The organism is Paenibacillus sp. MAEPY2 (genome assembly GCF_000499205.1).
Classification (GTDB): domain Bacteria; phylum Bacillota; class Bacilli; order Paenibacillales; family Paenibacillaceae; genus Paenibacillus; species Paenibacillus vandeheii.
Window position 1 is genome coordinate 173015 of the sequence record NZ_AWUK01000017.1, and the last position, 115343, is coordinate 288357.

General features: G+C 47.3%; 110 protein-coding genes and 1 tRNA gene (1 of these 111 cut by a window edge). 22 read left to right on the forward strand and 89 right to left on the reverse strand.

Features of this window, described 5'->3' with window-relative positions:
* Positions 1-18: 18 nt before the first annotated feature.
* The 4 genes from P364_RS0115905 to P364_RS0115920 form a co-directional block, all read right to left on the reverse strand.
* Positions 19-822, reverse strand: coding sequence for a response regulator transcription factor (locus P364_RS0115905; protein ID WP_024631091.1), 804 nt, complete (start codon positions 820-822; stop codon positions 19-21).
* Positions 823-1077: 255 nt separating this feature from the next.
* Positions 1078-2475, reverse strand: coding sequence for a glycosyltransferase family 2 protein (locus tag P364_RS0115910; protein WP_029881031.1), 1398 nt, complete (start codon positions 2473-2475; stop codon positions 1078-1080).
* A gap of 22 nt (positions 2476-2497) precedes the next feature.
* Positions 2498-3709: a HEAT repeat domain-containing protein gene (locus P364_RS0115915; protein ID WP_024631093.1), complete on the reverse strand. Its 1212-nt coding sequence runs from the start codon at positions 3707-3709 to the stop codon at positions 2498-2500.
* A 26-nt stretch (positions 3710-3735) separates the two neighbouring features.
* On the reverse strand, positions 3736-5961 hold the full coding sequence (locus P364_RS0115920; RefSeq protein ID WP_024631094.1) for a hypothetical protein: 2226 nt from the start codon (positions 5959-5961) through the stop codon (positions 3736-3738).
* Positions 5962-6820: 859 nt separating this feature from the next.
* Between P364_RS0115920 and P364_RS0115930 the strand changes: the two genes are divergently transcribed.
* On the forward strand, positions 6821-8065 hold the full coding sequence (locus P364_RS0115930) for a DNA polymerase IV (RefSeq protein WP_024631095.1): 1245 nt from the start codon (positions 6821-6823) through the stop codon (positions 8063-8065).
* Positions 8062-8403, forward strand: a complete 342-nt coding sequence (locus P364_RS0115935) for a YolD-like family protein (protein WP_024631096.1) — start codon at positions 8062-8064, stop codon at positions 8401-8403. The genes P364_RS0115930 and P364_RS0115935 overlap by 4 nt, the downstream gene beginning before the upstream one ends.
* A gap of 203 nt (positions 8404-8606) precedes the next feature.
* Here P364_RS0115935 and glsA read toward each other — a convergent pair whose 3' ends face one another.
* From glsA to P364_RS0115960, 5 genes are all read right to left on the reverse strand, one after another.
* Entirely contained in the window at positions 8607-9548 is a 942-nt protein-coding gene (glsA, locus tag P364_RS0115940) for a glutaminase A (RefSeq protein WP_024631097.1), read from the reverse strand.
* Positions 9549-9662: 114 nt separating this feature from the next.
* Positions 9663-10145 carry a GNAT family N-acetyltransferase gene (locus tag P364_RS0115945; RefSeq protein WP_052016635.1) on the reverse strand — a complete coding sequence of 161 codons (483 nt, stop codon included), beginning with the start codon at positions 10143-10145 and terminating at the stop codon, positions 9663-9665.
* A 205-nt stretch (positions 10146-10350) separates the two neighbouring features.
* Positions 10351-11640, reverse strand: a complete 1290-nt coding sequence (locus P364_RS0115950) for an L-lactate MFS transporter (RefSeq protein WP_173405226.1) — start codon at positions 11638-11640, stop codon at positions 10351-10353.
* 120 nt (positions 11641-11760) lie between these two features.
* Positions 11761-12573 (reverse strand): LytR/AlgR family response regulator transcription factor, encoded by an 813-nt coding sequence (locus P364_RS0115955; protein WP_024631100.1) that lies wholly within the window; start codon positions 12571-12573, stop codon positions 11761-11763.
* Positions 12574-12583: 10 nt separating this feature from the next.
* Positions 12584-14236 (reverse strand): sensor histidine kinase, encoded by a 1653-nt coding sequence (locus P364_RS0115960; protein WP_024631101.1) that lies wholly within the window; start codon positions 14234-14236, stop codon positions 12584-12586.
* Positions 14237-14960: 724 nt separating this feature from the next.
* Here P364_RS0115960 and P364_RS0115965 point away from each other — a divergent pair.
* A complete protein-coding gene (locus P364_RS0115965; protein WP_024631102.1) occupies positions 14961-15542 on the forward strand; it encodes a hypothetical protein in 582 nt (193 codons plus the stop codon).
* Between the two features lie 336 nt (positions 15543-15878).
* Here the strand turns inward: P364_RS0115965 and P364_RS0115970 are convergent, their stop codons facing one another.
* From P364_RS0115970 to P364_RS0115985, 4 genes are all read right to left on the reverse strand, one after another.
* Positions 15879-16166 carry a stage VI sporulation protein F gene (locus tag P364_RS0115970; RefSeq protein WP_024631103.1) on the reverse strand — a complete coding sequence of 96 codons (288 nt, stop codon included), beginning with the start codon at positions 16164-16166 and terminating at the stop codon, positions 15879-15881.
* 113 nt (positions 16167-16279) lie between these two features.
* A complete protein-coding gene (gene recG, locus P364_RS0115975; RefSeq protein ID WP_024631104.1) occupies positions 16280-18325 on the reverse strand; it encodes an ATP-dependent DNA helicase RecG in 2046 nt (681 codons plus the stop codon).
* Between the two features lie 10 nt (positions 18326-18335).
* On the reverse strand, positions 18336-19199 hold the full coding sequence (locus tag P364_RS0115980) for a DegV family protein (RefSeq protein ID WP_024631105.1): 864 nt from the start codon (positions 19197-19199) through the stop codon (positions 18336-18338).
* 78 nt (positions 19200-19277) lie between these two features.
* Entirely contained in the window at positions 19278-21086 is a 1809-nt protein-coding gene (locus tag P364_RS0115985) for a DAK2 domain-containing protein (protein ID WP_024631106.1), read from the reverse strand.
* 641 nt (positions 21087-21727) lie between these two features.
* On the opposite strand from P364_RS0115985, the gene rpmB reads away from it, so the two are divergent.
* A complete protein-coding gene (rpmB, locus tag P364_RS0115990; protein WP_024631107.1) occupies positions 21728-21916 on the forward strand; it encodes a 50S ribosomal protein L28 in 189 nt (62 codons plus the stop codon).
* On the opposite strand, the gene P364_RS0115995 is transcribed toward rpmB, so the two are convergent.
* The 20 genes from P364_RS0115995 to P364_RS0116090 all read right to left on the reverse strand — a co-directional run bounded on the left by P364_RS0115995 (position 21917) and on the right by P364_RS0116090 (position 43743).
* Entirely contained in the window at positions 21917-22111 is a 195-nt protein-coding gene (locus tag P364_RS0115995) for a hypothetical protein (RefSeq protein ID WP_024631108.1), read from the reverse strand.
* A gap of 1 nt (position 22112) precedes the next feature.
* On the reverse strand, positions 22113-22193 hold the full coding sequence (gene spoVM / locus P364_RS35370; protein WP_019424875.1) for a stage V sporulation protein SpoVM: 81 nt from the start codon (positions 22191-22193) through the stop codon (positions 22113-22115).
* Positions 22194-22360: 167 nt separating this feature from the next.
* Positions 22361-22612 (reverse strand): hypothetical protein, encoded by a 252-nt coding sequence (locus P364_RS0116005; RefSeq protein ID WP_024631109.1) that lies wholly within the window; start codon positions 22610-22612, stop codon positions 22361-22363.
* Between the two features lie 2 nt (positions 22613-22614).
* Complete coding sequence (gene rpe / locus P364_RS0116010) at positions 22615-23274, reverse strand: ribulose-phosphate 3-epimerase (RefSeq protein ID WP_024631110.1); 660 nt, start codon at positions 23272-23274, stop codon at positions 22615-22617.
* 1 nt (position 23275) lies between these two features.
* Complete coding sequence (gene rsgA / locus P364_RS0116015) at positions 23276-24193, reverse strand: ribosome small subunit-dependent GTPase A (protein WP_024631111.1); 918 nt, start codon at positions 24191-24193, stop codon at positions 23276-23278.
* A gap of 62 nt (positions 24194-24255) precedes the next feature.
* The gene (gene pknB, locus P364_RS0116020; RefSeq protein WP_024631112.1) at positions 24256-26463 is read right to left on the reverse strand and encodes a Stk1 family PASTA domain-containing Ser/Thr kinase; all 2208 of its coding nucleotides are present in this window, start codon (positions 26461-26463) and stop codon (positions 24256-24258) included.
* Positions 26460-27236: a Stp1/IreP family PP2C-type Ser/Thr phosphatase gene (locus tag P364_RS0116025; RefSeq protein WP_024631113.1), complete on the reverse strand. Its 777-nt coding sequence runs from the start codon at positions 27234-27236 to the stop codon at positions 26460-26462. Before P364_RS0116025 ends, pknB begins: the two co-directional genes overlap by 4 nt.
* 7 nt (positions 27237-27243) lie before the next feature.
* The gene (rlmN, locus tag P364_RS0116030) at positions 27244-28284 is read right to left on the reverse strand and encodes a 23S rRNA (adenine(2503)-C(2))-methyltransferase RlmN (protein ID WP_024631114.1); all 1041 of its coding nucleotides are present in this window, start codon (positions 28282-28284) and stop codon (positions 27244-27246) included.
* Positions 28285-28538: 254 nt separating this feature from the next.
* On the reverse strand, positions 28539-30059 hold the full coding sequence (gene rsmB, locus P364_RS0116035; RefSeq protein ID WP_081718001.1) for a 16S rRNA (cytosine(967)-C(5))-methyltransferase RsmB: 1521 nt from the start codon (positions 30057-30059) through the stop codon (positions 28539-28541).
* Entirely contained in the window at positions 30056-31009 is a 954-nt protein-coding gene (gene fmt / locus P364_RS0116040; RefSeq protein ID WP_024631116.1) for a methionyl-tRNA formyltransferase, read from the reverse strand. Before fmt ends, rsmB begins: the two co-directional genes overlap by 4 nt.
* Positions 31010-31021: 12 nt before the next feature.
* Positions 31022-31510: a peptide deformylase gene (gene def, locus P364_RS0116045; protein ID WP_024631117.1), complete on the reverse strand. Its 489-nt coding sequence runs from the start codon at positions 31508-31510 to the stop codon at positions 31022-31024.
* A gap of 183 nt (positions 31511-31693) precedes the next feature.
* The gene (priA, locus tag P364_RS0116050; RefSeq protein WP_024631118.1) at positions 31694-34243 is read right to left on the reverse strand and encodes a primosomal protein N'; all 2550 of its coding nucleotides are present in this window, start codon (positions 34241-34243) and stop codon (positions 31694-31696) included.
* A gap of 1 nt (position 34244) precedes the next feature.
* Positions 34245-35480: a bifunctional phosphopantothenoylcysteine decarboxylase/phosphopantothenate--cysteine ligase CoaBC gene (gene coaBC, locus P364_RS0116055; RefSeq protein ID WP_024631119.1), complete on the reverse strand. Its 1236-nt coding sequence runs from the start codon at positions 35478-35480 to the stop codon at positions 34245-34247.
* 120 nt (positions 35481-35600) lie between these two features.
* Entirely contained in the window at positions 35601-35816 is a 216-nt protein-coding gene (gene rpoZ, locus P364_RS0116060) for a DNA-directed RNA polymerase subunit omega (protein ID WP_024631120.1), read from the reverse strand.
* A 157-nt stretch (positions 35817-35973) separates the two neighbouring features.
* Positions 35974-36546 (reverse strand): guanylate kinase, encoded by a 573-nt coding sequence (gmk, locus tag P364_RS0116065; RefSeq protein ID WP_024631121.1) that lies wholly within the window; start codon positions 36544-36546, stop codon positions 35974-35976.
* A 13-nt stretch (positions 36547-36559) separates the two neighbouring features.
* Complete coding sequence (gene remA, locus P364_RS0116070) at positions 36560-36820, reverse strand: extracellular matrix/biofilm regulator RemA (RefSeq protein WP_006209218.1); 261 nt, start codon at positions 36818-36820, stop codon at positions 36560-36562.
* A gap of 50 nt (positions 36821-36870) precedes the next feature.
* On the reverse strand, positions 36871-37770 hold the full coding sequence (locus P364_RS0116075; protein WP_024631122.1) for a YicC/YloC family endoribonuclease: 900 nt from the start codon (positions 37768-37770) through the stop codon (positions 36871-36873).
* A 19-nt stretch (positions 37771-37789) separates the two neighbouring features.
* Positions 37790-39679, reverse strand: a complete 1890-nt coding sequence (locus P364_RS0116080) for a bifunctional homocysteine S-methyltransferase/methylenetetrahydrofolate reductase (RefSeq protein WP_024631123.1) — start codon at positions 39677-39679, stop codon at positions 37790-37792.
* A 178-nt stretch (positions 39680-39857) separates the two neighbouring features.
* Entirely contained in the window at positions 39858-40691 is an 834-nt protein-coding gene (gene dapF, locus P364_RS0116085) for a diaminopimelate epimerase (RefSeq protein WP_024631124.1), read from the reverse strand.
* A 187-nt stretch (positions 40692-40878) separates the two neighbouring features.
* Complete coding sequence (locus P364_RS0116090; RefSeq protein WP_024631125.1) at positions 40879-43743, reverse strand: calcium-translocating P-type ATPase, SERCA-type; 2865 nt, start codon at positions 43741-43743, stop codon at positions 40879-40881.
* 312 nt (positions 43744-44055) lie between these two features.
* On the opposite strand from P364_RS0116090, the gene P364_RS0116095 reads away from it, so the two are divergent.
* A complete protein-coding gene (locus tag P364_RS0116095) occupies positions 44056-45822 on the forward strand; it encodes an Rqc2 family fibronectin-binding protein (protein ID WP_024631126.1) in 1767 nt (588 codons plus the stop codon).
* A gap of 345 nt (positions 45823-46167) precedes the next feature.
* Here the strand turns inward: P364_RS0116095 and P364_RS0116100 are convergent, their stop codons facing one another.
* The 8 genes from P364_RS0116100 to P364_RS0116135 form a co-directional block, all read right to left on the reverse strand.
* A complete protein-coding gene (locus P364_RS0116100; RefSeq protein WP_024631127.1) occupies positions 46168-47028 on the reverse strand; it encodes a PHP domain-containing protein in 861 nt (286 codons plus the stop codon).
* 64 nt (positions 47029-47092) lie between these two features.
* The gene (locus P364_RS0116105; protein ID WP_024631128.1) at positions 47093-48010 is read right to left on the reverse strand and encodes a selenium metabolism-associated LysR family transcriptional regulator; all 918 of its coding nucleotides are present in this window, start codon (positions 48008-48010) and stop codon (positions 47093-47095) included.
* 131 nt (positions 48011-48141) lie between these two features.
* Positions 48142-48579 carry a hypothetical protein gene (locus P364_RS0116110; RefSeq protein WP_024631129.1) on the reverse strand — a complete coding sequence of 146 codons (438 nt, stop codon included), beginning with the start codon at positions 48577-48579 and terminating at the stop codon, positions 48142-48144.
* A gap of 221 nt (positions 48580-48800) precedes the next feature.
* Positions 48801-49064 (reverse strand): YlbG family protein, encoded by a 264-nt coding sequence (locus P364_RS0116115; RefSeq protein WP_024631130.1) that lies wholly within the window; start codon positions 49062-49064, stop codon positions 48801-48803.
* A gap of 80 nt (positions 49065-49144) precedes the next feature.
* Entirely contained in the window at positions 49145-49582 is a 438-nt protein-coding gene (locus tag P364_RS0116120) for a YlbF family regulator (protein ID WP_024631131.1), read from the reverse strand.
* A 136-nt stretch (positions 49583-49718) separates the two neighbouring features.
* Positions 49719-51641 (reverse strand): helicase-associated domain-containing protein, encoded by a 1923-nt coding sequence (locus tag P364_RS0116125; protein WP_024631132.1) that lies wholly within the window; start codon positions 51639-51641, stop codon positions 49719-49721.
* Between the two features lie 51 nt (positions 51642-51692).
* Positions 51693-53369 carry a DNA repair helicase XPB gene (locus tag P364_RS0116130; protein ID WP_024631133.1) on the reverse strand — a complete coding sequence of 559 codons (1677 nt, stop codon included), beginning with the start codon at positions 53367-53369 and terminating at the stop codon, positions 51693-51695.
* A 199-nt stretch (positions 53370-53568) separates the two neighbouring features.
* Positions 53569-54738 (reverse strand): M20 family metallopeptidase, encoded by a 1170-nt coding sequence (locus tag P364_RS0116135; RefSeq protein WP_024631134.1) that lies wholly within the window; start codon positions 54736-54738, stop codon positions 53569-53571.
* A gap of 213 nt (positions 54739-54951) precedes the next feature.
* Between P364_RS0116135 and P364_RS0116140 the strand changes: the two genes are divergently transcribed.
* A complete protein-coding gene (locus P364_RS0116140) occupies positions 54952-55299 on the forward strand; it encodes a YugN family protein (protein WP_024631135.1) in 348 nt (115 codons plus the stop codon).
* A 13-nt stretch (positions 55300-55312) separates the two neighbouring features.
* Complete coding sequence (gene ftsW / locus P364_RS0116145) at positions 55313-56599, forward strand: putative lipid II flippase FtsW (RefSeq protein ID WP_024631136.1); 1287 nt, start codon at positions 55313-55315, stop codon at positions 56597-56599.
* A 155-nt stretch (positions 56600-56754) separates the two neighbouring features.
* Here the strand turns inward: ftsW and P364_RS0116150 are convergent, their stop codons facing one another.
* Positions 56755-57117 carry an Asp23/Gls24 family envelope stress response protein gene (locus P364_RS0116150; protein WP_024631137.1) on the reverse strand — a complete coding sequence of 121 codons (363 nt, stop codon included), beginning with the start codon at positions 57115-57117 and terminating at the stop codon, positions 56755-56757.
* A gap of 185 nt (positions 57118-57302) precedes the next feature.
* On the opposite strand from P364_RS0116150, the gene cax reads away from it, so the two are divergent.
* Positions 57303-58373: a calcium/proton exchanger gene (gene cax / locus P364_RS0116155; protein ID WP_024631138.1), complete on the forward strand. Its 1071-nt coding sequence runs from the start codon at positions 57303-57305 to the stop codon at positions 58371-58373.
* A gap of 184 nt (positions 58374-58557) precedes the next feature.
* On the opposite strand, the gene P364_RS0116160 is transcribed toward cax, so the two are convergent.
* The 5 genes from P364_RS0116160 to P364_RS0116180 form a co-directional block, all read right to left on the reverse strand.
* Positions 58558-58851, reverse strand: a complete 294-nt coding sequence (locus tag P364_RS0116160; protein WP_024631139.1) for a YlaN family protein — start codon at positions 58849-58851, stop codon at positions 58558-58560.
* 225 nt (positions 58852-59076) lie between these two features.
* The gene (locus P364_RS0116165; RefSeq protein WP_024631140.1) at positions 59077-59322 is read right to left on the reverse strand and encodes an HPr family phosphocarrier protein; all 246 of its coding nucleotides are present in this window, start codon (positions 59320-59322) and stop codon (positions 59077-59079) included.
* 96 nt (positions 59323-59418) lie between these two features.
* Positions 59419-60534 carry an aminopeptidase gene (locus P364_RS0116170; protein ID WP_024631141.1) on the reverse strand — a complete coding sequence of 372 codons (1116 nt, stop codon included), beginning with the start codon at positions 60532-60534 and terminating at the stop codon, positions 59419-59421.
* A gap of 109 nt (positions 60535-60643) precedes the next feature.
* Complete coding sequence (locus P364_RS0116175) at positions 60644-61510, reverse strand: hypothetical protein (protein ID WP_024631142.1); 867 nt, start codon at positions 61508-61510, stop codon at positions 60644-60646.
* Positions 61511-61640: 130 nt separating this feature from the next.
* On the reverse strand, positions 61641-63620 hold the full coding sequence (locus P364_RS0116180) for a sensor domain-containing diguanylate cyclase (protein ID WP_024631143.1): 1980 nt from the start codon (positions 63618-63620) through the stop codon (positions 61641-61643).
* A gap of 463 nt (positions 63621-64083) precedes the next feature.
* On the opposite strand from P364_RS0116180, the gene rpsD reads away from it, so the two are divergent.
* Together rpsD and P364_RS0116195 are read left to right on the forward strand one after the other, a co-directional pair.
* Positions 64084-64683 (forward strand): 30S ribosomal protein S4, encoded by a 600-nt coding sequence (gene rpsD, locus P364_RS0116185; RefSeq protein ID WP_024631144.1) that lies wholly within the window; start codon positions 64084-64086, stop codon positions 64681-64683.
* A gap of 359 nt (positions 64684-65042) precedes the next feature.
* Positions 65043-68171, forward strand: a complete 3129-nt coding sequence (locus P364_RS0116195) for a transglycosylase domain-containing protein (RefSeq protein WP_024631145.1) — start codon at positions 65043-65045, stop codon at positions 68169-68171.
* A 178-nt stretch (positions 68172-68349) separates the two neighbouring features.
* Here P364_RS0116195 and acsA read toward each other — a convergent pair whose 3' ends face one another.
* Complete coding sequence (gene acsA, locus P364_RS0116200; protein ID WP_024631146.1) at positions 68350-70074, reverse strand: acetate--CoA ligase; 1725 nt, start codon at positions 70072-70074, stop codon at positions 68350-68352.
* A 270-nt stretch (positions 70075-70344) separates the two neighbouring features.
* On the opposite strand from acsA, the gene P364_RS0116205 reads away from it, so the two are divergent.
* On the forward strand, positions 70345-70977 hold the full coding sequence (locus P364_RS0116205; protein ID WP_024631147.1) for a GNAT family N-acetyltransferase: 633 nt from the start codon (positions 70345-70347) through the stop codon (positions 70975-70977).
* A gap of 151 nt (positions 70978-71128) precedes the next feature.
* Here the strand turns inward: P364_RS0116205 and P364_RS0116210 are convergent, their stop codons facing one another.
* The 4 genes from P364_RS0116210 to P364_RS0116225 form a co-directional block, all read right to left on the reverse strand.
* A complete protein-coding gene (locus P364_RS0116210) occupies positions 71129-71824 on the reverse strand; it encodes a 5'-methylthioadenosine/adenosylhomocysteine nucleosidase (protein WP_024631148.1) in 696 nt (231 codons plus the stop codon).
* A 158-nt stretch (positions 71825-71982) separates the two neighbouring features.
* Positions 71983-72996, reverse strand: coding sequence for a catabolite control protein A (gene ccpA / locus P364_RS0116215; RefSeq protein WP_024631149.1), 1014 nt, complete (start codon positions 72994-72996; stop codon positions 71983-71985).
* 92 nt (positions 72997-73088) lie between these two features.
* Positions 73089-73436, reverse strand: a complete 348-nt coding sequence (gene ytxJ, locus P364_RS0116220; RefSeq protein ID WP_024631150.1) for a bacillithiol system redox-active protein YtxJ — start codon at positions 73434-73436, stop codon at positions 73089-73091.
* Positions 73437-73558: 122 nt separating this feature from the next.
* Positions 73559-73972 (reverse strand): hypothetical protein, encoded by a 414-nt coding sequence (locus tag P364_RS0116225; RefSeq protein WP_052016637.1) that lies wholly within the window; start codon positions 73970-73972, stop codon positions 73559-73561.
* A gap of 275 nt (positions 73973-74247) precedes the next feature.
* Here P364_RS0116225 and P364_RS0116230 point away from each other — a divergent pair, with 275 nt between their 5' ends.
* Positions 74248-74772: a type 1 glutamine amidotransferase domain-containing protein gene (locus P364_RS0116230; protein WP_024631152.1), complete on the forward strand. Its 525-nt coding sequence runs from the start codon at positions 74248-74250 to the stop codon at positions 74770-74772.
* Between the two features lie 117 nt (positions 74773-74889).
* Here P364_RS0116230 and ptsP read toward each other — a convergent pair whose 3' ends face one another.
* From ptsP to aroA, 4 genes are all read right to left on the reverse strand, one after another.
* Positions 74890-76650: a phosphoenolpyruvate--protein phosphotransferase gene (gene ptsP, locus P364_RS0116235; protein ID WP_024631153.1), complete on the reverse strand. Its 1761-nt coding sequence runs from the start codon at positions 76648-76650 to the stop codon at positions 74890-74892.
* Positions 76647-78527 carry a glucose PTS transporter subunit IIA gene (locus P364_RS0116240; RefSeq protein WP_024631154.1) on the reverse strand — a complete coding sequence of 627 codons (1881 nt, stop codon included), beginning with the start codon at positions 78525-78527 and terminating at the stop codon, positions 76647-76649. The genes ptsP and P364_RS0116240 overlap by 4 nt, the downstream gene beginning before the upstream one ends.
* A 197-nt stretch (positions 78528-78724) precedes the next feature.
* A complete protein-coding gene (locus P364_RS0116245; protein ID WP_024631155.1) occupies positions 78725-79159 on the reverse strand; it encodes a CoA-binding protein in 435 nt (144 codons plus the stop codon).
* Between the two features lie 36 nt (positions 79160-79195).
* On the reverse strand, positions 79196-80491 hold the full coding sequence (gene aroA / locus P364_RS0116250; RefSeq protein ID WP_024631156.1) for a 3-phosphoshikimate 1-carboxyvinyltransferase: 1296 nt from the start codon (positions 80489-80491) through the stop codon (positions 79196-79198).
* Between the two features lie 164 nt (positions 80492-80655).
* On the opposite strand from aroA, the gene P364_RS0116255 reads away from it, so the two are divergent.
* The gene (locus P364_RS0116255) at positions 80656-80961 is read left to right on the forward strand and encodes a rhodanese-like domain-containing protein (RefSeq protein ID WP_024631157.1); all 306 of its coding nucleotides are present in this window, start codon (positions 80656-80658) and stop codon (positions 80959-80961) included.
* Between the two features lie 184 nt (positions 80962-81145).
* Here the strand turns inward: P364_RS0116255 and P364_RS0116260 are convergent, their stop codons facing one another.
* The 4 genes from P364_RS0116260 to P364_RS0116275 all read right to left on the reverse strand — a co-directional run bounded on the left by P364_RS0116260 (position 81146) and on the right by P364_RS0116275 (position 86074).
* Positions 81146-81655 (reverse strand): shikimate kinase, encoded by a 510-nt coding sequence (locus P364_RS0116260; RefSeq protein ID WP_024631158.1) that lies wholly within the window; start codon positions 81653-81655, stop codon positions 81146-81148.
* Between the two features lie 532 nt (positions 81656-82187).
* Positions 82188-83597: an NADP-dependent phosphogluconate dehydrogenase gene (gene gndA, locus P364_RS0116265; protein WP_024631159.1), complete on the reverse strand. Its 1410-nt coding sequence runs from the start codon at positions 83595-83597 to the stop codon at positions 82188-82190.
* 171 nt (positions 83598-83768) lie between these two features.
* Positions 83769-84368 carry a hypothetical protein gene (locus P364_RS0116270; protein WP_024631160.1) on the reverse strand — a complete coding sequence of 200 codons (600 nt, stop codon included), beginning with the start codon at positions 84366-84368 and terminating at the stop codon, positions 83769-83771.
* A gap of 413 nt (positions 84369-84781) precedes the next feature.
* Positions 84782-86074: an MFS transporter gene (locus P364_RS0116275; RefSeq protein ID WP_024631161.1), complete on the reverse strand. Its 1293-nt coding sequence runs from the start codon at positions 86072-86074 to the stop codon at positions 84782-84784.
* A gap of 298 nt (positions 86075-86372) precedes the next feature.
* Between P364_RS0116275 and P364_RS0116280 the strand changes: the two genes are divergently transcribed.
* The gene (locus P364_RS0116280; protein ID WP_024631162.1) at positions 86373-87848 is read left to right on the forward strand and encodes an aminotransferase class I/II-fold pyridoxal phosphate-dependent enzyme; all 1476 of its coding nucleotides are present in this window, start codon (positions 86373-86375) and stop codon (positions 87846-87848) included.
* A gap of 240 nt (positions 87849-88088) precedes the next feature.
* Here P364_RS0116280 and P364_RS0116285 read toward each other — a convergent pair whose 3' ends face one another.
* The 9 genes from P364_RS0116285 to P364_RS0116325 form a co-directional block, all read right to left on the reverse strand.
* Positions 88089-88406 carry a DUF1292 domain-containing protein gene (locus tag P364_RS0116285; protein WP_024631163.1) on the reverse strand — a complete coding sequence of 106 codons (318 nt, stop codon included), beginning with the start codon at positions 88404-88406 and terminating at the stop codon, positions 88089-88091.
* 97 nt (positions 88407-88503) lie between these two features.
* The gene (locus tag P364_RS0116290) at positions 88504-89058 is read right to left on the reverse strand and encodes a copper amine oxidase (protein WP_024631164.1); all 555 of its coding nucleotides are present in this window, start codon (positions 89056-89058) and stop codon (positions 88504-88506) included.
* A 228-nt stretch (positions 89059-89286) separates the two neighbouring features.
* A complete protein-coding gene (locus tag P364_RS0116295; protein WP_024631165.1) occupies positions 89287-89484 on the reverse strand; it encodes a hypothetical protein in 198 nt (65 codons plus the stop codon).
* A 99-nt stretch (positions 89485-89583) separates the two neighbouring features.
* Positions 89584-90324 (reverse strand): SDR family oxidoreductase, encoded by a 741-nt coding sequence (locus P364_RS0116300; protein WP_024631166.1) that lies wholly within the window; start codon positions 90322-90324, stop codon positions 89584-89586.
* Between the two features lie 6 nt (positions 90325-90330).
* The gene (locus tag P364_RS0116305; protein ID WP_024631167.1) at positions 90331-90945 is read right to left on the reverse strand and encodes a TetR/AcrR family transcriptional regulator; all 615 of its coding nucleotides are present in this window, start codon (positions 90943-90945) and stop codon (positions 90331-90333) included.
* A gap of 277 nt (positions 90946-91222) precedes the next feature.
* Entirely contained in the window at positions 91223-91402 is a 180-nt protein-coding gene (locus tag P364_RS0116310) for a hypothetical protein (protein ID WP_024631168.1), read from the reverse strand.
* Between the two features lie 126 nt (positions 91403-91528).
* Complete coding sequence (locus P364_RS0116315) at positions 91529-92089, reverse strand: YdhK family protein (protein WP_024631169.1); 561 nt, start codon at positions 92087-92089, stop codon at positions 91529-91531.
* 230 nt (positions 92090-92319) lie between these two features.
* Positions 92320-92739: an organic hydroperoxide resistance protein gene (locus P364_RS0116320; RefSeq protein WP_024631170.1), complete on the reverse strand. Its 420-nt coding sequence runs from the start codon at positions 92737-92739 to the stop codon at positions 92320-92322.
* A gap of 227 nt (positions 92740-92966) precedes the next feature.
* Entirely contained in the window at positions 92967-94163 is a 1197-nt protein-coding gene (locus P364_RS0116325) for an NADH-dependent flavin oxidoreductase (protein ID WP_024631171.1), read from the reverse strand.
* A gap of 132 nt (positions 94164-94295) precedes the next feature.
* Between P364_RS0116325 and P364_RS0116330 the strand changes: the two genes are divergently transcribed.
* On the forward strand, positions 94296-94628 hold the full coding sequence (locus P364_RS0116330) for a winged helix-turn-helix transcriptional regulator (protein ID WP_024631172.1): 333 nt from the start codon (positions 94296-94298) through the stop codon (positions 94626-94628).
* A 128-nt stretch (positions 94629-94756) separates the two neighbouring features.
* Here the strand turns inward: P364_RS0116330 and P364_RS0116335 are convergent.
* Positions 94757-94829, reverse strand: a tRNA-Val gene (locus P364_RS0116335).
* 144 nt (positions 94830-94973) lie between these two features.
* Between P364_RS0116335 and P364_RS0116340 the strand changes: the two genes are divergently transcribed.
* The 3 genes from P364_RS0116340 (at position 94974) to P364_RS0116355 (ending at position 96256) form a co-directional block, all read left to right on the forward strand.
* On the forward strand, positions 94974-95228 hold the full coding sequence (locus tag P364_RS0116340) for a hypothetical protein (protein ID WP_024631173.1): 255 nt from the start codon (positions 94974-94976) through the stop codon (positions 95226-95228).
* 236 nt (positions 95229-95464) lie between these two features.
* Positions 95465-95908, forward strand: coding sequence for a GNAT family N-acetyltransferase (locus P364_RS0116350; RefSeq protein WP_024631174.1), 444 nt, complete (start codon positions 95465-95467; stop codon positions 95906-95908).
* 111 nt (positions 95909-96019) lie between these two features.
* Positions 96020-96256, forward strand: coding sequence for a DUF3892 domain-containing protein (locus P364_RS0116355; RefSeq protein WP_024631175.1), 237 nt, complete (start codon positions 96020-96022; stop codon positions 96254-96256).
* Positions 96257-96331: 75 nt separating this feature from the next.
* Here P364_RS0116355 and P364_RS0116360 read toward each other — a convergent pair whose 3' ends face one another.
* The 4 genes from P364_RS0116360 to P364_RS0116375 form a co-directional block, all read right to left on the reverse strand.
* Positions 96332-96613, reverse strand: coding sequence for a hypothetical protein (locus P364_RS0116360; protein WP_024631176.1), 282 nt, complete (start codon positions 96611-96613; stop codon positions 96332-96334).
* Positions 96607-96819 (reverse strand): hypothetical protein, encoded by a 213-nt coding sequence (locus tag P364_RS0116365; RefSeq protein ID WP_024631177.1) that lies wholly within the window; start codon positions 96817-96819, stop codon positions 96607-96609. The genes P364_RS0116360 and P364_RS0116365 overlap by 7 nt, the downstream gene beginning before the upstream one ends.
* A gap of 199 nt (positions 96820-97018) precedes the next feature.
* Positions 97019-97339, reverse strand: coding sequence for a DUF3889 domain-containing protein (locus tag P364_RS0116370; RefSeq protein WP_024631178.1), 321 nt, complete (start codon positions 97337-97339; stop codon positions 97019-97021).
* A gap of 53 nt (positions 97340-97392) precedes the next feature.
* The gene (locus P364_RS0116375; protein WP_024631179.1) at positions 97393-97686 is read right to left on the reverse strand and encodes a hypothetical protein; all 294 of its coding nucleotides are present in this window, start codon (positions 97684-97686) and stop codon (positions 97393-97395) included.
* 226 nt (positions 97687-97912) lie between these two features.
* Here P364_RS0116375 and P364_RS0116380 point away from each other — a divergent pair, with 226 nt between their 5' ends.
* The gene (locus P364_RS0116380) at positions 97913-98815 is read left to right on the forward strand and encodes a manganese catalase family protein (protein WP_024631180.1); all 903 of its coding nucleotides are present in this window, start codon (positions 97913-97915) and stop codon (positions 98813-98815) included.
* Here P364_RS0116380 and P364_RS37825 read toward each other — a convergent pair.
* The 9 genes from P364_RS37825 to P364_RS0116425 all read right to left on the reverse strand — a co-directional run bounded on the left by P364_RS37825 (position 98812) and on the right by P364_RS0116425 (position 106209).
* A complete protein-coding gene (locus tag P364_RS37825; RefSeq protein ID WP_024631181.1) occupies positions 98812-99057 on the reverse strand; it encodes a hypothetical protein in 246 nt (81 codons plus the stop codon). The two genes, P364_RS0116380 and P364_RS37825, sit on opposite strands and share 4 nt — an antisense overlap.
* Positions 99058-99132: 75 nt before the next feature.
* Complete coding sequence (locus P364_RS0116390; RefSeq protein WP_024631182.1) at positions 99133-99312, reverse strand: ribbon-helix-helix protein, CopG family; 180 nt, start codon at positions 99310-99312, stop codon at positions 99133-99135.
* Between the two features lie 268 nt (positions 99313-99580).
* Positions 99581-100015, reverse strand: coding sequence for a DUF5071 domain-containing protein (locus tag P364_RS0116395; RefSeq protein WP_052016639.1), 435 nt, complete (start codon positions 100013-100015; stop codon positions 99581-99583).
* Positions 100012-100584: a DUF3221 domain-containing protein gene (locus P364_RS0116400; protein ID WP_024631184.1), complete on the reverse strand. Its 573-nt coding sequence runs from the start codon at positions 100582-100584 to the stop codon at positions 100012-100014. Before P364_RS0116400 ends, P364_RS0116395 begins: the two co-directional genes overlap by 4 nt.
* A gap of 106 nt (positions 100585-100690) precedes the next feature.
* Positions 100691-101005 carry a hypothetical protein gene (locus P364_RS0116405; protein ID WP_024631185.1) on the reverse strand — a complete coding sequence of 105 codons (315 nt, stop codon included), beginning with the start codon at positions 101003-101005 and terminating at the stop codon, positions 100691-100693.
* A 322-nt stretch (positions 101006-101327) separates the two neighbouring features.
* Positions 101328-103043: an ABC transporter ATP-binding protein gene (locus tag P364_RS0116410; protein ID WP_024631186.1), complete on the reverse strand. Its 1716-nt coding sequence runs from the start codon at positions 103041-103043 to the stop codon at positions 101328-101330.
* Between the two features lie 44 nt (positions 103044-103087).
* Positions 103088-104119 carry a FecCD family ABC transporter permease gene (locus P364_RS0116415; protein WP_024631187.1) on the reverse strand — a complete coding sequence of 344 codons (1032 nt, stop codon included), beginning with the start codon at positions 104117-104119 and terminating at the stop codon, positions 103088-103090.
* Between the two features lie 2 nt (positions 104120-104121).
* Positions 104122-105177, reverse strand: coding sequence for a FecCD family ABC transporter permease (locus P364_RS0116420; protein ID WP_024631188.1), 1056 nt, complete (start codon positions 105175-105177; stop codon positions 104122-104124).
* A 294-nt stretch (positions 105178-105471) separates the two neighbouring features.
* A complete protein-coding gene (locus P364_RS0116425) occupies positions 105472-106209 on the reverse strand; it encodes a glycerophosphodiester phosphodiesterase (RefSeq protein WP_024631189.1) in 738 nt (245 codons plus the stop codon).
* A gap of 210 nt (positions 106210-106419) precedes the next feature.
* On the opposite strand from P364_RS0116425, the gene P364_RS0116430 reads away from it, so the two are divergent.
* On the forward strand, positions 106420-106752 hold the full coding sequence (locus P364_RS0116430; protein WP_024631190.1) for a hypothetical protein: 333 nt from the start codon (positions 106420-106422) through the stop codon (positions 106750-106752).
* Between the two features lie 172 nt (positions 106753-106924).
* Here P364_RS0116430 and P364_RS38485 read toward each other — a convergent pair whose 3' ends face one another.
* From P364_RS38485 to P364_RS0116455, 5 genes are all read right to left on the reverse strand, one after another.
* A complete protein-coding gene (locus P364_RS38485; protein WP_256984819.1) occupies positions 106925-107056 on the reverse strand; it encodes a hypothetical protein in 132 nt (43 codons plus the stop codon).
* A gap of 98 nt (positions 107057-107154) precedes the next feature.
* Entirely contained in the window at positions 107155-107739 is a 585-nt protein-coding gene (locus tag P364_RS0116440; protein ID WP_024631191.1) for a TIGR00730 family Rossman fold protein, read from the reverse strand.
* Between the two features lie 235 nt (positions 107740-107974).
* Positions 107975-108394: a hypothetical protein gene (locus P364_RS0116445; RefSeq protein ID WP_024631192.1), complete on the reverse strand. Its 420-nt coding sequence runs from the start codon at positions 108392-108394 to the stop codon at positions 107975-107977.
* A 21-nt stretch (positions 108395-108415) separates the two neighbouring features.
* Positions 108416-109084, reverse strand: coding sequence for a uracil-DNA glycosylase (gene ung, locus P364_RS0116450; protein ID WP_024631193.1), 669 nt, complete (start codon positions 109082-109084; stop codon positions 108416-108418).
* 230 nt (positions 109085-109314) lie between these two features.
* The gene (locus P364_RS0116455) at positions 109315-110535 is read right to left on the reverse strand and encodes a MalY/PatB family protein (RefSeq protein ID WP_024631194.1); all 1221 of its coding nucleotides are present in this window, start codon (positions 110533-110535) and stop codon (positions 109315-109317) included.
* Positions 110536-110783: 248 nt separating this feature from the next.
* Here P364_RS0116455 and P364_RS0116460 point away from each other — a divergent pair, with 248 nt between their 5' ends.
* Positions 110784-111491 (forward strand): helix-turn-helix domain-containing protein, encoded by a 708-nt coding sequence (locus tag P364_RS0116460; RefSeq protein WP_024631195.1) that lies wholly within the window; start codon positions 110784-110786, stop codon positions 111489-111491.
* A 162-nt stretch (positions 111492-111653) separates the two neighbouring features.
* On the opposite strand, the gene P364_RS0116465 is transcribed toward P364_RS0116460, so the two are convergent.
* Complete coding sequence (locus P364_RS0116465; protein ID WP_024631196.1) at positions 111654-114575, reverse strand: insulinase family protein; 2922 nt, start codon at positions 114573-114575, stop codon at positions 111654-111656.
* A gap of 672 nt (positions 114576-115247) precedes the next feature.
* Between P364_RS0116465 and P364_RS0116470 the strand changes: the two genes are divergently transcribed.
* A protein-coding gene (locus P364_RS0116470; RefSeq protein ID WP_024631197.1) for a hypothetical protein crosses the window boundary here: on the forward strand, positions 115248-115343 show its 5' end (the start). Its footprint extends 117 nt past the window's final position; 96 of the gene's 213 nt are visible here — the first part of the coding sequence; the start codon lies at positions 115248-115250; its stop codon lies beyond the right edge, outside the window.

Genomic DNA, 115343 nt, shown 5'->3' on the forward strand with positions numbered 1-115343 from the left:
TTGTGCTGGTGATTGCGTCTAATGCAGGCAACGCCTGATTCGGGCATCCAGCTCCACAGGTGAGAACGGTTTGGTCATATAATCATCGACCCCGCTGCGGAAGCATTGGCTGATCGTCTGTTCTACACGCTGCTCCGTCAAAACGACGATTTTGGGCGGCTGCTCCACATCAAGGTTCTGGATATGTTGAATGAACGGCAGGCCATCAATGCCATACAGATTCAATTCGGTCAGCACCAGATCGGGCGTGATTTTCTCAATCAGCTCCAATGCAGCCAGCCCATCCACCGCTTCATAGGTTTCGTACCCTTGCATCTTCAGCCGCAATTGCAGAAACTCGCGTACCGTCGGATCGTTGTCCACAATCAAAATTCGTTCCGGCTCGTCTGCCGTCTTGTCCAGCGTGTAGATATGAATCTCCGACGGGTCTACCAGCTTCGCGGACTCAGCCATATGTTGAATGGTTGCCTTGGAAGGACGCTCACCTGCCGGGAAACTTGCCAGCGTGATTTGCGGATCGGCACCAGGTACCGTCTCCTGCAGTTCATGCTTGATGCGAAGCCCCTCATAATGAACCTCATCCAGTGTCAACCCCGGCAGCAGGACCGCAATCGCCTGTGTGGCTCCATCCACCCACACCTGAAACGCAGACTCACCGTTCTGCTCCAGATGTGTCCTGACCTGCTGCTCCGGCTGAGACTGCCCTGCACAATGGATGAACATTAAGCCGCATGTTTCGGCACCCGTTTCTTTCAATCCCTGTTCTACACTGCGGTACACATTAACGGCAGCCTCACGCTGCAATGTCGCCGTATTTGGCATGTTCTTTTCCACCCTTCTCCCTCGGTTATCTATACAAGTTCAACTAATGGGTATTTACACTGACACTTCGATAACAGAACAACCTTCCGATCGCTGTTATCCCCAGATTTTTTGATTGCTTTCTGACAAGGGGAAATCCGGGGATAAAGGCGAACGCTTCGCTTCTTCAGGTTATTTCTGTCCTCTCCGTTCCCGTGTAAATGTTTAGTTGAACATCTATATGATTTCTGCTGTATTACTTTGATTACGCTGTGCTTAAGCCGCCTCGCTTGTTTTCTCTTCCTCGGACCAGCTCTGGCGTGTCATGGTACCCCATGAATTGTTTTTTTGCATGAACTGAATATGCCCCTGCAATCTCCACAGCACGCCGAGCTGATGATAGCCGACGAATTTCAGAGCGGAGTAGAACAGCATTTTGACCAGATCGGACAGCTTGTTATACCGCTTGAATGCAATTTCCTCGAGCACAAGAGCTCCCACACTGAGCAGATAACCACTCACAATGTTGAGCGATCCAAAGAGCACAAGTATCGGCCACTGGGTCATATCCATTAGTACATATCCCGTGAGAGCGAGAAGTCCGGTAATACGGAAATACGGATTCAGCGCTTCAAAAAGGATGTTGTACGGCATGGTCAGCATGCCCATGACTTTATATTTCGGGTTGAACAACATGCCGCGGTTCTCAAGCATGTTCTTCAGATTTCCGCGTCCCCAGCGCTTGCGCTGACTGGACAAGATCCGGTAGGAATCCGGCGCCTGTGTCCAGCACACGGCCTCAGGGCAGAAGGCTACGCGGTATTTCAATTTGTTCTCCAGCATATAACGGTGAAGCTTGATGATAATGTTCATGTCTTCACCCGGATAACCGTCCCGATATCCCCCAACGGCGATAACCGCATCCTTGCGGAACATACCGAAGGCACCCGAGACAATAATCAGACCATTCATGTGACTCCAACCGATCCGTCCGCCGAGAAATGCTTTGAGATACTCGATGGACTGGAACATCGGCCAAATCTTGCGAGGCAGTGAAACGTCCTGCACTGCCCCGTTTTCGATTTTGCAGCCGTTAGCGATCCGTACATCCCCGCCAATAGCAACCGTCTCTTCCGGATTCTCCATATACATGCGAGCCATGCGAATCAGGGCATCCTTCTCCAGCAAAGAGTCGGCATCAATGGAAGAGATCAGCGGGTAATGGGACAGGTTAATTCCAGCATTGAGGGAATCGGCCTTCCCGCCGTTTTCCTTATCAATGACATACAGGTCCGGGAATTCCGGATTGTGGTAGATCCCGCGAATTTTCTGACAGGAAATCTTGCCCCGGATCTTCGTGTTCGGTACTGGTTTAAGTCGATATTCTTCCAGCAGCACCTTTAAGGTGGTATCGCTGGAGCCATCATTCACCACGATGACTTCATATGTTGGATAATTCAGCGTCATCAGGCAGTTCACATTTTCAATAATCGTCAGTTCCTCGTTGTATGCAGGCACCAGCAAGGAAACCGATGGTACGAGCTCCGATCCTGATAATGTATTGTATTTGGAATATTGCGACCGCCTGAAGATCGTCCAAATGTTACGGAATGATAAGGCCAGAATGGAAAAATAGAGCGTATTTACGGCAACGACATAGTAGATCGCGACCATGCCATAGATTAATAGTAGATCTCTAAGCAGTGTAATCCCCTCCTACCGCAGCCACACCTGTACGTTTCTTGCTTGTCGTCCGGTTCCCGCGTACGGGACCGAAGTACCGATCATACAGCAGCCTTTTTTTGTTATGTGCAATCATCTGGTCAACGGCTTTGTGGTCTGTTCCTGAGTGCTGCATCGTGCTCTCAATCTGTTGCATGGCAATCTCTCTTTCAGCACCTGTACCCTGCACGGCGGCCTGACACAAGGCTTCAAATCCCGGTTCGCCCAACTTGCTCAGGCTCTCCGCACTGTTATAGCGTACACCCCAGTCTTCGTCACGCAGCGCTTTGCGCAGCAGTGGAATGCTGCCTGCCGCATGTTTCGAACCGAGCGCCAGAACCACTTCGGCACGCACCTCCGGGTCCGAATCCTGCATAAGCTTCAGAATGGTCTCGTCCTGAAGTGCCGGACTTGCGCTGAGATACAGCTTCACCGCTTCTGCCCGTACATCCTGGTGTTCTGCACCTACGAGTCTGTCGAGTGCAGGCATCACTTCCGGTACAGCCTGTCCCCACATCGCTACGAGTCCCACTTTGACAAAATCAGGATTGCGGTCTTCCAGCAATTCAATGAGAATTCGGCTTGTGTCCAGACTGGTTTCGAGCAAAATATCTGCTGCCAGATGATGAATCGATTTTCCTTTGGTTAACAGCAGCGCGAGCATGTCTTTCAGTTCACCCTGGCGAGTGGTACATCTTGCGATCGAACGACCAATCATAATCGCCATCGGACCCGGCTTCTCATCCTTAAGCAATTCCATCAAACCTGGAACAGCCTCTGGACAACGCATGCCGCCCAATCGATAAGCCGCATCAATTTGGCGTCCGTAACGAATACGGCTCAGTTCCTTCAGGTCCTGCTCTACAAATCCGGCTTCACGGCAGAGTACAATCAATTTGTTGCGATACTCTCCCTTGAACTGATCAATCCACTCAATAAGCTTGCTCTGGATGACCCGGCGCTCAAGCCGAGCCAGCTTCCCAGGTGGCAATCGCAGGGGACTGTCCTCTGTCAGCGCCGTCTGGAGATACGTAAAGTAATCACGCTGTTTTAATTTATAAAATTCAATCTTGCGCCGTTTGCCGTTGTGGGACATTTTCATGGCAAACAGCAGGATCACACCCACAACGACGAGCGCTGTACAGATGTATAGAAATAGATAAGCCAAAGCCAAATTCGGAAACATGTGAAAAGGTCCTCCTTTATACTCATTTATTCGGTCTGAAAACTTGGAATTTGTTCATACCGTTTCTTCATTTCCTCGTAGCTCAGTTTTAGTCGCTCACTGTACTGTACTTGCTCCCATGGCTGCCAGCTGTATATAGGCAATGTCTTCACATCCAGTGTCTTCTGTTCACCACCGGGCCAAGAGATATCTCCAGTAGAACGATCCATTAGCCACGGAACCAGAGTGACGCCCTTGACCGCGACCGTTTCGAATTCCCGTCCACCCTTCAGCGCACCATACTTGATGGCTTGCAGTGAACTTGGGTCACCGAATCCAAGCAGCATCCAGGGAATACGCATCTCAACCTGATTACCGTTATATTGCCAGGCGGTTAACGAATCGGTATCGGACTGATCTGGAGCAGTCGTTCCCCGCTTCAATGTACCGACCTTTTCATTCATGAACGGTTGGGCAGACCGGGTATCCGGTGGGGTCATCCTCAGGCTGACCGCCAGATTCCATGGATGGAATGGATCTGCTGCATTCTTTTGCTCTTCCGGCAGCATCCCGTAACCGTCCTTGCCATAGAGCCGCTGGTTAAAGTCATAGTCTTTGGCGATCTCCACTTGCGATTCAGCATCCTGTCCTAGTGTGATCACCGTTTCGAGACCATCACTGAGTGTTCGATCCGGAAGCCTCGTGCCTGGCTGATTGCCACCATCCAGCGTATTCGTTCCAATGCGCAGCAAGGTCTGATCCGGGTCAAAAGGCTGATCCAGCGTCATGCCGATGTACAGGTAGGCTTCATCATGGGTCATCTTCATTTCCTTGATGCCATCGACCTTGCCTGGCCAGACGGTGACCTCTTCCTTCTTCAGCGCATTCCAGTCATCCAGTTTACCGTCTATGGTTAGCTGTTCCTGTTTACCAGGGTCCATGGCGAGCAGACCAAACATTTTCTCATTCGTCAGCACGTTCAACCAGTAGGCACGCCGATCAGCTGGAATTTCCAGCGGCATTGTGTTCCAGGTTTTCTTGAACCACTCATCCTGCCACATGAACAAAATCGCTCCCGCATACCCTTCGTCATAAATATCCTGAGTCAGCGATGCGTCGATTTCTCCTTGCTCCACCTCGTTATGTCCGCCCTGATCCCGGCCTCCCATACCCAGATGGGAAATTCCCAGCGAAGACGGTACACCGTACTCTGTAATCATTACAGGCATATCGGAAAACTCGGCTTTGAGCTTGCGTAGATAACTTTTGTACGTGTTGTACTCGCCGTTCTCGTCCTTGATGGTCTGAAGTGTCTGGTCCGTATGGAACAAATCCGGGTAATAAGGGTACACATGGTATGCTGCAAAATATCCGCCCTGCCACTCTTCCGGTTGAATATGGCGTGCATCTACACTGACCAGATCCTCCTCGAATAGCGGCTCGCCCGGATGATCCAACACGTCAGTAGTTACCCAGTTGGTGAAGGTCATCGGATGCTCCCATCCGTATTTCTTCTCCAATACGGCGGTATAGTCCAGTAGCTCGGCCAGCCAATTTTCAAACGGTGATGCATCCTGCGTCCCGGAAAAATGAACGCCCTTATACTGCGGCACATCGGGATGGCTCTCATTCGTGTTGTTCACCATCGAAGGGTCCCACTCGGTACCCACATGCCAAGCCATCAGGTATTTCCCGGCATTCGTCTTGTATTTACCGCTTGACTCGCCCGGTTTATCGGGAATGTCCGCATCACCATATACAGCGGATACCGCCTTTTCAATCTCCTGCTTGAACGTCTGCTCAATATGGTCAGCATAGGCATCCTGCTTCTCGATCAGTTCTTCTTCCGGCGACCATATGCCCTGTATAAAATATAACGGTTGCTCCCTGCCGCGATTATAATCAACCAATGCTGTGTAAAAAATCGGCTCATGCACCGTATACACCCGGATCACATTGGCTCCAAGATCCTCAATCTGCTGGAACCACCTCAAGTAATCCTCTTTGGTCAACGGAAATTCGCCCGGGTAATGTCCCGGTGATGTTGCGCCCAGGTTTACCCCTTTGACGAACATCTCCCGCCATGTGCCATCGGGTCCATATTCCATGAACCGGTCTCCATCGGTCCTGAATTTCATCTCCGTACCGTTCTCCGCTGTGTACGTAACGAGCTGGGGTTGCATGTAGTGCCAACCGGCAAATATTCCGCCCGTCACTACGGCCGCTCCGGTCAACATCGTCAACAACCAGCGCTTTCGTCTTCGTCTGCTCATGGTTCTTAATTGCTCACCTCTCTAGTATGCATCCTGCTTCAGTTCAGATCTTGAATGACATGAAGGTATGCGGGGAATCCCGCTTCGGATGTCCGCTTTGGGTAGAGATGTCAGCGGTGTGTTCTCACTATAGCTCTAAGTCTCTGCATTTGTAACTAGGCTGATGGAAGCAAACGTAAACTGCAACATTCTGCCCATAATTCGTAAAAACCGCCATCAACTAGCATCCAGGTGACCTTCTGGCCCTCATCCTCCATGAACACGAATATAGGCTACTTTAACCGTCCGTTTGAGGTTCTTCCAGCCTTGCACATCTCTACCCGTTATTGTTATATGCAACGCGGATTGTGAGATCTGTTTCCGCTTGAACGCTTACCCCATTAAACGCTATTGATACTTTAAAGTTGCGGACGTTTTTACAGTATTACCCATAAAGATTACAAAATTGATACTATAGTCCGATAACGTATCCTTGAAAACCCGCGCCCTATCAAGGTTTTCTGAAAAGTGCAGAAAATGAAAAAAGGACATCAGTCCCCCCTTATAGGACTGTGCCCATTTATATTACTTTTACATAAAGCTGAATGAACACCCGGTCCTCACCCGGAAGTCACGGATCTCTTACACGAAATGTAAAAAAATACATCTAATTTCCTAAATTTTGACTCTATTAGGTCCGTTCAATAATTGTGTCCAATTTGCAAAATAATTCCGGTTGCCGCATCTGACATTGTCAGATATGCTTATAAAACAGGAACACTTGTTCCATACTGTAAGTAAACTGTAAAATAACGTTGGCTGAATGAGTTCCATCGTTGTACAGAAGTAGCCGATTTATGAATAAAAGGAGAGAAGTACTATGCCCCGCAAAGACGGACGTGTCATTATGCTGGCCGATTGCCAGTCGTTTTATGCCAGTGTAGAGAAATCTGCACATCCCGAATACAGAGACCGTCCGCTTGTTGTTGCGGGAGATCCCGCACGCCGTTCGGGTATTATTCTGGCAGCCTGCCCACTCGCCAAGTCCTATGGAATTACTACAGCAGAACGGCTGGGTGAGGCTCTCGCCAAATGCCCCGATGTTGTCGTCATTCGTCCCCGGATGGCTGAATATATTCGTGTTTCCCTACACATTACCCGTATCCTTCAGTCCTATACCGATCTGGTTGAACCGTATAGTATTGATGAGCAGTTTCTCGATGTCACCGGAAGTTTGGACCTGTTCGGCAGCCCTGAAACCATTGCCCGCAGCATTCAGGACAGGGTGATGGAAGAGACTGGTGTCTATATCCGCGTTGGCATCAGCGACACCAAGGTTGTTAGCAAGATGGCCTGTGACCTGTATGCCAAAAAAGTCCCGGGAGGTATCTATACACTGCCCCGCAAGGACATGCAGAAAACGCTGTGGAATAAACCTGTTCGAGACATGTTTATGGTCGGTTCCCGGATGGGACAGCATCTCTACAAGATGGGGATTCATACGATCGGTGATCTGGCACAGACTCCGTTGTCCCGGCTGAGAGAGCGTTGGGGGGTAAACGGTGAGGTATTGTGGCGTATTGCCCGCGGGATCGATGATTCTCCGGTAAAACCCGGGACATATGCTCACCAGCAGCAGGGCATTGGACATCAGATGACATTGCCTCGGGACTATGAATCGTGGGCGGACATCAAGGTGGTGCTGCTCGAATTGGCAGAGCTGGTCAGCAGGCGTTCCCGGGACAAATCGCTCATGGGTAATGTCGTCTCTGTTGGATGTCGGGGGCAGGATTATGATCGTCCAACCGGCTTCTCCCGCCAGATGAAGGTGAATGAACCTACCAACATCACCGATGAAGTATACGATGCGGCAGCTGCTCTGTTTCTGCGCCATTGGGACGGATTACCCATTCGCCGCATCAGCGTGTCATTGACCGGACTCGTGCCCGATTCCGAAGTACAGCTATCCTGGTTCGATGACCGTGAACGTAAAAGAGAACTGGAACGCGCCACGGATGACATCAAGCGCAAGTTCGGAGATACCGCGATTATGCGGGCCTCCTCGCTCTGCTCGTCCGCACAGGCACAGGACCGTTCTCATAAAATTGGAGGTCACTATAAATGAGTAAAAAATTGCAGCAAAACGGAATCTTTGAGTCCTCGCGCATGATGCTTCCCGAACACCGGGAGGCCTATATCATTCATCAGGAGCAGCTCGCTCCCCGTACCCGTCCATCCCTGGATGCCCAGGCAGCGGAAGAAATGTCCCGTTTGCTTAGTAACTCGATGGTGCTCGGGGATGCTGTCACCATCACCCTGTTCCATGAACATGATGATATCCGCTTTACCGGACAGGTGCTCCGATTGGACTCCCCTGCCCGTACCCTTAAGCTGCTGATGGAGAGCGGGACCCGGGACATTCAGATGAATCTCATTACAGATGTGGTACTCGCGAATGAATGAGGCGGGCTGGCATTGCGGGTACACCGGAATAGATGCAGCATGGCTGTTGCCATGCAGGACCGTTTTCCTACACATTCTGTTGCAGGACTGAAGCAGCCGACAAGCCACATCCACATGGGGCATTTCGTTCCAAAGAAGCAAAAGGACGGATTGGTGATTCATCGGCTACTCAGGAGGGTAAGGAGATGGCTTCAAGGACTTCATTAGAATAAACTCCAGTCAAATTCCTTGGAAAGACGCTCAAGCAGATGCACGCCTGCAATGCTGTTTCCTTTCCGATTCAGAGCCGGACCTACAAGACCGATGCCAAACTGTCCTGGAACCAGGGTCAGTATTCCACCCGACACTCCACTCTTGGCAGGCAGTCCGACCTGAATCGCAAATTCGCCGGATGCATTATACATACCGCAGGTGGTCATGAACGTTTTGGCAATCTGTACATAACGACGAGGGATAAGCTCATTTCCAGTGATGGGATCTGTCCCGTCATAAGCAAGCACCAGTGCCATACGGGCCAGATCCGCACAAGTCACCTCGATGGAGCAATGGCGGAAATAGACGGCAAGCACATCTTCGACATCATCCTTGAGTACGCCATTATGCTTCAGAAAATAACCAAGCGAGCGGTTCAGATGGCCAGTTTCCCATTCGGACCGATATACTGCTTCGTTGTAGTCCAGTCGATCATTATTCGCCAGCTTACGGAAAAATTCCAAAATGCGCCGGGACTTCTCCTCTTTGCAATCCCCGCCAATCAGGGACGATACCGTAATCGCGCCCGCATTGATCAATGGATTAAACGGAATGCCCGGTTCCACCAGTTCGAGCTTGATCATGGAGTCATAATCATCCCCGGTAGGTTCTTTTCCTACATTAAAAAAGACCGCTTCCTCCCCATGATCCATCAGAGCCAGAATAAGTGTAAATACCTTGGAGATACTTTGCATCGTAAACGGGACACCACAATCTCCGGCCGACACATGATTGCCTTCGGCGTTCATGATATGTATACCCAGTTCGTCCTGCGAAGCCTTGAACAACTCGGGAATATAAGAAGCCACCTTCCCCTGTCCAGTATGCAAACGGCTGGTCTCCAGCCATTCGGGCAGCAATAAATTCAATTGTTCCATTGCAGTATTGCTCATCTCCATCTCCTCCAAATCTCTGTATGAGCATTTCGCGTGCTTTCGAATGATGAGTTCCCATCGAAGTGATGCAAAATGCCCGGGATAGTATGTATTACCCGCAAGCCTGATCCCTTAGCGCTTTACCTGAAGATTCAGCTCCAGAATTTCGCCGGGTAATCCCTCATAATCCCCCACCCATGTGGATACAAAGTTCTGTCTGAGCAATATTTGACGGGATGCCGCATTGGACGGATCGATAACCGCATAGAGTACAGCAATTCCTGCCGCTTGTGCCTGAATAATCAGCCGAGCTGCAATGGAAGTCCCGTGTCCTTTCCCCCAGTGTTCAGGCAGAATCATATAACCCATTTCCGCCCGCGATGAATCGGATTCATCCGGGATCAGTTTAGCGTAGGCCATCCCTACCCCGTCTTCACCGGATATCCGATAATATCCGCAGTCATTCCCCTGATTATAATTCAGCATGGATTCAAATTCCGCTGTAGCTTCATGCTCAGGCAGAGCACGTTCGGTAATTTGTTGCATAACTTCAATATTGGACACAAGAGCATAATAATCAGCAAAATCAGATGATGCATATTTCAAGAAATTCATGACGGACATACCTCCTCTAAATGGCTAACAAGAACTTGCTCTTTTGATTTCACCTAGAGTATACCAGAAGCAAAGTATGCATTGCACACAACCGCTTCATGTACAGAAGTCTCTCTCCTCTCCGGTTGAGCTGGTACCAAAAAAGCGGCCTCCACAGAGACCGCCCAGCTTGCTTTTTATAAAATAGAACTTCGTCCCCATACGATCAGCTTGCCCGGGATGAAGGGTTAAGATTCATCTGCTGTTCACGTTGACGTGTACGACGTCCCTGACCCGGAGGCGTAATAATCAACGCCAGCAGGAGCGAGACGGCACACAGTACGGCGATCACAATAAAGGTAAGGTGGAATCCGCCCAGCAGGGCGCTGATAAACGATCCGGCCAAGGCACCCAATCCAAATCCCTGATAGATGACGCCGTAGTTTTTGCTCTGATTTTTCAGTCCGAAGTAATCTGCCACAATCGCCGGGAAGACCGTGATATTGCCACCAAAGCAGAACGCGATAGCGGCTACACAGGCGAAGAAGATGCCAAAGCTCAGCGGTACCAGACTCAGCGTCATTACGGCAACAGCCGTAACCAGCAGTGCTCCGGCAATGACTTTCATCCGTCCCACTTTATCCGACAGCGCACCCAGAATGATACGTCCAGCGGTGTTAAAGATGGCAACCATCGCCACCGCATTGGCAGCTGTAGCCACGTTAAGTCCTGCCAGCTGCACACCGATGTCTTTCACAATACCGATTAGATATAGCCCACTCATACATGCCGTGAAGAAAATAACGAACAGCATGTAAGCTTCTTTCGTACGCAGCATTTCTTTGACCGTATAATCATGACGTACTTCTTGTTGCTTCGGACCTTCGGTGCTGCTTGCTGGAGCTTGTTCACGAACTACCGCTTCACGGATCAGGAACGAGCCGCCCACAATCAATACCAATACAATAATGCCCCAATACATAAAGGCTTGAGCAGGACCAACAGCACCGATTAATGCCGAGTTCACGTATTTGAACAACAGACTACCCGTACCAAAGGCCCCGACCGAAATACCCGAGATCAGACCTTTTCGCTCAGGAAACCATTTGATCAGGTTGGACAGGGAAGTAATATATGCCGTACCATCGGCGAATCCAACCACAAATCCAGCCAAGATGTAGAGCAGTGTCAACGAACTCACTTGAGAACTAAGCACGAGTCCCAGACCAAGCACCACACCGGCTACCCGAATCAGGCGACGAAGCCCCCATCGTTCTTGCAGTCGTCCTGCAAACAGTGTGGCAAATGCCAAAGCAAAACTGGTTATCGAAAAAGTTATCGCGACCGAGCTGACGTCCCATCCGAAACGATCAGACAGCGGTTGATTAAATAAACTCCAGGTGTAGATGGTTCCGAGACCCATTTGTACAATAATGGTGCCCAGTACAATAAGCCAGCGGTTCATTTTCATAGATGTAGATGCTGAATTAGGTGTGGATGAAATAGCTGCTTTCATCGTAATCTCCCCTTTGCCGATGTCATATATATGAATGCGTTCACAAGCTAATCATACATGAAAGGGGATTCATTACACCGATTTGAGCATGAGTTGCATCAGAAGCGGAATGAAATGCCTCTAGATGCGCATGAGCTGCCTGAATTCCTTGACCTTGCCCCGGCTAACAGGCACTTCAGCCTCCAGATCGCGTAGGCGAAGCAGATACGTATTGTTAAACCAGGGCACAATTTCACGGATTTGAGACAAATTCACCACGTAAGAGCGGTGACATCGGAAAAAGGTCTCTTGCGGCAAACGGCCGTGAAAATCCGAAATACTGACCGGCATCGTAAACTCACCGTTTTTGGTATACACCTTCGTGACTTTCTCTTGTGCTTCCGCATAATAAATATCGGCGGTGTCTGTCACAATAATATTGTCATTGCGCAGCAGATTGATACGTCGTCCCGTCTGAGCATTGGATTCCCGCACCTGCATCGTGGATGCAGACCATTCATCGTTCACTTGAGCCACATGGTTAGCCTGTCCATCGTCGCTGCCACGTTCACGATTCTCCTGCTCATGATCCCTTCTGAACGCCGTTTCAAGTTTATTCAGCATCGCAGCAATCCGTTTCTCATCATAAGGCTTCAGAATATAGTCAAACGCCTCCAGCTCAAAAGCTTCTGCCGCATGTTCCTTATAGGCTGTTGTAAATACGATATATGGCTTGCTCGCAAACTTCCCAATATGATGTGCCAGCATCATGCCGTCCAGCGAAGGAATGTTTATGTCTAGAAAAATAACGTCGACTTCCTGCTCCTGCAGAAACTTCAGCACATCCAGTCCATCTTCCAGACAATCTACCACTTCAATTTGGCTATGTTCCTGTATCAAGTAATTCAGTTCCTCACTTGCCGGAATTTCATCTTCAACGATAAGGGCTCTCATTAACCGTTCATCACCTTGTCACTACATCTCCTTTGGGTACATCAAATAAAATATCGGTTCCTTGCTCCCCCCTCGTAATTGTTAACCCCTGCCCATAAATGAGCTTTACCCGCCGATGTACGTTGTACAAACCGATTTGGTTGGCAGGCATCCGGTCATGGTACACACGCTCAATAATGTCGGCTCCAATACCTGCTCCTGTGTCACTGACCCCAATCCGCACAAAGTCAGGATAATCCTGTACCCGAATCCGTACAGTCCCGGGTCCTTTTACCTTGAGAATGCCGTGGATAATGGCATTTTCCACAAGCGGCTGGATGACCAGACTTGGAATATGCACAGCCACCTCATCAATGTCATAGATGACGTTAAGCCTGCTGCCGAAGCGAGCCTTCTCAATTTCTACATAATTGCGGACCTGCTCCAGTTCCTTATGAATATCAATAAGCTCATCTGACAGCTCCAGGTTATAGCGCATATATCCCGACAGATTAACGATTAACTCACGTGCCCGATCCGGCTTGGTGCGAATCGATGAAGCAATGGCGTTCAGCGCATTGAATAGAAAATGAGGATGAATCGTGGTCTGTAATGCACGCAGCTCCGCCTTATTGGCCGCAGCCTTGATCTCCTCCACACGAGATACTTCCATCTGGGTGGAAATAATCTGGGACAGGCCCACAGCCATCGTTTGCAAAGGATACGTGATCTTGTACGCTTTGCGGTAATAAATTTTCAGAGCCCCCGTCACTTCGCCCCGCTCTTTGAGTGGAATGATGAGGAGGGAGTGAATATCCGGCGTTTTTTCATCAATAACATCATTGCTAATCGTAATCTCTCCGCTGGAGATCGTTTTCTTCGTCATCTCACTAATAATTTCATTCCCGATATGATATCGTTCCTCACCAAACCCCACATAAGCCAGTACATTTCGGGTATCCGTAATCGCAACCGCATCCGCCTGAATATCCTCCTGAATAATCCGGCAAATCTTCCGCAAAGAATCTTCGTCAATGGAACGGAAGTATGGCAAGGTCTTGTTCGCAATCTCCAGCGCCAGCTTGGCCTGACGAGCCGCAATCATTTCCTTTTCCCCTTCCACACTCTGCACCAGCAGCACGATCAGCCCAATATTCATCTCACCCAATATCATCGGCAATGCAATCTTCGAGACAATATCCGCTCCCAGCGGATCGGGATAGGAATACAACAGAATCAGCAGCATCGTAAGTGCCTCACAGATCATTCCGGCCGCAATACCGACCATCCAGCGCTTCGACTTGGGCGTATACTTATGTATATAACCGGACACCAGACCTGCCAGGATACTCGTAATCAGACAGGGGATCGCCGTAATCCCATCCATATCGATCAAGTACCGATGCACCCCGGAGACAATCCCGGTAATGATGCCTACAGGCGCTCCAAACAGAATGCCGCCAGACATGATCGCAATAATGCGCACATTCACCAGCGAGCCTTCCACATTAATTCCGGTATAGGTACCAAAGATGGCAAATGCACAGAATAACAACGTAACCGCAATGTACTCCTGCCATCTCAATTTTCCCTTTTGCAAAATCTGCCTAAACCGCGGTATCCTCGACAGAAAGAATAAAAATATAATCAGCAGTGCCGCCCGTTCAAACAACCCCAGCAGCATCGAAAACATCTCCGTCAATCTGACTTCCTCCACATCCGTCAAAAATAAACGCCCATGATCGTAGCAGCGTTTTCTCACCTTGAGTCCATATATGCTCGTATGCAACAGTTTACCGCTCCCCCAGGAGGAAAGCAAAGTCAATCCTGTGAAAATGAGATGTACAGGAATTTAGTGGACAGTCTCTTACCTGTTGAATAGACGAAACAGAATTCATTTTATTCCAATTGATTCTCTTCTCTACACATAAAATATCACTTCCATAAATCCACTGTGTTATAATTAATTGGAACATTATGCTAATTGGTTCAATGTAATTTATTAAGAAAGGTGTATTACATGTTTATAATGCTATTGATAGGTTCACTCCTGCTTTTTAGTGGTTTGTGGCACATCGTTTACTTTATCTCGAAGCGCACCAAAAACCCTGATCGTTCCTCTGCTCATGTGCTGAGAATGATCTTAAGTATTTCAACCCTCGTACTAATAGCTGAAAACTACATATATAAAACAATACCCTCTAACAACATTTTAATTTTAGTATTTATTGCATCCTTAATAGCCACCAGTTCTTTCTTTGTTAAGAATAAAGAGCGATGAGATGGCACAATCTTTTTCTCTAGCTAACATGCGAAGTCATAAAAAATTATCTAAAGTTCTTCTATTAAAAACTGCCTTATAATCAACATGCTCCGTTTATCTCGTATTCCAAGGAGGAATTTACTTAATGAAAAATCTCTCTTATGGTATTTTATCTCTATGTTTAATTGGAATCTTACTTCTCTCAGCATGCGGAAAATCACACGATAATAACACCCTTTCCAATAACGAAAAACCGAACAACACAACAAGCCAAGTCCCTTCAACCAACATTACACCAACAAACATTGAACGTCTGATTGGACTAACAGAGATTGAAGCAATTAAGGACATCACAGCGGCTGATTTTAAGAAAGGTGTCTATATTAATTTCGACAAATATAAAAGCAGCTTCTTTGACGAAAAGATTATCTCCAAGTTAAGTAATAATCTTGAATCGGTTGTAGAGAATAACGAAAAGAAGTTTAAACAGAATCTGAATAAAAAGTCTTTGGAATCCATCAGAGAACGCTTTTATTACAAAAACACAGCCGACCAATTCATGTTCTATGAGTTAGATCTTTTAGAAAAACTCGATCATCCAGAACAAATTAGAGCAGGCGTACGCTTTGCAAGAAAATCCTCATACGGAAGTATTGAGAATCAAGGTATTACCTACTTCTTTACTAAAAACGAAGAAGGTGAATGGGGTATTGAAAATATAGATTAATTCCCACTACAGTGTTTTGTATCATGCTGCTAAAAATAAAAAGGGGTTCCATAAGTCATCTTCCTGACTTATGGAACCCCCTTCCACTAAATTACTTCATACACATTCGATGTAATATGGTTTTTATAAAGTGAAACTAAAATTTACACAATAACGGAGAGGACAGAAAAAACCTGAAGAAGCGAAGCGTGCGCCTTTATCCCCAGATTTTCCCCTTTGAAAAAGGCAATTCGAAAAATCCGGGGATAACAGCGCTCGGAAGGTTGTTCTGTCATCGTAGTGCCCCGTGTAAATGAAACTGTTTCATTTTATACCACCCAACATGACATCGAATCCCTACCTAAACATGCCCCACAGCTTAATCAAATGAAACGTATTGTTCGGATCGATCTTCTGCGCAAGGACAAAAGCAACGAATTGTTCCTCTTGAGCCGTTGAAAAATTCTCGTTCAAAATGACCGCTGACGACTTGACCAATCTTCTCACCTTGGCCTTATCCTGCAAATCAGACTTGGAGACCCCATCTATCAACTTTTTGATACGCTCTTTGACAGCGGGATTTTTCATCTTCGTTTTGATCCGCTCCACCAGCTGCGGACTGATTCCATATTGTTGGTAACCCAAAACGTACAGCACCTCCTGAATAATGAACTCACTTCTTATTCATATGACAGAAGGGCCTGTACACTTGACATATTCCCACGGAAAATGTGGAAAACCACAACTCGGCAGCCCAATCAATCGATCAGATCCCCCTGGAATACTTGCTGCTGCTGTAAAAAATCACGTAAAGGCGCGTAGTCAACAGAGGTCCAGAAGCTTGCATCCGCAATCAGGCTGGACACGTCATCCCGGGCCTGCTCCAATACGGCAAAATCCGCAACCATGTCGGCAAGACGGAACTCGGGTAATCCACTTTGCTTCGTACCAAAGAAATCGCCCGGTCCCCGCAGATCCAGATCCCGACGGGATACTTCGAATCCATCTTCGGTTTCTGTCATGACCTTCATGCGCTCCTGCCCAACCTCCGTCTTGGGGTCAGCAATGAGCACACAATAGGAGGCATGAGCGCCCCGACCGACCCGGCCACGAAGCTGATGCAGCTGCGACAGACCGAAGCGGTCCGCATCCATAATGACCATCAGCGTTGCGTTAGGCACATCAACCCCGACCTCCACAACCGTTGTGGAGACCAGAAGCTGAATATCGTTACTATAAAAGTCACGCATCATCTCTTCCTTCTCGCCAGCCGTCATCCGTCCATGCAGCAGACCTACACGGTACTTCGGAAAGTTCTGCTGCATCTGGATATGAAGATCAATCGCATTCTGTACATCCAGCTTCTCCGACTCTTCAATGAGCGGACAGATCAGATAGGCTTGACGTCCTTGGTCCACTTCTCGCGAAATAAAACCAAGCACCCGGTCCATCATGTCATGCTTAACCCAGTACGTCGAGATTGGAATCCTTCCTTTTGGACGTTCCGAGATGGTCGACACTTCAATATCACCAAAAGCCGTAATGGCCAGTGTACGTGGAATAGGTGTCGCCGTCATCGTTAACACATCCGGGTTGTACCCTTTACGCCGCAAAATGCTGCGCTGGTTCACACCGAAGCGATGCTGTTCATCCGTAACGACAAGACCCAGGTCGCGGAAAAATACATCCTCCTGAATCAGAGCGTGTGTACCCACCACAATGTCGATCATACCCATCTGCAAGGATGCAATCAGATCTTTGCGCTTCCGTCCATTCACACTGCCCGTTAACAGCCCCACCGTTACGCCAAAAGGTTCAAATAGCTTTTGCAATGAGCGCATATGCTGTTCTGCCAGAATCTCCGTAGGGACCATCAGAGCTCCCTGAAAACCGGAACGAACGGTTGTATACAGGGCAATTGCCGCAATAACCGTTTTTCCAGAGCCTACATCGCCTTGCAACAGACGGTTCATCGAATACGGTGAACGCATATCATGCAGAATTTCAAGCTCTACCTTCTTCTGTGCATCCGTCAGTTCAAATGGCAGACTGCGAACAAACTCGCGAATCGTTGTATTATCCGTTGTATGCACTACACCATCCATACGGTCCCGGTTCAATGCACGATAAGCCTGCATCTTGAGTTGAAACAAAAATAGTTCCTCATACACCATCCGCTGTCTGGCCTGCTGGCCTTCCCGGTTATCCTGTGGGCGATGAATTCCGGCAATCGCCTGTTTGCGGGGCATGAATCCATATTTCTTCATGAGTGATTGAGGCAGAATTTCGGGGATCATGTCCCCGAACTGGACTAACCCCTGATTAATCGTTTTGCGCATCCAGGACTGTGTAAGCTTGCCGGTTACCGAATACACAGGCTGCAGCGTGCCCGATCGTCCTTCCCCTTTATCCGGGAATTCCGAATCTGTTACAGTCATCTGCATACGCTTCTGTTCCCATTTCCCCGTAATCACAATCTCCCGGTTGGGTGTAAGCTGCTCCTTCAAAAAATGCCGATTGAACCAAGTGGCTGAAATCATCCACTCTTCCGTCATTACCTTACAGGTAAGGCGTGACTTTTTGCCATAACGCTGCAAAACCGGGATACCCATCACTTTACCCTGTACCGTAATTTTGTCCCCATCCTTGACTTCGCTGAGCGAACGCAGACGATAGTCCTCATAACGGAACGGATAGTATTCAAGCAGGTCTTTTACAGTAGAGATGCCAAAGGCGTGAAGCTCTCCCTCTTTGAGAGCACTCACGCCGCTAATTTGTTTAACCGATATTTCTTCCCATTTCATGTCTAATCCCTCATTCCGGAACAGGCCACATAAAGATGGCAATTACGCCTGGCCCAACATGGCTGCCAATGACGGCTCCAATATTGGTATACACCACTTCATTCAGTGTAAAATGCCCACGCAACTGCTCTGCACAAGCGATCGCTGATCCGGGGTCTGCGGTATGACCTACCGCCAGATTAACACGTTGACCCGCCAGATCCTGCTGAAACAGCTCAATAATGCGTGCCATGGCTTTTTTGTGACCTCTGACTTTCTCCACTGCGTAAATAACGCCTTCCTCATCAATGGACAAGATCGGTTTAATATTCAGCAGTGTTCCCAAGATGGCCGCAGCCTTGCCAATCCGACCGCCTTTCTGTAAATACTCCAAGGTGTCTACAAGAAAGAACAGCTTGCGGCTCCGCTGCATAGCTGCTACAGCCGCAGCAATCTCCGCTGCGGATTTGCCTTGCTCGGCAAGCTCGGCAGCCTGTACGACCAATAATCCATATCCATAGGATGCAGACTTCGAATCCAGTACCGTTATATCGCCTTCACGTTCCAGCAACGATTTGCCGAGCAGCGCCGATTGATAGGTACCACTCATACCGGAAGACAAATGAATCGATACAATGGACCGTTCCGGGTCCTCATCCAACAGTGTGTTATAGATATTCATAAAATCAGTGGGAGAAGGCTGTGAGGTTGTAGGCAGCACAGATGCCTTCTCCAACTTTGCATAGAACTGTTCTGAAGTCAGATCAACACCGTCTGCATAAGCTTCTTCCCCAAACAGAACACGCAGCGGAACAACATGAATCCCGTATTTACGTACCAGTTCTTCGGGTATATCCGCGGTACTGTCGGTTACGATCGCAACCTTGTGGCTCATGAGATCCCTCCTCTTTGCTTAAGTGCTATAGTGCATGTTCAAATAGTGATCCATTGGGGACTTTTTGAACAATCTCTATTAGGACTCTACAGAGAACAAATAATAATAAACCGGCTGTCCTCCAAGATGCACCTCTACCTCAGCATCAGGATATTGTTCTTCGAGCCAAGCTACAAGCGCATCAGTAATCTCAGGGGTCGCCTCGTCCCCTTCGAGAATGGTAATCACTTCATCTCCGCTCTCCATCATCTGTTGCAGCAAGCCTTCACATGCGTGCAGCATGCTTTCGTCTGTTGCCACGATCTTGGAATTGTGGATACCGATGTAGTGTCCCGCTTTGATATCAAGCTCATCATATTGCGTATCTCTGACCGCATGAGTCACTTGACCAGACTGCACCCGGCTAATTGCCTCAAGCATATGGTCACGGTTGGTTTCCGCAGACTCATCCTCCTGGAAAGCAAAAGCCGCTGCCATGCCCTGAGGAATCGTCTTGCTCGGAATGACTGTAATTCGGCGCTCATCTTCAAGCAACTCTCCAGCCTGCTGCGCAGCAAGTACAATGTTGGAGTTGTTCGGCAAAATAAACACCTGTTCCGCTGCAATCGAACGCACCGCTTTCACAAAATCTTCAGTGCTCGGATTCATCGTCTGTCCACCAGACAGAACAACATCCACGCCGAGACTCTTGAAAATCTCTGCAATGCCATCCCCGGAAGATACCGCGATAAAGCCATATGGCGCCATCTCATCTGCTGGTGGCTCCGCTTGCTCCAGACTGCGTGTTGCTTCAGGCGGGATCTCTGCGAACAATTCAGGCGATGGCGCTATGTCCATGCCAGCAGTCAGCAGATCACGATGCTGCTCACGCATATTGAGAATGTGAATTTGTGTGATTTCTCCATAACGGAGGGCCAGGTTTAATACATCTCCAGGTGTCTTGGAATGCACGTGAACCTTAATCACTTCATCGTCAGCAATAATAATGATGGAATCTCCGTTAACTGACAACGCTTTCCGGAATGCCTCGTCATCGAATGCAACGCCTGCGTTCTCTCCCAGCTCGCGATTAATAAAGAACTCCATGTCATACAGGAACTCAATATCTTCCGTTTCCAGTCTCGCTTGAGCAGACATTGGCATCTCCGGCACGATCACCTGCTGTGCAGGCTTCGCAGGAATTAGTTCTGACGGTGCAGCCGGTTTCAATGCAGACGAAGCTACGGTTGGCTGTACGTCTTTCTGAAAGGTTGTGCGACTAGCCCCGTCCGTTTGCAACAGAACGTCCATAAAGCCCTCGTAGATATATACAAGCCCCTGGCCGCCTGAATCCACAACGCCGACCTGTTTCAATACAGGCAGCAGTTCCGGAGTCATTGCCAGTGCTTCTTTTGCTTTTAACAAAACTTCATTCATTAATTCAGTTATATCATTCGTCCGTCTTGCGTAGTAGCTGGCATGTTTCGCCGCTTCCTTGGCTACGGTAAGAATGGTCCCTTCAACGGGTTTCACTACAGCTTTGTAAGCTGCGTCCACACCGTTCTGCAGGGCTGCGGCGAACTGGAGTGTATTCAGTTCCTCGTAAGGAGCAGCTGAACGACTGAATCCACGGAACAATTGAGATAAAATTACTCCGGAGTTCCCCCGTGCACCCATAAGCAGGCCTTTCGATAAAATACCGGCAGCTTCTCCGATGGAGGCAGAACTCTTGCGTTTAATCTCTGCGACTCCTGCACTCATTGTCAAATTCATGTTCGTTCCCGTGTCGCCATCCGGCACAGGGAAAACATTCAGGGAATTGACGTGCTCCGCATGCTGTCCAAGTTGTTCCGCTCCGGCAAGTACCATTGCGGTGAAATCTGTTCCATTTAAAGAACGTATACTCAAGTGAGAATTCCCCTTCCTAGCTTGATACACGAACATCTTGCACCAAGATGTATCTGGTCTGTTCATGCGCAAACGCATATCGCGTTATTCTTCGTCCATACCTTGTCCGGCACAGGCATACAATACATAATGTCAGCCGGATTAACGGTCTGGGCGGCCGGGCAACCGATATCCTGCAATTGCTCTGTAACCCCTAATTCGGGGCATACGGATATGCACCGGTATCAAGAGCCGGCATGAATGCCGCATGGAGACTGGTGCCAATGATGGAATGCCGCAGCTCACAGCGTTGCCAAAAAAGCAGACCACCGACCTCTAAGGCCGGTTTTTTCTCCGGCTACCCCGTGGCAACAGCCTGTTCACCACTGTATTATGGACTATTCAACATTGTACTATATTAGACAGGAGAAATAAATAAAGTTTTTGGATCAGTTGACGAAGCTTTTTTCAATATGATATTATATTCAAGTATTGTTTTATGCAGGTTTAGTAATGGAAATGATCCGGCTATGCCGGCTTGAACACACCATTAGCTACTGGAACCTGGCCATTGCGGTCAGGAAGAACAATTTTAGTCCGTATGGAATGACATTCGTGTCTCCGGAGGGCAACTGGTTATTTTAGGATAGGAGGTGTAATCTATGTCTCGCAAATGTTATGTGACAGGTAAGAAACCGGGCACCGGTAACCACGTATCCCACGCTAACAACCGTAACCGTCGTTCTTGGGGCGTAAACGTTCAGAAGGTCCGTATTCTCGTGAACGGTAAACCAAAACGTGTATACGTAAGCACCCGTGCACTGAAAGCCGGTAAAGTGACTCGCGTATAATCACGCACAGCTACTATAAATCGGGTAAGCAAAAAGCACCTTGTTCCTTGCAGGTGCTTTTTTGGTATTCAGAAATAAAATCATGAATACACACATCAGCATGTGAATGGCCGCCGCATGGCGCTTCGCAGGTCCGAATTCCAGATGATCCTGAAGCCAAAGCGGCGGTATTCGCCAATGTAACCATTTAATCATGTCAGTTCTTTTGAAACGTATTAAGAATTGCCTTTACAAACCCTCCCAAAAACTTCGGCAGTTTGAATGTGTAAAATTTCATACTTCACCCTCCCCATCATGCTCATGCATCCGCCGTATCTTATGCTCCAGGCCTTCTTTACGTTAAACACGACAAAAAAGGCTACATGAGAAACCTGCTCATGTAACCATATTTATGCGGAACCCTCTGTCCCTATTCCACAATGACGAGCCCGGTTATCAGGTCATTTACGTTTGGGTAGGGATATATTGATAGACAGCAATCATGAATACACTCAATAAGTAATACAGTATGCTGAATATCACAAAAGTAACCCGAAGTCCTGTACGGTCAAATTTGCGGAAGTACATAATGACAACACCAACCCCGATCAATGACGTAATCGCATTATAAGGGGATTGAATAACCGCAAACATAGCCAGCACCAGTCCCGTAACGAGACTTGCAGCCATTGTCCACAGCGTCTCCTTGAGGTTCATGCTCAGCCTCCGTAGCTACTGCGAATTTCGGCAATCGCGGCAGCCCGATCTTCACGTCCAAATACAGCACTTCCCGCAACAAGCACATCCGCTCCCGCTTCCACCACAAGTGGAGCCGTGTCGGCAGCAATACCGCCGTCCACTTCAATATGCACATCATGACGTCCTTTTTCGTTCAGCCAGCTGCGAATTTGCTTGATTTTGTTCATGGTGCCGGAGATGAAAGCCTGTCCACCAAAACCTGGATTTACGGTCATGACAAGCACCATATCCACATCGTCCAGCACTTCCTGAATAGCACTCGCCGGAGTTCCCGGATTAAGGGCAACCCCTGCTTTGACTCCCTGCTCCTTGATCAGATGAATAACCCGGTGCAGATGCACACAAGCTTCGGCATGAACCGTAATAACGGCAGCACCAGCTTTCGCGAATTCCTCGACATAACGCTCCGGATTCTCAATCATCAAATGAACATCAAGTGGCAAGCTTGTATGTGGAGCGATCGCTTTTACAATCGCAGGTCCAAGCGTAATATTAGGGACAAAATGACCGTCCATGACATCAATATGAATCCAGTCTCCGCCAGCAGCTTGGGCTTCCGCCACTTCCGCGCCTAGACGGGCAAAATCCGCAGATAAAATAGATGGGGCAATTTTAATCATGTTAGTACCTCCGCTTCTTGTCTTTCATTTCTGTAAGGAATTGTTCGTAATGGTGATAACGGCTTTCGGAGATCATTCCCTCCGCTTTGGCTGCAAGCACTCGGCAACCTGGTTCATGCGTATGCGTACAACCTCGAAACTTACACTGGTCCGCATATTGAGCGAACTCCCGGAAACAAGTGGATAGCTCCTCCACACCAATCTCTAGAAAGTCCAGTTGGCTGAATCCCGGCGTATCGGCGACAAAGCCACCATTATCCAGGGGGATGAGCTCCACGTGTCTGGTGGTGTGTTTCCCTCGGCCTAGACGCATACTGATTGCACTGGTCTCCAGCGTCAGGCCTGGCATCAGGGCGTTTAGCATGGAAGATTTACCTACACCGGATTGTCCGGAGAATACGCTAATCTTGCCGGCAAGACGCTTCTTGAGTTGTTCATTGCCTTCACCGGTTCGTGAACTGGTCGAGATAACTTCATATCCGACCTGCTCGTATAGTGCCTTTACTTCAGCTACTGTATCACGTGCATCGTTTTCCGGATCAGCCAGGTCCTGCTTGGTGAGCACAATCAGTGCATCCAGTCCGGCTTGCTCAATATGTACCAGGAATTTGTCCAGCAGATTGAGATTCATGTCCGGTTCTTTCACGGAAAATAACAGAACAGCCAGACTTACATTGGCTACCGGGGGACGAATCAACTCCGTCTCACGTTTTCGAATCTCATCTACTGTTCCTTCCCCGTTCTCTGTCAGCATATAACTGACACGGTCACCCACAAGCGGTGAGGTACCTCGTTTTCTGAATATGCCCCTGGCCCGGCATTGAACGGCGGAGCCTTCAACCGAAGGCACCCCGTTATCTTCCAATGGCATGACATAATAGTAACCGCTTAGCGCTTTAACGATGATACCTTCTGGCATAGCTCCGTCGCCCTCCTTTAATTTACAGTACATCTACCCTGAACGTCAGCAATAAGCCGCCCTTACGGACGGCTTGATGCGTTAATGACTTCCTTTTTCTTATCTTTCCCCTTGACGTGACCATTACCGTTCTTCATCGCAGAAGTATCTGCCTCTTCGTTGTCCCCTTCACCCTCAACAGGTGTATCAGGTTCACCTTCCTGATTCGTATCCACGGTGCCTTCGTCACCACCACCGCCTTGATCAGGCTCCTCCGTTGTTGGAGGTGGCTCTGCACCCTTCTCGGGCTCAATGGTAGGCACAACTACCGTCCCGTTTTTGGCCTCAGTGTAGGATACTAGATACGTATCCAGGAACTGGCCATCCCGGTAGACAGAGACAACACCATCCACGTTTGGAGCCAAAATAAGCGGAATTGTCAGCATCTGGGCAGACTTGATGGTACGAGTTCCCCATTCCTGACTTTTGCCACGAGCATCCTCGAAAGTAATTCGAATTTTGCTGCTCTTTCCTACTTCTTTTGGCGAAACGTTAATGTTATAGGCGTAGTTCAGTGCCTCATTCGGATATCCTGTACTAATGAAAATGGTAATTTTATCACCAGGATTCACCTCTGCACCGGCTTCCACAGGCCATTGCTGTGTCACTTTGCCTTTATCTACGGTGTAACTCGGTTCTTCCTGAACCTGTGCAAGGACAAGGTCGGCGGATTTAAGTATACTCTCCGCCTCACTTCGAGTACGGTTTTTCAAGTCCGGCATTTTTATCGTTTTGGAGCCTTGGCTCACAGTCAGAACAATTTCAGTCGCTTCGGGATCAAATTCTTCATTAACTCCTGGGGTCTGGGAGATCACGTTCCCGGATGCAATGTCATTCGAGAAATCATCCTTCCGTTTGATCTGATCCTCATTGATACCAAGAGCGATCAACTTCTTGACAGCCTCATCATAGGTATTGCCTTCAACGCTAATCATTTTGGTCAGTTCTTTTTCAGCCCCGACACTCAGCTGGACCTCAGATCCTTCTTTGACGATATCGCCTTCATCCCTGCTCTGATCGAATACAATACCCGGCTCAATGCCTTCCTTGTACTCGCGGATGACATTATCACTGACAACAAGCCCGTTATCCTGCAGCATCTGACGAGCCTTTTCTTCGGTCTGACTCACAACATTGGGAACCTTCACATCAGGCACAACAAGCATGCCTCTCACGTACCATACAACTCCAACCATCGCGATAAGAATAAGCACCGTCAACGAGATCAGCAGCGCTGGCTTCTTCCAATTCTTTGTTTTGGGTTTGCCCTTGTTGTTATCATCATCAGACTCCATCACGGGTGCAGCACCTGTAGATGTGACCCCACGCGGCTCCGGCTTGATCGCCGGCATGACACGTGTCTGATCGATATCATCCTCATCCGGAAAATCAATCTTCGTTTCATTACGTCTTTCCGGCATCAGGCAGGTTTCCAGATCTGTCTGCATTTCTTTCGCAGATTGGTAACGCTCCTGCGGATTTTTGCGCATGGATTTCAGAATAACGTTCTCCACGCTTTGCGGAATCAGCGGATTGAATTTGCGTGGTTCATCAAACTCTTCCTGTAAATGCTTCAAAGCAACGCTGATCGGACTTTCTCCCAGGAACGGAAGCTGCCCAGTTAGCATTTGATAGAGTACGATACCAAGAGAATATAAGTCCGATTTCTCGCCAGTCACAATGCCTTTGGCATGCTCAGGTGAGAAGTAATGAACGGAACCGACTACCGAGCCGGTCTGTGTAATCGTTGTGGACGTAACCGCACGGGCTATCCCGAAATCTGTTACTTTCACACGACCATTACGGCCAATCAATATATTATGGGGTTTGATATCCCGATGAATGATCTGATTATGATGTGCATGATCGAGAGCATCTGCAATCTGGGAGGCGATCCGAACCGCTTCGTCCACCTGCAAAGGCGCCCGCTCTTTAATAATTTCATTCAGGTTTTTGCCTTCGACATACTCCATAACAATGTAATGAACTTCATCTTCCTGACCCACATCATAAATACTGACCACGTTAGGGTGAGACAGCGATGCTGCGGATTGTGCTTCCCTGCGGAAACGGCGAATAAATTCTTCGTCATGCACAAATTGCTGTCTTAACACTTTGATGGCAACATTCCGGTTGAGCAACAGATCCTGGGCCTTATACACAAGAGCCATGCCGCCGCCGCCGACACGCTCGATCACTTCATAGCGTCCGCCTAGCTGGTGCCCAATCATGACTCACACCCCGTTTCCGATATCACGGAACCTTCCTTTTGCAGTTCAAACAAAGCTATCGTGATATTGTCATCTCCACCCGCAAGCAAAGCCAGCTGAAGTAAACGATCAGCCCGATCTTCCAACGCCAGTTCCAGATTACCTGCGACCTGAATGATCTGCTCATTGCTGACCAGATTACTAAGCCCGTCGCTGCACAATAGAAGAACTTCGCCTTCTTCCAGCTTAACGGTATCCAGATCCACCTTCACTTCAGCATCTGTCCCAAGTGCACGTGTCAGCACGTTGCGACGCGGATGATGTGAGACATCTTCTTTGCTGATCTGACCATTTTTGAACAATTCATTCACCAGTGTATGGTCCTCGGTCAACTGGATCACATGTTTATTTGCAATTTTGTATGCCCTGCTGTCACCGATGTGACCAATAACGCCTTCCGTATCATTCAGCAATGCCGCAACTACGGTGGTCCCCATGTTATGATAATTATCATCCGTAGATGCCGTGCGGAAGATCACTTCGTTGGCATGCAAAATAGCATCGCTCAATGCGGCTGACAAAGACGCATGTGAAAGACCCGGCTCAAGCGTCCCCAGATCCTGCACCAACGTCTCGACCGCCAGGCGGCTCGCCGTATCTCCTGCAAGATGACCGCCCATACCATCGGCAACAATACCCAGAATATAACCTGTATCGAGATTTCGAATCCAGGCTGAATCTTCATTCACCGAACGCACCCGTCCGATATGGCTCACATGAACTGTTTTGATCAAAACGTTCTCACCTCAACTCCATATGCTTTGCACGAAGCTGACCGCAAGCGGCAGCAATATCATGTCCCTGTTCACGACGAATGGTTACATTAACACCCTGCTCCGAGAGAATCTTCTGAAAATTGAAAATGTCGCTTCTGGATGTTCTTACGTACTTGCGCTCAGGTACATGGTTGACCGGAATCAGGTTTACGTGGCACAGCATGTTCTTAAGCACGCCTGCCAATTCTGCCGCATGTTCCGGCTGATCATTCACACCGCCGATAAGTGCGTACTCAAACGTAATTCTGCGACCCGTTTTGGCCAAATAATAACGCAAAGACTCCATTACATCTTCGAAAGGAAAACGACGGTTTACCGGCATCAACTTGGAACGCAAAGCATCATTTGGCGCATGGATGGAAATCGCCAGGTTAATCTGCGTATCTTCATCTGCAAATTTATAGATGTTCGGTACAATTCCACTTGTAGACACGGTGATATGGCGCTGACCGATATTCAGCCCTTTTTCGTGAATCATGATCCGCAGGAACGTCATCGTGGCTTCATAGTTTTCAAAAGGCTCCCCTGAACCCATGATCACGATACTGCTGACCCGCTCACCGCGTTCATCCAGAATTTTTTGGGCTTGCACAACCTGAGCGACAATTTCGCCAGCTGTAAGGTTACGCTTGAGTCCGCCCAGCGTAGAGGCACAGAACGTACAGCCAATCCGGCATCCAACCTGTGTCGTTACACAGATGCTGTTACCATAGTTGTGCTTCATGATAACTGTTTCGATCGCATGTTCATCATGCAGACCAAACAGGAATTTCACTGTTCCATCCTTGGATTCAAACTTTGTAATTTCAGTAAGTGTAACAAATTCAAATTGTTCAGTCAGCTTTTCACGGAGCGCTTTGGACAGATTCGTCATTTCACTGAAATCATTCACACGTTTCACATAAATCCAGTCGAAGATCTGACCACCGCGAAATGCCGGTTCCCCGTTCTCAATAGCCCATTGTTGCAGCTCCTCCAGGGAATAATCATATATAAAAGGTTTCATTTTGTTGTCAACACCTATTCCTTCTTTTCTTTTCGTTTGGCTTCCTTTTTTTCGTTCCATTCGTCCTATTCTATCACAAAGACCACTTTACATCCATGTATACCCTTGATGCCTTTACTTCATGCATTATAACACCTCAATGCCTGCATCGCACCCTATCATCACTTTTAACTGATCATTAACCTTCAGTCTTATCACAAAGAAATCCGCCGAAGTTCCCCTCGGCGGCTGTCCTTCAGTGCTCTATTAAACTGTTAATCCGCTATCCTTGTCAACCTCGCAATGAAAAAACCGTCACTGTGAGCGTACTGTGGCAGAATCTGCACACCACCGTTCACAACCTTCCACTCGGCTGTTTCCAGACCAGACCAGGCAGACTCTTCAGCCGCTTTGTATTCCGGATGGCGGTCCAAAAAGTCAGCAACCCTATGCTCGTTCTCCGCAGGCTCGATTGTACACGTGCTATATACCAGAATACCACCTGGCTTTAATAGGGGTGCAACCCGATCCAGCAGTTCACGCTGCAGATTGGAGATATCCTGAATGTCTTCAGCAGTTTTGGTCCATTTGACATCCGGCTTGCGGCGAATAACACCCAGACCGGAACACGGCGCATCCAGCAGGATGCGGTCAAACGATGCCTCTGGATAACGCTCATCCAGATCAAGGGCATCACCTGTCACCGCATCAATACAGCTGAGTCCGAGACGATCTGCCTGATCCATGATCAACTGACGTTTATGAGCATGTACATCATTGGCAACAATCCGTCCACGGTCCTGCATTTTCTCTGCCATATGGGCTGTCTTGCCACCAGGAGCTGCACAGCAGTCCAGTACCGTCTCACCTTCCTCAGGCCCAACAGCCTCAGCTACAAGCATCGAACTTTCATCCTGTACGGATAACAAGCCATCCCGATACCAGGACGTAAGTGCCATATTACCACCACTGCGAACGAGAATGCCGTCGGGACTAAGCCGGGAAGGTTCCACGACTGCCCCCGTGCTCTCCATCTCTTGCATCATTTTCTCGCGTGTCGTCATTGTCGTGTTCACACGAACACTAACCGCAGGCGGCTCATTATTTGCACGACAGATCGCTTCCGCTTTCTCTTCGCCATATTGACTGATCCAGCGTTCAACCATCCACAGCGGGTGAGAGTGCTCAAGTGAGATACGTTCAGCAGCAGGCAGATGTTCGGGAATTCGCAGTTCATCCCGATTGCGGATCATGTTCCGCAGAACACCGTTCACCATGCCAGAGATACCCTGATGTCCCAATTTCTTAGCCAAATTGACAGCTTCACTCACCACGGCGTGTTCCGGAATACGGTCCAGATACAGCATCTGATATACGCTAATGCGCAGCAAGCTGCGAACCCAGGGTTGCAGTTTGGATACGCCTTTGGCTACATATCTTTCCAAAAAATAATCAAGGGTATTCCGTCGCGCGATCGTACCATAGACCAGTTCTGTTGCCAGTCCAGCATCTGCCGGACTAAGCTCGGCTTCCTTCAAACGCCGGTTCAGTTCAAGGTTGCTGTAAGCCCCTTCTTGCTCAACGGCGCTGAGCACCTTCACTGCGAGTGCACGCGCGGAGGTTTTGGGCCGTGGAGTGCGGGAGACACCATTTGCAGCGGACTGGGATGCAGACCTGTTCCCTGCACCACCAGATTTCCCGGAGTTTGGACGACCCTGGTTTCCTCCGCGCCCGGATGTATTTCCTGCGACTTTATGACCCGTTCCTGACGGGCGGCCCGGTGTATTTCCGCTCATTGCAGCACCGTTCCCGGTTTCAGGGTTCCGCCACGTGCAAAGTCAGCAGCTTGCATTACCTTTTTACCCGCAGGCTGAACCTCAGTAAGCCAGAGAGAACCGTCACCTGTGCGAACTTCAATGCCGTTCTTGCCCAATTGTAATACCGTTCCCGGCTCGGCTTGTCCAGCATCCGAAGACGTGAGTAGACCCGCCTGCCCCGGATTTGCTGCTGCCCAGACCTTGAAGACCTGCTCATCCCACATCGTAAATGCACCCGAGAACGGCACAAGACCGCGAATTTGATTGAACAATTCACGCGACGTTCGATTCCAGTCCATCTTCTCGTCATCCCGAGTCAGATTGCGAGCATACGAAGCCTCGGCTTCATCCTGAGGGACAGCCGTTGTTTCGCCTGCAACCAGTCGCGGCATTTCTTCCTGAAGCAATTTGGAGCCTGCTTCACTAAGCTTTACAAACATGGACCCTGATGTATCTTCATCCGTAATCGCCACTTCCACACGTGAGATCATATCCCCCGTATCCAGGCCTTCCGCCATAAACATCAGCGTAACTCCCGTCACCGACTCTCCATTAATAATGGAACGTTGAATCGGGGCACCACCGCGATATTTGGGCAAAAGAGAACCATGCACGTTCACACAACCACGAACGGGCATATCCAGCACAGCTTTGGGCAGAATCTGCCCAAAAGCCGCAGTCACTATCAGATCCGGTTTCCATTCAGCCAATCGGGCTACAGCTTCTGGGGCACGCAGTTTCACGGGTTGAAATACAGGCAGGCCGTGGCGTTCTGCCGCAGCCTTGACTGGTGTTGGTGTAAGCACCTTTTTGCGGCCCTGTGGTTTATCCGGCTGTGTCACTACACCAACCACGTTATATCCCTCGGCGATAAGCATGTCGAGAGACGGAACTGCAAATTCAGGCGTTCCCATAAAAACAATATTCAAATCAATCACTCCTTAGTTACGACGCGGCCCGGTTTGATCGGCTGCAATTTCGTACACTTTTTCAGCAATATCCGTAAAGAGTACGCCATCCAAATGATCAATTTCATGCTGGAAAGCACGAGACAACAAGCCACTTCCCGTAATAATCAGTTCTTTGCCTTCACGGTCCAGTCCCTTTACGGTAACCGTCTCAAAACGACGCACATCACCGTTAATGCCAGGGATACTCAAGCAGCCTTCGGGTCCAAATTGCTCTCCCTCGCTCGAAATGATCTCCGGATTGATCATCTTGATCAGGCCCTGCTCATCTCCGCAATCAATCACAATGAGGCGCTTCAAAATACCAACCTGTGGTGCAGCAAGACCTACGCCCTCTGCGTCATACATTGTATCTGCCATATCATCCAGCAGCTTCTGAACATTCGGTGTAACTTTGGTTACTTCTTTAGCTCTTTTGTGTAGTACCTCATCCGGTTCTTTCACAATAATACGAATCGACATGTTGTAAGCACCTTCCTAATCCTCATCATAATTTCAGGACATCAGGCTCATTCAAAAAAAAGTACTGATTTTCTGCTATGTAGCAGGTATCAAAAACTGATTTTAAAGATCGAGCCATCATTCATGTTGTTTTTAATCTATGTTTATACCGCTTGTTTGCATCCGCATTTTACTACAAAATGCTTACATTAACATTTGCGGGTCTACATCCAGACTAATTTGCAGCTTCTGCGCCTGAACATCGTCGTCCATACGCCGGGCCGTCGCGAGCGCCAGTCCAATGGCGTCGACATCCCCCCGCCATTTTATCATACATTGGAATCGGTATCTATTCTTGATCCGAGGAATGGGCGATGCTACCGGACCAAGCACGTCAAAGGCGTCATTGCTGAAACGATCCAGACTTCCCAACCAGCCAGCCGCATTCGCCTTTTCTTTCAATATTCGTGTGTAGTTCTCTGCCAGCCGGATCAGTACTGGAAGCTGTTCATGCGAGAATGTCACCAGAATCAGACGACAGTATGGCGGGTACTGCAAATTGCGCCGATGCAATAATTCCTCACGGACAAACGAAACATAGTCATGCTGGCTCGCATGCCCAATCGAATAGTGCTCTGGTGTGTAGGACTGAACAAATACTTCGCCCGGCAGTTGATGCCGTCCTGCACGGCCCGCCACCTGAGTGAGCAGCTGAAATGTTTTTTCGGCAGCCCGAAAATCAGGCAAATTGAGTGCCGAGTCCGCTGTTATAACACCAACCAGGGTGACATCCGGAAAATCAAGCCCTTTGGCGACCATCTGGGTCCCCAGCAGAACGTCTGCCTTTTTCTCACGAAACTGCTTCAACAGCTTCTCATGTGACCCTTTTTCGCTCGTTGTATCCACGTCCATCCGAATAACGCGAATACCCGGGAACAGCTTGGCCAATTCTTCCTCTACCCGCTGTGTACCCGTACCGAAATATCGAATATGCTCACTGCCGCAATCCGGACACACCTCTGGTGCTGCTTCCGCATATCCACAATAGTGACAACGAAGATTGTTGGAGCGCTGATGATAGGTTAGTGAAATATCACACTCGGGACAGCCTGCAACGTATCCACAACTGCGACACATCACAAAGGTGGAATATCCGCGTCGATTCAGCAGAAGCACCGTCTGTTCCCCACGCTCCAACCGCTCCTCCAGCCCTTTATGCAAGGCGCGGCTGAACATCGAGCGATTTCCATCCTTCAGCTCTTCCCGCATATCAACAATCCGTACCTCTGGCAGCTTGTTCCCCAGTGCGCGGGTAGGCATCTCCAGCAAAAGTGGTGCAAAATCATCATTACTCTGTGAACGTGCAGCATAGTAACTTTCCAACGAGGGTGTCGCCGAACCAAGAACAACGACCGCCTGATGCTGCTGTGCTCTTTTTACCGCTACATCGCGGGCATGATATTTTGGGGTTTCTTCCTGTTTATATGAAGTCTCATGCTCTTCGTCCATAATGATCAGGCCAAGACGACTGAACGGAGCAAAAACGGCTGACCGGGCACCAATGGCAACCGTCACCTGGCCTTCCCGAATTTTACGCCACTCATCATAACGCTCTCCGCCAGACAGACGACTATGCATCACAGCGACCTGATCGCCAAAGCGTCCTTTGAAACGCTCCACCATCTGCGGTGTCAGTGCAATTTCAGGTACGAGCACAATCGCCTGTCGATCCTGTTCAATACAGCGCTGAATGGTCTGAAGGTAGACTTCCGTCTTGCCGCTGCCTGTTACACCATGAAGCAAAAAGACGCCATGGCGTCTCTCCTGCAATCGACCATTGATATTGTTATACACATGCTGCTGTTCGTCGGTCAGATTCAGTGGCTCCGTCGCACGGAACTTACGGCCCTGATAGGGATCACGAAAGACTTCGACGTCCTCCGTTACAACCAACCCTTTCTCCTCCAGCCCTTTGACTGTAGCCGCTGATACCTGAAGTGTGGCCAGCAATTCTTTCATCGCCATGGGCAGCAGTTCTTTCATCTCCAGCAAAAAAGCCAGAACTTCCTTCTGCCGTTGGGCCTTTGCAGGAAACGAATTCAACGCCTCTTCCGCAGCTGCCACATCCACAGCCAGATCAATAGATTTCATCGTTTTTTTATTCAGCTTGTCCTTGATCGCCTGGCTTTCCAGCAGAACACCACTAAGTAACAACTTCTTGATCAGCGCAGCATGATTGGGGTACTTGCGACTCAGTTGTTGTAAGGGAACCTGCCCACGACTCTTCACAAAACGAATAATATCTTGCTGCACTTTCTCTGATGTCGATTCCTCTCCCCACACAAAAAGGACTTCTTCACCAGACTCCGAACCAGCCTTTTGTCCGTCAAGACCATCTCCAAGCGAAATATACCGTTCCGCTTTGCCTTTCAGCGCGGTCGGCACCATCACCTGCAAAGACAAAATGCGGTTGCTGGCATAACGCTCACTCATCCATTCGGCCAATTCCACCAAATCTTCAGACAATGGGGGAACGATATCCAACAGCTCCTGAATCGGTTTGAGTTTGAAAGACTCCGTACCCGTACGAGGCACCAAATCAATGACAAATCCCTGCACCGTTCGATGACCAAAAGGTACACCTACCCTGCTGCCAATCTCAATCCATTCACGCATGGATTCCGGCACCAGATAATCAAAGGGCCGGTCCGTCTGCTTCACAGGAACATCGACAATAACCTTGGCGATCTCCATATTAATTCCTCCCGGCAATGCGCTCCGCCGCAATTGAAAGCAACCGGCGAGCGACCTCTTCCTTCGCCACCACCTGAAGCTCTTCCACCAATCCTTCACGGTCATAAATGTGCACCGCGTTGGTATCTGTTCCAAATCCGACACCCGCCCGGGTGACATCATTAGCTACGATCAGATCACAGTTTTTCCGTTCCAGTTTCTCACGTGCATACATTTCCATCGAATTCGTCTCGGCTGCAAAACCAATCAAAAACTGATGGCTCTTCTGCTTGCCCAAAGTTTCAAGAATATCTATATTTTTAACAAGTTCAAGCGATAACGTATCGCCTTTCTTCTTGATTTTCTCCGTGTACACTTCCTTGGGGCGATAATCCGCAACAGCTGCCGCCTTAACGACGATATCCGCATCATCCCATTGGCCCGCTACCGCATCATACATATCCTGCGCTGACTTTACCGGGATTACATGTACATTCGCTGGTGGCTGAACCTGGGTATTTCCCATAACCAAGGTTACATCCGCTCCCAGATCACGCGCAACCGCTGCAATGGCAAAACCCATTTTCCCAGAAGAATCATTAGTAATATATCTCACCGGATCAATGCGTTCAATGGTACCTCCTGCAGTGACCACAACCTTCTTACCACTTAACAAAGAAAGCTGTTCATTGCGTTCCCGTTTGGCAGACTCCTGCTGTTCAAAAAAACGTTCGACCACATCGACAATCGTTTCCGGCTCTTCCAAACGACCTTTGCCCACATAGCCACAAGCCAGTTGTCCCTCACCCGGTTCAATCATCATCGTTCCGCGCTCGGTTAACAGGCACATATTATGCTGTACAGCCGGATGATCATACATATGTACATTCATCGCTGGCGCAATCATCACCGGTGCCGTGGTTGCAAGAAGGGTTGTGGAGAGCATATCATCTGCCATGCCATGTGCCATTTTGGCAATTACATTGGCTGTTGCCGGAGCAACCAAAACAAGATCAGCCATATCGGCCAGATGGATATGCGAGACCACCGAAGGCTCCCGCTCATCAAATGTATCACTATATACTACATTTCGGGTCAAGGTTTGCAGCGTTAATTCGGTAATAAACTGTTTGGCGGAATTCGTCATAATGACATGAACGTCCGCTCCTTTTTGCACCAGCCTGCTGCATAATGTAGCCGCCTTGTATGCGGCTATACCGCCAGTCACACCAAGCACGATTTTTTTACCGTTCAACATGGTTATCCCCCCGATATATACGACGTTAAAAAGGATGAATAAAGAAAAAAATAACAACCTCGCGGTTGTCAAATAAATCCGGCTTACGCCGTATGCAGTTGAAGAGCAGCCGCAGGCGGCTTACTCTTCTTCCTCTTCGTCCTGTCCTTTGATGACAACGAGCAGATCACCATAAATTTCTTCAAGTGCAACGCCAACCTGTTTATGGGATCTGGCATTTCTCAAATCCGTTTTCTCACCTTCACGAAGCTGTCTGGCACGGCGGGAAGCGGCAACAACAAGAGAATACTTGCTGTCGACTTTGTTCATCATTTCATCAATAGAAGGATACAGCATATTTACAAAACACCTCTTTGCATTAGTATAATCACAATTGCCCGCCTGACGGAATCATGGTGCTCCGCTGGTTACGCTAATCAGATTGGAACTGCTCTACCTATATATCCTATGTCAGCAGCTCCACTGATTATCGCATTTTGCGGCGGCAAATGGATTATTTATTGATCTTACAATGTTCGGCGATAATGATGCTTTCTATTCGTTTACACGCCAAATCAATTTCATCATTAACGACAGCGTAATCATACTGCTCCAGCAGACTGATCTCATCAACCGCGACGGACATCCGATGATCAATGGTCGCCTGACTTTCCGTACCACGGCCCTGAATGCGATCTTTAAGCTCGTCCAATGAAGGAGGCAACAGAAATACAAAGATCCCCTCCGGGAACTTTTCTTTCACTTTTAACGCGCCTTGAACTTCAATCTCAAGAATGATGTCCCGGCCTTCGTTAATCGTTTTCTCCACAAAATCACGCGGTGTTCCGTAATAGTTCCCTACATATTCTGCGTGTTCCAGCAATTGATCCTCAGCAATCATGTTCAGGAATTCTTCATGGCTTCTGAAGAAATAATTGACGCCATGTTCCTCACCCAGACGAGGCTGACGAGTCGTTGCCGATACAGAATAAATCAATTCCGGCACCCGTTTGCGCAATGCGCTGCATACTGTACCCTTCCCGACCCCAGATGGGCCGGACAACACTACCAGTAATCCCTTAGACATATTACACTCCATTTTATTCGTCGTTGTCATCATCTTTCGAAGAAAGACGATGGGCGACCGTTTCTGGCTGAACCGCAGACAGAATGACATGATCGCTATCCGTAATAATAACGGCACGAGTACGTCTTCCGTACGTTGCGTCTATCAGCATATGACGGTCTCTTGCCTCTTGTATAATCCTCTTGATCGGCGCAGATTCCGGACTCACGATGGATATAATCCGGTTCGCCGATACGATGTTACCGAATCCAATGTTAATGAGTTTGATTGCCATAATCAGGTTCTTCCCCCTATACATGCGACTCTTTGCCGAAATATGACCGTTCATTCGATATTCGCCGCTTGCTCACGAATTTTCTCCAGTTCCGCCTTCATCTCGACAACACGGTTCACCAGAGCCAAATGGTTGGCTTTTGATCCAATCGTATTAACTTCCCTATTCATTTCCTGAATAAGAAAGTCCAACTTGCGGCCTACTGGCTCATCACTTTTCAGCAGTTCCCTGCTCTGTCCAAAGTGACTCAGTAGACGCGTAAGCTCTTCCTCTATGTTAGAACGATCGGCAAACATAGCAATTTCCATACCCAATTTATGCTCGTCAAAAGGGAAAGAGCCTTCTTCCTGCATTTCCGTAAGTCGTTGTCTTAACTTGTTGCGATGATCACTCACCACAGTCGGCGCAAGATCAAGCATCTCGGTATGCAGTGATTCCAGACGACTGATTCGTCGTTCTAGATCACTGGCCAGATAAAGACCCTCGCGGGCGCGCATCTGTTCCAGACCGGACAAAGCCTCTTCCAACCCCTGCTGCAGGACACGCTCCCATTCGTCCTTCTGCTCTTCCGGAAGCGAACTTGTCCCATCCGAATGAACCATGACCTCTGGAAGTGCCAGCATATCCATAATGCTCGGTTTGCCCTGCATACCATAGCGGCTCTCCAATTGCTCTGCGGCCTGAAGATAGGCCCTGACCGCCTGCTCATTCAGAACAGCGGGAAGAGCCTGGTCTTCATCTTTTTCTTTCATTACATAAACATCAATCCGCCCACGTTTCAATCGGCTCTGTACCTTTTTCCTCAATCCATCTTCATAACACGTCCACTCTCTCGGGAGACGCATCATCACTTCGCAATAACGATGATTGACAGACTTGATTTCCAATTGTACCTTATAGCCTTCAAAATGAAAGGCGGATTGACCGTATCCGGTCATACTGAATGACATCGGCATCACATCCGTTACACTATTGTAATTGATTATTAGGGTTGAAACAAGTAGGACATTGATGCTCTGACTTCTCCCACACATATTGGGTCAGTTCGGCCGTCATACTATAGAACATAAATGGAGTCATGAGATAGATTCCTTTAAAGTGCGCTGTTGCTACATCCAGAAGCTCCTTGGCAATCTTCACACCCATGGCCCGACCTTCTTCACCTTCGAGACCGGCCATCCGGGAGCGCACTTCATCCGACAGCTGAATACCCGGAACCTCATTATGCAGATATTCTGCATTTCGGCCACTGGCTAGCGGCATCACCCCTACAAAAATCGGCACATCCAGGTGCTTAGTCGCTTCATGCATGGCTACGATTAGTTCGGGATCATATATCGGCTGCGTCATAATATAATCGGCTCCGGAAGCAATCTTTTTCTCAAGCCGCTGCACGGCCTTATCCAGATGTTTCACATTCGGGTTAAATGCGGCACCAATAACAAAACCTGCCTTCTGCTTAAGTGGTTTACCGGAGAAGGACACGCCGTCGTTCAACTGCTTGATCATACGTATAATTTCAAAAGAAGTCAGATCGTATACCGAGCTCGATCCGGGTAAGTCACCAAATCGTGCAGGGTCACCTGTTACAGCGAGTACATGATTAATGCCGAGAGCATCAAACCCCATCATGTGCGACTGTGTCCCGATCAGATTCCGGTCACGACATGCAATATGCACCAGGGGGCGCAATCCAGTGCGATCCTGAACCAGATGGCCGAGAGCCATATTACTCATGCGGGTAACCGCCAGAGAATTATCCGCCAGTGTTAACGCATCTGCACCAGCCGCTTTCAGTGTCTCGGCACCTTTCATAAATTTCGCAATATCGAGATCACGCGGAGGGTCAAGTTCGACGATGACCGTATGGCGTTGTTTGACCAGATCCACAATCGTAGGCTGCCCACCTCGTCCAGACCGTTCATCTACATTCTCATGCAGGATAATACGCGGTTTCGACTCGGATGGATCTGGTTCCAGTATCGGCACAGGTGTGTATTCAACAAGAGCCTTGGCAATGGCCGAGATATGATCAGGCGTCGTACCACAGCATCCTCCAATGATACGCGCACCCAGATCAGCGAATTGCACGGCAGTCTGTCCGAAGTATTCCGGGGACGCTCCATAACGGAACTGACCATCGACGTAGTCCGCTGCACCCGCATTCGGGTATACGGACATCGGGATTCCGATACGGCCTGACACTGTTTCCATCGCGCGCATAATTCCGTTTGGACCGGAACGGCAGTTAAAACCAATAACGTCGGCCCCTTGCTCACGCATGATACGGAAAGCTTCAGGCATTGTATATCCATCCAGTGTGTGCCCTACATCCTCAACAGCAAACTGTCCAATTACCGGCAGATCACTCAACTTGCGTGCCTGCAGAAGGGCGATATCCATCTCCTCAATATCATAGAAGGTTTCGAGCAGAATGCCGTCCACTCCTTCATCGAGCAGCGCAAAAATTTGTTGTTGGTAGAAACGCTTCAATTCACTCGTTGAAACGTTTGTCCGCTTGCCTCCACGAATGGAACCAACCGCACCCAGAACAAAACCGTTCGCACCAGCTACTTCTTTGGCAATGCGCACACCGGCACGGTTAACATCCTCCACCTTGGACTCCAGACCAAACTTGGACAACTTATCGTAATTGGCAGAGTACGTATTCGTTTCGTGAATTTCCGTACCCGCATCGCGATAACGACGATGCACATCTGCCACTACTTCAGGTGAAATCAAGTTCAGCTCTTCATAAGAAATCCCTACCGGGAATCCCATCTGATACAGGAATGTTCCCATTGCCCCATCCCCAATGAGGACCCGTTCCCGCATTACACTCCGCAAATCCGCCTTCATCCCTTTTCCCCCTGCCTGACTGATCATTTCATACTAATGTAACACAAAAAACATCTGAAAACGAAGAAAAACACAGGTTTTTCGTGAAATCCAGTCTCCATAACCATCTGAACCAGTAGGAATTCTCATATTAATACAAAAAAAGAGGCCGTCAGGCCTCCTCATTTAAACGTCTTCTTTACGAAATGACTCCTTTGAAAACAACTTCAGCAGGTCCAGTCATGTACACGTGGTTGTCGGCTTCGCTCCACTCAATATGAAGATCGCCGCCCTTGAGGCTGATCACCGCTGTTCGATCCGTATGTCCGTTCAGAACGGAGGATACCAGGGTTGCGCAAGCTCCAGTTCCACAGGCGAGTGTCGGCCCAGCACCGCGTTCCCACACACGCATGTCCACATATCCGCGATCGCGAACCGTTGCGAACTCTACATTGATTTTTTTCGGGAACATAGGATGAACTTCAAGAAGTGGCCCCCATGTTGAGAGATCAAAATTCACAGCATCATCCACATAGATAACTGCGTGAGGATTACCCATGGATACAGCCGTAAATTTGAACTCCTGTCCATTGGCTTCAATGGAATGATCCACCACCGGATTGGCATCGACAGTTGTTGGAACCTGAAGTCCATTCAGGATAGGCTCTCCCATATCCACACGAACGGTTTCCACTTTACCATCTCGAATGTTCAGGCTGACAGGTTGTACACCCGCGCCGATGGTTTCAATCGTAATCTGTTCTTGTGTCACATGGCCGTGATCATATACATATTTGGATACACAGCGTATAGCATTGCCACATTGCTCTGCTTCCGAACCGTCCGAGTTCATGATGCGCATCTGAAAATCCGCCTTCTCCGAAGGCAGTATATAAACCAGGCCATCCGCACCGATGCCGAAAAATCGATTGCACCATTTTACAGCCAATTCTGCTGCATCAGCCGGAAGCTGTTTCTCTCCAAACACAACAATAAAATCGTTGCCGAGTCCATGCATTTTTGTAAATTCCATCATCTTGCCCACTCCTTTTGGCAGTCTGCTGCCAAAGCGTTATTCTTGCTCCTCTACAGGATACCCCAGGAACATTCATACCCATCATTCCCCAATAGAAAAAGCTATCCTGCAAAATGCCGAGGATTCTCGCCTCGAATCATTTTGAGGATAGCATAACGAAAACGATAAGCAATTGCTATTGATTTTATGCCGAAAACTTTGTACTTTTCGGTACGAAGCGCTCAGGGCCCATCCGACGACGGTTGCGGCGACCTCCCCACACGCTGCCAATTCCCATGAGGAAGGTTGGAATACCTGCGGCAACGATGGAAATGGCCCATTCGCGCATACCCAGTGGTACTGTTTTGAAGATAGGCTGCAATGGTTCTACATACATAACCGCCAGCATCAGCACGATGGATGAAATGACTGCAAACACCAAGTACTTGTTCTGCAATGGATTCCGGTGGAAAATGGAGCGGGAACTCCGGCAGTCAAATACATGAATGAGCTGCGCCAACACGAGAGTAGCAAAGGCCACAGATTGAGCTTTAATGAGCTGACCCGGTTGATCTGGTGCGGCCTGTAGGGTGAGCCAGAACGCGCCGAGTGTACAAAGTCCGATCAATACACCCCGACTGACGATTTTCCAGCCCAGTCGTCTGGCAAAAATATTTTCCTTGGAGCCACGCGGCTTGTGTTCCATCAGATCTTTTTCCGGCTGATCCACACCGAGCGCCATCGCTGGCAATCCATCCGTCACCAGGTTAACCCATAGAATCTGGATCGGCACAAGTGGCAATGGCAAACCCATCATCATCGCGAAAAACATCGTTAAAATCTCACCAACATTTGATGCCAGCAAATACCGGATAAACTTGCGAATGTTCTCATAAATATTACGCCCTTCTTCGATTGCAGCTACTATAGTAGAAAAATTATCGTCACTCAGAATTAATGCCGATGCTTCCTTTGTCACATCCGTGCCTGTAATCCCCATCGCAATACCGATATCTGCCGCTTTGATGGCCGGTGCGTCGTTCACACCATCTCCGGTCATTGCTACGACATGTCCTTTGCGCTGCAATGATTTCACAATTCGCAGTTTGTGCTCAGGCGATACTCGTGAGAATACGTAGATGCCCTCCACCTGTTTATCCAGCTGCTCGTCCGTCATGCCCGCCAATTGCTGGCCGCTAAGGGAAGACCCACCCCGGGGGAGGATACCCAGCTGCTGGGCGATCGCCTCTGCTGTCGTGCCATGATCGCCGGTAATCATAACGGTACGTATGCCTGCTCTGCGGCAAGTGGCAATGGCATCCCGTGCCTCACGCCGCGGTGGATCAATCATGCCTGCAAGTCCGACAAAGACGAGTTGGTGCTCGGCAGCATGCTCATTCTCCACTTTTTCTTCCGGCCGTACATCGCGATAAGCCATCCCGAGAACCCGCAGCGCAGCCCCAGCCATGCTCTCATTCGCCGCCATGACTTTCTGCCGCAGTGTTCCTGTGAATGGTACAACATTGCCTTCCCACAAAATGTAGCTGCAATGCCCAATCAGCACATCCGGTGCACCTTTGGTGTAGATCATGCGCCCACCCTGATGATGAACCAGAACAGACATCCGTTTCCGATCAGAGTCGAACGGGAATTCCTGCTCACGTGCATATAGCTCTTTGAGCCCAGCAGGGGTAAGACCCATTTTGGAAGCCAGTGTTACAAGTGCCCCTTCCGTAGGATCGCCTTTCAGCTCCCATATGACGCTGTCTTCCTTGACCGTTTCATTAACATGATCTTTCTTTGCTTCTTTCTTTTCTTCTTTCTCACTATCCTTTTTCGTCTCTTTGCCTTTCTTTTTGTTCCGCATCTCATCAGCAACACTCTCGATAATACTGGCATTGTTACATAATGCGCTAATCTGGAGCATTCTCCGCAATGTCTGATCACTCTTCAGTTCCAAGATACGACCATTCTCCAGCATCTGCCCTTCCGGCGCATAACCATCCCCGGTTACCTTGATGCTGCGTCCCTCCAGCCACACGTCCGTAACTGTCATCTTGTTCTGTGTCAACGTACCCGTTTTATCCGAACAGATGACCGAGGCACAACCAAGGGTTTCGACGGAAGGAAGCTTGCGTACAATCGCTTTGCGCTTGATCATGCGCTGTACACCCAGAGCTAGCGCAATCGTTACAATCGCTGGCAGCCCCTCTGGTATGGCAGCCACTGCGAGGCTGACCCCTGCCAGAAACATGCCTACTGCCGGTTGTCCATGCAGAATACCCGCAACAACAACCATGACAGTTAATCCAAGTGCAACAAAAATCAAAATTTTGCCCAGCTGTTCCAATCTGTGTTGCAGCGGTGTTTCCTGTTCCTCTGTATTCTGGATCAAATCGGCGATTTTGCCCATCTCGGTACCCATGCCCGTTCGAACTACAACGCCTTTAGCCGTACCGCGAGTGACCATCGTCCCCATAAATCCAATGTTCTTCTGATCTCCAAGCGGCACGTCATCTGCAGCTATGGGATGGCAATGTTTGCTTACAGGAACTGATTCCCCGGTCAGTGCAGATTCCTCCACATCGAGGCTGTTCGTGGACAGCCAGCGCACATCAGCAGGTATGCGATCACCGCTCTCCACGAGAACGATATCCCCTGGCACCAGGAGCTTGGCTGCAAGATGTACTTCCTGACCCGACCTGAGCACTTTGGCCAGTGGTGCCGACAATTGTTTCAGTGCACGAAGGGAACGCTCTGCCCGGAATTCCTGCACAAAACCAAGAATGGCATTAAGCACGATAATGGCAACAATCGTTACAGCATCCAAATATTCTCCAAGCAATCCGGACACCAGTGTGGCCCCCATCAACACCAGAACCATGAAATCCTTAAATTGATTAAGCAATAATGTAATTGGAGATATGCGCTTTCCTTCACTCAGTTCATTCGAACCAGCTGCCTTCCTCTTTTCTGTTGCAGTCTCTTCAGTTAACCCGTCCTCAAGACTGACGCCAAGAGTGTTGCGAAGCTCTTCAACGCTTAGTTGGTGCCACTTGGTATGTTCCATGCTTCAAAATTCCCTCCCAGTCTGTATTTCCTCTGTAAAACGTCACGCTTACTTCACCGGCTATGCTCATCAACAGGTTGTACGCGATGCCGGACAAACTACCTGCTCTATATGTATTCGGACAGGACCCTAATTAGCACCCCATGGCGAATCCTTTCCCTGATGGGCAGAATAAGCTAAAATAAAGGTCTGCGGTCATACACGCAGTGGCAATTCGATTTTGCTGTGCAAACGAATACGAATCTGCAACGGGTTCTTTTTTACATATCCCGGTGTTCATTTCAGTTATAGATAGAGAGGACGTTGAAAAAAATGGCATTGGACGGCATCGTAACACGAGCCATCGTACATGAACTGCAAGGCTGCAAGGGCGGACGAATCAGCAAAATACATCAACCTAACGGCCATGATGTTGTTCTGACCCTCCGTGCTCAGCGTGGAAATAGCAAATTGCTAATTTCGGCCAGCCCAACATATCCACGTGTGCACTTTACAGAGAAAACGTTTGTTAATCCTACTGAAGCTCCGATGTTCTGCATGCTGCTCCGCAAGCACTGTGAAGGAGCGATCATTGAGGAGATTCGTCAGATTGGCATGGAGCGGATTATCCATATTGACGTGCGTCAGCGCGATGAGCTGGGTGATGTTTCGGTCAAACGGATCATCATTGAACTGATGGGACGTCACAGTAATATTGTTTTGGTCGATCCGATAACGGGAACGATTCTGGATGGTATTCACCACGTAACTCCGTCCATCAGTAGTTACCGGGTCATTATGCCTGGATTTTCGTACACCGAACCACCAGAGCAGCATAAGAGCAATCCGCTGGAAGTGAGCAGCATTGAATTCAAAAATAGCTATACTGCTGCTGAAGAAGAAGCCTCTCGTTGGCTGGTAAATTCATTCAGCGGTCTTAGTCCGCTGATAGCAGGAGAGATTACCTCTCGGGTATCTGCCGATCCAGGAGCTGATCAAGCTGCAAGCGAAGGGGATGCTCGAATCGAAGCCGATGCCCTATGGAATGCTTTTGAGTCCATCATGGGGCCAGTTAGAGATAACAGCTACACTCCTGTGACCGGGCTGAATGCCAAAGGCAAAATGATTTTCTCAGCCGTTCAGCTTCAGAGCATTCAGGACGCGGAGAAAACCTATGACACGATGAGCAAGTGTATGGAGGATTATTACGGAGACAAGGCTGAGCGAGATACGGTCAAGCAAAGAGTGAGCGATCTGCTGCGTTTTCTGCAAAATGAGCGAAGCAAAAACATCAAAAAGCTGGACAACTTGAACAAGGATCTGCTGGAAGCCGACGATGCAGATAAATTCAGATTATGGGGTGAGCTGCTGTTTGCCTCCCTGCATCAGGTTAGTAAAGGGGACAAAAGTGTGGAGCTTGTGAACTTCTATGATGAAGACCAAGCCAACATTACCATTCAGCTTGACCCATTACTAACTCCGTCTGACAACGCACAGCGTTATTTCAAGCGATATAACAAATATAAGAACAGTCTGGCTGTTATTCATGAGCAACTTGGTAAAACGAAAGACGAGATCAACTATCTCGACAATCTGCTCCAGCAGCTGTCTATCGCATCCATGAACGACATCGAGGAAATTCGTGAGGAGCTTGTACAACAGGGTTATCTTCGTGACCGCAACAAAAAAGGCAAAAAGAAAAAGAAAAACGACCGACCTACAGTGCATCAGTTTACTTCTTCGGAGGGAATTGAACTTCTCGTGGGCAAAAACAATCTGCAAAATGAGTACGTCACCAACCGTCTGGCTTCTTCCAATGACACCTGGTTGCATACCAAAGACATCCCGGGCTCACACGTCGTCATTCGCAGCACAGACTTTGGCGAAGCTACCCTGGAAGAAGCTGCTCAACTTGCGGCTTACTTCAGTCAGGCCAAAGAATCGAGCAGCGTGCCGGTGGATTACACCTTTATCCGACATGTACGCAAGCCAAGTGGCTCCAAACCAGGCTTTGTCATTTATGACCACCAGAAGACCCTGTTTGTGACGCCGAACGAAGAACTGGTTAAGAGTTTGCCATCCACCATCAAAAATGGATAGGATGCTTGCTTTCAATTCTGTTAGACAACGTAAAATCCCCCGGAACAAAAGAATGTTCGGGGGATTTTCTATAAATCAACTTATTACCTATAGCATGATGAAGGCAAACCGCGTTGCCATTATGAATGACTTGTTTGTGGCGGAAGCTTGGAGCTGCTCGAGGCACTTGGGTGAATTATTCCATCACTTAATTATAGTGGATTCAAAAAAAGGACATAGAAACTTGGTTTGAGACTAACGCTCACCCCATTTCTATGTCCTTTTATCATTTTCCCGTTCCAGTTCGCACGGTAACAACCGATTTCTTCTACCCCAGTCTCTCACAATAGATGAAAAGTTTCCAAATCAAGACTTTCCAGCTGCAGCGCGAAGCTTATCGAGCACATCAATGGATACAGTTTTGCTACCCAGATCTCCGTGGAAAACTACTCCTTGTCTTACTCCATGGTAATCCGAACCACCTGTCTGGATAAGTCCAAATTCCCGTGCCAACTCCGCATATCTGTGCTCTTCTTCCGGTCCATGATCCGAATGAACCACTTCAATCCCGTCAGGATGAGAGTCCACCAGAATGCGCCGAACCAATTCATCGTCTCCGTATAAACCAGGATGGGCAATAACCGCAGCACCACCCGCATCTTTAATCCACTGGCATGCATCTTCCGGTGCAACTCGGGGAACCGATACAAATCCAGGTTGGCCTTCAGCCAGATAACGATTGAACGCATCCCTCATATCAGCGGCATATCCTTTCCTTACCAACACATCGGCCATATGAGGTCTACCGATGCTTTCATCCGGTTCCAGCGGTCGGCCAAGGCCATCAATGACTTCCTGCCAGCTAATTTCAAGTCCAAGCTCCTGCAGCTTGGCAATGATCAGATGATTGCGCTCTTCCCTCGCTTCCCGAAGCCCGCGCAGTCGCTCCAGAAATTGCTCATCTTCTGTATTCACATAATACCCCAGCACATGAATATCCTTGCCGCCCGCACGAGTACTGATCTCTACTCCTGCAACAACGTCAATCCCATATTCACAGCCCGCCCGCTGTGCCTCAGATACACCCGCTACTGTATCGTGATCCGTCAGCGCAACCGCAGACAGTCCTCTTTGTTTGGCGAGCTTCACATTCTCGGCAGGTGGCTGCATTCCGTCCGAAGCTTGGCTATGGGTATGAAGATCACAACGTCCGTTCAATTGTTGCATGAACAACAGCTCCTTTTTTATATCGAGTGATTAGCGAAACAGATTTAAAATGAACCTGATCTTCTTATTCCGCCTGTCCTTCTGATGCTGTCTGCTCATGCTGACGCAAATAATTCAGGAAAGCTACTGCCGACAGAGGAAGCAATGAAGATTTCAGATGTATAGCGTAGAACTGTCTTTTAAACTCAAGCCCACGAATATCCACGATATGAACCAGGCCAAGGGCCAGTTCGTGCTGAACCGATGACGGAGATAACATCGTGATACCCACACCCGCTTCCACGGCAGATTTTACGGCACCTGTACTGCCAAGTTCCATCACCACATTCATGTCCTGTGGATCTATATTTCTCTTTTGTAACTGATCCTCCATCACCTGACGGGTACCCGAACCTTTTTCCCGCAGCACAAATGCGTAGCTAAGCACATCTTCCAGCTCTACTTCCCCACGATCTGCCAATGCATGCCCTGCCGGAACAACCAGCTTCAATTCATCCTGCATGACCGGCTCTACAATCATATCCGGGTGGTGAACTGGTGCCTCAATGAGTCCGAAGTTTAGCTGATGCTTCAAGATATCGTCCATAATCTGCGTCGTATTCATCACTTTCATGACGATCGAGATATCCGGGTATTGGCGAGCAAAAGGACCCAGCATCCGTGGCAGCACATACTCACCAATCGTCAAGCTTGCCCCGAGCTGCAATCTCCCTTGCAGCATCTGCGTAAATGCAGACATTGCCTCATCGGTCTGTCTGACCAACTCTACACTGCGTTTGGCATGAGGCAATAATGTCCGACCCGCCTCGGATAATTCTATTTTCTTGGTAGAACGGTGCAGCAGCTTGGTTCCAAAATAATCCTCAAGCGATTGGATCTGCATCGTTACCGCAGGTTGTGTCATATGTAGAGCTTGCGCAGCCGCTGAAAAACTCCCCTTTTCTGCAACGGTATAAAAAATATGCAATTGATGAAAATTCATATCTTCGCCCCTCTTCTGTACGCTTTCCCCATTGTAGCCGATTTCCTGAATTCCAACAAAAAAAGCATGCAGCTTGTCTGCATGCGATGTAACCTGGATCTATTCATTCAAAAATATGGATTATTCCAAACTCACTTATGCTTGCGACTGTTCTTGACCAGAGTCATTCGTCTTGAATGTCTCAGCCAGGAATAATACGATTTCAGATCCCGCAGTTCAATCGTCTCGGACATTTTCCCCAGAAATGTAACGACAATCATCTTATGAAGCGGATTGCCAGCAATATCATATTCCCCTTCAAGTTCGGAAAATTCAGCAACCACGACCAGATCCTCGTCGATTAGGTAGACATCCTGCTCATTACGGTAGTATGGTGTAATACGGTCCTGCTTCAGACACTCCCATAACCATGCCGCAATATGGTCATCATCATCACGTGCCGGCTCAATACGGTCTGCATACCGCATCTTGGCATGATGGGTAATGACGATGTCGGCCACTTTTTTGTCTCCAAGAGCCACGAAAAAAGGCTCGTACGTGCTCCAACGTTGCATCACCTTATCACGCATGGGAATCACTCTCCACCAGATAGGACTTTCTATCTATTTATTTACCCAATATATTACAACATAAGTCCCGCAACCTCAAGGCGTAAGTTCAGATTTTTTCACAAAATCCAGTTTATGCCTAATTCAATAAAAGAGCGGTCCCGAAGGACCCCTCTGGTTAGTCGTTTCGAAATGTTCAGTGACAACAAGAGAAGTTCACTATACATTCCCAAACCATTTTGTTATATCCCGTAAAAACTTGTTTTGTCCAATGTTTTGCTAGCATACTCTGTTTTGATCTCATTCCGGTAAGAACGTTCGACTTTGCGCACATAGGAAAGTCTGTTCACATTTTTCATCGTATCTTCAGCCCGCTCTGCATTAACATACATGACGACATAATGCATACGGCGGGAGATGTAATGAACGGTACCATACTTTTCGAGATTACGAGCCGCTTTCAAATCACTGACCCATATGATGAATCCTGTCCTTTCCGCAAACATCATTTTCCCCGCCTCTCTATAATGGAGACCGGATCCTCGGAAAGGTCCGGTCTGTCATGAATTTATTTTCTTATCCAGCCTTAGCTGCAACCGCACTTGCCTCCGCTACCGCAGCCGCCCTTCGGATTGGGATCATTGCTCGGTACTTTAATGGTCGTTGACACCGCGAATGCAATCGTCTCCGACATCTGGAACAACATATCGTCCAATGCCTTCTCCGCCTGTTTGAAGCGGGCTACCGCCTCGAAACGCTCCAACTCCTGCTCCAAAGCCTGAACCTGATCTTTTGCCGCGTGATAGTCCGGGTGAAAATGCCCAAAACGCTGGGTTTCTTCAAATAATTCCTTTTTGGCGTCCAGCTTGCGTATTCCCACCTGAATTTCAGGGTTCGTCTCCACTTGCTGTTTCCAATATAAATAATCCGATACTTCGGCTGATTGGTTAATCATGTCGCCCAGTTCATATGCGCCCGTTAACACTTGGGCCATATCGACCGTGTTCATTTCCGCTACGCTCATGAAATTCATCCTATCTATATATAAAGTTCTACTTAACGTAGACTACTTCATCATATCATATCCCCGAAAAGTTAAGAAGAGTTTTTCCTGCAAATAGAAATAAGGGGAACAAGGGATCTGCTTTTGCAAAGTCGATTCAAGTTGGAGCATGGTCCGGAATAATCAGTCGTATCTGATTCCATTCGTTAGGCGAAAAAGAGCGACGTTCTGCGGGATTTGTCCCACTATCCGATATGGACCAGCCCGTTAATGTCCAATTTTCATGACCATGAATCTGATCGGGGATAACATAAACGATATTACTGTCCAGCTTCAGACCCAACTTTGTCTGCCATTCAATGGCTTTCGCAGCAATCTGACGAGCTGTGGACACATGATACCCTCGCCACTCGTTATGCCACATTTCAGGGATCTCTCCGTATCCGGGAAACAGACCTGATTGCTCTGTAATGGAGTGATCCTGTTCATACGTATGCAGATTGAGTTCGCCTTCAATGAGCCCTACTCTTCCACGCATATAAAAGAATTCCTTCTCTACCTCAAGTCCGACATTGAATTTATCTGCTCCGACTATGAACTCATCTGCAAAGGCTCCTGAACCTGGCCGGTTCAGCTTCTCATGTAATGCACTTCTTGATTCATATGTCCATGTATCCTTTTTGCTGGCTTTATCCACCGACTCATCCAGATCAACGTTCTGGCCTACGTCCATGTGAAGTCTGTTTGCCTCCAGTCCCCACTGCTGGATTGCTAGTTCCACATGCTCAGGCACACCCGATCCGGCATATTGCCTCAGGAAGTTTATCATTTCATCGGCCGTAAGACCGAGCTCTGATGCAGCGATGATTCGTTCCTTTGTCATTCGGTATATGGACATGCGATCACGGCTTATAAGCTCTGTACCCATTTCCAGAACCCAACGGACCTGTGGGGTTACATCTGGCGGAACCATAATTTCAAAGTCAGGCTGTACAAAAATCAAATTCTCCCCAGCATTTTCTGCTTCGTCCTTTGCAAAATCCTTTAAAATGTCAGGTTCAATTTGCCAGCGATAATATAACTCTCCCTCAGCGGACTCCCCTACCTCACCATATCCCAAGCCTGCCAGAGCATTAAGCCATCCCCGGATCAATGTCAGGAAGGATGACCCTGATCCTGAAGCACCTTCACTCTCTCTAATCTCATTCGCCTCTTCAAACCCAACATGATCTACGGTTCTTGCCATAATACTCAACCAATCATTCTCTCGGAAATCAAACATCATTAATTGATAACGAAAATGCTGAAGATTGGGCTCTGCTAAGCCATATCGGTCCATGCATACACTGTAAATTTCTCGATGCATTGAAGACCACGACAATGTTAACCAATGATCAAGACGGTCAGGGGACACCTGCATCCGGTTGTGCGTCTTTTCAATCAAACCCAGACGGAGCAGCATATCAATCATAATGGCTACATGGACTGGATAGACATCTGCGTGATCGTAGCGAATACATAATCCAGAGAAGTCTTCAGGTGCCAGAACTGTCATGCTACTTAATCGCTGCACCATTCTTTTGTGGATAGTCCCTTTACTTGTTAATGGAAGTCCTCCTTGCGCTTGACCTTCTCTTAGCATCCAAGCCATTACATGAAGAAGCTCAGCAGCAATACGGGGCTTTCCCTCTCGAACAATCTTCACACTTCGGACTTCATTACTGGATACGGTCTTATGAAGTGTACCTTCATCCTGTATCACATTCACCTTGGGCTGAACAAACGGTCCAACCCTTGCTGCATAGGGAATTGTTAACAAAGAAAGCAGTGAATCCGGTATGTAATACAGACGTTCGCCCCACGACTTGCGCACAGCTTTGATCCATCCTTTGTGCCGAAGTGTTATAAATGCTGTCACCGCTTCAGCTCTGCTAAGACCATCCGCTGCCCACTCTGCTGGTGTCATCATGTTGGAAAAGGGTTGTCCGGCATAATTGCAAAAAATCACTCCAAGTACCTTTCTTTCAACGCATGATAGCTCTTGGAATGAATTCATATCCAGATTACTTTGTGTATGCATGGCTTATCTTGCCTTTCCCATTATTTTAGTTGGTGATGTGAACTGATCTTTTCATTGCGATTCATGAACAATTTTGTATTCATATCCTTGCTCGACCAGAAACATTTGACGCCGTAATGCAAACTCCTGTTCCTTACTATCCTCAGATACAAGGGCATAGAAATAAGCTTTATTTTCTCCAGACTTTGGCCTTAGAATCCGCCCCAATCGCTGGGCTTCTTCCTGCCTTGAACCGAAACTTCCGGATATTTCAAGTGCAACAGCTGCATCTGGCAGATCTACGGCAAAGTTGGCAACCTTGGATACCACTATCGTTTTGATCTCCCCCCGTCTGAACGCTGCATACCATTTTACCCGTTCTTGCTGGGACATCGTGCCCGAAATGAGGGGTGCTTCAATTTCCCGGGCAATGCTCTCAAGCTGATCCAAATACTGTCCGATGACAAGTGCCGGCACCCCTTCATGATGCTCCAATATCCGTTTGATCACAGCCAATTTGGCCGGATTTTCGGCTGCAAGACGAAACTGATGCTTCACCTCAGCTTCCAGATAGTTTGATCGTAGTTCAGGAGTGAACGGGATACGTATCTCCTGACACTGTACATCAGCAATCCAACCTTGTTGCTCCAATTCTTTCCACGGCATGTCATATAATTTCGGGCCAATAAGTGAGAATACATCCTGTTCACAGCCATCCTCACGCACCAATGTTGCTGTTAATCCCAGTCTTCTTGTTGCCTGAATATCTGCAGTAGCACGGAATACAGGCGCTGGCAGCAGATGGACCTCATCATAAATGATAAGCCCCCACTGGCGTTCACTGAGCAATTTGATATGCGTAAAATCAGCATCTTTGGATTTTCTATGTGTAAGAATTTGATAGGTAGCCACAGTCACAGGTTTAACCTGTTTTTTCTGACCAGAATACTCACCAATCTGTTCACTCGTTATCGTTGTTTTGTCCTGCAATTCCTGAATCCATTGCCTCACAGATGTGGTATTCGAGGTCAAAATAAGGCATTCACACTGCAGACGTTCCAATACGGCCATCCCAATAACCGTTTTGCCTGCACCGCAGGGAAGAACGAGCAGGCCACTTCCTCCCATGCCCTCGCTACCTTCAAAAGCATCCACAGCATCTCGCTGATACGGACGCAACCCGAAACCTTCTGAACTTCCGCCTGAAGTATTCGCTCGCCATTCAAACGGAAGGCTTGTTCCTTCCCGATATCCCGCATAATCCAGCACTGGATACCCCAAACGGGTCAATTCACGCTTCAGCAGTCCGCGCTGCTCCCCGCCAAGCACGAGCTCATGGGGATCGACACGTTCCATCCGAAAAGCCGAGATGGTCTTCATACCGCTTAATTCATCCAGTAACCCCTCATCTTCACTCACGAGACGCATCCTCTTGTGATCGGCCTCTGGCTGCAATTTCAACTTTCCATATTGATCAATAATCCGTTGGATATCCTGAATAAGGGCGGCAGGAACATTCCAACGTGACACTGATTCCAGACTTGCAATCACTTGATCAGCACTCCATCCAAGTGCAGCAGCGTTCCACAGCGATAATGCAGTAATACGATAGGTATGAAAAGTCGCAGGTGTCTTCACCAGTTCGGCATACATCCCCAGTTGAGCTCGGGCCTGATCAAATCCAGGATGACCCACTTCAAGCAATACTGTAAAATCCCGCTGGACAATGCAGGCATCCGTTTTCCCCATTCCGCTTCCTCCTTATTTTGAAATTGAGCTATCTGTTTTCTAAATGAAAGGCATCACAAAAAGTTCAGTTCCGGTGTCTTCCGAAATTGAACCTGTTTAGTACAACAGTTGGACCTTACCTTAACCTTTAGGTAGACCCTACAAAAAAAAGCACCCTGCTCATACTTTCGTATGAATAGGATGCCCAACTATACTCAAATCATTCGGCTGTATATCCTTTAGCCATTGCTATAAATAGTTTTACAGCATTCTGCATGGCATCCTCATCAAAGTCAAACTTGGGATGATGATGCGGATAGACGGCATTCTTCTCCGGGTTGCCTGCTCCGACAAACATAAAGCAGCCCGGAATCTGCTGCAGGTAATACGCGAAATCTTCAGCAGGCATAAGCATCGGTGACTTCTGTACATGGTCTGCACCAAATACATCCACTGCTTCCCTGAAAAATCGTGCCGTTTCCTGCTCATCATTCACGACTGGAGGATACCCTATAATATAGTTCAATTGTGTCTCTGCACCATAGATTGCCCCTGTCTGAGCAACGACCGTATGCACACGTTCTTTCATGATACTTCGTGTCTCTTCGTCGAACGTCCTCACCGTACCCGTCATTTTGCACGACTCGGCGATGATATTCTGTGCAGACCCCGCCTGCATCGTACCAATCGTTAACACCGCTGGACGCAACGGATCCACCGAGCGACTGACAACCGTCTGCAATTGCATCACAAGAGCCGATCCCGCTACCAGACTGTCCACTGTAGATTGCGGCATGCCGCCATGACCGCCTTTTCCTTTGATTTCAATATAGAAATCATCTGCCGCTGCCATCATCGGCCCCGGGGTACTCGCAGCTACGCCAACTGGAAGTGGGGTCCACAGATGAATGCCATAGATGACATCTACCCCTTCCAGTCCACCGTCTGCAATGACCTTGAGCGCCCCACCTGGAAGCAATTCCTCTGCAGGTTGGAACAAAAAACGAATCTCACCCTTAATCTCATGTTTATGGCGACTGAAATACAGTGCCGTGCCCAGCAAAATGGATATGTGCCCATCATGGCCACAGGCATGCATGGCCCCTGCTTGCTGCGATGCATATTCCACATCCTTCTCATCCTGAATCGGAAGTGCATCCATATCCGCACGTAGCATTACGACAGGTCCTGGCTTGTCCCCACGGATGGTGCCTATAACCCCGTGCCCGCCCACGTGTTGTTTCACTTCAACGCCAAAGCTCTCCAGCATACCCGCTACAAAAGAGGATGTCTTCTCCTCATGAAAGGAAACCTCAGGATTCCGATGAAGATGACGACGCCATTCTACCATGTGGATCTGCAGATCATCCCACCATATATTTTTTGTCATGTCACTCCATCCTTTCGCTCTCTGAACGGGACTTTCATCAAGCCCGAACCTTCCTCTTGAAACCTATTGCTGTATATTGTAGCAGAATTGGAAGAAAACCGATACGAATCACCGCTTGAAAGCTTGCACGGGAAGGGGAAACATACTATCATAAACTAGAGAAAAGAACGAGAATTTATAATCTCGGAAGCTTATGAGGAGGATCAGACGCTTATGATTTTTGAGAATACAGGCTTGGATGGCTTGAAGAGCGACTTGGCATACCTGGATGAGAGCGCCGAGAAAGTCGGATTTGTCCGGTGGCAATGGGAATATTATCGTGCTACATATGACTACAAAATTGAAGATGAACAAACCAAATCGGAATACTTTGTACGTATTAATACCCGTGCGATCGATGGCAAACTCGAAAAACCGGATACGGTTCTCGCAGTTGAAGCTGTTTATCTTGGAAAAGGAACCTTTCCGCATGGTCTGGATTATGAATCTACCGTACCGCAGCCAGTCGTGAAGCTGGCGGCCCAAAAATTACAGCAGCTTAAAGAACTGCTGGAAGCTTAGGCTGGGCCGAATCATGAAACAACAAACGGCCCAAACGAAAACGAAGAGAGGCACGCCGGATTTTCAACTGCTAATCCTCACTTTATTGTTGGTGGGCTTCGGACTGGTGATGGTGTTCAGCTCCAGTTCCAGCATTGCAATTGCAAACAAAAGTTTCAACAATGATGCCCTGTACTTCACGAAAAAACAACTTATGTGGGCGGTTATCGGTTTAGTGGGCATGTTTTTTGCCATGAATATCCGATTTAACAAATACAAAAAACTTTATGCACCGTTTTTCCTGTTCACCACGGTATTACTCCTGATTGTTTTGGTTTCAGGCAAGGTGCTGAACGGCGCACGAAGCTGGATTCACATTTTTGGCTTTAGTATACAGCCCGCAGAGTTTGCCAAAATCGCTATTATTCTGTACCTCGCTGCACTTATTACCAAAAAAGGGGAACGGTTCAGGGATCTTAAGACAGGATATATTCCCGTTCTGGTTATTGTCGGGTTTATTGCCGGGCTAATTATGCTGCAGCCGGACTTTGGTACATGCTTCATTCTCGTGGCTACTTGCGGTCTGGTCATCTATGCAGGTGGCGCCAGCATGAAACATATTATGGGTTCCATCCTGCTGGTTGTGCTGGGAGCAGCATTGGCGCTGGGAGCGAACGCCCTGTTTTCTTCTATGGCTTCTTCAGATACTGTAGATAACACCACAACTACGGAGGCTTCACAGAACTACAAAATCGGGCGGATTCAGGCATTCCTTGATCCATTATCCGATACGACAGGTGGAAGCCTTAACCTCTATCGCTCCCTTGTTGCCATCGGTGATGGAGGCATCACCGGCTCTGGAATCGGACAAGGCACGATGAAGCTGCATTACTTGCCAAATGCTTATAATGACTTCATTTTCTCCGTCATTGGAGAAGAGCTTGGCTTTGTTGGAACAGCCCTGTTTCTGTTGGTCTACCTGTACTTCATCTGGCGAGGAATTATTGTCTCTCTCCGCTGTCCCGATCCATTCGGAACATTGGTCGGCATAGGCATCATGGGACTGATCGCGATTCAGGCATTTATCAACATCGGTGGTGTAACCCAGACCATTCCGGTGACAGGGGTTACCCTTCCATTTATCAGTTATGGCGGTACCTCACTCTTTGTGATGATGGTAGCCATGGGTATTCTGCTCAGCATCTCTCGTACCAATAATTTGGACGTCATCAAGGAAGAAAAAACAAAGTCGGTGACGGTTCAAACATCACGTACCTCTCCCGCACTTCGTTCACGTGAATCCATTCGCCGAATTCGGTAATGAGAAGGAACGATATACGAATGGTTTTGGAACAAAACGAACTAAACACAAAAAGACTTCGCATCGAATTCGATGCGAAGTCTTTTTGTGTTGTCTATCTAGATGAAGAACCAGGTTCAATGTACCGCTGTTCTTCCATCGCGGATTGCTAAAGTTTACAGATCGTCGCCTCTGAAAGATACGCCTTCTACCTTTACATTGACTTCAACAACACGTAATCCCGTCATGGTCTCTACCGCTTCTCTTACATTCTGTTGAAGCATGCGGGAAACTTCATGAATCGGTGTCTCGTACAGGACGATGATGCGCAGATCAATGGCTGCTTCCAGCTGGCCGACCTCCACGCCTACGCCTTTCTGTACGTTTTTACCGCTCAGGCGCTTGGCCCAGCCCTCTGACAATCCTCCAGACATTGCGGCAATTCCGGGTGTCTCCATCGCAGCCATTCCGGCAATTTTCGCCACTACGTCATCGGCAATCCGGATGTTTCCGCCCTCTAGTTGAAGTTGTTCTGCCATGCCACATCCTCCTTCACTTCGTTACTCGTATTTTAAATCCTTTCCACCCCAAAAAGCAAATTAAACTCAAAAAGATGCGTTTACAACCTACTACGATTTGGTTATATTGAAATATGAAAATATTCTCATAAACCGTTCTATGATGTCGTTTAAAACAAAATAATTAGATAACCGAGGTGTTAGTTGTGAGAAACCGGATTTCATCCATTTTGCTGATTGCTTTTTTTGCGCTCAGCGCCGTCGCCCACTACATGAAATGGGATTCGATTCTGCAATTCGTCATTTCAGCGATTTCGGTTATTTTTGTGGCCGGTTTTTTAGGAAAAGCCACCGAAAATGTAGCCCATTATGCCGGACAGCGGTTAGGCGGATTTTTGAATGCAACATTCGGTAATGCCGCCGAATTGATTATCGCCATTTTTCTCGTCAAAGAAGGACTGTTTGACATGGTTAAGGCCAGTTTGACAGGCTCGATTATTGGTAACCTGCTGCTGGTGCTTGGTTTAAGTATTTTTGCGGGAGGACTCAAGTTCAAAATTCAGAATTACAATGTATCACTTGCCGGTCTAAACGGCTCTCTCATGATTGTAGCCATCATTGCGCTGTTTATTCCAGCTGTCTTCCTAAATACCCATTCCATCACACAGAAGGATACCAATACACTCAGTCTCATTGTCGCAGGTTTGCTGATCCTTGCTTACATAGCTTGGTTATTGTTCTCGATGGTCACACACAAGAACTATCTCGCAGATGTCACTGTGGATGCAGATGAAGAGTTGCCGCATGAACATGCACCCGAGTGGTCCAAGAAAAAATCAATTCTCTATCTCGTTCTTGCCACTGTCATGGTTGCCTTCGTCAGTGAATGGCTTGTTGGCACACTTGAGGTGTTTACTGAACAATTCGGACTCAGCGAACTGTTCGTCGGTGCGTTCCTCGTTGCCATTATCGGTAACGCCGCAGAGCATAGTGCAGCCATCATGCTTGCCATGAAAAACAAAATCGGCGCCGCCGTAGAGATTGCGGTCGGCAGCAGTTTGCAAATCGCACTCTTTGTTGCTCCTGTGCTCGTATTTGTCAGCTACTTCACAGGCAGAACGATGGACATTGTGTTTACAACGATTGAGCTGGTAGCCATTGGCGTAGCCGTATTTATAGCCAAATCCATCACCCAGGACGGTTCAACGAACTGGTACGAAGGTCTGCTCCTGATGGTTGTGTATATTATTTTGGGTGTATCGTTCTTCCTGGTATAACATACTTCACTCGTACGATGTGATAGACCATTTAGCGCAAAAGGCAGCCTGGAAACGCATTTTCCAGGTTGTTTTTTTATTTATCCCTCCGCCTCTATCCCACCAACCTATCTACCAATTCAACCGCACAAAAAAAGCATGCAAATACCTGCATGCCTTCTATTCTGACCCGCGCTATTGCAGGCTATTGCTCATTCTTCTTGTTCAAAGCTTCATATAGAATTGCCAGATTCCGCTCAAGCGCGCTTACCAGCTGCTTACCAGCACCTTCTGGAAGAAGCCCTGCACGAACAGCAAAATCGACTTCCTTGGAGAACCCATACATCTGTGTATCCAATACTTCCTCATAGAGAGGGCAGTAGCGGGTAGCCAGATTCTCCATCTGTACTTCAATAAGCTTCTGTATTTTATCTGCATCTTCTTGAAGAAGACTGATCGCTTTCAAGTGCAACTGGTCCTGCAGATCAGATGAAGTCATGCATTTTTCCCCCCTATGTCCCAAAAATCGCGTAAAGACGTTCTACCTCTAATATTAGACGAAATCAGGAGCTAATACAAGAACCTGACCAAAATAACCATACATTCTGAAGAGCTTTATTCCTGCATAATCCCCCTATTTTACAGAGGTCTTGCCGAACACCTGAATGATCTCATGCCAAAAAAGCACCTCTGCCATAATAGGCAGAGATGCTTCTTAGTGCCATTACTCGGATGCGATACTCACATTCAGTCCATGTTTGGCAAATACTTCTGACATAGCTGCTTTGGCTTCAGCTGCATCCGGGCCATGAACGTGCAGTTCATAGCTGTGCGTGCTGATCAGCGTTGTAAACAGCCCGAGAATACTTTTTACATCGATATACTTGTTCTCTGAATGAAGTACGATTGAAGAAGTAAATTTGCTCGCTGTTTGAGCAATTTCAACTACCGCTGCGTTATTACTCGACATAGGAATCCCTCCGTCTTTTCACTTTTGGTATCATCTATTAATTACCACTACATGATACCGTGAATCCGCTTTCCTAGCAACAGCAAAATACTGTTCCTACTTCAGGTTATCCGGATTAAGGCATTCCAGCTCAGGAATAACGAAAATACCGTCTTTACGGATCAATACATCGTCAAAATAAATCTCGCCACCGCCGTAGTCTGGACGCTGGATCAACACCAGATCCCAGTGAATGGATGAGCGGTTTCCATTATCTGTTTCTTCATAAGCCTGTCCTGGTGTAAAGTGCAGGCTGCCTGCGATTTTTTCATCAAACAGAATGTCCTTCATCGGATGCAGGATATGTGGATTGAATCCAATCGCGAATTCACCGATATGACGGGCACCATCATCTGAATTCAGAATTTCATTCAGACGTTCTGTGTCGTTGCTCGTTGCTTCAACAATTTTACCGTCTTTGAAGGTGAATTTGATATTCTCAAAAGTAATTCCGTTATACAGCGTTGGCGCGTTATAACTAATCGTTCCGTTCACGGAATTACGTACAGGGGCACTGTACACTTCGCCATCCGGAATATTTTTTTGCCCAGAACATTTCTCTGCACCGATATCTTTAATGGAGAAGCTCAGGTCTGTTCCCGGTCCAGTGATACGCACTTTGTCTGTGCGTTTCATCAGGTTAGCCAGTGAATCCTGCGCTTTATCCATTTTGGCATAATCCAGGTTGCATACGTCAAAGTAGAAATCCTCAAACGCTTCTGTGCTCGTATTAGCCAACTGTGCCATGCTTGCATTCGGGTAACGAAGCACAACCCATTTCGTATGTTTTACCCGTTGCTCGCTATGTACCGGATGGGAATAAAGTGAATTGTACATTTTCATTTTTTCTTCCGGTACATCGGACAGATCATTCACGTTCTCCCCTGCACGAATACCAATGTAACAATCCATTTGTTTCATCCGGTTCAGATCGATCTCTGCCCAGGTTTTCATCATCTCTTCTGTCGCATTTTTGAACATCGCACGCTGTACTGTCTTGTCAGTCAGCTGTACAAAGACGTTACCGCCCTTTTTGCCTACTTCTTCAATAATTGCATTAATCAGATCACGTTCTGTACCGATCATCTCTACCAGCACATTCTCGCCGGGTTGTACATCTACAGAATAGCCCACCAGATTGGCTGCGAGCTTCTGAATTCTTGGGTCCTTCATCTTGTAAACTCCTCCTGTCATCTGCCATTCCTGAATTGAACAACGGTAAATTACGATACTATTGTAGCACGCTACAACAATCCCGTCAGCAGGCAGTCCCACAATTCATTTACTCATAGGCCCTGAAGTTTACATCTGTGACAAGGGCTTCTTTATTCTTTTTGCTGTTCATATCCTTATAGCTCACCTGGCTTTCTGAGGACAGACGCAAGGGCAAGCTGGTTTTCCGATCTACGGTTAGATGATATACCGTATGTACCTCGGCCTGTTTCATCATCTCTTCCATCGATGTTTCCCCTTGCTCCCACACTTTGCTCAGATCCTTCTCAAGCTCCTCCTGACTGCCTCCCTTAACTGTAGCTGCCTTGTGCATATACTCAGCCCGGATTGCGTTCATCTCGTCGTTAAGCTGCGCGAGCGCCCAGGTTTTGGCATCTTTCGGTTCGAGTTCAATCCGCAGTATTTTTGTTCGACGGCCTGAACCGTATTCGGACTTTATCGTTTTGTTCAACCGATCGATACTTTCCATTTGTGCAATGGGATTAAAGCGGGACAGCGAGCCGCGGAGAGGCTCATGCTCGGCAGTTAAAGCCATCCATTGTCCTTGTTTTCGTACAAAAGAAGCGCTAAATCCGCTTGGTTGACCGCTATTGTTAACAGCCTTGGCATTCACTCCTTTTACTCCCGTTCCGGCAGCAGTCACAGCTCCAGGTAGTCTCGTTTGCAAGGTCAAGCGGTCATGATCCTCCAGTTTGCCTTCAAATTTGAACTGATTTTCGAACAACCCGCTGCTTTCACGTCGCAGTCCCGCTTCCCCGTCAAAACTCAGCTTTTCTTTGCCTGCTATTCCTGATAAAGCCAGTGAGAATAATTCCTCGGGACTTCGATCACGCTCTAACAATCCACAACCAGGAGCACATAACACAACAATACTTAGAATCAACAATAGCCCACGTATAGACCGACGCTTCAACATGTTTTATTCCACCCTTCCGTCAACTTTCTCCATAGCCTGCCCCTCCCTTATTTGCTTATACTTCCTTCCTTTGGCATCGCCATTTCAAAAAATAAAGAGAGGACGACTCCGCAATCGGAATAGTCCTCTCTTAACGTGTAACTTCCTGTTCTTCCATGACGATCCGGTTTCGACCGCCATGCTTCGCATCGTACAGAGCCATATCAGACCGGTAAAATAACGATTCCACACTGACTTTCTCATCCATCCAGTTCCATTCCGCAATACCACTGGATACGGTCACCGGAGGCCTTGTCTCTTCAGCAACCCTCGTGCGAATGATCTCGGCATATTCCAGTGCCTGACGAGCACCAATCTGGGGCATATAGATGGCCAGCTCTTCCCCGCCCCATCGGGCGCAGATGTCCTCAGGTCTGACAGAACTCGTTACAATATCGCTCACCTGCTTCAACACCTGATCACCTGTTTGGTGCCCAAATGTGTCATTCACCTGCTTGAACTGGTCAATGTCCACAACCACCAGCGCCCCACAGAAATCATGGGTCTGACGTTCGTGGATCACACTATCCAGGTAATGCCTTACATACAGCCCTGTCAGCATATCCAGGTTTGCCAAGCGTCGTACCTCGGCATGAAGTGTTGCATTGGAAAGGGCAAGTCCTATATGAATGGACAGCATCTGCAACAGACGATAATTATCGTACGAAAAATACTGTGTTTTGGGATGTCCCAGCAGAATGGCGCCCTTCACTTCACCATTCACCCGAACGGGCGAAGCTATTAGTGACATAGAACCGGTAATATCCATGAAGACGGATGACACTTTATCATAATCCGCATAATTGGATAGAATGAGCGGTTCTTCTGTCTCATACAGCACCCCTGCGATTCCGTAGTCTATTGGAAATGATTTGCGGCATAACTCATTTACATTGGATGACATCACTTCGAAATGACTCGTAGTGTCATCCAGTTGAAGGATACAGCAGGATTCAGCCTGAAAGATGTCCTTCAACTCCTGCTCGGAGAATTGATAGATCTCCATCAGCTGCAGGCTCTTATTCAAACGTTGTGTCAGATCATTGATTAGACGAAGTTCCTGGATTAACATATTCGATTGCTCGTGCAGCTTGGCATTTTCAAAGGCAGTTCCGGCTGTATCCGCCATCATCGTAATGAGTTGCAGATCCGAATCTTCCATTAACTCCTCATTCATCTCAATGTGAAATACACCATAGATCCCTTGCTTGCCTTTTAGAGGAAGGCCAACCTCCAGAATGCGATGCTCACCTTCACGTGCCCGAACAACAATGAGCTTGCCCTCCATGAACGATTGTACACAGATGTCTTCTCCACGTTCATGAACAAGCAGCGGCTTGATGCGAGGGTTAAGGCTGCTCTGATCCTGAGACATATACAGTGTCATGCCCGTCGTTGGATATAAGTAGTCAATGCTGTCAAACACTTCATCCAAAATGGCGTCCACATCCATCTTGTCATGCATCCGTTGAACGATTTGGAACAGAATCGACCTTCGGTGTTCTTCACGAGCAGTTTGTTCATGAGCATGTAACATGTCCGTCATAAATATGTATTCAAATCTTCGGTAAAAGCAGGTACGATAATGCAATGCCTCCGATCGAACAACGGCTTCAGACGTGTCATCTCGATTTTGCTCGTAGGTTACAGCAGTGAAGACAGCAAACATATCCTTGTTTGTCCTGGAGAAAAGTGGCTCAGCCATTAGATGATATTCTCCATTTTCAGTGGTTCCACGTAACGACTGTGCCTGTCCCGATTCAAGACATTGCATTACAGTCGAATGTACGTCCAGCGGAGGAGCCCCTTCTTTTCCTTGCCCCATACAGATCCCTTCTGTATTCCATACGTTGTATATTATCGATGATCTGTCTGAGTGTGGCCGTCGTTGGGTATACCAGTCGGTATACGCTTGCTGCAGCAGGCCTCCCAGATATGAAAAATCAAAAGGTGTGATATCCATTTTTTGCATCCAGAATACATGCGCTTCGTGAGGAGCGGCAGAAGATGCGGAATCGCCCGAACTTCGCGAATTCAAGCTGGCGGGTTTACTTCTTAGATGTTCTAACATGTCAGGCGCTCCTTTGCACCGTTTTTGCATCCACTCGGATGCATTAATCTGCAGACGTTATCGCAAACCTGCAAATTCTATGCGATAACCTTAATGTATAAGATCATTTAAAGTTAAGATACAATCTATTTTACTCTCTTTAAAGGTTTTTTGCATCCATATTTCAGAAAATTGTCCCATTATTTTGGGCCTAAGGACCTATCGACAAATTTAGACGTTTTTTTGCTTTTATCACATGCTTGACTTTGGTTCTAGTAAACTGTAAAATAAATTGTTGATGAAGACTACTAATGGGTCTTTAAATTTGGGCATTACCGGTTGTGTCACCCTCATTCTTTTTGTTGCTTTCAGGACAGCGGCTGAACTTTCCTGATCGTTTTATGCGAGGCTTAGCCCGCATCAACAAATTGGAGCGCAAACAGAGCCCTATATGAACTTTAACTAAAAAGGAGCTACTTTAAACATGGCACGTTACACTGGTCCTAAATTTAAATTGAGCCGTCGCCTCGGCATTTCCCTGAGCGGAACAGGCAAAGAATTGAAACGTCCTTTCCCTCCAGGTCAGCACGGAGCTAACCAACGGAGAAAAATCAGCAACTACGGTATGCAATTGCAAGAAAAACAAAAACTGCGTCACATGTACGGTTTGGGCGAGAAGCAATTCCGCACTCTCTTTGCTAAAGCGCAAAAAATGCAAGGTATCGCGGGTGAAAACTTCATGTTCTTGCTTGAGAGCCGCCTGGATAACCTCGTATACCGCCTTGGATTCGCTAACTCCCGCGCTGGTTCGCGTCAGTTGGTATCCCACGGTCACGTAACTGTAAACGGCAAAAAAGTTGACATCGCTTCTTACCAAGTAAGCACTGGCGACGTTATCAGCCTGCGTGAAAGAAGCCGCGGTCTTTCTTCCGTTAAGGAAGCTATTGAAAACCGTTCGCATCTTCCGGCATACGTAGAATTCAACGATACTGCTCTGGAAGGTAAATTTATTCGTTTGCCTGAGCGTTCGGAATTGTCCCAAGACATCGACGAAAAACAAATCGTCGAGTTCTACAACCGTTAATCGTTGGAATTTCATTAAGCTTTACTCCAAACAGCTGTCGAGATTTTCTCGGCAGCTGTTTTTTTTATTACAAAAGAAACACCAGGGAAAGAACAAGGAGGTCGTACCTGCACCTGATGCATGGATACGCCCTCCTTTGTATGGTTAGTCATCTATTTCCATTCACACTTGCATGCTCAATACTTCCACGTTTTACTGAAATTCTCCACGTCTTCTCATGATATGTAATTCAATTCCGTATGATATATATCATAATCCAAGAAAGAATGGCAATTTTCGACCATTGCATGTATTTCTCAGGCATGCAAACCAGCCTTTTTATGCTATAATAAGTGCTGTTAAAAGGAGGAAGACACTGAATGGTTGATGTTAATAAGAATAAGCCCGATGAACAGCCTGCACGCAAGCGCAGCTTTGCCCGCAGACTGGGTAGTTTCGTCAAATGGATGGTTGTCCTGGGATTCATGGGGGTACTATTTGTAGGCGGTGCTCTGATGGGATACGTCAGTTCCATTGTGAAAGACGAACCCGTCCGTTCAAGGGCGCTGATTGAACAAAAAGTCAGCGAAAACTCCATCACAGGCTTTGCTTACTTTGCCGACGGCAGCCCGATCGGTCAATTACGAACAGAAGAAGACAGGCGTCCGGTCACGTTTGACCAGATTCCGCAAAAGGTTATTGATGCAGTCATTTCGATTGAAGACAATCATTTTTACGAACATAAAGGTGTAGACATGAGCGGAACGCTCCGTGCCGTGAAACAGAAAGTGCTGAAAGAATCTGTTCAAACGGGCGGAAGCACACTGACTCAACAATTGGCCCGGCGTGTATTCCTCAATCTGGATCGAACCGAGGACCGGAAAGTGAAAGAAATATTACTCTCGCTCCGACTCGAACGTTTCCTGACCAAAGACGAAATTATGACAGCGTACCTGAACAAGGTTCCTTTTGGTAACGGCTCCAGTGGATATAATGTATATGGAGTCAAGGCAGCTGCCAAAGGACTGTTCAATATCAATGATTTGAGCAAATTAAACACAGCTCAGGCTGCTTATCTTGCAGGTTTGCCTCAGCTTCCCTCCTCTTACTCTGCCTTTAATGGAAAAGGTGATTTTGTTGAGGATAATTTTGAGCGTGCAATCAATCGTCAGCATCTGGTCTTGCGTCGTATGCTGGAACTGGGCAAAATCGATCAATCCGAGTATGACGAAGCTCTTGCTTTTGACATCAAGAGTTCACTCGCACCCAAAACCATCAAAGCTTACAATACTTATCCATACCTTATGATGGAAACGGAACGACAAGCTGCACAGATTTTAATGAAGCAACTGAATTCGGAAAAAGCTGAAGGCACTGATGCCAAGGCAGATACAGGTACGGATTCGGATACGGGTACCGATACACCGCAGAAAGAAAGCAGTGCCCTGCTGGAAGAAGCCCAGATGCAGTTACGTACAGGTGGATACCGCATCTATACAACCATCAACAAGAGTATCTACAAAACCATGCGTACCATTGCTGAAGATGACAGTAATTTCTCTGCTGACGATCCCGTGAAGGGAAAAGAACAGACAGCTGCCATGCTGATTAATCACAAAACAGGCGCTATTCTCGGCATGATTGAAGGCCGTGATTTCCAGGATGAGCAGATGAACTATGCAACCCAGATGGTGCGTCAGCCAGGTTCAACCATGAAACCTATTGCTGCTTATTTGCCTGCACTGGATGAAGGACTTGTTCAACCCGCTTCCATTATTGATGATTCACCGATTATTCTGAAGGACGGTCCGAATGGATTCCATATTCCGAAAAATGCCAACAATCGCTACCAAGGACTTGTGACTGCCCGCAGAGCACTCAACTACTCGCTGAATGTGCCTGCATTGAAGCTGTTCAACGAGGAAGTTGGCATCGACAAATCATGGGCTTTTGCCAAGAAGCTGGGGATTACCACCATCCAGCCGATTGATTACCAAGCTCAGACTGGTGTTCTTGGAGGACTTCAGTACGGTGTTACCGTCGAGGAGCTTACCAATGCCTATGGAGCCATCGCCAACAATGGTGTGTACAATGATTCCTATATGATCAGCAAAATTGTAGACTCCAATGGCAATATCGTATATAAACACGATGCAGAACCTGTTCAGGCCTTCTCGGAACAGACGGCATACCTAATGACAGATATGCTTCGCACCGTTATTACGGAAGGTACAGCGGATAAAGTTCGTGAAAATTACAAGTACTCCAAAAGTGTGCCAATTGTAGGCAAAACGGGTTCAACCCAAAACTATGCGGATGTCTGGTTTGAAGGCTATACGCCGGATGTCACACTAGGTGTATGGGTGGGATACAAACAGCCGGTAAATACGCTGGAGACCAGATCACAGAAGAAACGTGCCCAGCAGCTGTGGACCCAAATTATGAATCAAGTCATTGCTACAGATAAAGAGATGTTTGTAACCGATTCGTTCAAGAAACCATCCGGAATCGAGACACGAACCGTATCTGCTTATAGCGGCAAATTGCCAACATCTCTGACGGACAGATTTGTCACTGATATTTTCAATAGCAAATTTGTGCCGAAGGATAGCGATGATGGCGTCGCAAAAGCCAAATATATCACTTACAATGGTGTCAACTACATTCCGCGTGATGAAACGCCTGGAGACATGACGAAGGAGAAAACGGTCGTCAAGCGCAAAAAACCGATCTCTGATCTCATCAAGGAACTTCAAAGTGCATTCTCACGCATGAGTCGTCATGAATCATTGGCTTATTACCTGCCGGAAGATGCTGATGCAGACATGCCGACACAGATCGATCCAAGAACAGATAACGGCAAGGCACCGGATGCACCAGGCAATGTAAGAATTTCCGTTGCTAACGGGAATGCTGTCATTACGTTTAATGCCACACCGGAAAGTGACGTGGTAGGTTATCGCCTGTATCGCTCAGTAAATGGTGCCGGATTCCAAAATCAGGGGCAGGTTGTCCTGACAGGTGAGTCCAGATCATTCAGCGCTTATGCACAAGGTGGGGACTTTGCATTCTACGTTACAGCAGTGGATGTCGCTGGCAGAGAGTCAGCTCCTAGTGCAGCAGTTAGCAGTGCAGGAGTGGCACAGCCTCCTCCAGATGAAGAGATAAATGAACCGATTAATGTTCCGGGAACGGTCGTTACACCGGAAGATTCCCAGAATGAGAACGCCGCAACTACGGCTCCGGCTACACCGGGCCAAGTGAGCGTGTCGGCGCTCTCCCAAGGACTTCGCATTCAGTGGGCCTCCAATCCGGAATCGGATGGCGTTCAAAGTTATGCTGTATATTTTAGTGAAACGGGGGCAGCCCCATACACCAAAATTGGCACAACTTCAGGTACCTCCATGGACTACGGAGTGCCTGCATCCACCAGTGGATGGTTCAAGGTATCTGCCAGCAACAGTATAGGCGAATCTGAAGCGTCCAGTGCCGTGCTTTTCCAACCGTAATACAGAGTTATCAAGATTCCACTTTTAACCCCATTCTCATATGTTGAGGATGGGGTTTTTGTTTTGCATTGAAGCATTGAACCCAAAAGCAAAAGCCTGATCCGCAATGAAACACGGATCAGGCTTTGCATTGGTATCATGGGGCAGGCAGACGCGCTGCATCCTACTCGTTTACTCTTTAGTCTTCAATGGTCGATAGATCGCCTGTCGGCAGATCCAGCTCCCAGGCTTTCAACACGCGGCGCATAATCTTGCCGGAGCGGGTCTTGGGCAGTTTATCCTTAAACTCAATCTCACGGGGAGCAGCGTGGGCAGACAAACCTTCTTTTACAAATCGATAGATCTCTTCCTTCAGCTCCGGTGTCGGCTCATAGCCCTCACGCAGTGCCACAAAGGCCTTGATGATCTCTCCACGAGTTACATCCGGTTTGCCGATAACACCTGCCTCTGCTACCGCAGGGTGCTCTACAAGCTTGCTCTCCACCTCAAAGGGGCCAATTCGTTCCCCTGATGAATTAATGACATCATCAATCCGGCCCTGGAACCAGAAATAGCCATCTTCGTCCATATACGCAGAATCACCGGATACATACCAGCCAGAAAGTCGGAAATACTCCTCGTATTTGGCCGGGTTATTCCAGATCTTCGCCATCATGGACGGCCAAGATGTACGAATTGCCAGGTTCCCCATACTGTATGGTGGCAATTCCTGTCCTTGATCATCAATAATGGCTGCATCAATTCCCGGTAATGGACGACCCATGGAACCTGGTTTGATCGGCATGCCCGGATAATTACAGATCAGCTGTCCACCCGTCTCAGTCATCCACCAGGTATCGTGAATTCGCTGACCATAGGCTTTCCAGCCCCAACGAACGACCTCCGGATTAAGTGGTTCACCGACGGACATGACGTGACGAAGACTGCTCAGATCATGCTGGGCAATGGTCTCTTCGCCCGCACCCATCAGCATCCGGAAAGCAGTCGGCGCACTGTACCATACGGTGACTTTATTTTTCTCAATGGTGCTGTACCAGTCTCCTGGACTAAATCGTCCCCCGCGAATAACGTTGGTCACGCCATTCAACCAGGGTGCAAAGATCCCGTAGGATGTACCTGTGACCCACCCGGGATCAGCTGTGCACCAGTATACGTCATCTTCGCGCAAATCCAGCACAACCTTGCCGGTATAATAATGCTGAATCATCGCATTCTGCACATGATATACACCTTTAGGTTTACCAGTAGAGCCGGATGTATAGTGAATCAACAGACCATCTTCACGAGTCAGCCATTCCACTTCCATATCGTCCGAAGCTTGCGACATCTCAGTATCAAAGTCGATGAGTCCTTCTTCCGTCTGCGGACCGCCACCCACAACAAAGATATGCTTGAGTTCCGGCAATTCGGAACGTTTAATTCGTCCCAGCAATTGAGGGGTAGTCACCAATGCCACAGCTCCGCTATCCTCCAGCCGATCCTTCACCGCAGTTTCCATAAAGGCTTCAAATAGCGGACCTGCAATAGCTCCAACCTTCAATATGCCTAACAGACTGAAATAGAGCTCAGGACTGCGAGGCATAAAAATAAATACCCGATCTCCCTTGGCTATGCCATATTTGCGCAGTACGTTACCGAAGCGACTCGACTGCTCGCTCAAGTCAGCAAACGTATACGCCTCTTCACGAGAAGCATCACTGTATAACAGTGCCGTTCTTCCGCCTCTTCCTTCCAGCACATGACGATCTATCGCTTCATGCGCCATGTTGACTTTCCCGCTGGCGTGCCACGTAAAGTGCCTTTCAACCGATTCCCAATCAAACCGGCTTCGGGCCTCCGTGTAATCGCCCAGATTAGATTCAGACACAACCGTTTGCAGCATCTCACCATGTGCTTGACTCATGCTTGCCAGCCTCCTTCAACTCGACATTTCGATTCCCATTATGGGTACTTCTGATTGCCTTTGTGTTGACTGAACTTCCAGTTAGCGCTTACATTAGTAGAGAGAACTTCTCATCATGTACTTGCTTGGCCAAACCGATGAACCCAAACTGCAGTTGAATTGTGAACATTTTTTGTCTACGCAATTATAGCAAATCTTTTCAATCATCGTCTACGGCTTTTCAAATTTTTGGTTTTTTGCTATAAGTAGGGGGAGAGAGGAGCATGAACCATGGAGCATATTAAGAAGCATCATGTGCGTTCCATCTTCAAGTCCGGCCACCGAATCATCATTGAGGGACCTGTTCAGGCCGAGACGATTAAGCAGCTTGAATTTCATACCGATCTCGATGCCTTCAGGCGCCCTTCGGAACAGCAGGAGGCATTAGCCGAAATTGCCGCCTTGCCCGAAGGTCGAATCATCATTGCACGGGAAAATGAGACCATTGTCGGTTATGTGACTTTTCATTATGCAGATGAATGCGAACGATGGTCGGAAGGCAACATGACCGATCTGATTGAGCTGGGCGCCATCGAGGTTGCCGATTCCTATCGTTCTCTCGGGATTGGACGCGAGATGCTGCTCACTGCGTTTGAAAACGGACAGATGGAGAAATATATCATATTCACAACGGAATATTACTGGCATTGGGATTTGAAAGGCAGCGCCCTTTCCGTATGGGATTACCGCAAGATGATGGAAAAATTGATGCAAACCGTAGACATGACCTGGTACGCCACTGATGATCCCGAGATCTGTTCACATCCGGCAAACTGCCTCATGGTCCGTATTGGCAGCCAAGTGCCTCTTGAATCGGAAGAACAGTTCGACCGTGTGCGATTCCGCCATCGTTTTATGTACTGATTACGAATCCACATGGATGATTTTGAAATAGGTATACATAGATAAACCGCCCCTTCGTGAACAGTTTCATCATGGATGATCTGCTACGAAGAAGCGGTTTTTTGTTGCCTTTTTAACCCTCTGTCACACTCAAAACGTGCATATCTTAGGTCTACATATGTTCCAGAATATGTTCCACAATTCGGTGGGAACGCTGGGAAGACTCCACCGTAAACTCGGCAAAGTTTACATGCGCTGATCCATCGGCTTTGTCAGACATAGCACGAAGTATAACGAAGGGAACACGGTTCATGAAGCTTACTTGCGCTACGGCAGCCCCTTCCATCTCCGCACACGCCCCATCCATTTCAGTATAAAGCATTTTCACGGTATCCTTGCTTGCAATGAATTGATCTCCTGACAGCACTTTACCGATCAGATAGTTCGCTCCCTGCGCTTTGCAGGCTTCTTCAGCTAATGTGATAAGTGATGCTTCCGCAGGGAAGGCAGACGTCTCCTGGTAAGGAATAACCCCGCGCTCGAATCCAAGTGGGGTCACATCCATATCATGCTGTACACATACCGACGAGATAACCATATCCCCAATGTTTAATTCCGGATTAACTGCGCCCGCGACACCTGTGAAAATAATACGGTTTACCTGAAAACGATCAATTAGAATCTGTGTCGTCACAGCCGCATTCACTTTACCTACGCCTGATTTGCAGACCACAATCTGCTTACCCAACCATTCGCCAGCGACATAGGTAATTCCGGTTTGTTTTACAGTCTCCAGTTGCTTCATACCAGCCAGGAGAAGTTCTACTTCCTCATCCATTGCACCAATAATGCCGATCGTTTCACGCATATTCCGACCTCCTGTATACATTCTGCATGTTGAACCTGACCTTGTCCCATCCAGTATGATTTTCCGTTTAAGCTCAAAGCCCCATTCAGCACAAAAGCTCCGTTTCCGGAGCTTCCGTAATTCCACTATGTAGAGAGAATGTCTTCTCCCTTTCTTATTTAAACTACGTCTGCGTGGCTTACAGACAGACGGAGAATCGTTTCATGCGGCAAAATAACCCGTGGGTTCTCCACATTTTCCTTCTTCATCAGTTTGGTCAGCAAACGCATTGCTACAGCGCCCAGGTCATACATCGGTTGAGCTACCGTGGTCAGCTGAGGACGGACCATGGAAGCCATACGGATGTTATCCACACTAATGATGGAGAAGTCATCCGGTACTTTCAGACCTTCATCCTGAATGCTGTGAATAGCACCAATCGCCATCTCATCTGTTGCAGCGAAGATTGCCGATGGTTTTTTCTTCAATCCGAGGAAATACTTCATCGCTTCCACACCAGACTCATAACGATAGTTACCAATGCGTACGAGATCTTCCTGGTATTCCATACCTGCTGCTTCAAGTGCTTTCTTGTAGCCTTGGAAACGTGCATAACCGTTGGCAGGATCCTGCAATGTACCACTGATCATTGCGATTTCCTTGTGTCCGTGACGGATCAATGTGTTTACAGCGTCAAATGCCGCAGCTTCATGATCGATATCTACAGAAGGATACGTGCCCTTCTCGTCACTTGTTGCACAGAGAACGATCGGCACAGCCGCTGACTGGAACGCCTGAATATGCTCGTCCGTTACCGTTCCACCCATGAAGAGCAGACCGTCTACCTGTTTCTCCAGCAGCGTGTTAATTACACGAATTTCTTTTTCTTTCTTCTTGTCCGCGTTACACAAAATAATGTTGTAGTGATACATATTCGCAATATCTTCAATCCCGCGGGCAATCTCTGCAAAGGTTGAGTTCGAAATGTCCGGAATAACGACCCCGACCGTGGTTGTCTTCTTGCTCGCCAAACCTCTGGCTACCGCATTCGGACGATATCCCAACCGATCGATGGCTTCATATACTTTTTTGCGCGTCTGTGGCTTAACATTAGGGTTATTATTAACAACCCGTGATACCGTTGCCATAGAGACACCGGCTTCACGTGCCACATCATAAATGGTTACCGTCACAGTACTTCTCTCCATTACCAGTAAATTTTCATACCATTTTCATTAAGATTTATATTACGACAAATTTATGCATTAATCAATTAAAATAGGCTTTAGGACTCACGCAGTGCTTTCGTGATTGTGGTTGAAGTAATATCCGAGTGGGAAGTATGCCATACAGGAATTCCCTTTTTGACTAGAATCGCCTGCGGTGATTCGTGCTTAACACCCAGCTTGTCCGCTGCTTCGTTGGATACAGGGCGATCTTCCACTACATAGATGATACCGTATTTCACTTGTTCATTTGGACTATTTTGCAAATAATCGTTCATCTCCTGATAGGCGTTCGCGCTGATCGGGCAGCGTGTACTGTGCTTAAACAGAAGCAAGGGTTGATCCTCGGTAGCCTCCACTGCGGAGTTTAGCTGTTCAATACTTGTCATTTTAGTCATGTCAGCCATTTGATATACATCCCCCTTTACCAGGAATACCGCTATGTTGAGCGTTTTCACTCTACGATATCTTAACAAAAAGCGGGCGAAAAAGCCAATTTTCATGAAAACAAGCATTTTGCACGTCAAAATTAGACAGCATTCGAGAAATGCGCCTGCCATACAAATCCGGATAATTGACCCAATCTGCGCTGTGTTGTTTCGATCCATTCCTCATCATTAGACTTTTGGGCGTACCCCATAATGTCCAGCAGCAGGTTAATTCTCTCTTCCACAGCACATTGCATCCGATGCTCCATCTCTCGATCCGTAGCGTCAGGCCAGGCCAGAAGCTGCTCATGAAAAAGGTCTGCAAGTTCATTTCGCTCTCCAAACGATACATCCTGTTTAGCAGGTTGTTCCCCAAGTGTACTGATGCACTCTTTCAAATCCGGCTTGACCGGCTGAAGCACTTCATAGGAAACGCAGTCTGTACAAGCAAATACAGGTACGTTACGAATCTCCACCTTTTTGGCGTATACCACCGTTCTTAATTCAAGTTCCATTACATGTCCGCATCTGCACGTCTTACGCACAGTCATCACCTCATTCGTTCTATACTCTTATATAGATACCATTCGACCTATTTCCGCTCAAATCCTGCTATAAACCATAGGTTGAACAAATTACCACTACCTCCAGATGAAGGTTGTCGAATGCAGGCATACATTGAGTTGGAATCGCTTACGTGATGGAGAAAATGCATGACAATGAAGTCACTGTGAGAATCTGTTACAATAAGGACGCTATGTACTAATTACCGCAAAAGGAGAGATGATGAATGAGATTAACAGGCAAAAAAGTCATCGCCCTGGTCGATGAAGAATTCGAAGATCTGGAACTGTGGTATCCGGTGCATCGTGTCCGTGAGGAAGGCGCTGAGGTGCATCTCGCCGGAGAAAAAAAAGGTAAAATCTACATCGGTAAATATGGTGTTCCCGCCGAAGCGGAATACAGTTTTGATGAACTGGATAGTTCACAATACGATGGTATTCTTGTACCCGGCGGTTGGGCTCCGGACAAGCTTCGGCGCTACCCTAAAGTAATTGAACTGGTTAAGGAAATGCACTCAGATCGTAAGCCTATCGGACAGATCTGTCATGCAGGGTGGGTGCTGATCTCAGCTAAAATACTGGATGGGGTTACGGTCACATCTACGCCTGGAATCAGAGATGACATGGAAAATGCCGGGGCTATCTGGAAAGATGAAGCCGTTGTTGTGGATGGACACATCATTTCAGCTCGTCGTCCACCTGACCTTCCTCCGTATGGCAAAGCATTTTGCGATGCACTTGCTGACAAATAAAGCAAAGCCCCACACCATTATGGCGTGGGGCTTTATGCTATGAAATAAAGACTATTTTCCAAAATTGTACAAAAGTTAATATTTTCACTTAAAGGTATTTATTTGAAAATATCCCTTTTAAGATGCATTCGATCCACTCTGTTCATCCGGACTGCCCATCGAATCATTGAAGACCTGCAGACGTTGTTCGATATCTGCACTTGTCCGCAGGGTGAAGCAATCATGTGCTGCCTCTTTGGCAGCAGCGGCTGTCGTATTCAAGACCCTGTGCTTCACACGCAGCAAGGATTGCGGGGACATGCTCAGGTTGCTAATTCCAAGCTCAAGCCACAGGGGAATCGAACGTTCGTCTCCTGCCATCTCACCACACACACTGATATCAATCCCTGCCGTATGAGCCGCCTCCACTGTCGCGCGCAGCATGCGCAGTACAGCCGGATGATACGGATGATACATATGTGCAATCTGCTCATTCATTCGATCTACCGCCAATACATACTGCACGAGATCATTCGTACCAATGCTGAAGAAATCCGCTTCCTCGGCAAGCAGGTCGGCTATCATCACCGCTGCCGGAACCTCAATCATGATGCCCACCTGAATATGCGGATCATACGGCAATTGGCGCTCATCCAGATCGGACATCGCTTCACGGAGGATTTCATTGGCCTCCTGAAGTTCTTCTACCGAAGAGATCATCGGGTACATAATTTTGACATTGCCTGCAGCACTGGCGCGCAGAATGGCTGTAAGCTGTGTTTTGAACAGATCTTTACGGTCCAGGCTGATCCGAATCGCTCGATATCCCAGAAACGGGTTATCTTCTTCGGGAAGTTCGAAATAGTCGAGCTGCTTGTCACCACCGATATCGAGCGTACGAATGACGACAGACTGACCTGCAGTTTTCTCAGCGACAAGACGATAAACCTCATACTGTTCCTGCTCACCCGGGAACGTAGCCCGATCCATGTACAGGAACTCTGTCCGGAACAAGCCGACTCCCTTGGCCCCGTGTTTCAGTGCCAAATCCAGTTCCTTAACGGAGCTGATATTGGAAGCCAGATGCAGAACGGAGCCGTCTTTGGTTACGGCATCGACTGTTGCAAGTACCTGCAGCTGTTCTTTTTTCTTCAATTGTTTGCTGCGAATCATCGTGTAACGCTCAATCGTCTTGCGATCCGGCTCCGTAAAGACGAGGCCGTTATCTCCATCCACAACCAACATATCTCCGGTCTCTACCGGCATGCCAAGACTCGCTTCCAGACCGGAAACGAGAGGAATACCAAGGGCACGAGCCATAATGGCCGAATGTGACGTTTTGCCTCCGATGAGTGTCACAATGCCCAGCACGTGGGTTGGATTCAAATGAGCCAATTGAGAGGGAGACAACTCTTTGGCCACGAGTATATACGGCTGGGTATCCGATGGGAGCGTAATTTCCGGTGCGCCCAGCAGATGTTTTAACAAGCGGTTACCCACGTCCTTGATGTCGATGGCCCGTTCCTTCATATACTCGTCGTCGAGCAGGTCAAACATAGTGACAAAATGGTCGATGGCTTCTTTGACGGCTACTTCTGCCGCCTTGTACTGCCGTTCAATAATACCGCGAATTTCGTTCATGAATACCGGATCTTCCAGAATGGCCAGATGCGCATCAAAGATGCTGGACTCTTCAGGACCGACCACTTCCTTGAACTCGTTCTTGATATATTCAATCTCATCCTTTGATGTCCGTATGCCCTCGTACAGCCGTTCGAACTCTTGGGCGAGATCCACCGAATCCATCTTCTGATCCGGCAGATCCCATTCCCAACTGGGCAGGACAAATGCTTTGCCGATGGCTATGCCTGCAGCGCCGTTGATGCCTTGTATCTTCATTCTACCCCTCCAACGTTCCTGTCATAGAGCACCACGGACATAACGGATGCCTGACCTTTCTTAACTTGCTTAAATGGAGCAAAGCTCCATGATTTGACTCGATCTGGATTCGTGATTACCATTGGTGTCGTCAGCGATGCCGCCTCGGCTCGCAATACAGCCAGATCAAACTTGATTAACAATTGCCCCGGCTCCACCGTATCCCCTTCCTGAACAAAGGCTTCGAAATGGCCTTTGAGTTGGGAGGTATCGATACCGATATGCAGCAGGACTTCAAGTCCTTCCCGGGTTGAAATGCCCAGAGCATGCATCGTCGGATACAAGTGCATAATTGTTCCATAGACAGGTGAGACGAGCTCTCCCTTTTCCGGGACAAAGGCTACGCCATCGCCCACAAGCTTGGCTGCAAATATCTGATCTGGTACCTCTTCAATCGGTAACATTTTACCCTGCACAGGAGCACAGAACAGAACCTGCTGCAGATCGCGTTCGAGCAGCTTGGCAATCTCTTCCCGAATCAATTCCGAGTAGGTGCCAAATACCACTTGTACGTTACCGCCACCCAGCTTGATGAGACCTGCGGACCCCATACTCTTCATTGCACCTGTATCGATTAACCGATCATTATGCACCGTGAGGCGAAGTCGCGTAATGCAGGCCTCTACCTGCACAATGTTTTCTTTCCCGCCCAGCGCTTCCAAAATGAGAGGAGCCTGATACGGAATGTTACCTACCCAATCTTCCAGCATGGAGCCCTCTTCACGCCCTGGAGTTGGAATCTTGAACGTGCGAATCGCCCACCTGAACAGGAAATAATAGACCAACCCATATAGTATGCCAATCGGTATGAGCTTCCAAGCATTCTCCGATAGATGGAAATTGAGTATGTAATCAATAATGCCAGCCGAATAAGAGAACCCATGGCGTATATCAAGCCAGTAACTGATCCACATTGCAAGTCCCGACATGACCGCATGCACGATGAACAGATAAGGTGCTGCGAACAAAAAGGCAAATTCGATCTGCTCCGATACCCCTGTCAGGAAACAAACGAGTGCGGAAGTGAGAAATGTTTTTTTGATTTTCGGCTTCAGGTCTTCCCTCGCCTCCTGAATGATCGCAAAGGCAATCGCTGGAATCGCAAACATCATGATCGGGAACAAACCAGCCATAAAAAATCCTGCTGTTGGATCACCTGCAAAAAATCGCGGTAAATCTCCTTGAACAATGTTTCCATCTGCTGTCTCATACGTCCCCAGTTGGAACCAAAATACATTGTTAAGCAGATGGTGCAATCCGAAGGCAACCAATACCCTGTACAGAACCCCATAAATGAACAGCCCAAAACCGCCGAGACTGTATTCCCAGGTGGCGATGGCGTTCAATCCATGTTGAAGAATGGGTGCAATCCATAACATAAAGAAGGAAAACAGGGCTGAGCAGAGTCCAACAATGAGCAAAACAAACCTGGAACCACCGAAAAATTGTAAAATTTCAGGCAGTTTAATGCTTTTGAACCGATTATGCGTCACCCCGGCAAGTGCGCCGAGAATAATTCCGATTAAGGAAGCAGGTTGAACGGTGCCATCGCCGAAGTTGCGAGTCACCTGATCATATATCACAATACCAGCCAGAGCGGCGAGTCCCGCTTGTCCGGCCTGGTTGGAGAGTCCCAGCGCTACGCCGACAGCAAACAAATACGGCAAAAAATAAAAAATGCCGTGTCCGGCCACGGTAGACACTTCACCAACAACTTTCAATCCCCAGGCGTCCCAGGGCAAACTGCCAACACTCAGCAAAATTGCGGCGGCGGGCAGGACCATTGTAGGCAGCATTACCGCTCGTCCGAGCTGCTGCAAGGATCCGAGCCAATTCATGGCGACCTCTCCTTTCTATCCTAGATGGTAAGCTTTACGCAACGTTTTGTCAAAGCAAAACAGTGAGCTGTTGGCAATTTGATTTACCGCTTGGATTTAACTTTATTCGACCCTCTTCTGTAAACTATATTCTGTGTTTCAATTATACAACAGCAAAAATCCCGTCAACGTTGACGGGATTTTTGCTTGATCGAGATTTAACCGCGTCCAGCACCGCGCAGAACGATGGAATCCTCTACCTTGATACAACGATTCGTCACTGCTGTCATGCCGTTCTCAGCAGCAATCTGTACGGCCTCATCACTGTGGATGCCAAGCTGAAGCCACAATACATTTGCTTTGATCGCGGCAGCTTCACGAGCGACATCCGCGCAATATTCATCGCGGCGGAATACGTTCACGATATCGACTGGCTCAGGGATATCCGCAAGAGTTGCATATACGGTCTCACCGAGAATCTCACCTTGTACCTGCGGATTTACCGGAATGATGCGATACCCTCTGCTTTGCATGGCTTCCGCTACCATATAGGAAGTGCGATCTGATTTGTCCGATAAGCCGACGACTGCGATGTTGCCTGCCTTGCGCAAAATTTGTCCAATTTCTTCACGAGTAGGGTTGTTAAATTCCATGTTCAAGCACCATCCTTTTCTGCTTAACGTGTTATTTTACTCTTTTACCCATTGAACCGAGGCGCCAAGCGCCTGCAAATGATCAAAATATTGCGGATAAGACTTCGCTACGTGGTGTGCATCCCGAATACGAAGCGGTTCTTTGGAACGCAGACCGACAACGGTCAGTGCCATAATTACGCGATGATCGTAGTGAGCATTAATCTCAACGCCGCCTTCAACGCCTTCCGGACGACCATGTACGATAATTTCGGCTTGGCGTTCCTCAACGTTGGCTCCTGCTTTCCGCAGTTCGTTCAAATAATCCGTAATTCGGTCACATTCCTTGTAACGTAAGTTCTCTACATTATAGAACCGTGAGGTGCCTTCCGCAAACACAGCTGCCGCTACCATCGCCAAAACCGCGTCTGTCGCGGCATCTCCGTCGAATTCCACGGCTTTCAATCTACCGTTACCTTGAACGTGTACCACATCGTTCTCGTGCGTCAACGGCACTTCCATCATGCGCAGAACATCAACAATGGCACGTTCACCCTGTTTGCTCTGTTCCATTAATCGTAAAATTTTAACATCCGATTGGGTAACAGCCGCAGCCGCGAGAACAGCTGCTGACCCGGGGTAGTCTCCTTGAACCGTATATGTTTGTGGTTTATAGGCTTGACCGCCAGGTACGCGGAAAGACATGTAATCATCACTCGCATGAATGACGATGCCCGCCTGTTCCAGTACTTCCAGCGTCTGACCAATGACCACTTTGGATTTCAGGTCGTTCAATACTTCAATGGTGCTGTCTTCGGCCAGAAGAGGCGTTACAAACAGTAATGCGCTCAAGTACTGGGAGCTGACCGAACCGGATACCCGGATATGTCCTCCCTTGGCCTGACCACCTTTAATCGTGATCGGCAAGCGCCCTTGTTCGTGCTGTACGTCAACACCAAGCTGACCAAGTGCATCGATCAGGTCATCGTGCGGGCGTTTGCCAAGAGAATCCGGGTACGTATTCACAAACGTAACCTCAGGACATAGTGCAGTTACTCCCATCAGGAAACGGAGCACTGCACCCGCATTGCCTACATTCAATTCACGCACATCCCGTGGATGGCTGCCAAAGCCCTGGATGACGATTTTGCTGTCATCTTCTTCAAGGACTGCTCCAAGATCACGAATACATCTGCGCATTGCGTCACTATCTTCACTATGGGCCGGGTAATGGATCGTACTCGTGCCTTCTGCCAATGCGGCAGCAAGCAGGTAGCGTGTAGTGTAGTTTTTGGAAGACAAAGCTCCAATTTCCCCGTTCAGGGATGGGGTCGGTTTAACGATAACGTCCATGGATGAAATTCTCCTTCATTGATTATAATGTGCTTCGTTAGATGATCCTGCTACGTATTTGGTTCAGGATACATGTGGTGATGCTATACTGCCAAATTGACATTCCATACATCGCTTGGGTATCATTATAGGCGTTAAGTCCATACAGAAAAGAGGACCTGAATATGACACAAATTGCTGAAATTGAACCTTCTGAGCTGCGCCGCCGTTTGCAGGCGGGAGAGAAGCTGCAGATGATAGACGTCCGTGAGGACGATGAAGTCGCACAAGGCATGATCGAGGGAGCCAAACACATCCCACTCGGACAGATTCCGGACAGACTGTCTGAAATTCAAAAGTCCGGTGAGATTGTTCTGATCTGCCGCAGCGGTTACCGCAGCGAGCGTGCCTGTGAGTATTTGCAGCAGCTCGGATATGATGGCTGCACCAATATGGTTGGCGGCATGCTGCAATGGCAGCAGGAAGACTAAAAAGCATCAGGATCGGGATATAGGGGTTAGAGTAGCTGCAATCAGCAGTTCAACATAAGCCCAGTACATCCTGATCCTTACAGTCAGTCAAACGGGCCAATCGGCCCGTTTTTCACATCTATCCGCCAGAATTACACGACCCCGTTCACCACTAACATCCTTCGGCATAGAAACAATTACAAGCTTAGACGCGGTAATGCGCTAAAATTAAACGAGTCACTTCAGAAGCGGATAACTCGGTTGTATCCACCGTGTAATGCGCAAACCGGTATGCGTCCTTCCGTTCCTGCATAATGGTCTGAATGCGTTCCTCCGCATTGCCTGCCAAGAGCGGACGATTTTCACAGCCGCTGACGCGTTCTACAATCACTGCCGGATCGGCAGTCAGGGCAACCACCCAGCCGTTCTTCGACATGACATCACAGTTGTCCGAACGCAGAACGACACCGCCTCCGGTTGCAATCACCTGCGACTTCTTCTCCAGCACCGAACACAGCATGCGGCTTTCGGCATCGCGGAAATACGTCTCTCCCTTGCCTGTGAACAATTCAGGAATCGTACAGCCTTCCTCTTTCTCCACCGCAGCGTCCACATCAATCAGTCGGTAGCCCAGCTCTCGAGCGAGCATATCAGCGACGGTTGATTTGCCAGTTCCCATCATGCCGATGAGAATAATATTATTAGACTTGCTCAAGGTGTACACTCCTTTAATTCAAGCAATTCGTGAGCACTTTTGTCCTATCATAACACAGCCCTGCGGACTGGGGAAGGCTATCCTACTAACGACTCCCCTCCAGTAGCCACAAGCACTTCTAAGGTATCTCAAAGCAAGTCCATTTACTCCATAGATTTCTAACGAACTAAGATGAGCTTATTTCTGAATTTTAGCCGATTACAAAATTGTAACGAATCTCAGAAAACTTATTTTTCTAAAACACCCTCAAAACAGCGAAATTTCACCCCAAATGATCTAAATAGGACCTTCTGAGTTCGTTAGCGAATAGAAAAGGCTCATATCCACGAAATAGAGCTTCTCGGGTTCGTAAGATGTAGGACCAGCTTACACCCCAGCTTACACATACGGTAAAAAAAGAGACCTGGAGCTCATCGGTATGAACCGACTCTCCAAGTCCCCTTTTCCAAGCATTCGTCCATGCCTTTCTTTCAGCCAAGGCCCCTGATTCAGGACGCTTTAGCCAAACTCACGGACGGACGTATATACATTACTATTCCATCCAGTTGTGGTGGAAGCTGCCTTCTTTGTCCAGACGTTTGAACGTATGTGCACCGAAGTAGTCACGTTGTGCTTGCAAGAGGTTCGCAGGCAAACGCTCTGTGCGATAACTATCGTAGTAGGACAATGCACTGGAGAAACCAGGAACCGGAACCCCTTGAGTTACTGCAGCAGCCACAACTTCACGCCATGCGCCTTGGTAGGATTCAACAATGTTTTGGAAGTATGGGTCCAGAAGCAGGTTTTTCAGTGCTGCATCCTTGTCATACGCTTCTTTAATGTTTTGCAGGAACTGCGAACGGATAATGCAGCCACCACGGAAGATCATCGCGATGTTGCCGTATTTCAGATCCCAGCCGTACTCGTCCGAAGCTGCGCGCATTTGGGCAAAGCCTTGTGCGTAGGATACGATTTTACTTGCAAACAGCGCTTTGCGCACATTCTCGATGAACGCTTTTTTGTCACCGGAGAATGCTTCAGTTGCAGGTCCATTCAGGATTTTGCTCGCTGCCACACGCTCGTCTTTCATCGCAGACAGGAAGCGGGAGAATACGGATTCCGTAATCATGGACAAAGGTACGCCGAGATCCAGCGCGCTTTGGCTTGTCCATTTGCCTGTTCCTTTTTGTCCGGCTGCATCCAGAATGACATCAACCATTGGTTTACCCGTTTCCGGATCGTATTTGGAGAAGATGTCTGCCGTGATTTCGATCAGGTAGCTGTCCAGCTCACCCTGGTTCCATTCAGTAAAGATGGCATGAAGCTCCTCAACGGACACATTCAACACGGATTTGAGCAGGTGGTAAGCTTCACCAATCAACTGCATGTCTCCGTATTCGATACCGTTATGCACCATTTTCACATAGTGTCCGGCACCGTCTGGTCCGATATATGTACAACAAGGATCGTCACCGACTTTGGCCGAAATGGCTGTCAGGATCGGTTCAACCAGCTTGTACGCACTCTCTTGTCCACCTGGCATGATTGCCGGGCCTTTCAACGCGCCTTCTTCCCCACCAGATACGCCTGTACCGATGAAGCGAATGCCTTTGTCTTCCAGCTCTTTGCTGCGACGTTGGGTGTCAGGGAAATAGGCGTTACCGCCATCAATGATGATGTCGCCCTCATCCAAATGAGGAAGCAGTTGTTCAATGGTTGCGTCGGTTGCGTAACCGGCTTGTACCATGATCAGGATTTTGCGCGGGGATTCCAGGGATGCCACAAACTCTTCAATGGAGAATGTGCCTGTCAGGTTTTTACCTTCGGCTTCTTTCAGAAGATCGTTGGTTTTCTCCGGGGAACGGTTAAATACCGATACCGAGAAACCTCTGCTTTCAATGTTAAGGGCCAAATTTTTGCCCATTACTGCAAGTCCAATGACACCGATCTGTTGTTTCGCCATCTGGTCCTCCATCCTTTGCTCCAATTAATTTTATTGAAATGTACTCTCAACAATACCCTCATTTTAACGGTTTTACGCATAGAAGTGAACCCCGGACCATGGTCGCACAGCGAGAAAACACCCCAATTGCCTGAGGTGTTCATCGTATTTTCATAAATACAGCGTTAAATGTCAGCCTTCCAGCATCAACATGTGCCCTGACAACTGCTTTAGGACTTTACGACAGGCATCTGCTTTTTCGATATTATCCATCTGAATAGCGGCATGCAGACGCTCCAGTTCATCGTCCACTTCCATACGCAGCAGCAGGAGACGCTCCTCGCCTTCGCGCGAGAGGAACATTTCTTCCATTTCTTCCGCCGTCGGCGCAGGTTCCTTTTGAAAAATAACGCGCTGTTTGAACCCGGACACTTCAACGAGACGGATGACTTCACCAAACAAAATGTTCTCCACGGTCATCTGCTGATCCTTAAACCGTTTCACAACGGCATGCCCGCGCGTATCCCCAATCAGCTTCTCCAACCATTCCGCAAGTTTTGCATCCTTGATAATATAATCCCCCGTCATCTTGTAATTCCCACTGCGCGTCTGTTGAAAACGGAGCTTTACCAGCTTGCGTCCGGTGCGGACTGACAGAATAAAGAAGGATTCGTCCTCGCTCCAATATAGTGAATACCCCTCACGAATAAGGTCTTTGATCAAATTTTGGATATGCCGACGGTTGAACCGCAGCTCCAGATTGCAATATTCAACTTCATAACTCTTATTCACGGCACTCCCTCCATCTGTACCGGAGATGCTCCGGCCATCTTCTTCAATCGCTTCTACTCAATCGGCTTACCCTATTTTATACTTCATTTTATGTAAGGGTACTTGGTTATTTGACTATTTTTCACCGATTGATCCGAGGGATCGCAGCTTTCCGCAGATGCACAGGGGCAAGCCCCCGATTTTCATGCTATTATGGACGCCAAATGAAGGTATACAGATGTCATTCTCTTAAACAGGATGGAGTCAGAGAGCGATTGATTCTTATTCAGGAATGGAACATAAGCCGGGCAGAATTACCTTCTGGTCGTTAGCTGAATGGATGCATTATTTACACAAAAAGGGAGTTCCACAACCTGTACGGTCGTTGGAACTCCCTTTTCTTATCAACTCATCCTCATCGGACTTCAATCGCATCATTTGGCAGGGGCCGTACGATACGGATTACGGGATAACACATAGTGCACAACAGCAAGTCCAGCCATAACGACAGCACTTCCGATAAATGGAGCCGGATGACTAATGTGATCCCACAGCAGTCCGGATACAATCGGTCCTACGACCATGCCTGACCCCTGAAGGGTCAGGAAGAACCCCCAGATCGCTCCGCGTTCTCCCTGAGGAATCAATGTGGCTACAAACGCATTCCAAGCCGGAAGAATCATCGCATAGCTGACACCAACCAGCATAACGACGCCGAACACCACAGGTATAGACGTAATGGAAGAAAAAGCAAACAGACTTGCTGCTGCCATCAAAAAACCGATGTTCAGGAATGGCGCCGTTCCAAACCGGTCTACCATTTTCCCTACAGGCAGCAGTGCAATAACCGTAATCCCACCCCCTGCTATCAGCAACAGGCTGTACAGGTTGGGTGAGATATGCAGGTCTGTGCGTGTGTATAGCGTGATCACCGGACTTAGCAGACCAATTACAAAGGACTGCATGAAAAGTGCAGGATATACAAGCGGATTCACATTAAGAGTACTACGTACCCGTTGCAGTGTGCCCTGGACGCTCTTTTTGAGTCGAATGAAAGGCGTAAGCAAATTCGGTTTAGCCGGATATTTCATATCCGTCCGCTTGCTCTCACCTGCCGCATGCTCTCCCTCAACAACGACACGTCCGGGCAAAATCAGCGCGACCAGAATGACCAGAATGGCAACACCCATCAATACCAGGAAAATGGTGCGATAATCGTGATGCGTCCGTTCCAGCAGCCAGTTCATGCCGATTGGTCCAAGTCCGGTCCCTCCAAGAGCCGCCATCTCCAGCGCGCCCATAGCTGTACCGTTCTTGTTCTGCGGCCCCGACATCGCCGTCACACCTGTCATGGCACACGGCCAAAGGGGTGACGTACCAATTCCAAGAATAAGGCAAGCCATGGCCAGTCCAAATGCACTTCTGAAAAAGATAATCATGATTACAGCGACTAATGTACAAATTAGGGCCGTTACCATCGTGGCACGGAACCCGATTCGTTCTGCTGCCCAGCCAGAGGGAGCCCGGAACAGATTATCACCCAAATATTGAAGGGCAAAGGCCACACCAATCACGCCAGCGGACAGGCCCAGAATATTGTCCATATACACGGGCAAAACAGCGACCAGCAAGGCACCCTTGATAATCTCAACTAGAAAAAGCGTTAGCCACATAGCGATAAAAAAAGGTGATCGCAAGATTTTGGCTGGTTTTGTATTAGTTTGCATTCTTTTTCCCCTTTCGATGCTTGCTTGCCCATCTCCTATGCTTACTGTAACCCTCGGGGATGTGTCCAAATCTCAGCAATTCGAAAAATTGTCAAGCAATACTGCTTGCATTCGGTTCTTAATTTGCTATACTCAAATTTGTTTAAGATTACAAAATGATAAGTTCTCAGCGAAGCTGAACTAAATCCATCCGTGATCGCAAGAAAAACTTCCGCTACATGCGGTCTGTCTTCATAGAATTTACGTCGAAAGACGTTTTTCTTACAAATTATAATTAGGAAAGGTTGTGACAGCACTGATGGATCACCGCCGTACGCCGCTGTTTACCGCTTTAAAAAATCACGCGGCACTCAATCCGGTGCAATTTCATATTCCGGGACATAAAAAAGGATTGGGAACGGATACCGAATTTCGTGAATTTATCGGCGATAATGCCCTCTCCATAGATTTGATTAACATCGCTCCGCTAGATGATTTGCATCAGCCAACCGGTGTCATTGAGGAAGCGCAGATTTTGGCAGCCGATGCCTTCGGAGCCGATTATACCTATTTTAGTGTACAGGGCACAAGCAGTGCCATCATGACCATGATTCTGTCGGTATGTGAGCCGGGTGACAAGATTATTGTGCCCCGTAATGTGCATAAATCGGTCATGTCTGCCATTATTTTCTCAGGAGCGAAACCCGTGTTCGTCTCTCCTGCGCAGGATGCCAATCTGGGGATTGATCACGGTGTTACTACAGGCGCGATCCGACGTGCCCTTGAGCGTCATCCCGATGCCAAGGCCTTGCTCGTCATTAACCCAACGTACTTCGGCGTATGTACCGATCTGAAAGAAATTGTAGAACTGGCGCATAGCTATCAGGTCCCAGTACTTGTGGATGAAGCGCATGGCGTACTCATTCATTTCCATGAAGATCTGCCGCTCTCTGCTATGGCCGCCGGGGCTGATATGGCTGCAACGAGTGTGCACAAGCTGGGTGGTTCGATGACACAGAGTTCTGTACTCAATCTGAACACCAAGAATGGATTTGTGAATCCACAACGTGTTCAAACCATTTTGAGTATGTTGACTTCAACGTCGACTTCTTACATCCTGCTGGCTTCGCTCGACACGTCGAGACGTAATCTGGCTCTGAATGGCCATCAGATGGCACAGAAAGCCATTGATCTGGCTGAGTTTGCAAGACGCTCCATTAATGATATGGACGGACTGTATTGCTTCGGCAGAGAGCTGCTGGGCACAGAGGCTACCTTTAATTACGACCCAACCAAAGTAACCATTCATGTTCGCCACCTTGGCATTACAGGCTACGAAACAGAGAACTGGCTACGTGAGCATTACAAAATCGAGGTGGAGCTCAGTGATATGTATAATATTCTGTGCCTCATCACGCCTGGAGATACGGATGATTCCATAGAAATCTTGCTGAACGCCCTGCAAGATCTATCCCGTACGTATTATCAGGTGAATCCAGCCCATGAGCTGGTAGTCAAGGTACCCGATGTACCACAGTTGATGCTGACTCCACGTGATGCGTTCTACGGTGATACCGAAGTCATTCCATTCAAGGAATCCGCGGGCCGGATTATTTCGGAATTCATCTATGTCTATCCACCAGGAATTCCGATTCTGCTGCCAGGTGAGGTTATCACTCAGGAAAACATCGATTACATCATTGATCATGTTGAAGTGGGACTTCCTGTAAAAGGACCCGAGGACCGCAGCGTAACCAACGTGAAAGTCATTGTGGAAGCAGATGCCATTTTCTAAAACAGCCATTTCTACATGGGGTTAATCGATCTCTACGGACCAAGCGGGATGCTTGGTCCTTTTTATTTTTTTCTCCAAGAAGATTGAACTGCCATGGGCTTATGATCGCTGTATTATTTGCATTTTTCCACCTATTCCACTGTCCCTATCGCAAGAAAAAGCAGCATTTAAGCCTAATAAAAAGCAAACAAAAGGCCCCCTGTGATCAAGGAGCCTTCTTGCTTTATTCCAAAAGGATGACTATTCTTGGCTTGCAACGAGTTCGTTGTACGCCGCTTCAACACGGGTCCACTCTTCTTCGTCTTCAATATTGTAGAGCACCATTTCCTCGTCTTCTTCTTCCATACGCAGAATGATGCCGTCAGCTTCAGGATTGTTACGTTCCAGCAGGAGCGCATAAACATGCTTCTCCACGTCAAACGTCTCCACCAAAACCATCTCCACGTCATTTCCGTTCTCGTCTGTCAGTGTCAGAAGAACTTCTTCATGCTCGTGGTCGTGGTCGTGATCGTGGTCGTGACCGCAGGCATCGCCGTGTTCATGTGTGTGATCGCTCATTGAAATACCTCGCTTTATAAATAGATATTGTGTAACCTTGCATATCGTAACATGTTCATAGGGCCAGGTCAATTTAACCGACAAGGTTATTTTTGCTTCATTCGTTCAGCGCGGTAATGATTTTCTCAGCTGCCAGCACATAATTACTGTTTGCATTTTCTTTAATATAAAAACCGACTTGGTACTTGCCAGCCCGGCTGAAGTCATACGTAAAATCGTACGTTCGGAACCAGAAGTTATCCTTCTGGGTCTTAAGCTCCTGGGACTGTATATCCTTAACATCACCACTTGGATTGGTAATCGTCACCTTCACGGCAGCTATATCTGTTGTCAAACTGTCGACTTGTGAGAACACATTAAATTTCAGCTTACCCACGTTCACGTTGCCAAACACAGTATCTCCCTTGAAGAGAAAAATATGTACATTCGGTTTGATAACCGTTACTCTCTTGTTTATGCTATCCCATCTGGCGATTCCGCCCGCTTCCCTTACAGGTACATAGGTCGTTCCGTCAATGAGATAACCACCGTCAGCTGCTTCCTTGCCGTTTATGAGAACCCGAATCTTCTCGTTCACTGAATCTGCAAACAATAAAGACCCGCCGAGCAAGGAGAATACTGTGACACACAGCAAAATTCTTTTCCATTTCATTCCGTCAATATTCCCTCCCCTGCTGCTAGCTGTTGTACATTTATACTGCAGATTCAGCCACAAAGTTGCGCTGTTTTTCATCATTTTTCATTTTTTATCCAGAATATTTTCCACCCCTTGGAACGATCAAAAAGAGGCGTTCCCTGTTAAAGGGCGCCTCTATAGTATTGTTGTTGGCAATGCGTAATTATACGAACTTCTTGTGAGTCCCTTATTATACTGCTGGAACTACGAAGTATGACGAGTCAATATACAAGGTACGCCCTTGCCTACAGCTCCATCCGTTCGCATCCGTGCTGCATAATCCATTCCTCGTGTACAGGGGGTCTTGCAACGCTCACATACATCCGAAGTAACCAACTTCATCGATACACGAAGTTTGTCACTCTTTAACACGGGAGCCTTTTTTGCCTTTGCTTTTGCCATCCCGGATTCCCCATTTCCCAATTGCTTGCTGAAGTAATGCATCATATGGGGATTCGCCCGGTTGTGTGTCAAAAGGAATAAACTTCGTGCATGATATCGTTAAATGAAGCCACCGTTTGCACGCAACGTCTGTCCTGTAACCCACTGAGACTCTGCACTGACGAGGAAAGAGATCACATTTGCGATGTCTTCCGGCTCACCCAGACGACCAAATGCATTCATTTTACGCAGCCCTTCAAGCTGTTGCTCCGTCTTGCCAACAGAAAACAATTCGGTATTCACCGGGCCTGGTGCAACGGCATTGATGGTGATTTGTCTTGAACCAAATTCTTTGGCAAGCTGACGGGTGATCTGTTCTACTGCTCCTTTGGTTCCTGCATACACGCTGTACCCCGGAAACATCTGTCCCGTTACAGAGGTGGAGAAGTTAACAATTCGTCCTTGGTCCTCCATATATTTCAGCGCTTGCTGGCAGGCAAAGAACGTACCTTTCACATTGATTGCAAACTGCTGATCGAATTCTTCCTCTGTTACATCCGCTAAAGGCGTCGTCTTCATAATACCTGCATTGTTGATAAGAATATCAACTTTACCGAGCTCACTCATCGTTTGGGAAAATAAACGCTCCACATCATCCTTCCGGGCAAGGTCAGCCTGAACGGTAATGGCACGTACTCCTTTTTGGCGAGCAATGTCCGCCACTTGTTCTGCTTTGTCGGGACTGCTCGCATAGTTGATGACGACATCCGCTCCCAATTCAGCGAGCTGCTCCGCAATAGCACGTCCTATGCCCCGGGATGAGCCTGTAACAATGGCCACTTTACCTGTTAGCTTTTTCATTTGCGATTACTCCCTCTCTTGGTCCAAATGTAATAATCCTTTTTCTAACAACAACCATACCTGTGCAAATTCCGCATCAATGGTAGGGCTTAGCCACTCATAGGCGTGTGCCGGATGGTGAAAACGAGCTGTAGCTTGAAGAATCGCCTTTGCAACTACATCTGGATTGCTGAATTTGAACTGGTTGTCCTGCTGGATGATCTCCCTCAAATGACGTATAAGATGCTGCACATGTTTATCGATGATCTCTGCCGATTCCTGTGTCACCCGTGCGTACATCTCAAACAACTCTGCATCGGATTCGGCATAATAACGTTTAAGACGAATTAATGCTTCTATATATACTTTAAGATGACGTATTCCCTCTCCGCTATAACTCTGATCCTTAGTTATTGCTGTCAAAGGCGCGATAATCTCATCTTCGAGCCATTGTGCGGTCACGCCTTCAAGTAATTCTTTCTTGCTTTTATAGTGCCTGTAAATGGTTCCGTGACTGACCCCGAGCAATTTGGCGACATCCGTAACAGATGTCTTGGCAACACCGAAACGTCTGAGCGTTTCCTGCGATGCTGCGATGATTTGTTCTTTGGTTAAAAATTCAGAAGTTTTATCCTTTTCCATATGAATAAGATGGTTACACCATCCTCAAGTCACCTCCGTTGAAAATAGATTAACACAGCCCATGACAAATGACAAATATTTATTTTTGTCATTTGTCATGGGCTTGAGATGTCATTTTATCCGTAAAAGAAAAAAGAGCCCATTTAACATGGCCCTTTTACAACGTTTTAATATTTCTCCTACATGATTGTATATATGCTCCATTTTAAGGATAGAGTTTGGATTGTTGCACTATTCATACATACATTATTAGATTAAATTCAACGATTATTCTTTACTAGAAAACATACTTAAACAATACGAAGATCACCGCGAGTATCCCACCGAGAATCAGCCAGTTACTGATTTCCCACCAAATGCTTTTCCCTCCGGCTAAAAGCTGTTGTTCCTTTTCTTCATGACGCTGTTTGTGTGTATGTGACTCGGAGGCATGGGGTGGCTTGCTGAAGTCCATCATATGCATTCTCCTTTCCAGCAGCTTTGGTTCATTCTCATTCCATTATAACCCATAATTGAATGAAAATTTGTTAATTCTCAAAAAAGAAGAAATGAACGAGCTACGCTAGTATCTATTGAAACTCTTTTATTTTGCAGACAATTCTTCTTCCGTGACCCATTTATGATTCTTCACCGGGTCTCCACCTGTAGTTGGTGTGTAATCAACCATATATACCGTGGTTTGCTCTGCCGAGTCAATTATGGCCTTAGCTCCTTTCATTCCTGGCATATGATCAGCGTTCAGCACAACCTCTGTTCCTGTTGCATACGGTTGATCTGGATGGTCCTGAATTTCCTCTTGAACAACCCATTTATGATTTTCCACTGGATCTCCACCTGTGGTTGGTGTGTACGAGACTGCATATGCCGTCGTCTCATAAGCCCCCACAATCTTCGCTTCTGCACCTTTCATTCCTTGCATATGGTCCGCGCTCATTATGGCTTGGCTGCCTACTGGATATGTAGGATTGCTCTTTACGTGAATTCCTTCCGGTAACTCCCCTGATTCGGAGTGGTGCATCTCGCCTGTGCTCGCTGCATGACTGTCACTACTGTTATTGTCCTGCTCAGCATTCTTGCCACATCCACTTAACATCAGACTGCCCGTAATCAACGTAGTCAGTAATAACATTGCATACTTTTTCATGAGTTGCACTCCTTTAGGTTTTTAATTCTACGTCTATAATATACCCCATATGGGTATATTTCAATCAAAATTGAGTTCTATCATTTATTTCCCTAGTGCTCAGAGACATCGCCCATGGAGTAACAGAATACGAAAAAACCCCCAATTTCTCGGAGGCTTAGAATGAACAACAAAATGCAATCATGTAGTTTAAGCATTACTTCGACCTTCAAATATGACCAACGCAGTAATTATGCCAGTTCTACGGAAACATTAACATTTCCTTTGATGCCTTTGGAGTACGGGCAGTAGTCATGAGCAAGTTTGACAAACTTCTGTGCAGTCTCCTCGTCCAGCCCCTCAATTTTAACTTCAAGTTCCACTTCCAGCTTCACACCATTATCCGTAGGGTCCGTCACGAGCATAACCGTTGCAGATACCGTGCTTTTCTCAATTTCGACTTTGTGTTTCTTCAACTGAAACTCCAGCGCGGAATTAAAGCAAGCACTGTAGCCTGCTGCAAACAATTGCTCTGGATTCGTAGCTGTCGTTACTTTGCCTCCCAGCTCAGGTGGGGCAGCGACATCAAGCATAAATACGTTATCTGGCGATTGTACAATTCCTTGACGTCCACCTGTATTGATTACTGTCGTTTCATATAATGTTTTCATTTGGTTTAGCTCCTCTGTATGTTTTTATTTATTTTGTGATGATGATGTCTCTTTTTGTTTATCTAACAATTAAATTGTACACAATTTAATTGCGTTTGTAAATCATTATTATAAAATTAAAAAAACAACCGCCCCCTCGTGTAATACAAGGAAATGGTTGCTTCATAATAGATAAATGTCTGTTACTTATCCAAAAGTTGAATTCACCTATATATATATTCGATCCATTACATCTTCTTCTCGAAACCCTCCATCGGCGCAAGCGAATTCTGGTAGTCATTATCCACCTGACCGTCGGTGGTGAAGTGCATGACCTCCCGGAACGAGCCCTCCAGATAAGTCTGCATCGCCAATGGAATGCGCAATTCATCCATATCATATGGAGATATTTGATAGCGAATGTTGGCAAGGTCTCCTGCTTCCACCTTCTGCACCCATTTTGGCTCGCGAATCAATTCCCGGCCGAGTGCAGCCAAGGTTGCCCCGGCATGGATGACTTCTTCCGCATCTTCCGGCCGTTCAATCGATCCAATACCAATCAGAGGCTTCTTATTATCCAGAACCCGGACAAATTTGGCTAAGATCGGCTCCTTGTCATTAGGTTGATTTAAGGATGTTCGTTTGTAGCTGGCCATCGACAGATGAATGTAATCAACCCGAGTGTCTGTCAGAGCTTGGGCAAAAGCCAAAGAGTCTTCGAGTCGGATGCCCGGCATATGAATTTCTTCCGGTGAAATCCGGTAACCGAGGATAAAGGGTTTATCCGCATGGGCATCGATAATCGATGCGACCTCCTGTATGACCGCCAGCGGAAATCGCATGCGATTCTCAAAGCTGCCGCCCCATTGATCCGTCCGTTGATTGGAGTTCACGGAGAAAAATTGCTGCAAAAGATACGTGTTCGCCCCGTGAAGCTCTACCCCGTCAAAACCGGCATGAATCGCACGTAAGGTTGCTCTGCCGAAGTCTTTGATAATGCTTTCGATTTCTTCGGAAGTCAGCTCGCGCGGCGTCTCCGAACCTGTTGGATGCACGGAAGCGATTGCGCTGGCACTGGTGGGTTGAACACCTCTTAGCGTTTTGGAATTCGTTTTACGTCCTGCATGAAAGATTTGTGCAATCGCTTTGGTTCCGTCCTTCTGAATAGCTCTTGCAATTTTGGAAAGTCCTTTAATTGTAGAATCACTTGCGATGGAAAGCTCACCTTCGAAGCCTTTTCCTCCATCAGTTACATACGCAACACCCGTAATGATCATACCAGGGCCACCAGCACGTTCTGCATAATAATCAACTTCATCATTGGTGATTGAACCATCGAAGAAACTGGACATCGTTGTCATCGGCGCCATAACCACTCTATTTTTCAACGTAAAACCATTCGCAAATGTATAAGGCTGTAAGAAATTACGATTACTTTTTTCCATATATATTCTCTCCTTCTTTCGGGCTTGTTCACCCTTGTCTCTGTTTCATGAGTTATTGTATAGTAGGGTGAAACACGAGTATAGTATGCACTTAAAAGATAGATACTATCTAAAAGGAGAGTGAATTTGGGAATGATGGAGGAAGTAAACGTTAAACCATTTTCACATGCCATGTCGATGATCGGCGGAAAATGGAAAATGCATATCTTGTTTTGGCTGTGGAAAAATAAAACATTACGTTATGGAGAATTAAAAAGAGCCTTGGGAGGCATTACGCATAAAATGCTAAGCTCTCAACTGAAAGAATTAGAGTCAGATCGATTAATTATCCGTAAAGAGTACCCACAATTACCACCAAAAGTAGAATATTCTTTGTCTTGTGAAGGTTTAACGCTGATGCCTGTACTGGAAGTTCTCTGCAATTGGGGAAGACAGAATCTTGCTGATTTGCAGAAAACTCAGTGAACGTACTGCAGTGAAGGATGTATTTCTTTTACTTTTCTCCCCCAATTGTCCCCCAAGACTTCCATAATGCCTCATTCATAAACCAGACAAAAAGAAAAAAGCCCTTGCTGCGCAAGGACTTTTTGTTATGATCTGTAGTGGGCTCGAACCACTGACCCCTACCCTGTCAAGATAGTGCTCTCCCAGCTGAGCTAACAGATCATGATATCTAATTGTTTTCCAATCAAGTAACAGTATCATACCAAGTAACCGTGTTCATTGTCAATCTTTTAATTGGTAATATTTTATCCGTATTGGTGCACAATAAAGGAATGATTACCATTTCGATGACGAGGTGACTTCCAGTTGAGAAACAATAGAGAACGCAAAATACGTTTATATTTAACAGTCAAGAACTTAATCTGTTTACTTGTGCTTGTTGTATTAATCAGCGCTGCTGTCGGCTGCAGTTTAGAGCGGGATGAACATACGGTACAATTCCAACAATTAAAGGAGCCCAATGAGGTTAACGATGATCTGCCTGTCTGGCTGGATGTGTATTCCAAGTCTGTTGTGCATGATGTTTATTCCCCACAAGGCAATGTTGAAGTCTTACCCTGAGAAACATGATGTCGTATTTCACTCGTCTTCGTCCCACTTTTTGGAGTAAGCCTTCTTGGTCACATAATACAATAAAGCTATCATTCCGGCCGACATCAAAAGTGTGATTGCCATCACTCCTGCCATGCCCATGGTTCGCACTTCCTCTCCCAGTATGTTCCAGACTTAACTATACAGGAAAAGCATTTTTTTGTATAATTCAGACTGATAGCGTAGAGCAGAAAGAAGGAATGGAATTGGCAGCTGAGATTAGTTATGTAACGACTGAAGAACAACTCCAGAAAGCGCTGGAGATTCGCAATCATGTTTTTGTGATCGAGCAGCAGGTGCCTGCTGACATTGAGATTGATCAATATGATATCATCAGTCCTGATGTGCATCACATATTGTTGAGTACAGATGGAAAGGCTGTAGCAACAGGACGTCTGATCTATTACACCAAGGATACTGCCAAAATGCAGCGGATCGCTGTGCTCCAATCTCATCGTGCATTCGGCTATGGTCGTGTACTTCTGTTAGCCATGGAAGAACGAGCTCGCGAATTGGGATTGGTTTACTCCATTTTGGATGCCCAATGTCAGGCGCAAAAGTTCTATGAAAAGCTCGGATATGAAGTGATCTCGGAAGAGCCTTTTTATGATGCAGACATTCTGCACGTTCGTATGCAAAAGAGCCTGTAACTATCCTTTAAGTGCTTTATGAAGCCATGTTGTGCATACTTTTTTTTGTTCCGGACATGCTAAAGAGGAAACCAGATTCCTATTTGGTCAGATAAAGGAGAGTGTGAGATCATGGATCAAACGACACGCGAAAGCTTCACAGCAGTACAAAAAAATGGTGACGGCGATCTGACGGCGTTTCAAACTTCATCTGGACGTGTGCTGGATTACCAACAGGCACTTGCGGAAGTCAAAGCAGGATCAATTGCAGGTGTGAACGTCTTTAAAGGCAGAGATGGCGAAATGTACATTCGTGGTGACGCAGACGGCGACCCGACCAATAACCTTGATCAACTTCCAATTTTCTAAAATAGATGCTTGCTGCTTAACAAGGCGCCAATCCGGCTTTCCGGGTTGGCGTTTTTCTTTCGTTTTTCTTTCGTTTTAATATTCGGTAAAATATTTCACGGCATCGCCAGCAGGCTGGCTTTTGCGAATGGGTTCTGATTCCTGCTCCCATGCTTGCAGAATTAATATACCTTCCAGTGTAGACTTGTTCTCCCACACAATATGCTGCCTGCGCTCAAGCTCCAGCAATGACTCGTAAATGAACGCCTTGCTTCTTCCTGTCTTATTCTCCAGCTCATCCATTCGAGGCACTCGGCGACGCTGCCCTGCATAATTAACAATAATACGCAAAATTTTGCGCTCAAAATCATTCAGCATATTTCTTCCTCCCCTTCCTTATGGAGAACGGGACGCCATGCCAGAATACCTTGTTCCAGAAACGTTCGGGGTGCCCCTTCCTTTCCTGCGGATGCTCTAATCATCCCTCCTCGTACACTGTTGATTCGAATCTGCCGCTGGGTAATATGCCCTGCACGATCCATGTAGACGAGTTCCACCATCTGACCAATATATTTTCCTAGCATAATCATCCCCCCAATAAGAACATGTGTTTGTTTTATTATTATATGCGAACATAAGTTCTTTATTCAATAACTAAAAAAAGGATTTTTTTGAAATTAAAAAACCAGACTCCCTCCTTTTTATAGGGAAGTCTGGTTCTTATCCAGCTTGCTAAAGCAAGCAATCAATCTTTTATACCTTTCGCGCTACTGTTATACGACCTCATCTTCGATCTGATTCCGTGAATTGTACTTTTTTCAGCTGCTGGGTAGACGGATTAAAATCTACATTCACATATACAGCAAATTGTTTGCCCTCTTTGTTACGTACCCATAACTTGAACTGTTCACGGGATTGGTCTGCTGTAAGCGAGGTGCGGCCGATATGCTTGTAATCCAAAATGTCCACATTGTACTTGGTTTGCGTTTCCTTCACTGCAATGATTCCCCACTTCGCATAATCAGGGATCGGGGTTGCTGAACTTGTTGTTAGTCCACTTAAACTTAGTACCACCGTCATCAGTGCAACAATGAGCATTCTCATATCATTCACTCCTTGGGCAACGTTTACGTTAGCCTGCCCTGTAGAAGTTTATTTTACACCAGTAAACGAAGGATAATCGTAACCGGTTGCTGGAGTGTTTGAATTGTACTTACCGCCATCTTATACCGTTCAATTGGAGAGCTGAAGCTTATCCCCCAGTCACCCTCCAATAACAGATTTCGCGGTGATGAATCTTCCGGCTTTTCCAAACCGTATTTTTCTATAAGCGCATCTCGTGTTTGCTGATTCAACTCGATCGGAGCCTCAGCATATGCCGTGACATCACGACATCCCAAAACTACACATAATAGAACACTCCATCCCACCATAAACCAACGTTTGTGCATTTCTCCTGTTTCTCCTTCATTTAAATAACATCATCACAACCAGATATACTTCATTCGTCCTGATTGTACATAAATAACATGAGATTGGAAATAACAAATGTAGACTCCATAGTATACGTCTAAAGCCTCATTTGCATAATTATGGGTTTAGCATAGTGGATATACGTGTAATAGGCCTAGACGGCTTCACTATCCTGAACAATCATTTTGAGGAGGTTGCACCCAAATGTTCAAACGTATGGATGAAATCGCAATTGAAATCCCCAATGTCGAGAAACCAGACCCGAATGCAGCGGCAGCGATCCAAGAATTGCTGGGTGGTAAATTCGGAGAGATGTCAACGTTGAACAACTACCTCTATCAATCGTTTAATTTTCGCTCCAAGGAAAAATTGAAACCCTTCTACGACCTGGTGATGAGTATCACCGCCGAAGAATTGGGGCATGTGGAGCTTGTGTCTCATGGCATTAACAAATGCCTCAGAGGTTCCACCGAGTACAAAGAGCCTGACGATACACCGCTTGGTTCCGTGAAGGATGCTCGTCTGTCCTATCATTTCCTGGCTGGTGCACAGGGAGCCATGCCTTTCGACTCCATGGGCAATCCATGGACAGGCGCACATGTCTTCAACAGTGGCAATCTGGTCGAAGATCTGCTGCATAACTTTTTCCTCGAATGCGGAGCACGTACTCATAAGATGAAAGTTTACGAAATGACCGATCACCCTGCAGCCCGGGCGGTAGTTGGTTACCTACTGGTACGCGGCGGTGTGCATGTAGTTGCTTATGCCAAGGCGCTTGAGATTGCAACTGGAGTAAATGTAACCAAATTGGTGCCGATTCCATCCCTGAGCAATAAATCCTTTAACGAAGCGTGGAAATACGAAGAAAAAGGCCTACACACCAAGCTGTACACTTATAGTGATAAAGACTTTACTGCGATCAGTCAGATCTGGAAAGGGACACACCCCGAAGATGGACAACCACTGGAAGTCATTCAAGGCGTACCTGAAGGGTACCCGATTCCTGAAGCTCCTGCGGTGGAAGAAGAATTCGCACCAGGCATTTCCCAGGAAGACTTCCAGGAAATTGCACGTCGTCTGAAGATGGCGGGAAATATTGCGGATTAGGTTGTAGATTGCTTTGAAATGGATTTATTGTTGATTTGGAATGAAAAATAGATAAAGCCCTCGGATCTTGCTGCTTTGGTGGCAGGATCGAGGGCTTGTTTTTGTATGTGCATATCAGCTTCGCTATGCATACCATCACATTGACCACACAAGTCAAACAACTGTTCAAGCTCACGGAATTCTTCCTCGCTCAATCGATTCTTCCATTGTTCTGTCATAACTGCAATTTGTCGACCCAACATTTGTCAGCTCATTCGTAGTGATTGCGGGATAGAAAGCAGCGCTGTTCTTCGAGGGACGAACGCTGCTTTCTTTTTTTATTTTTGGAGTTCGTCGTACATCTTCTCAATCCCTTTGCGAACGATGTCTGATCGGTTCGTATTCAGCTTCTCAGCCGAAGCATCGAGCTTATTCATAATTTCATCATCGACACGTATCTCAATCGTTTTGCTTTTGGGTTTGTCAGATTTAGGACGCCCCATCTTTTTGGAGGACATCGCTTCACCTCGATTTTTGTCCTGACAATAACGTATTATTGTCAGGACAAAAAGTCAATTCATTTGTAAAACATACGTTCGTTTTTTGTGGTTTCCAAATTAAACATAAATGGATCTCAGTTCAACTCAGAAAAATATTACTCAAGTTATATGTTTGACAAAAAAACAACCCTGAAAGGCATTAAGCCGTTCAAGGTTGTTAAGGGCTGCTCTTCATTATGAACTTTCCTGAATCACAAAATAAAAAATACGCTTCTTAAATTGCTTGTTATTGTATTTTATTCAGTAGCGGCACTATAACCTCATCCAATTCCTCGAGTGTCTCACTTTTTGTAGGGTTTTTCAAAATTCTTTCCAAATCATCCTTCAATATTATTAGATATTGCGAAGGCAACCTACTGATTAAACCACTGAGCATAAAATATTCCCACTGTGGATCTTTTGTTTTAAATACATTTTGGATATGGGGAATTAGTTCTTCTCCGAATCTCAAAAGTAAATCTTCTACGGATTTAGAAATGGGCCAATTTCCATCTTGTAACCACTCCATAAGCTCCGGAAGGATTTCCTTTAATTCGGCATTACTTAATTCACTTAATTTACGTACCGCTTCAAAATCATGCTTGTCTCGGGGAAGCCATTCCCTAATATCCATACAGATTTCCTCTCTTCTACTTCTAACTCCATAAATGAATTCCATCATTCATACTTTTGCTCCCCCACTGGCTCTACATCATCTACTTGCACATTAATCTCATTCTCACTATCTGTCGTTGACATCGCATCTCGTATCCGAATGGTCCATGTTTTTGAATCCTCATCGAAATTGACATCCTCGATCACGGGAATACGAACTTTCTCTCCATCTGATGAATAGAGCCCACCCCGAACCGCGTCAGCCTCACTCATGTAGGCACCATCTGGAGTGGCCGGACAAGATACAGCAATCGTTTCTGCTTTCGCTTGCCCAGGGTAAGGCTGGTTTTCCGGACCACCATCCGTCCAGATCTCAACGTATGAGCCGATCTGCGGATCAGGCGCATTGGAGAACCATTTTGCCGGATAATACCGATCCTTGGCACTTATATCTTCATATACAGGATCAACAACAAGGATGGAATCATCTTTGCGCTCAACCACATAACCAGTGAAGCCTTCTTCCCTTTGTGCATTATCTTGAACATACGTTTCACATTCGTTTTGCCCAGTACATCCGGTAAGACATAATATCAAGATCGAGAACGATATGAGCACAATACGAAGATTGAACATGTGTAAATCCCCTCTATTAAAACTGCCTCTTTCTAACTCTGACGTTTCACATATGATAAAGGTTGCCAATAAATGTAATTCAACACAACTGTGCTGGCTACATCAATTACTCTACTCTATTCCTCTTGTACCAGTACCTAACCCATATAATCAATGCCACACATAACAAAATTGCACATAATCCCCAGGTAAAAAACAAAGCCAGTCCCAACCCGATGTTGGCCCCAATATAGCCCCCGCGTAGCTCCATATATAACGCAAACCCCAAAGGCACGCTGCCTACAACAAAAAGTCCGATCAGCCATCCGCTCCAACGTTTATAAACCAATTCCCCGCCATCTTCGGAGTTCTTCTGGATGCCTTGAGCCAGGATAATCAGCGATAAAATCAATATTAGCCAAGTTATGAAAATGTATAGCATATCGATGTTCCCCTCCCTAAGCATGAACCTTAACGGTAAAAGCAGCATGCAAATTTGGTACCTTTTTAATGAATATTACCACCAACCCAACTTAAGCAAACCAGTACAAAAGGATAACATTTATACGTTTTCCGGGTCACAAGGTAGACATTCTGGTACATGCCAAACGCAAACGCATTATTTTCACAGACCTTGCCAACAGGAGCAGTATGGGACAGATTAAAAAGCAAAATAACGCCTCGGTTCTTACTCCTGTAGAGTAGTAGATCAAGGCATTATTTTTCATCACTATTTAGTTGTTACAAAATACACCGTGTTACGTTCAGGCACCAAACTGTGCATAATGCAGGCGGCTGTATACTCCACCCGCTGCAAGCAATTCTTCGTGACGCCCCTGCTCCGTAATCCCCTGCTCGGCAACGACAATAATGCGATCCGCATTTTTGATGGTAGCCAATCTGTGGGCAATGACCAGGGTAGTCCGTCCTTCAGACAATTCAGCCAGCGATTGCTGGATTGCAGCTTCGGTTTCCGTGTCGAGTGCAGATGTGGCTTCGTCCAGAATGAGAATCGGTGGATTTTTCAGGAACATACGTGCAATCGACAAACGCTGTTTCTGTCCGCCAGACAGCTTCACGCCGCGTTCACCAATTAACGTGTCCAATCCTTCCGGCATGGAAGTAATAAGTGTTTCCATCTGCGCACGGCGAGCCGCCATCCAGATGTCTTCTTCGGTTGCATCCAGCTTGCCATAGGCAATATTCTCACGAATGGTTCCATCGAACAAGAACACATCCTGTTGAACAATTCCGATCTGGCTGCGCAATGAATCCAGCGTCATGTCCTGAATCTCCTGACCATCGATCGTGATGCGACCTTCCAGCACATCATAGAAACGAGGCAGCAGACTGCATAGCGTTGTCTTCCCTGCACCCGATGGTCCAACCAGGGCCACCGTTTCACCAGCCTGGATATTCAGGTCGATTCCTTTGAGAACAGGCTCCTGATCCGAATAACCGAAGGTCACTTGCTCATAACGGATATCTCCACGCAAGTGGGATACCTTAACGGCACCCGGACGGTCTTCAACATCCGGTTCCATATCGAGCAGTTCCGTATAACGTTTGAAACCCGCAATTCCTTTGGGATACGTCTCAATCACGGAGTTGATCTTCTGGATCGGCGTGAGGAATACATTGGACAGCATAATAAATGCAATAAATTGACCATAGCTCATACTCCCTTGAATGACAAACCATGTTCCACATACGAGCACAAAGAGGGAGACCAGCTTCATCAGCATATAACTGACGGAAGAGTTCCAGGCCATGATTTTGTACGCAATCAGCTTCGTTTGGCGGAAACGACTGTTATTTACAGCGAATTGAGCTTTTTCATGTTCTTCATTGGCAAAAGCCTGAACAACGCGGATACCACTTACATTGTTTTCTACACGTGCATTGAAGTCCGCAATATCCCCGAACATTCGGCTAAAGGCCTTGGACATCTTGCTGCCAAAATACAGGGAAAGATAAATAATGAGCGGTACGATGATAAATGTTAACACGGCCAGATTTCCATTAATGCTCATCATGATGCTGAATGCACCAATCAAGGTCATCACCGCAATAAAGGCATCCTCCGGACCATGGTGGGCAATCTCCCCGATATCCATCAGATCATTGGTCATGCGGGAGACCAGGTGCCCGGTTTTGGTATTGTCAAAGAAACGGAACGACAGCTTCTGTACATGATTGAAGAGCGCCTTGCGCATATCGGTCTCGATGTTAATCCCAAGTTTATGTCCCCAATAGGTCACCACAAAGTTAAGGAAGGAGCTTAACAGATAGATCGCGAGCAGTGCAAGACATGCCCATAATATCCAGTCCCAGCGTCCCCCTGGCAACAGGTCATCCACAACTCTATTAACTGCCAGCGGGAAGGCCAGCTCCAGCAGAGCTACGAAAATCGCGCAGCTAAAGTCCAGAATGAACAGCTTTTTGTACGGCCTGTAATAGGCAAAGAAACGGCGAAGCATGGGCTGAAGCCCTCCTTATAGCAACCATACCCCATGATTGCTTTCTATTTCGTTTTGCTCAAGAGATACAGGAAGTATGGGGCTCCAATGATGGCAACCAGAATCCCTGCTGGAATCTCAGAAGGCTGTAGAATGACACGCCCGAGCGTATCTGCAACAAGCACAAGCAATGAACCGACCAGTGCGGATGCAGGCAAAAGGAACTGATGTTTCGGCCCCACGAGACGACGTGCCAGGTGTGGACCGATCAGACCCACAAAACCAATTCCGCCACTGACGGATACGCAAGATCCGGCCAGTCCCACGGCAGCAGCGAGCAGGATCAGTCTTTCACGCTCAACCGGAGCGCCAAGACCGCTCGCTGTTTGATCCCCAAGGTTCAGTACGTTCAGCACACGAGCCTTATACAGAACAAGCGGCACAAGGACAATGAGAAACGGCAGCAGCGCCGTTACGAATTTCCAATTCGAACCCCATATACTTCCTGCCATCCAGGTCGCCACAAATTGATACTTCTCCGGGCTAAGCCGAAGAGTAAGCACGATCATGGCAGAGCTAATCCCTGCTGCTACACCAATCCCTGTAAGCAGCATGCGCGTAGGCATGAGACCTTCTCCCTTTTTGTAAGAGAGCACATAAATCAGGAAGGCAGCAAAGGTTGCCCCGATCAGGGCCAGGATCGGCAGTAAAAATACAGGAGCAGCCGTCGTTGTCGGGAAAAAGGAAACGAACAGCATAACAACCAATCCGGCTCCAGCGTTGATGCCGAGAATCCCTGGATCAGCCAGAGGATTTCGGGACACTCCCTGCAAAATACAGCCGGACAGCGCAAGTCCTGCACCGACCAAAACCGAAATGACGATACGTGGCAAACGGAACTCAAACAGGATCAGTTCCTGCTTAGCCGTCCCACCACCAAACAAGGTACGCATGACCTCAAGTGGAGAAAGCCGCGTGAAGCCTGTATTCATACTGATAATAAAAGCTGTAATAATCAACGCACCAAGCACAATCATGACAATGGTGCTTTTTGTTCTCTTTTTGCGTTCCGCTCCAACCAGAGTTGAGGATTCCATCGTTACAGCGTCCTCCTTTCTTTACGCGCCAAATAGAGGAAGAAAGGTACCCCAATCAGGGCAACCAGGGCGCCAATTGGCGTCTCGTATGGCGGGTTAATCATACGTGCAGCCAGATCCGCGAACACAAGCAGCAGACTGCCCATCACTGCGGAACATGGAATAATCCAGCGATAATCGACCCCAACCAATTTACGAGTTAGATGGGGAATGATGAGTCCTACAAAACCAACCGCACCAACCACGGATACGGCTGTACCTGCGAGGATCAGTACAACAACCAGACCAACCAGCTTGATCAGGCCAGTACGTTGACCCAATCCAACGGCGATGTCTTCTCCCAAGCTAAGCAGTGTAATGGAACGAGAGATAATAATCCCTGCAATAAGCGCAGCCAAAACCCATGGGAACATGACTTCCAACTGGGACCACTTCGTCCCGGCCACCCCGCCCGCTGTCCAGAATGCGAGGTCTTGTCCAATTTTGAAATATAACGCAATCCCTTCACTCAGCGCGGACAACATGGCAGATACTGCCGCTCCCGCGAGAACGAGCCGGAGAGGTGTAAGTCCGGATTTGGACGCAGCACCGAAACCATAGACCAGCAATACCCCAAGTCCTGCCCCTACGAAGGAATACAGAATGATATACATATATGGCATACCCGGGAAAAAGGCAAAGCAGATAGCGAGCGCAAATCCTGCGCCAGCATTCAGTCCGAGCAGCCCGGAATCTGCCAGCGGGTTACGGGTCATCCCCTGCATAATCGCACCAGCTACAGCGAAGCAGGCACCAACCATCGCTCCGCCCAGAATACGCGGTAACCGAATCTCCCATATGATCTGATGCGGAGTCAGATCAGGATTGAAGTTGAAAATCGCCTGCCATACAACCCCCAGCTTGATATCTGCCGCACCAAACGAAATGGACAACGCCATACCCAGCGCGAGCAGCAGAATCCCCCCGGTCAGGATCAATGTGGCAGCCCAGGGACGAGTGTGTATTTTGGCTGTCGGTGATTCCGCAGGCTGATTTTCCGATGAAACTTTCGAGCTCATATGTCTCCACCCTTGTTATGAGTGGCGTAGACAGATCCTATGTACACAACAATCACCTCTCTATTAATACAAAACTGATAATGATATTGATTCTCATTCCCATAGATCATTGTATGTCAACGAACTGTCTCTGGCAATGGACAAATGGGACAAGTTTATTGCATAAATGAATTTTTGTACGTAAAACGGGCTGCACGAAGCATCGTAGCTCGCAAAAAAAGGAACTGCAAACGAGTTGTTCGTCGGCAATTCCCACTTTATTTTGGACTAACTTCACTTGTATTGGTGTAATTCTTAACGAGCCTGTACCGCAGTCAGTGCTGCCAGAACATCAGGCACATCGGTAATAATCGCTTGCACGCCCATGTCAATCAGTTCCTGCATTTCGGCAGGATCATTTACCGTGAACGGATGTGTTGCAATTCCCTGAGCCAGCGCAGCAGCAACTTCTTCACGTGTTACAGCCAGCTTGTAGGGATGCAGCGCAGAGGCTTCGAGTCTGGCGGCATAATCATATGGGCGGTAGAGCTTTTCCATATATAGAAGTGCTGTGCGAATCTCAGGGGCAAGACGTTTGCATCTCACTAATGAGGCATGATTGAAGCTGGACAGAATGACTTGCTGCTCCATGTCCCAATCCCGAATGGCTTGAATAATCTTTTCTTCCATTCCTTTATAACTAATAATACCATTTTTCAATTCCAGGTTAAGTAGAATGTTTTTTCCTCGAACCAGATCGAATAATTCATCCAAAGATGGAATACGTTCTCCAGCAAAATCGGCATGGAACCAAGCTCCTGCGTCAAGAGCACGCAATTCTTCAACTGATTTATCCTTAACCCAGCCTTCTGCTCCAGCCGTGCGGCTTAACGTCTCATCATGGATCAACACGAGTGTACCATCACTGGACAGCTGTACGTCCGTTTCAATGCCTGTCGCTCCAAGCTGTAAGCTGCGTTCAAACGCAACCATCGTATTTTCGGGGCATACGGCAGATGCTCCCCTGTGGGCGATATTTTCAATTTTTTTCATTCCAGCGCCTCCTGAGTGTAACATGAACTCTATGATTCTCACTATATACGCAGTTTGTCATACCTGTATTAACAGAGCGTTTAATGTCCGTGTGAAGGACAACATCTTGGAGGGCTGGGGATTCACTCATTTTGTGAACTCAATCTGTAAAGCAGACATAATATAGTATCAGTCATAGACAACTGCACTCCGCTGTAAGGAGGTCGCCCATTGAAACCCCTGACGAAGAATAGATCTGTATCTCCCAAATCTTCCTCCAAAAGAGCTCCCATGCCCAGAATTTCTGCCAAAAGCAGATCCGACAAAGTCGACAGTAAAACACGAACTCCCTCCGGACCAAGCAAACATATAAAAAAGGCATCCGTTTTGGGGCTGGCTGTTCCCGACAAAACAAGTAATCAATCATCTGTTATTAATGAACAGAGACAACTGGATAAGTTGGCTGTTATCGCCGCTATTCTGGCCCTTATTGCTGCTATAATCGGATTATATATTGCCTGGAAAACACTCAGTTTACCTGGTGATACGGTGGTAACGGTCTAACTCACCTTGCCCACTCTGTCTCTCTTTTCATAGAGGCGGAGTTCTTTTTTTGCAGACAGAAAAAAACCGTTCCCCTGAGACGCCGGCCGTATCGGCGTCTCTTTGGAAAGGCCATTTCTTCATCGGGCGCTGCCTTGGCGATTATGTCACCGTCCCGGAATGGCTAACTAAATTACAGAACGAATGTACGAGAGATGATAACGAGCAGAATGAACAATACCAGAATTGCGCCTGTTGATGTCCATGCTCCACCGCCAAAGCCGCCGTATCCGCAACCGTATCCTGTGCCTTTGATTTCGCTCATGAGTGACACTCCCCTCTTTTAAGAAAGTACACTATAGACTATGTTAGGGGAGGGAACTTGCTTGGGCACATTCGAAAGTTTTCCGCTGGTGCGGGTAGTTATTTATCGTTAAGCTGTGACCACTTCTGGGTCAACTGTGCCGGAATATAGGATGACATCCGGTTCAGCAGTTCAGCCGGGTCCAATTCCAGACTCCATAGACTGAGATGTGAAGTATTGGAGAACCCCTCATGCACGCTGTGCTCAACCATTTTCATCAGCGGCTCATAATATCCGTTTACATTTAACAAACCAACGGGTTTACGATGAATGCCGATTTGGGCCCAGCATAGAACCTCGAACAATTCTTCAAATGTTCCCATACCACCAGGAAGCGCCACAAATCCGTCGGACAGCTCGGCCATCGTCGCCTTGCGTTCATGCATCGTTCCCACTTCAATCAGTTGCGTGAGACCTCCATGTACGACCTCTCCCCGGAACAGGCCAGTCGGCATGACGCCAATCACTTCCCCACCCTGTTCCAGTGCAGCATCGGCGACCGCACCCATTAGTCCCATACAAGAACCGCCATAGACGAGTGCGTACCCGCTATCCGCGATCTGTTTTCCCAATTTAATAGCCTGCTGTGTGTAATCGGGGTGATTTCCCGGATTGGAGCCTGCAAAAACACATATACGTTTCAATGGGTTTCACTCCTTCTCATTAACTATTTCATTAGTGTATAACATGAATGTAAATACTATGTTACATCACTCCTCATGCACAAGTGAATAAAAAAAAACCCGACCGTTTGCAGCCGGCCGGGCTCCCATAATTCATACACATCATTTAGAAGGGGTTGTTATACTTTTTACTATAAAGGCCGAACATTAAATCCATATGATCTTTGCATGAAATGAATATTAAATATTAGTGGACTTATCGTATTCCACGTCGTGAGCGCACCACAAACATATGCTTGTCCTTGCGAAGGATCCGGCCGTCTGCAAGCTCAACCTGATCATCATCATGGCGTATAATCGTTGTGGATAATACTACAATTTTGGCCCGACGCCAAATCATAACCTGTGATTTGAAATAGATGGCATTTTCAAACTGTACGGCCTTTTTTATCACATACCCAACTTTATGCACCTCGGAACGCGCTTTTTTCAAGGGAAGGCTCTCTTCAGGCAGAGGCCGGATCATTGCGATATTGTCGAACGATACCTTAATCCGTTTCGGTCCGATTCGTACACAATCCGCTTCTTCATCCCACTCGACCAGCGTTCCCTTCAGTGGCTCTCGTATGCCGGTTGCACGATATACGGCTACTTTCCGTCCTACCCAATGTCGCAAATGCCTTCACCCCCCGTTTGTCTAGTTTTCCGGTATCGTCCAATCAATCGGTTCAATACCTTTGGAGGTCAAGAATTCATTGGCTTTGGAAAAAGGACGACTGCCCAGGAAGCCACGATGCGCTGCCAGCGGACTTGGATGTGTAGACTCCAAGACCAGGTGTTTATCCCGGTTAATGAATGCCCCTTTCTTCTGAGCATGACTGCCCCACAGCATAAATACCATCGGTTCTGTGCGTTCATTCAATGCCCGGATGACAGCGTCCGTAAACGTCTGCCAACCCAGTCCCTGATGGGAGTTCGGCTGCCCTTCCCGTACCGTCAGGACGGCATTAAGCAGCAGCACACCCTGCTCTGCCCAATGAACCAGCGATCCGTGCTTAGGGATCGGCAGCCCCAGATCTGAGTGGAGCTCCTTATATATATTTTTCAAAGAAGGAGGAATCCGTACCCCCGGTCTGACCGAAAAACTTAATCCTTGAGCCTGGCCCGCTCCGTGATAAGGGTCCTGACCGATAATAACAGCCTTGACCTTATGATACGGGGTCAGTTTTAGAGCCGAGAACAAATCTTCCTTGGGTGGAAAGATGGTCTGTGTTTTATACTCGGCGGCGAGTGCATAACGAACGTTGTTGAAATACTCGGCTTCAGTCTCTTCCTGAAGCACAGTGTCCCAATCATTTCCAAACATATGTAAAGGCTCCTTTCCCTCATAAATACATATCCGTGCAGTCCACATAACGAACTGCCACCTGCGAGAGCCGTATCCTACGACTCAGAGACTATCCACCATTTTAACATAACCGGGGACGGCAGACCAGAAGTGTACATCAGGGTTAGGGTTGCCTGTAACATCCGCACGCTTTGAATTTGTACTTCAGAGTAAAAGTAACCCAGCGCCTGGTCTATAGATAACTAAAATCAGACCTGAACGGCTTCGCTCTTACTTTTATTGACCAATACAGCGCTTATTCTTCTGAGCCCCTCTTCAAGAACCGAACGTGGGCAAGCCAAATTTAGGCGGATACACCCACCTCCATTAGCCACAAACATATGACCATCTTCGAGTAATACCCCTGCTTGTTCAGCAAAAAATAAAGGCAGGTTTACATCTTTGGGGACGTATGCCCTAATATCAATCCATGCCAGATACGTAGCTTCCGGAATATGAAAGACCGCTTGTGGCAGATCACGTTTCACATATTGATCCACAAAGGCAAAATTGTCGTCGAGATACGTTTTCAACTGCTTTAGCCATTCGTCGCCATGTTCGTAAGCAGCTTGAGTCGCAGCAATGCTAAGCGGATTTTTGAATCCATAATGCCGGGTTTGCCAGATCTTTCGGAGTCCTTCATTTGCAATAATCACGTTGGAGAACATCAGACCAGCCATATTGAATGTTTTGCTTGGTGACATACAGGTAACGATTCGATCCGTATCCGGGAACAGCTTGGCAAGAGGCGTATGCTTCCTTCCTGTTCGCAGCAAATCACAGTGAATTTCATCCGAGATCATCCACACGTTATGCTTGAGACAGATCTCGCCCACACGTTGTAACTCTTCTGTTGTCCATACCCGTCCGGACGGATTATGCGGATTACAGAAAATACACAAAGTGACTTGTTCATCGCTGGCTTTGGCTTCAAAATCTGCAAAGTCTATCGCGTAATGCCCCTGCTCGTTGATCAAATCTGAGCAAACCAGTTCAAGATGATTATGCTCCGCAGCCGATTTGAAAAAACCATAGGAAGGCGTCACAATCAGTACCTTCTCATTCGGTTTGCAAATATATTCAACCAATTCATATAAAGCAGGAATGATCCCATGGGATGTCTCCAGATGCTCTTTGGGAAAAGACCAGTCGTAGTATCTGTTCATCCAGCTGGAGACAGCTTCGTAGTAAGCGGGATCGAACACCTGGGAGTATCCCATAATTTTTCGGTCCAGGCGCTCCTTGACTGCTTCCCGTATTTCGGGAGGTGTGGCAAACTCCATATCTGCGATCCACATCCGTATAAATTCTTCATCCTTGAAAGGAAATTTCATATCTTCTGTTGCGTTAAAAATATATTGACGGAAACCATCCGTATTCATGGCATTAGTTCCTGTGCGATCAATTACCTCATCAAAATCATACTTCATAGCCTTCTGCGCCTCTTTCTCTCTGTTTTCCATCCTGGAATGAGTTTCTGTTAGATGTATTATTTCATGGCACGGAAGCTACATCAAACGTAATACAATCTATTCAAAAGAAACAAATAGTTCTTAATGTTTCTTCACAATAGGTTTTTCGATGATAAAAGTGTTATATTCTTCGTAGAGATTGATTTTCCCAATGGGTTTCACCTTTTCTCATATTCTTAAGAAACTTAGCAGAAGGAGATCCGAATATGAACACCATCAACAAAGAAGTGGGCAAGAAAATCCGTAATTTTCGCAAATGGAAAGGATTGACGGTCCAGCAGCTGGCGGATCAGATTCACAAAAGCAAAGCTACCCTGTCCAAATATGAGAGCGGCGATATTACGCTTGATGTGGTCACGCTGCATCAAATTGCTGATTCATTGAATATCCAAGTGGAGCAGCTGCTGTATATTGAGCCCAAACAAGCATCTCCTTTGATGAATACGGTACCGTCCAGCTTTTTCAAAAATTCCACCAGGTTTTATTCGTATTTTTATGACGGGCGCAACAATAGCCTCATCCGTTGTGTCATTGACATGATGGCACAGTCAGATGCCAATTGTTATCGAACCGTAATGTATATGAATGTGAAGAACTTTGAGAATTATCAGGAATGCGAAAATATGTATTGGGGTCACACCGAGCATTACGACACACTCACCACGCTGATTTTGAAAAATCAGGCCACACCGCTGGAAAAGCTGTACATTAACATTCTGGCGTCTTTTCAGGAATCTGAGAAAAAGTGGGGATTGATGGCTGGTGTCTCGTTCCGTCCCTTTATGCCCATCGCCTTGAAAATGTTATTCTCTCGAACACCCCTGCCTGAGAATCAGGAGTTATATAACGAGCTGAAAATTTCCAAAGAAGACCTGCGTACGTTAAAGATCTATAATATGCTCGCCGTCACTTAAACCTTCAACATAAACTTGATCAGATTGCATTGGAAAAAGCACCCCTGCAACAAGAAAAGGGCGGCAGTTATAAGCTATTCCAGCTCATAAAAGCGCCCTTTGGATCATATGTCTATGCATTCATGCTAAGCCTTCAGCTTGTTGCAACCTTCAATTCACGCATTAGTTCTTGATTAGATCAAGCGTTTCGTCAAATAATTGCTTTTGGTCCTCAATCTTATTTTCATTACCGATAACACAGCGTTGCTGCTGTTCCAATATGGAGGATATCAGTTCAGAAAAATCGATAATATCACGTTCCGTTGTGCTCAGCACTTCATCCCGTTCTTTCTGGAGATCGGCCTCGGTAACATTGGACAGATAACACTCCAGGGAGAATGACCCTTCACCATGAGGTGTTCTCGGCGTATCGAGATCCTGGATGGCACCAATGATATATCTCGTCATTTCCCGCGTATCTGCTTTGAAATCCTTCAAGTATTGCGGCATCTCTTCATAAATCTTATATGTTTTTTCGAGATTCGGGTCGCGATACGATGCTACATAGCTGTCTCCATTACGTCTGAAGCCTGACATGCAGCCATATGCTCCGCCTTTGGCCCTGATATTGTTCCACAAGTAATCCAGCGATAGAATCCCCTGCAAGACACGAAGCGAGCCAGTGTATGCATACCCTTTATCGATAAAATTGCCTGTTTGAACGACATATTGGACTTCAGATGGTGATCTGAATCCTTCTTTGTGCTGCACAGGTGTAAATGCTGCTTTTTCCTTCGCAACGTCTTGTGTGAACAGCTTCGCTTTTAAATCAGACACCTGTTCCTCCAGGCCCGCATATCCCTGATCATCCGCAGTGTAACTCACCAGCAAGTTTTCCGGTCTGAAAATAAAGCCTGTCAGCGATTGAAGGCTGGTCGACAGCTCTTCTTTTCTCGCCTCAAAGTTCGCCTGAAGATCCTCCAGCCACTGGTAAAAGGCGATGCCGCTGACGGCTTCCCTGAAGTTGGCAACAGCCGAGTGTTTAGAGGTAGAGCGGCCAATTCCCGCTGAATGCCCTCCGCTAATCAGATTGCGCTGCAGGTTGCCCTTCAATTGGGCGATAATTTCGTATAAACGCTTCGAATCATCGAATTTGGATGTAAACACAATTTCTTTGATCATGTCAAAAGCAAATCCAAGCTTGTCATACAGCACTTTGGCGTTGAATTCATAGGTAACCTTGAAATCATGGTGATCATGCGCGTTTGCATACGTACCAATGCCACTATGAACGCCCCCGGAATGAATGTGAATTTCATTCGACAATTCATTAAACGAGTAATTTTGAGTGTCGACGTAACCCAGCACACTTTTCAGCAATCCAACATAGGGCAGCAAACGCCGTGGGACTTCCTTAATATCAAACAACAGTCGGAGATAACCGATCCCATTGGTGTAGATGTTGTGATGCAGAACGGTTGTACCATCGACCTGATTTACCGTCTGATACAGAGTGGAAGCTTTCGGTTCAATATCCTCTATCGACAACGTCGGAATCACCTGCTGTTGTTCCTTGGTTGAAGGTGCATTCTGGTACTCGGCGAGAGCCTCGGTTCTCTGAATGAGCTGCTGAATTTCTTCTGGACTCAATCCTGCCTGAACCGATTTCAGATGTGCTTTCAGCGCTTCCTCTTTACGGGCGTTCAACCCTTTATCCGGCGTGACAGCGACAAAAGAAGTATGCGTATTTTGCAGTAAATACTTCTCAATCAACTTCTCAAAATAACCCTCGTTCATCTTCGTTCTCAGCTCGGCAAATACGTCATTCGCTTCCAAATGTGTAAAAGGAGCTTCCACATCATACAGCCAGCTTTGCAATGAGGAGAAACCGTAGATTAGCCCTTTGGGCATTCTTCCATAATCCGCTTCCCGGTGATTGAACTCATAGGAATTAATACCTGCGAGCAGCGCTTTTGGATCGAAGCCTTCCTTTACAACACGCTCCAGCACCTCTTTTACAGTTCCCAGAAAATCTTCTTTACTCGACAGATTGCTCTTCTTCAATCCAACGGTGAACACGGGCTGATACAGGCTGTCATCATACGTGCCATATACATCCTTCGCAATGCCCTTATCCAGCAAGGCCTGCTTCAGAACCGCTCCCGGAGCGTTAAGCAGTGCGTACAGCAAAATCTGAAAAGAAATATTCAATTCCTTGTCCAGACTTGTTCCAATGACCGCATTATAGGTCAAGAAGCTGTTATCCACTTCCGATTCAGTACTTCCGGCAGAGTATGTCTTGACGGCATCCACTCTTTCTCCGAATGCAGGCTGGAGCTGAATGGCAGAATCAATCTCGATTCGATCATATTCGCTCAGATAGTTCTCATCCAGCCACTGCAACTTCTCTTCCATATCCATATCCCCGTACAAATAAATGAAGCTGTTGGACGGATGATAGTATCTGGAGTGGAAATCCAGCAATCCTTGATACGTCAGATCGGGAATGGCATCGGGAAATCCGCCTGATTCACAGGAATACGTGGTATCCGGGAAAAGTGAATTCAGAACCTCTCTGCGTACAATCCGTTCCGGTGAAGAAAATGCGCCCTTCATCTCGTTATAAACAACACCGTTATAGGTTAACTCATCTTCAGCTGAGGTCAGGTTGTAATTCCAACCCTCCTGCAGAAATATTTTTTCATTATTATAGATATTGGTGTGCAGTACCGCATCCAGATAAATATCCATCAGGTTATGGAAATCATGATCATTCCGGCTTGCAATCGGATAGATCGTTTTATCGGGATAGGTCATCGCATTCAGAAATGTATTGAGTGAACCCTTTAGCAATTCTACAAAGGAATCCTTGGCCGGAAATTTCTTCGAGCCACAAAGCACGGAATGTTCCAGAATGTGCGCTACACCTGTATTGTCTTCCGGAGGAGTACGGAAACCGATACTGAACACTTTATTATCATCCTGATTAGATAAGAGTACAATTTTGGCACCGGATTTCTGATGTTCCAGGAGATACGCATCTGATTTCAACTCTTCGATTCTGCGTTCCTGCAGCACCTTATAGGGCTTAAGCTGTTTCAACATGGGTCGAGTCCTCCGTCCATAAAATTGTTTATTTTGATATGCAACCTTGAGTTCTTCAAGTTCAGAGATAAAGGTAATTTATGCCTATGGATATTATACACCATCGTTGCATGTCTTCCTAACGGGCAGCCATAGGCGTCTTCTGATATGTATTATGAACTCCACCATAAAATAATCGCTGACACGAAAAAGATTTTCATTATAATGAAAAATCTTTTTTTGCCCTTTCAACAGACGTGAGATACATGTTCTAAACCTCAACGCCGCATAAATATGAAATTGGGAAGAGACACTACAATTACCAATATATTAATTATACTGCGAGCGCTGACTCGCTTTTCCCAGGAGATGAGACAAGCGATCACGCTTTCACGATTTTGTTCTGGATATTGAACAACCTGGAACCGGAGGCACAACAATTCTATCAGCAGAACGTCCTGATGTAGAGAAAGGTTCCCCGAAGTGGGACAAGGAAGAGCACTCTTCATCAAATGCCAAAGGAGAGCCGCCAATCACGAGTAATACCTATGCCGGTGATGTTCCCAGAAAGGGAGAAACCCCCATCGATTTTTTTGGAAGTGCGGTATATAAGGGGCAAAAGCTGGTCGGTTACCTTACTGGGCTGGAAACCAAAACGCTCATATTTTGCGTGGGGAGTTTGAAGAAACCGTTATGGAATTCCATGATCCGGTTGATCCGAAGTACAATCTGACGATCTGTATGGATGCGCTGAAAAAAAACCCGCTTACTTTGACGCGGACAGATGAC

Coding starts and splice junctions, on each gene's coding strand:
- P364_RS0116130 (WP_024631133.1), bottom strand. CDS start 53,369: ATGGGGAAAACGGATGCCTGCATTGTCCAGCGGGATTTTACAGTATTG.
- P364_RS0116075 (WP_024631122.1), bottom strand. CDS start 37,770: ATGTCATTCAGTATGACCGGATACGGTCAATCCGCCTTTCATTTTGAA.
- P364_RS0116135 (WP_024631134.1), bottom strand. CDS start 54,738: ATGACAAAAAATATATGGTGGGATGATCTGCAGATCCACATGGTAGAA.
- P364_RS0116170 (WP_024631141.1), bottom strand. CDS start 60,534: ATGAAGGACCCAAGAATTCAGAAGCTCGCAGCCAATCTGGTGGGCTAT.
- P364_RS0116325 (WP_024631171.1), bottom strand. CDS start 94,163: ATGGAAAAAAGTAATCGTAATTTCTTACAGCCTTATACATTTGCGAAT.
- P364_RS0115945 (WP_052016635.1), bottom strand. CDS start 10,145: ATGAATTTCTTGAAATATGCATCATCTGATTTTGCTGATTATTATGCT.
- P364_RS0116395 (WP_052016639.1), bottom strand. CDS start 100,015: ATGATGGAATTCATTTATGGAGTTAGAAGTAGAAGAGAGGAAATCTGT.
- P364_RS0116225 (WP_052016637.1), bottom strand. CDS start 73,972: ATGGAACTTGAATTAAGAACGGTGGTATACGCCAAAAAGGTGGAGATT.
- P364_RS0116310 (WP_024631168.1), bottom strand. CDS start 91,402: ATGATGGACTTCAGCAAGCCACCCCATGCCTCCGAGTCACATACACAC.
- P364_RS0115930 (WP_024631095.1), top strand. CDS start 6,821: ATGCCCCGCAAAGACGGACGTGTCATTATGCTGGCCGATTGCCAGTCG.
- P364_RS0116465 (WP_024631196.1), bottom strand. CDS start 114,575: ATGTTGAAACAGCTTAAGCCCTATAAGGTGCTGCAGGAACGCAGAATC.
- P364_RS0116180 (WP_024631143.1), bottom strand. CDS start 63,620: ATGTTAGAACATCTAAGAAGTAAACCCGCCAGCTTGAATTCGCGAAGT.
- P364_RS0116205 (WP_024631147.1), top strand. CDS start 70,345: ATGGAGCATATTAAGAAGCATCATGTGCGTTCCATCTTCAAGTCCGGC.
- P364_RS0116330 (WP_024631172.1), top strand. CDS start 94,296: ATGATGGAGGAAGTAAACGTTAAACCATTTTCACATGCCATGTCGATG.
- P364_RS0115995 (WP_024631108.1), bottom strand. CDS start 22,111: ATGATTAAATGGTTACATTGGCGAATACCGCCGCTTTGGCTTCAGGAT.
- coaBC (WP_024631119.1), bottom strand. CDS start 35,480: ATGTTGAACGGTAAAAAAATCGTGCTTGGTGTGACTGGCGGTATAGCC.
- P364_RS0116230 (WP_024631152.1), top strand. CDS start 74,248: ATGAGATTAACAGGCAAAAAAGTCATCGCCCTGGTCGATGAAGAATTC.
- P364_RS0116275 (WP_024631161.1), bottom strand. CDS start 86,074: ATGCAAACTAATACAAAACCAGCCAAAATCTTGCGATCACCTTTTTTT.
- P364_RS0115920 (WP_024631094.1), bottom strand. CDS start 5,961: ATGAGCAGACGAAGACGAAAGCGCTGGTTGTTGACGATGTTGACCGGA.
- rsmB (WP_081718001.1), bottom strand. CDS start 30,059: ATGAGCGGAAATACACCGGGCCGCCCGTCAGGAACGGGTCATAAAGTC.
- P364_RS0116360 (WP_024631176.1), bottom strand. CDS start 96,613: ATGCTGAATGATTTTGAGCGCAAAATTTTGCGTATTATTGTTAATTAT.
- acsA (WP_024631146.1), bottom strand. CDS start 70,074: ATGAGTCAAGCACATGGTGAGATGCTGCAAACGGTTGTGTCTGAATCT.
- P364_RS0116090 (WP_024631125.1), bottom strand. CDS start 43,743: ATGGAACATACCAAGTGGCACCAACTAAGCGTTGAAGAGCTTCGCAAC.
- P364_RS0116365 (WP_024631177.1), bottom strand. CDS start 96,819: ATGCTAGGAAAATATATTGGTCAGATGGTGGAACTCGTCTACATGGAT.
- P364_RS0116120 (WP_024631131.1), bottom strand. CDS start 49,582: ATGAGCGTAGCGGAAATGAACACGGTCGATATGGCCCAAGTGTTAACG.
- P364_RS0116305 (WP_024631167.1), bottom strand. CDS start 90,945: ATGGAAAAGGATAAAACTTCTGAATTTTTAACCAAAGAACAAATCATC.
- P364_RS0116160 (WP_024631139.1), bottom strand. CDS start 58,851: ATGACTTCATCTGATCTGCAGGACCAGTTGCACTTGAAAGCGATCAGT.
- P364_RS0115955 (WP_024631100.1), bottom strand. CDS start 12,573: ATGAGAGCCCTTATCGTTGAAGATGAAATTCCGGCAAGTGAGGAACTG.
- P364_RS0116295 (WP_024631165.1), bottom strand. CDS start 89,484: ATGGCAAAAGCAAAGGCAAAAAAGGCTCCCGTGTTAAAGAGTGACAAA.
- P364_RS0116315 (WP_024631169.1), bottom strand. CDS start 92,089: ATGAAAAAGTATGCAATGTTATTACTGACTACGTTGATTACGGGCAGT.
- P364_RS0116005 (WP_024631109.1), bottom strand. CDS start 22,612: ATGAACCTCAAGGAGACGCTGTGGACAATGGCTGCAAGTCTCGTTACG.
- P364_RS0116375 (WP_024631179.1), bottom strand. CDS start 97,686: ATGCACAAACGTTGGTTTATGGTGGGATGGAGTGTTCTATTATGTGTA.
- P364_RS0115950 (WP_173405226.1), bottom strand. CDS start 11,640: ATGAAAGCAGCTATTTCATCCACACCTAATTCAGCATCTACATCTATG.
- P364_RS0116165 (WP_024631140.1), bottom strand. CDS start 59,322: ATGTCGAGTAATAACGCAGCGGTAGTTGAAATTGCTCAAACAGCGAGC.
- P364_RS0115965 (WP_024631102.1), top strand. CDS start 14,961: ATGAAAAATCTCTCTTATGGTATTTTATCTCTATGTTTAATTGGAATC.
- ptsP (WP_024631153.1), bottom strand. CDS start 76,650: ATGAAGATACAAGGCATCAACGGCGCTGCAGGCATAGCCATCGGCAAA.
- P364_RS0116140 (WP_024631135.1), top strand. CDS start 54,952: ATGATTTTTGAGAATACAGGCTTGGATGGCTTGAAGAGCGACTTGGCA.
- P364_RS0115910 (WP_029881031.1), bottom strand. CDS start 2,475: ATGGTCGCGATCTACTATGTCGTTGCCGTAAATACGCTCTATTTTTCC.
- P364_RS0116425 (WP_024631189.1), bottom strand. CDS start 106,209: ATGAAAAAAATTGAAAATATCGCCCACAGGGGAGCATCTGCCGTATGC.
- priA (WP_024631118.1), bottom strand. CDS start 34,243: ATGGAGATCGCCAAGGTTATTGTCGATGTTCCTGTGAAGCAGACGGAC.
- P364_RS0116080 (WP_024631123.1), bottom strand. CDS start 39,679: ATGAAGGCGGATTTGCGGAGTGTAATGCGGGAACGGGTCCTCATTGGG.
- ftsW (WP_024631136.1), top strand. CDS start 55,313: ATGAAACAACAAACGGCCCAAACGAAAACGAAGAGAGGCACGCCGGAT.
- aroA (WP_024631156.1), bottom strand. CDS start 80,491: ATGGACGTTATCGTTAAACCGACCCCATCCCTGAACGGGGAAATTGGA.
- P364_RS0116415 (WP_024631187.1), bottom strand. CDS start 104,119: ATGGAATCCTCAACTCTGGTTGGAGCGGAACGCAAAAAGAGAACAAAA.
- P364_RS0116300 (WP_024631166.1), bottom strand. CDS start 90,324: ATGAAAAAGCTAACAGGTAAAGTGGCCATTGTTACAGGCTCATCCCGG.
- P364_RS0116115 (WP_024631130.1), bottom strand. CDS start 49,064: ATGTTTGCGGAAAGGACAGGATTCATCATATGGGTCAGTGATTTGAAA.
- remA (WP_006209218.1), bottom strand. CDS start 36,820: ATGGCAATCAAACTCATTAACATTGGATTCGGTAACATCGTATCGGCG.
- glsA (WP_024631097.1), bottom strand. CDS start 9,548: ATGAGCAATACTGCAATGGAACAATTGAATTTATTGCTGCCCGAATGG.
- rpe (WP_024631110.1), bottom strand. CDS start 23,274: ATGATTAAAATTGCCCCATCTATTTTATCTGCGGATTTTGCCCGTCTA.
- P364_RS0116255 (WP_024631157.1), top strand. CDS start 80,656: ATGACACAAATTGCTGAAATTGAACCTTCTGAGCTGCGCCGCCGTTTG.
- dapF (WP_024631124.1), bottom strand. CDS start 40,691: ATGGAATTTACAAAAATGCATGGACTCGGCAACGATTTTATTGTTGTG.
- P364_RS0115960 (WP_024631101.1), bottom strand. CDS start 14,236: ATGCTGCTGGGGTTGTTTGAACGGGCGGCACTGCTGATTATATTTTTA.
- rpsD (WP_024631144.1), top strand. CDS start 64,084: ATGGCACGTTACACTGGTCCTAAATTTAAATTGAGCCGTCGCCTCGGC.
- P364_RS0116410 (WP_024631186.1), bottom strand. CDS start 103,043: ATGCTTCGCCGTTTCTTTGCCTATTACAGGCCGTACAAAAAGCTGTTC.
- P364_RS0116460 (WP_024631195.1), top strand. CDS start 110,784: ATGAACACCATCAACAAAGAAGTGGGCAAGAAAATCCGTAATTTTCGC.
- rlmN (WP_024631114.1), bottom strand. CDS start 28,284: ATGAAACCTTTTATATATGATTATTCCCTGGAGGAGCTGCAACAATGG.
- P364_RS0116280 (WP_024631162.1), top strand. CDS start 86,373: ATGGATCACCGCCGTACGCCGCTGTTTACCGCTTTAAAAAATCACGCG.
- P364_RS0116380 (WP_024631180.1), top strand. CDS start 97,913: ATGTTCAAACGTATGGATGAAATCGCAATTGAAATCCCCAATGTCGAG.
- P364_RS0115915 (WP_024631093.1), bottom strand. CDS start 3,709: ATGTTTCCGAATTTGGCTTTGGCTTATCTATTTCTATACATCTGTACA.
- recG (WP_024631104.1), bottom strand. CDS start 18,325: ATGAAATGGGAAGAAATATCGGTTAAACAAATTAGCGGCGTGAGTGCT.
- P364_RS0116285 (WP_024631163.1), bottom strand. CDS start 88,406: ATGAGCGATCACACACATGAACACGGCGATGCCTGCGGTCACGACCAC.
- pknB (WP_024631112.1), bottom strand. CDS start 26,463: ATGATTGGGCACCAGCTAGGCGGACGCTATGAAGTGATCGAGCGTGTC.
- P364_RS0116125 (WP_024631132.1), bottom strand. CDS start 51,641: ATGCATACACAAAGTAATCTGGATATGAATTCATTCCAAGAGCTATCA.
- rpoZ (WP_024631120.1), bottom strand. CDS start 35,816: ATGCTGTATCCTTCTATTGATGAAATGATGAACAAAGTCGACAGCAAG.
- P364_RS0116110 (WP_024631129.1), bottom strand. CDS start 48,579: ATGCGTGATAAGGTGATGCAACGTTGGAGCACGTACGAGCCTTTTTTC.
- P364_RS0116245 (WP_024631155.1), bottom strand. CDS start 79,159: ATGGAATTTAACAACCCTACTCGTGAAGAAATTGGACAAATTTTGCGC.
- P364_RS0115935 (WP_024631096.1), top strand. CDS start 8,062: ATGAGTAAAAAATTGCAGCAAAACGGAATCTTTGAGTCCTCGCGCATG.
- P364_RS0116150 (WP_024631137.1), bottom strand. CDS start 57,117: ATGGCAGAACAACTTCAACTAGAGGGCGGAAACATCCGGATTGCCGAT.
- rsgA (WP_024631111.1), bottom strand. CDS start 24,193: ATGCCAGAAGGTATCATCGTTAAAGCGCTAAGCGGTTACTATTATGTC.
- P364_RS0116175 (WP_024631142.1), bottom strand. CDS start 61,510: ATGTTGAAGCGTCGGTCTATACGTGGGCTATTGTTGATTCTAAGTATT.
- P364_RS0116290 (WP_024631164.1), bottom strand. CDS start 89,058: ATGAAATGGAAAAGAATTTTGCTGTGTGTCACAGTATTCTCCTTGCTC.
- P364_RS0116210 (WP_024631148.1), bottom strand. CDS start 71,824: ATGCGTGAAACGATCGGCATTATTGGTGCAATGGATGAGGAAGTAGAA.
- P364_RS0116400 (WP_024631184.1), bottom strand. CDS start 100,584: ATGTTCAATCTTCGTATTGTGCTCATATCGTTCTCGATCTTGATATTA.
- P364_RS0115905 (WP_024631091.1), bottom strand. CDS start 822: ATGCCAAATACGGCGACATTGCAGCGTGAGGCTGCCGTTAATGTGTAC.
- ytxJ (WP_024631150.1), bottom strand. CDS start 73,436: ATGGCTGACATGACTAAAATGACAAGTATTGAACAGCTAAACTCCGCA.
- P364_RS0116095 (WP_024631126.1), top strand. CDS start 44,056: ATGGCATTGGACGGCATCGTAACACGAGCCATCGTACATGAACTGCAA.
- gndA (WP_024631159.1), bottom strand. CDS start 83,597: ATGGCGAAACAACAGATCGGTGTCATTGGACTTGCAGTAATGGGCAAA.
- P364_RS0115980 (WP_024631105.1), bottom strand. CDS start 19,199: ATGAGCCACAAGGTTGCGATCGTAACCGACAGTACCGCGGATATACCC.
- P364_RS0116100 (WP_024631127.1), bottom strand. CDS start 47,028: ATGCAACAATTGAACGGACGTTGTGATCTTCATACCCATAGCCAAGCT.
- P364_RS0116420 (WP_024631188.1), bottom strand. CDS start 105,177: ATGAGCTCGAAAGTTTCATCGGAAAATCAGCCTGCGGAATCACCGACA.
- gmk (WP_024631121.1), bottom strand. CDS start 36,546: ATGTCTAAGGGATTACTGGTAGTGTTGTCCGGCCCATCTGGGGTCGGG.
- P364_RS0116320 (WP_024631170.1), bottom strand. CDS start 92,739: ATGAAAACATTATATGAAACGACAGTAATCAATACAGGTGGACGTCAA.
- rpmB (WP_024631107.1), top strand. CDS start 21,728: ATGTCTCGCAAATGTTATGTGACAGGTAAGAAACCGGGCACCGGTAAC.
- P364_RS38485 (WP_256984819.1), bottom strand. CDS start 107,056: ATGAGCGAAATCAAAGGCACAGGATACGGTTGCGGATACGGCGGCTTT.
- def (WP_024631117.1), bottom strand. CDS start 31,510: ATGTCGATTCGTATTATTGTGAAAGAACCGGATGAGGTACTACACAAA.
- P364_RS0116370 (WP_024631178.1), bottom strand. CDS start 97,339: ATGAGAATGCTCATTGTTGCACTGATGACGGTGGTACTAAGTTTAAGT.
- P364_RS0116355 (WP_024631175.1), top strand. CDS start 96,020: ATGGATCAAACGACACGCGAAAGCTTCACAGCAGTACAAAAAAATGGT.
- P364_RS37825 (WP_024631181.1), bottom strand. CDS start 99,057: ATGTTGGGTCGACAAATTGCAGTTATGACAGAACAATGGAAGAATCGA.
- spoVM (WP_019424875.1), bottom strand. CDS start 22,193: ATGAAATTTTACACATTCAAACTGCCGAAGTTTTTGGGAGGGTTTGTA.
- P364_RS0116195 (WP_024631145.1), top strand. CDS start 65,043: ATGGTTGATGTTAATAAGAATAAGCCCGATGAACAGCCTGCACGCAAG.
- P364_RS0116240 (WP_024631154.1), bottom strand. CDS start 78,527: ATGAATTGGCTCGGATCCTTGCAGCAGCTCGGACGAGCGGTAATGCTG.
- P364_RS0116455 (WP_024631194.1), bottom strand. CDS start 110,535: ATGAAGTATGATTTTGATGAGGTAATTGATCGCACAGGAACTAATGCC.
- ung (WP_024631193.1), bottom strand. CDS start 109,084: ATGTTTGGAAATGATTGGGACACTGTGCTTCAGGAAGAGACTGAAGCC.
- P364_RS0116390 (WP_024631182.1), bottom strand. CDS start 99,312: ATGTCCTCCAAAAAGATGGGGCGTCCTAAATCTGACAAACCCAAAAGC.
- P364_RS0116405 (WP_024631185.1), bottom strand. CDS start 101,005: ATGCTATACATTTTCATAACTTGGCTAATATTGATTTTATCGCTGATT.
- P364_RS0116105 (WP_024631128.1), bottom strand. CDS start 48,010: ATGAATTTTCATCAATTGCATATTTTTTATACCGTTGCAGAAAAGGGG.